We start from the raw sequence: 108,831 nt of genomic DNA, 5'->3' as shown, positions 1-108,831 counted from the left end.
CTTGCATGTATTAGGCACGCCGCCAGCGTTCGTCCTGAGCCAGGATCAAACTCTCCATGAAGTGTTTGACTTGCTCGTTGTTGTGACCGAAGTCACGATTGACGAAGCTTGCGCTTCATTCATGTTTGTATTCCGTAGAATACGATTTTTGCCTCATCGTTCAGTTTTCAAAGTTCGTCGTGTCGTTTTCAGCGACTTTAATAAGATATCACGGAATAACTTAAGCGTCAATCCTTTTTTGAAATCTTTTTTCTTTCCCGTCACCGTCCAGCGCGTGTTGCCCTGTCGACATGTATTAATATACTATCTCGGTATAATACCGTCAATAGTTTTTCTAAAAAAACTTTTGAAATCTTTTTTCTTCTATATATAGCAAAAACAATTCTAGGAAAAAGTAAAGCCGATCGTCATACGACCGGCTCATACGTCACGAGTTCGACTCCCGCCCCTTTAGTCGTTTGATATGAGATACGAATCAAACCTTTTCTCATGAAGAAATCGATTAAGCTGCTCAAATCTACTTTAACTTCTTGCAATCGTTCTTCTTCCATCAATTCATACATCGTCCAAGGATCCGTCCGTTCACGCATAATTTCGAATAAATAGCGTCCTCCCGATAAAACCTTGGACTGCAAAAGGTGCTCAAGCCCAATCAAAGCAAGATGAATACGTTGATCTAGTGTCTCTTCACTCATCAATAATTGCTCGTATAGTTTATAGACATCCGGGTCATCGAGTCGCGCCTGTTCCCAAACGACCGTTTCAGGATGTTTTCCTTTTTCGAGGACGGATAGCCGTGCCAGGTGATGCAACGCATGATGGACATGTGTATAGGCATCATAATGATGTCCGCGACTAAACAAGTTTCTTCCATCTTGGAAACGACGCAACAATTTAGCAAAGGAAATCGTCATCTGTAAATGTCGTTCCTCATCAGGAAAATCGAGTAGTTGTCTTTTTAAGTCAACTAAGTAATCGTTTCGTTCGAATACGATCGTCCCTTCAGCAATCCAGTGAATCGCGCGTCGATTGGCATTTAATAAAATCCATCGTGATAACACATCTTCATGTACGAGGTGTAACGACACCTTTAGTGTATTCAGTCGATAATGTTTGATCGTCCACTCGACTTCTGGGTCTCTCGTGATGACAACAAGAAGTGTATCAAATTGATCCGTCAGGGAATCCCGTGGTTGCCGTTTCTCAACAGCAATGATCCCTTGTGTTTCACGATAAGCCGCGTACTCCGAATAAATCGTTCGTGTTGCTTGTTCCATGTACTTCTCACCCTTCTATACGAACTCGTCGTTACCATTTTCGACAAAAAAACAAGCTTTCCTTCTTCAGGCAATCCCACTTCTTATGCTAGACTGACAACAGGGGGAATTCACTTGAAAAAACAACGTAAAAATAAAATAAACCGCGCGCGAAACTTAGCTATGTTTCTCGTCTTCGGTGGGATGCTCGTCATGTATGGCGGTCTATTACTCAAACAATTCGAGATCATCATGGTCTTACTCATGCTTCTCGGTTTCGTCATGGTTCTCGCCAGTACGGCACTCTATTTCTTGATTGGTCTGACATCAACGAAGGCAGCTGTCGTCACTTGTCCGAACTGTGGAAAAGAAACAAAAGTCCTTGGTCGCGTCGACTTATGTATGCATTGCGATGAACCACTGACGATGGATCCATCTCTTGAAGGTAAAGAATTTGATGAAAAATATAATAAACACAATAAACGAGCTCCCCGCTAAGGCAGCTCGTTTTTTTATTGGACATTCGATTGACAGTCCGGGCAAGTTCCGTACACTTCTAATCGGTGACGATCGACTTTAAAGCCTGTTAAGTGCGCCGCAACCGTTTCGACATCATCGAGCACAGGATAGTTGAAGTCAACGATCTTTCCGCAATTTTCACAGATCATGTGGTAATGGCGTGTCGTAACGAAGTCGAAGCGACTTGAAGCGTCTCCGTAATTCATTTCCTCAACGATTCCTTTTTCTCGAAACACGCGTAAGTTATTATATACAGTCGCCACACTCATGTTTGGAAAACGATGTTCGAGTGCACGATAAATCTCATCCGCTGTCGGATGCGTGTGTCCCGTCGTTAAATATTCCAAAATCGCGTGACGTTGTGGTGTCATTCGAACGCCTGATTCCCGAAGTGACTTCACGGCGTCATCCAGCATTTCGTTAGCCACGTCCATCCCCTCATTTCTATCTTTCATTGATTATCAGATTGTAATCTTTATAATTAGTCTACCTACAAATAGGCATTCCGTCAACGGCTCTGCACCGGATTTGACGTCCATGATACAATCATATCGTGATATTTTTCACGAATCATCGATTGGAGGAATCTTCATGTCTACCCACACTACTCGCCCTACTTCAGAGGCGTTATATGAAATCGCACAAGAGTGTATCGTTGGTGGCGTCAACAGTCCATCCCGTTCATTCAAAGCCGTCGGCGGCGGTGCACCTGTCTATATGGAAAGCGGAAAAGGTGCTTACTTTTATGATGTCGATGGCAATCGCTACATTGATTACTTAGCGGCCTACGGTCCGATCATCACAGGACACGGTCACCCCCACATTACGGAAGCGATCACACACGCTGCCCAGAACGGTCTTCTTTATGGCACGCCCCACCGTCTAGAAATCGACTTTGCACATAAACTACAAAAAGCAATTCCTTCGCTTGAAAAAGTACGTTTTACGAACTCCGGAACGGAAGCCGTCATGACGACGATTCGCGTCGCACGAGCATATACAGGTCGTGAGCTTGTCGTGAAGTTCAGTGGCTGTTACCACGGTCACTCGGATTTGATGCTGATCGCAGCAGGAAGTGGTCCAGCGACACTTGGTTCTCCCGATTCAGCAGGTGTCACGAAAGCGACGGCAAAAGAAGTCATCACGACACCGTTCAATGATATCGAATCATATCGTCAAATCATGGAACAATGGGGCGATCAAGTCGCTTGTGTACTCGTTGAACCAATCGTCGGAAACTTCGGTATCGTCGAACCGCAACCTGGATTCCTTGCTGCAGTCAACGAAATCACGCATGCTCACGGCGCACTTGTTATTTACGATGAAGTCATCACTGCATTCCGTTTCACATACGGCAGTGCACAAGAACTACTCAATATCCGCCCCGATATGACGGCGCTCGGCAAAATCATCGGTGGTGGTTTACCGATCGGTGCTTATGGTGGCCGTAAAGAAATCATGGAACACGTCGCGCCACTCGGTCCGGCTTATCAAGCAGGTACGATGGCAGGGAACCCAGCATCCATGGCTGCCGGTATCGCTTGTCTTGAATTACTTGAGCAGCCTGGTGTCTATGAAAAACTTGATCACCTCGGTGCCTTACTCGAACAAGGTGTACTGGAAGCAGCAAAACGTCATGACGTCACGATTACGATCAACCGTCTAAAAGGTGCCATGACGGTCTACTTCACGGATGAAACAGTCATCGATTACGATGGTGCAGAACGTGCAGATAGCGAGATGTTTGGACGTTTCTTCAAATTGATGCTGGAAGAAGGCGTCAACCTCGCTCCTTCGAAATACGAAGCGTGGTTCTTGACGACAGAACATACGGAAGCCGACATCACAGAGACGATCGCAGCAGTCGATCGTGCCTTTGCTCGACTTTAAGTCTCTTCACTAAAAAAGCAGCGCCCTCGCAAGGGGCGCTGTTTTTTGTTATTCGACGAGTTCCAGATTTTGAATGGCATACAGTTCAAAATAAGCGCCTCGTTTTTGCATGAGAACTTCGTGTGTGCCAATTTCCGTAATCTGACCATTTTCAATGACGACGATCTTATCGGCATCGGTAATCGTTGATAAACGGTGCGCGACAGTAAACGTTGTCCGCCCTTTTGCAAGACGTGCTAACGAATCTTGAATCATCGCTTCGCTCTCTAAATCGAGCGCACTCGTCGCCTCATCCAAGATTAGAATCGGCGGATTCTTCAAGAAGACCCGCGCAATCGCAAGACGTTGTTTTTGACCACCCGATAGCTTAACGCCTCGTTCTCCGACCGGCGTATGATAACCGTTTGGTAATCGTTCGATGAATTCGTGGGCATTCGCTGCTTTTGCTGCTGCGATGACTTCCTCGTCCGTCGCGTCCGGATTCCCCATCTTGATGTTCATTTGGACCGACTCACTAAATAGAATCGATTCCTGCATGACCATCCCGATCTGATCGCGAAGACCTCGCAACTTCAAGTCACGAATATCAACATCGTCAAGCGTGATCCGACCGGCAGACACATCATAAAAACGCGGAATCAAACTGACGAGCGTTGATTTCCCGCCACCTGACATCCCGACGAAAGCAATCCGTTCGCCTGCCTGAACGTCAAGCGTCAAGCGATCGATCGCCAGCTCACCGCCTTCTTCATAAGCGAAACTGATGTTTTCAAATTGAACGTTTCCGCGGACATCTTTCGGTTCACGCGCATTCGGTTTTTCCGTAATGTCATACGGCTCATCTAAAAACTCGAACATCCGGTCCATCGAGGCAATCGACTGTGTCAACGTCGTTGAAGAGTTGACGAGACGACCGAGCGGTGCATACAGACGGTCGATATAACCAATGAACGCGACCATCGTCCCAAGTGTCACTTGATTGTTCAAGACGAAGAACGCCGCCGTTCCGAAGATCAGGATTGGTGCGAAGTCCGTAATCGTCGAGACGACGACGTACGTCCGCGCATTCCAGTTCGTTTGACGAAGCGCTGCTTTTAAAAAGCCGTCATTTTGATGTTTGAACGCTTTGTTCTCGTGTGGTTCCAGTGCAAAACTACGAATGACTGCCATCCCGTTGACCCGTTCCGTCAAATGACCTTGTAGTTCCGCAAGGGCTGCCGAACGTTCCCGTGTCAATCCACGTAAGCGACCGTAAAAGAACTTAACGGCAAGGGCATAGAAGGGTAAAGGAATGATGGCGACGAGTGTCAACTTCGGATCAATCGTCCACATGATGGCAATGGCAATAAAAATCGTGATCATATCAAGCCATAGATTCATTAATCCTGTGACGACGAAGTCTTTCGTCTGCTCGACATCATTGATGATCCGTGAAATGACTTCTCCGGTTTTCGTATTCGAATAAAAACGAAGCGACAATTTCTGAACATGATCAAACAATCGGTTCCGTACGTCAAATAGAATCTTCGACGCTGACCATTGTGCGAGATATTGACGGACATATTCAAGCGGCGGCTTGACGATCAAGAAGATGAAGACACCTGCTCCGATCAAATACGCCAATTGCTTACTTTTTTCCGCCATTGGCATTGTGTTCCCGGTTAGGATATGGTCGATGATGTATTTATACAACAATGGAAGTCCGAGCGGGATCGAGAACTTGATGATCCCGACGAAGACCGTCAAGAGGATCTGTTTTTGATACGGCTTGACGAACGCCATATAGCGGCGAATCGAGCCTTGGTGCTTACGTTTTGCTTGTGTTGCCACGTGTTTCACTTCCTTCAATTAAAAAAAGACGATGGCGAACCATCATCTCCGATATCTTGTTTCATATTCACGATACCACATATCCACGAAAGCCGGGTTAAATGGACCCTTGCGACTACGAATCCACTGGATCAGGATTTGAACATTATCCTTTAAAATACGATCAATCGCCTTCGGATAGTTCATTTCACGGCGATGTTTCTCATATTCGTCCTCATCGAGGATCATGTAGGACATGTCAGGATACACTTTGATATCTAAATCATAATCAATGTACTTGACTGCTCGATCTTTCTCATCGAACGTAGAAGGTGATCCGAGGTTGCAGTAGTAGTAAATGCCATCCTCCCGAATCATACAAATGACATTGAACCAGAGTTCTGTTGAAAAATAACAGATTGCAGGCTCTCGCGTTCGCCACTGACGACCATCTGATTCACTGACCATGATACGATCATTGAACCCAATCAATTCTTCTTCCGTCGATTTCAGCACGAGCGTTTCTTCCCAAACTCTGTGTAAGCTCCCGTTATGTTTGAAACTTTGAATCTCAATCTTGCTACTTTCTTTTGGGAATCGACTCATGTGCTACTCCTTTCTAAAGCGTTTTTCTTCCATTCTGTTATACTCTCGTGCTTATTATACCCATTTTCAGAACACATGAAAAACGAAAGGGTATTTTTTCAGAAAAATGACGGAATTCAGCCTTGAAAGTGATTCAAAATCGCATTTTTTCGCTGTTTGAACATCGGTTTTAAGATGAATGCTTCAATGACGAAGGCGGGTAAGAAGGAGGCATACGTCACTTCATCCATGAAATAGACGCCAGATTCACGTTCTTCGACTCGGTGCACGTGGCACCAGGCACGAAACGGATACGGCACTTTTGTACCGACATCGACGAAGACATATTCTTCTACGAAAGGAATCCAAGACGTCCACGAGACAAATAGTGGTGAAACTCCGACACGTAGACGAATCGTGTTCCCGGCTCGCGTCCGTGTATCACCCGACGTCTTCACTTGCGGAAATACCGTCAATCGACTTAAGGCCTTGGCATCACTTAAAAAATCCCACGCTTGCTTCTTTGATGTATCGACACGCGTCTCAAATCGAAAAGTATGCATTAGATCTCCCCCTTCAATAGTCGATCAATCTTCATTTGGGCGACAGATACCGGATGCGTCGCATACGTTTCCTGATCAACTAGTATCGTCTGGTCCGGCTGTTCCGTCACGCGATAGACAGCAATCTCCCAAATCCGGTGCGAAAAGATGTGTCGAACATGCCCGATAAGCGTTCCGTCACGCGCTTCTTCTGCTTCTCGAAGTGGATATTGCCACATGCCAGCAAGCAAACCGGTCTCCGCCCGTTGTTCAATTGCGATTTTTCCGTCTGCTTCATAAACAAGAGCATCATACGGAATAATTTGCGTCTTCCCTTTCTTCGTCTTCACAGGTAGTTCTTCCTGTGCATTTCGATCATATGCAAAACAAACGTCTTGAACAGGACAAAGTCCACACATCGGAGACTTCGGTGTACAGACCATCGCGCCGAGTTCCATCAAGCCTTGATTGAAACTGGACGGATCAGCTGGATCAATCAATTGATGTACCGCCGCCTCAAACAATTTCCGTGTCTTCGGTGCAGCAATGTCTTCATAAATCCCAAGTACACGTGAGAGGACGCGCATCACGTTTCCGTCTACTGCTGGTTCTGCTTGCCCATAAGCAATCGATAGAACCGCTCCTGTCGTGTACGGACCGACACCCTTCAGTTGACTGAACAATTCCTTTTCGTCCGGAACGATCCCATCATATTTTTCAACAACTTCCTGAACCGCGATTTGAAGATTCTTGACACGGGAATAGTACCCTAAGCCCTCCCAATGTTTGAGCACTTCACTTTGATCCGCTTCTGCTAAATCATGCGGTGTCGGAAAACGTTTCGTGAAGCGCTCATAATACGGGATGACTGTATCAACGCGCGTTTGTTGAAGCATGATTTCACTAATCCAGATATGATATGGGTTTTTGGTTCTTCGCCACGGGAGATCCCGCTGTTCACGAAGGAACCAGGCAATCAGTTCTGTGGTAAATTGTGTTTTATTAAAGTTTGTGAAATATTCTTGAACGACAGTCAAAAGGTTACCTCTTTTCTCTTGGATACGATATATTTATTAAAAATTACTCGGCAGAACCTCGATGGATTCACCATCACGATTTTATAGAAGGAGCGAATTCGCATTGGATACTGGTACGCATATTGGCATGGGACTTTGTCTCGCCGCCATCTCGACGCTACACCCTGACGTCGCAGCGAGCACGACGATGTTTGCTGCCGTGACGACGACGGCGCTCGTCGGCTCACACGCACCGGACTTCGACACTGTCTTTAAGTTCAAAGGAAACAGCGCCTATTTGCGCCAACATCGCGGAAAATCACACGGATTGATCGCCTTACTCGCCTGGCCGTTATTACTTTCGATCGTCATCGGTACGTTATTCGGTATACCTCCGACTTCATTATGGCTAATGGCGCAGATCGCTGTCGCTCTTCATGTCTTCGTCGATCTGTTTAACGCTTACGGAACACAAGCCTTACACCCGTTCAAAAAATCCTGGATTGGTTGGGGTGTCATCAACACATTTGATCCGTATCTGTTCACGATGTATTATGCCGCGTTCGGGATTTGGTTATTGACGAAAGCGACGATCGTCATCTTCCCGATTTTAATTGCCATCGTCATTATTTACTACGCTGTTCAATTCAAGTTACGAAATGACGCGCTTGCGACCGCAGCGCGCTATTATCGCGGCGCACACAAGCTTTTCATCTCACCTGGCATGAAATGGGATGAGTGGCATGTCGCAGCACGTTTACGCGATGAGTATTCCGTCGTTAAGATCAACAGTGGAACCGTCGTCGAATGCGGAAACTTCCGGATCAAGGACGAACCGCATGGTGACGCCTTGTACGAAATTGTTAAACAAAACGCGGACTTGCAAGCATTTCTTGAGTTCTCGAAGATTCATACGTATACGGTCTCACGAAAAGATGGCATTGTCGAATACCGTTTCACCAACCTTCGTTATTTCACGAAGGAAGTCTATCCATTCGTTGCCGTCGTCAGAATCGACGCTGCTACACAAGAAATCGTCAGCTCCTATACCGGCTGGGTGTTCAGCGAACGGACTTTGCAGAAAAAACTGTTCATCCCTGCATTATAAAGACAAAGCTCCGCGCAACGGAAATCCCGATGTGCGGAGCTTTTTTCATTCGACGTTTCGACCTGTCATCAAATGCTTGAATTTTTCGTTCGTCGTATTAAATCGGTGTAACATCGCCCCATGCTGTTTAATCTGTTGCTCGACGAAATGAACTGCAACGGCTTCACCTTGATACTTCTCACCTGCGCGCGCGAGTGTTGCTTCGAAATCTTCCCAAAGCACTTCGACCCACGTCAGTGCTTCTTCCGGTGTCAGTACTTCATTCACTTGCAATAATTCTTCAGCCAATTGCTGAAGGGCTTGTTCTCGATTCGTCATGTCTGTTCTCCCTCTCCTGTGAATAATGCGAGCGGAATCGCGACTTCTTGAGCGGTACCTTCAAAATGTCCCCAACCCATGACGCCATTGACGAAGTGTAACTCAAATCGCGCCTCTTCTCCTTCAATTCGGTAAAAGGCTCCCCGTTCGAATCGTTTCGGATCGATCAAATAACTTTTCGCAATAGCGATTTTTCGCGTCACAACTTCCACTTCACTGACGTTCCCGTGTTGCTCCGCTTTTCGTTTTTGTTCACTTAATTTCGTGATCAACATCTCAAGTTCGTATTTCGATAATTGACTCATCCGTGTCTCCATTACAAAAACTCCCCCTCTTCGTTTTTCAGTATAAACGAAAAGGAGGAGAAACTGGATGGATTAGCTTGATTTCAATTCTAGATTCCGCTTACTTTGTAATGCATACATTTTCGCATAAATCCCGGACATCGCGAGGAGTACATCATGGGATCCTCGCTCGACGATCTGACCATGATCGAGAACAAGAATCTCGTCCGCATCCTTGATCGTCGACAAGCGATGGGCAATGATGAACGTCGTTCGTCCTTTCGTTAATGTCAGCAAGGCATCTTGAATGACCGCTTCCGTTTCCGAGTCAACACTCGCTGTCGCTTCGTCAAGAACTAGGATTGCAGGGTCAAACGCTAGCGCACGGGCAAAACTGATCAACTGTCGTTCCCCCGCTGATAACGTGGCACCTTTTTCGATGACTGGTTCATCGAGCCCGTTCGGTAAACGATCAATGAATCGATCCGCGCCGACGGCTTCGATCGCTTGTCGTACCCGTTCTTCGGAAATATCAGGATTGCCGAGTGTGATGTTCGAGCGAATCGTTCCTGTGAAGAGGAACGGATCCTGTAAGACGATCCCCATATGCTCACGAACCGCTTGTTTCGGTAAAGTCGTCACGTCCTGTCCGTCAATCAACAACTGTCCTTTTGACGGATCATAGAAACGCATCAGCAGGTTCATGATGGAGCTTTTCCCGCTACCCGTATGACCGACGAGGGCAATCGTCGCGCCAGGACGAGCATCGATTTGAATTTCACGTAATACGGGATTTCCCGCTTCGTAACTGAATTCGACGTCTTTGAAGGATACCGCTCCTTTAAACCGAGCAACGCGCCCTTGTTCGACCGGCTCGCCCTTTTCGTCGAGCAACTGGAACATTCGGTCCGCTGACACGAGCGCTTGTTGCAGCGGTGACAGCTGATTCATGATTTGAGTGACCGGTTCGAATAAACGGGACACGTAATCGATATACGCATATAAGATCCCGAGTGATAAAAACGATCCATTCGTCAGACTTTTTCCGCCGACGACCCAAATCAACAAGGCGAGCGTCAAGTTTTTCAAAAAGTAGGATAAGTTGTGTGACATCAAGGCATCAAGTCGTAACAACTTTGCCCGTGTCTGATAGTTCTCTTCATTCTTTTGTTCGAATTCAGCAAGAACTTCCTTCTCACGTGCATAAGCCTGAATGATCGGCATCGTCTGGATGTTCTCATTCAGTTGACCATTCATGTCGGCAACGAGGGAGCGGACCTTGAAGTTATTCTTCGTCGCGAGTTTCTGGAACAGCTGAATCCAGAAATAGACGATCGGAATGATGATCAGCGAGACGAGTCCTAAGCGATAATCGAGGAAGAACATCGCGACGAGAATCCCTGCCATCGTGATGATCCCCGAGAAGACCCGGGCGAGCACACCGAGATAAAGATCGCGAATCGTCTCCGTATCATTCGTGACTCGACTAACGATTTTCCCGATTGGCGTCTGATCGAAATAACGGACCGGTAACCGTTGCAGATGCGTAAAGACATCAAGACGCATCCGTTTAATGATTTTATGGGCAGAGCGTTGGAGCAAAATTTGTTGAATCCAGTTCAAACCAGCTGCTGCAAGCAGCAAAAGGACGTAGATCAACGATAACCAGCCAATCGCTTTTAAGTCCTTTGAATAAAAATCATAGACCTGCCCTTGTGTCAGCTTTTGAATACCGTCATACGTGTATACATCGTTTCCACGCGTGACCGTCAGCGTATTCCCACTAATTTTCCGTTCTCCTCCACTGACGACTTGTTTTGGTACGAACAAGTATCCCTTAGCCGTTTGGACGATCGAGACGGATTGAACGATTTCACTTTTAGATACGTCTTGTGCTTTGGCGAACTGACGACCATCATACGTGACCGCACCGTCCGCTTTAACTTCAACCCAGTCCTTTTCAATCGCAACAATATGTTCATCAATGATGACTTTGGCGATATACGGACCTGTCAATTCCGCTCCGACTGCTAATACGAGTAGAAACAATCCTAAGAAAATTGCTTTTTTCTCATGCATCGCATAGCGGATTAACGAACGGATCGTCGTCTTCCGACGTGCCGGATCGAGTTGATATAATTCCAATTCATTCATGCAAAGGCACCTCCTTACATCTCTTCACTTTGTCGCTCGAATTGTTGAGCGTACCAGCCATTTTGTGCCATCAGGCTGTCATGTGTTCCTCGTTCAGAAATCATTCCGTCTTGTAAGACGATGATTTCGTCCGCATGTGCCACTGCCGATAAGCGATGGGCAACAATTAATGTCGTGGATTGGTGGCGATTCGATCGAATCGAATCAATGATATGTGATTCCGTTTTCGCGTCTACCGCTGATAATGAATCATCCAGCAACAGCAACTCTGGTTTTTTTAACATCGCCCGCGCGATTGACAGACGTTGCTTTTGTCCTCCCGACAACGTGATGCCACGTTCACCGACCATCGTCTCAAGTCCTTGTTCCAGCGTTTCGATATCTTTTTCGAACGATGCGAGACGAATCGCTTCCTGCAATTCAGCTTCTGTCGCTTCACCTGCACCAAACAGAATATTGTCCCGGACGGATTTTGAGAACAGCAAATGTTCTTGAGAGACGTAACCCGTCCAACCGCGAACCGTCTCTAGCGCAACATCTTCATACGGTACGCCGTTGACTGTCAACATGTCCCGTCCGATTGGATACTCACGTAAGAATTGACGCAAGAACGTCGTTTTCCCGGATCCTGTTGGTCCGACAATACCGATCGTTGTTCCTTGTTCAATCGTCATATTCAAATCTCGTAAGACCGGATGCGCTGTTTCTGGATACGTAAACGTCAAATCGTTCATCTCGATCCGTTCAGGGCGATCGACGTGTTTCCGCGGTGTCGAAGCAATCAACGGTTTGACTCGCATCGTTGCTTCTAAACGATCAAGACTTGCTGTTCCGCGCTGGATGACATTGATCAATTCACCAAAGGCGTACATCGGCCAAATCAGCATCCCGAGATAGATGTTAAAGGCGACCAATTGTCCGAGCGTGATGTCGTTCGTAAAGACGAGATATGTCCCGAACGATAAGCCGATCAAGTAACTGAACCCGACGAGCAGCTTGATGATCGGTTCAAATAAGACATCGATTTTTGCGACGTGCATATTTTTCTCAAAAACATCCGTCGTGACATCATCGAACCGTTTAACATCGACTGGTTCTTGTACGAATGAGCGGATGACACGCAGTCCGGAAATCGATTCGACGACCTGGTCATTCATCGTTCCGAATGAATCCTGAGCCGTGATGAAACGTCCGTGAATTTGACTCCCGAGCTTATTCATCGCGTAAGCGAGAAGTGGCATCGGTAACAAGGCAGCAAGCGTCAGCTTCCAATCGATCGCTACCCCCATGACGACGAGCGTGATTGCCGTCATGTTCAACGAGTCGACGAGCGTCAAGACACCAAATCCGGCTGTCCGCTCGACCGCCTTTAAGTCGTTCGTCGCGAGTGCCATCAAGTCTCCCGTCCGATTCTTTTGATAGAACGTCGGCGTCAGTTTCAATAAGTGCGTAAAGAAGCGGCTCCGAAGTGTCCGTTCTAATAAAAAGGCCGTTCCGAATAATTTCGCTAACCATTGATACGTCAAGATGAAGGACACAATGGAGATGACCGTTAATCCGCCGACATACTGTAAGAGTGTCGTCCGGTCCATCGATCCTGATCGTAAACCGTCGATGACCTTACCGATCAGCCACGGTGGCGTTAAATCGATGAAGCCGGTGATGATTAACAAGATGACTGCTACGAGATACGATGATTTGTGTTCTTTAAGAAACCAACTCAATTGCTTAAATAAACGCATGAGGGTCCCCCCTTTACTGTAAAATGAAGTACTTTTTCCGAGCACGCAAAAAGGCATACGGATTTCCGGATGCAGTCCGAGAATCAGTATGCCTTGAAATGGGCATGATCCATTCTTGTTCGTCTGCGCGCTCGGGAGACGAATCCCCTTGCTCGCACATGAAATGAATTACTTAAACGCGCTCAAGAGTCTCCGTCGTATTCAGCTGTTGGATATGAGTGAAACCAATTGGCTTTTTCATAGGACGGTTCCTCCTTTTCTTAGTCTGTGCGTAGAATAGCACAATTGTCGGATAATTGTCAATTTTTCGTCTTGCTTTTATTATTCCGCCTCTTCTTCTTTGACTTGTTCAAGGACTTGAGCTGCTAAACCGTATGGAAATCCTTTTCGAACAAGTGCTTGCTTCACCTTTTGTTCACGCTCGAACGGTTCAAGTTGCCGATATTTCGGATAATACTTACGCGCTTGATAAAGGGCCGCCTGTTCTTCTTCGTCACCTTCTTCAGCTAAAAACACCTCTTCTATGCCCGCTTTAATCAAATCGGACGAGAAACCACGTTGCATAAGCGTTAATTGTAATTTTTGTGTCAGTTCCCGCACGGATCGTCGTTGAAGCTCTTTTTGTTTTTGCCGCAAAAACTTCAGGACTTTTTCGTATTCCTCTTCATCAGTAAACGTCACGATCGCTTCATCAATCGCCGTCTTTGGTATCTTCAATGCCTCAAGGTCGCGGCGAATCCGTCCCGGTCCTTGAGGTGTCGTCGCTTTTTTCGTTGCCGTATAAGCAAGTGCGAACTGTTGATCATCCAGATAGCGTTGCTCCGTCAATCGCTCGATTGCATGTTTGATCGCATGCTCCGGTGTCTCTTTCTCCGTTAAATAGGCGACGACTTCACTCGTCGCCCGCATGCGGTACGATAGATGATTCAACGAGAGACGATATGCTTTTTGCTGTTCTTCAGCCGTCAACACTTCCTTGACGAAGTCGTCATCGAGTTCCTTATCGCGTTGCAGATTGTATTTAATTAAGATATCGACGTCTACGGCAAAGGCATACTCTTCTTTGCCATCACGCTCGACATAGATATTGAATCGTTCGCTGTTCTTTTTCTGCGTCGAGATCCGTTTGATCTTCATGTCGTTCCCTCCCCTAACCTGATTCGGTAGTTCTACGATATCATGAACAGGCAGGTCTATGTTTGAGTGAAACCATGGAACGGGAACAAATGGAAAGAAGCTACTTTTACTTATTTCAAGGAGGATGGATTACATGAACATTGCGATTACCGGTGGAACCGGTATGATTGGTCAAGCCTTGACGAAGCGTTTGCTCGAGCAAGGACATCACATCTTTATCTTGACGCGTCATCCGAAAGCGAACGATGCGCATATCACATATATCAAGTGGATGACAAAAGACGCAAAGCCGGAACAGCACTTAGAGGGCGTCGATGCCTTCATTCATCTTGCTGGTGCTTCGATCAACGATGGACGTTGGACGGATGAACGCAAACGTGCCATTCTCGACAGTCGCGTCAGCACGACGAAGGAACTCGTCCGGATCGTTGAAGCACTCGACCAAAAACCAGACGTCGTCTTATCTGCTTCTGCGGTTGGCATTTACGGACAGGATCGGCATCAGACCTTCTCTGAAGATCATCCCCTTCCACCGACCGCTGACTTCTTAAGTCATGTCTGTGTCGCATGGGAAGACCTTGCTCGCCCGATTGCTGACGCCGGCATTCGACTCGTCCATCCACGAATCGGGGTCGTCTTGACGAAAGCCGGTGGCGCTTATCCGTTAATGCGTCTCCCTTATGTCTTGTTTGGTGGTGGGACGATGGGCGACGGAAAGCAGTGGGTCTCCTGGGTCCACATCGATGATCTAGTCGAGTTATTCCTATTCGCGCTCGAGACCCCGACAGTCGAAGGACCGCTGAACATCACTGCTCCTCATCCGGAGACGATGCGGCGTTTCGGACAGACGATCGGAAAAGTCTTACATCGCCCACACTGGCTCCCGGCGCCACGCTTCGTGTTAGAACTTTCACTCGGCGAAAAGAGTACGATTGTACTAGAAGGAGCTCGTGTCGTTCCGAAAAAAGCGCTCGAAAACGGATACAAGTTTCGGTATGCTGAACTAAAGGATGCGTTACGAGCAATCGAGCATTCAAACTAGTACAGGGGTGGACGATACTTGGATATCTTGATTCGAAATGCACATATTTATCCGATTACTTCGGACAGTTTTTACGGTGACATCCGCATTCGTGATGGGAAAATCATTGAAATCGGTGAATTACTGGATCATTTAGAAAGCGATCAAGTCATTGAAGCAGAAGGTCACTTTTTATTGCCCGGTTTTATCGATGCCCATACACACCTTGGATTATATGATGAAGGTACCGGAACAGTCGGAAATGATGCGAATGAGACGATTTTCGCGATGACACCTCATCTTCGTGCCATTGATGGCGTCTACCCGCTTGATGAAGGCTTTAAGGAAGCCGTCGAGCATGGGATCACGACCGTTCAAGTCATGCCCGGTAGCATGAACATCATCGGTGGCGTCACGAGTGTCATCAAGACGCACGGACGGTTCATCGATGATATGATCCTGCGAAAGTACGCGGGTCTGAAGGTGGCACTTGGTGAAAACCCGAAACGTGTCCATAGTGCTGGTCGTGCTGGTGAACTGACACGGATGGGCATCATGGGGATGTTGCGCGAAGCCTTTCTTGAAGTTCGGACGCAGCCGGTTTCTGAAACGTTCGCCCATCAAATGATCAAACGGGTCCTTGATCACAAGATGCCGCTTCGTGTACACGCACATCGAGCAGATGACATCCTTTCTGCTATCCGTTTTGCGGAAGAGTTTGATCTTGATTTACGCATCGAACATTGTACGGAAGGTCATCTCGTTGCAAAAGAGATGGAACAGCTACCGATCGAAAAAGTGACGGTCGGTCCAACCTTTACACGAAAATCTAAAATCGAACTGAAGAATAAAACATGGGAAACGTATCGAGTTCTTCACGAACATGGTCTTGAAATCTCGATTACGACCGATCATCCGTACACACCTGTCCAGTACTTGAACCTTTGCGCCGGTCTTGCCGCACGAGAAGGTCTACCGGTCGATGTCGCTTTACGCGCGATCACGATTCATCCAGCCCGTTCGCTCGGTGTGGACGATCGGGTCGGATCGATTGAGATCGGAAAAGACGCGGATCTCGTCTTGTGGAGTCACTTCCCACTCGACTATTTAGCGAAGCCGCTCATGACGATGATCGATGGAAAAATCATTTTTGAACACGCTCAACTGAACTTGACTTAATCCGCCCCCCGCTAGGTGTTTTTTACACCTAGCGGGGGTTTTAAACGCTTATGGAAAACATCTTGTTTTTGTATCTTTTTTCACAAAAATTATTTTCTTGCAATTTTAAAAAAAGAAGGTAATATTATCTTATCCGACAACTGAAGAAGGCATACCATGCGCGGTTCAAACGAGTCAGACAGGTAGCTTTCGACAATCATTCTTGCGGTCCTAAAAGGAGGAATGGAAGTATGCTCAAGCAACGGGAGCTGAGCGACTGCGCTGATTTGTTCGAACTGATGCAGCATCAAGACGTATATCCGTACGTCCGCCAAAAAACACGGTACTTTGATGAATTTCTGTTTACTACAAAGCAGGCAATCGAAGAGGAAGAACGTGGCGAAATCGTATCACGTACTATCCTAGATGAATTCGATCAACCGATTGGTACGATCAGTTTACTCGATATCGAAGGACAATATGGGTTTCTCGGTACATGGTTAGGTAAACCGTATCATGGTAAAGGATACAATCATTTAGCGAAAGAAGCCTTTTTCTCTGAGCTGTTCTTCGATCTTGGATATGAGAGTGTCTTCATGAAAATTCGCAAAAGCAACATTCGGTCACAAAAAGCAGCTGAAAAATTGCCGTATGCATTTTGTGCGGATGAGTTGCGCCCTGCGCTTCTTGAGCAATTGAATGCTGGCGAGACGCAGTTCACGCTATATGAAGTCTCAAAATCTAGTTTCCACATGTACATTCATGGTCGGGAACTCGAAACACTATACGATCATCAACAACTCGAAGCATGAGAGCCTTGTCTCTCATGCTTTTTTGCGTCCACGCATGCGTTTATAAAGTTTGAAATGGTATGATAAATAAGAAAAATTATCTTTATGGAAGAAACCTTTTCTTCTACAGGAAATGGAGCGAAGACTAATGCCAGAATCGTTTAATATTCTCGTAGTAGATGATGAAGCACAAATGCGTGACCTTCTCGTCTCGAATCTCGAAAAAGAACACTACACGACGATGACAGCTTCTAACGGACAAGAAGCGATCCATCTCATTCAACAAAATACATTCCATCTCGTTCTACTCGATGTCATGATGCCGGAAATGGACGGCTTGACAGCCTGTATGCGCATCCGTGAGTTCTCAAATGTTCCGATCATCATGCTGACGGCACGTTCGGACGAGCTCGATCGGATTCACGGTCTGAAAATCGGAGCTGATGACTATATTACAAAACCATTCAGTCCCCGAGAATTGCTTGCTCGTATCGAAGCGACTCTTCGTCGTTCTCACCGCTTTACAGTTGATCAATCTTCTACTTTAACGCTCGGTATGCTTGAACTCGACACTGAAAGTCGGAGTGTCCACGTCAATGGCAAGCCGGTCAGTCTGACGCGTAAGGAATTTGATTTGTTACATCTGTTTGCTCAAAACAATGATAAGGTCTTTTCTCGCGAACAGCTACTCGATCAAATTTGGGGTGCGGATTATATCGGTAACTTACGGACGGTCGATACGCATATTAAAACACTTCGCTTAAAGCTCGGGGAAGCCGGTGGCTCGATTCAAACAGTTTGGGGCATCGGTTATAAATTCGAGGAAGTATGATTAAGCGCTATACGATCCGGCGCCGGATTTGGATTACGATTTGGTTTACAAGCGTTTTTTCTGCCATTTTATTTGTCCTGCTGACGTTTTATCTCTACGACCGGTTCTATCTTCAGACGCAAGAAGATATCTTATTGAACCGTGGGGAAAAGCTAATCAACATTTACAAATCCGAAGGCTTATCTGGTGCTTTTTATGATGGGATGACTTATACGAATGAATTGACGGAATCGAAAGTCTTCTTCATCGATTTTCTAAAGAAAAATCCGGCAGGACTCCGTTTTTTGACGAATGCGGACATCGAACAGCTTCGTAATGGTGAGACTGTCGTCTCGAGCCGGACCCATCCGATTGAAGGAACGGATATTCTAATGACCGGATTTCCGATCATCGAAAACAATCGACTGGTCGGTACGCTAATCTTGTACCTGGAACTTGGACAAATCAGTGAACCGTTCCGTCCACTCCGCCTGATGATCTTCTTCATGATTGGGCTGATCGTCTTGAATCTCGTCATCTTTGGTCGTCAGATTATTGATACAATCATTCGTCCGTTAATCGATATGAAGCGCGCATCAACGGTTTACGCGCAAGGTGACTTTGATTACCGGATTCCGATTCAATCGGATGATGAGATTGGCGAACTCGCAGAAACTCTGAATAAGATGGCGGAATCGCTTGGGGAAGTCGACGAGCAGCGGAAGGAGTTCCTTGCGAACGTCAGTCATGAATTGCGGACACCTCTCTCCTACATTCGTGGCTATACAGAGATGATGCAGGATGATTCGCTGGAGGAAGAAAAGCGTGCGCAATATTACCAGATCATCGAACGGGAAACGGAACGTCTGCAACGTCTCGTCAATGATCTGCTCGATCTCGCTCAACTTGAGCGCGATTCCTACCCGATGTCGAAGCAACCGCTCGTCTTCAGTCAAGTACTTGAGGATGTCATCTACCGGATGGAACCAATTGCTCAGTCGAAAGGGGTCACGTTCGTGATGCATCTCGATCCGGATCAAATCGTCTTAGGCGATACAGACCGTCTCGAGCAAGTCTTCGGCAATTTACTCGATAACGCCTTACGGTACACGCCGCCTGGCAAACAGATTTTCTTGTCGACTGAAACGATCGGCGACCGGACGCATTGCCTTATCCGGGACGAAGGAGAAGGCATTCCGGAAGAGCATCTTGATCGATTGACAAAACGCTTTTATCGCGTCGATAAATCACGGACGCGGAAAGATGGCGGAACCGGTCTTGGTCTTGCGATCACGAAACACATCATCGATCGTCATGATGGAACGATCCGGTTCGACTCCGTTCTTGGAGAAGGAACGACTGTTCACATCGAGTTACCACTTCTTCCGGATGAAGAAGATGGATTTGAATGATGGAACAACATGTCATCCAAACCTTTGAACTCTTCGGACCGTTCGCTCCGTTCGTTAGTGTCTTGATCGGCGTCGTCGTCAGTGTACTTGGTGTCCTACCGAGTACGTTCGTCACCGCTGCGAATCTCGTCTATTTCGGATTATGGATCGGCACATTGCTTTCTTTCACCGGTGAAGTCTTAGGTGCGGTTTGTGCGTTCCTAATTTACCGACAAGGACTGCAGTATGCCCTTCGTCGCCCGCTTCCAGATCGAGTCAATCGTTTGCAACAAAAGCTCCAAACACAACAAGGACATGAAGCTTTTTGGACGATCATCTTGTTACGGCTGTTACCATTTGTCCCGTCAGGCATCGTCAACATTGTCAGTGCTGCTAGTGGTATTTCCGTCTTACTCTTCCTAACTGCGAGTACGATTGGAAAAATTCCAGCGATGTTAGTCGAAGTGCTCGCTGTCCATCAATTCTTGCAATTCTCGTCCATCGTCCAATGGTCGATAGCAGGCGTGGCACTCGTTGGTTATCTGATTTATCGTAATCGTCAAAAACGAGCATCATCGATATAAAACTACAGGTTGTCTGAAAGGAAGTATCGTTCATGGAGTTAAGACGTTTTGGAACATCCGATCTATTCGTATCCCCGCTTGGGTTCGGAGCTGGTCACATCGGCGCAGAACAGATGACGGATCGCGAAGCAGTTTATTTACTCGAACAAGCACGTGATCTTGGCATCAATCTGATCGATACAGCACGCGGCTATGGCTTATCGGAGCAACGCGTCGGACAATTTCTAAAGAATCGTCGGCACGACGTCATTCTGTCGACGAAAGTCGGCTATGATGTTCCCGGTACGCAGGACTGGACCTTTGAAGCGGTCCATGGTGGCATCGATCAAGCCTTACAGACGATGCAAACGAATCATCTCGACATCGTACACTTACATTCTTGTAGTCGAGAAATCCTCGCTCAAAGTGACGTCATCGAAGCGCTTGAACAAGCAAAACAAGCTGGGAAAGTCCGAGTCATCGCTTATTCTGGTGACCGAGAAGATTTGCAGTATGCCATCAAAACGAAACGCTTCGATAGTTTCCAGACATCCTTCAATCTGTTTGATCAACGCGTCGATCAAGTCTTACCTACACTTTTGAATCACGGGGTCATCGCCAAACGTCCAATCGGTAATGCACCGTGGCGCTTCACGGATCGTCCGGTCGGACAATATGTTGAACCATACTGGGAACGAGCACAACAATTGGCTTATCCACTCGAGGAATCTAGCTGGCTTGAGACCGCGTTACGTTTTACAATTTTCGAACCAGGAATCACGACGGCCATCATCGGAACGTCTCGACCAGAACACCTCGCTTTGAACCAGCAATTGATTGAACGTGGTCCACTCCCAGCTGACCGCGTCAGTCAATTGAAGGAACGTTTTTCCGAATGTGATGCCACGTTCGATTATGTTTCGCAAACGTAAGTGAGCAGTCACAGAAAAAAAGCCCGTATGTCCACTCGTTCAAGGAGTGCATACGGGCTTTTTTCGCGCTTAGAACTTTTTCTTTTTCTTCTTTTCGAGCACGACGATCGCTTCGACGTGCGCTGTTTGTGGGAACATATCATACGGTTGAATGTACGATACCTTATATCCCGCTTTCATCAAATGATCGCAATCACGTGCAAGCGTCTGCGGGTTACACGAGACATAGATGATTTTTTTCGCCTTAGACGAAATCATTGCGTTCAATAACTGCGTATCACAACCTGAACGGGGGGGATCGACGATAAAGACGTCTGGAATCCAGCCTTCCTTCACCCAACGTGGAATCCATGCTTCTGCCTTACCGACGACATAATGCGCATGGTCAAAGCCATATTGCTTCATATGCGCATTCGCATCTTCAACTGCTTCTTCGATGATTTCCATACCACGGACTTCTTTTGCACCCTTAGCAATCCAAAGTCCGATTGAACCGACACCTGCGTAAGCATCGACGACACGTTCTTCGCCTGTCAAAGCAGCAGCACGCGCGATCTCTTCATACATCCGCTCTGCTTGTTCCGGATTCAACTGGAAGAAGGCGCGTGGCGACAGTTGATACGTGAACTCGCCCATCTCTTCTTCAATCCGTTCGACACCACGCAAGACTTCCGTCTCTTCTCCAAAGACACGTGACGTTAACTTATCATTGATGTTCAGCGCGACCGAGACGACACCTGGAATGTCCATGATATCGCGCGACAAACCCTCTAGATCACGGAAGCCGTCTTTAAAGGCAACGAGCACGACTTGAATTTCACCCGTTTTGATTCCTGTCCGGACGACGATATGGCGCATGACACCGTCTTGTTTTGCTGCATGGTAAACAGGTACTTTATAATCGTTGAGTAATTTCGTGACAGCTTGGTTGACACGAAGCGTATCCTTATTTTGGACGACACAATCATCGATTGCGACCAGACGATTCGAATTCGCAGAATAGAGACCACTAACGATTTCATTGCCTTGTTTCCCGACGACGAATTGTGATTTATTGCGGTAACCCCACTCCTTCGAACCAATCGTCGGACGGATATCGGCCTTTTCGACATTCAATTTCGTTGATTTTAAGAACGCATTGCGAAGCATCTCTTCCTTATAACGCAATTGCCCATCGTAACTCATATGTTGTAATTGACAGCCACCACAGACACTATAGACTGGGCAAAGTGGTGTCACGCGGTCTGGTGAACGATCGTCACGCTTTAAGATTTTCGCATTCGCATAGTTCGCATGAATTTCCGTGATCTCGATTTGTGCCGTCTCACCTACAAGCAATCCTGGGATGAAGACGATTTGTCGCTCGAGCGTCGCGATCCCTTCACCGTTGATGCCCATCCGTAGACACGTGACTGAACGGACCTCACCTGTCTTTAATTTGATTTTTGTTGCCATCGATTTCATCCTTTCCGTTTGTGCAAATGAAAAAGCGGTCTCAATCTACCGCTTTTTTCGTTTCTTCTTGTTCTTTCATATCCTTCGCATACCGAACGACTTTTGCCTTGAGTTGATCTAGTGATACGATCAGTCGTTCCAAATCTTCGATATCTGATGATTCATCGAGTGAATCGATTGTATGACAGAGAAGCTGTATTCTTGATTTTAGCACATTCATTTGACCAAGTTTATCAGTTCTTGCTTTTCCCATTATTCAGACTTCCTTTCTTCCGCTGGATTCCGACGTTATTTTAGCATACGATACGAAGTGGAGAACTAAAAAGGAGGAGTATCTATGTCACATTCATCACACATCACGATCGCGAACGATCCGTGGGAAGCTTATCGCGACATTGAACAATACGGCACGGTCCGTTTGTCGAACATTGAAGTCACGACGACAAAACTGTGTAACATGCGCTGCGAACATTGTGCCGTCGGTTACATGTTATCCAGTAGCGAGTCACCTGAAATCCCTGTCGAACTGCTTATTCAACGTCTGGATGAAATCGAACACCTACGCGCCTTTTCCATTACAGGCGGCGAACCGATGCTTTCAATGAAGTCCGTCAAGGAGTACGTCGTCCCTTTACTTAAGTATGCCCACGAACGTGGCGCTAAAACCCAAATCAACTCAAATTTAACACTTCCATTATCTCGTTATGAATTAATTATCCCTTATCTCGATGTCTTGCATATCTCACATAACTGGGGAACAGCCGATGATTTCATCGATGGTGGCTTTGCGATGATGGAGCGAAAACCGTCACGTGAAGCACGAACGAAACTATTTGAAACGATGAAAGAGAATGCTCGTGTCTTGAATGCACGTGGTGTCATCGTGTCTGCCGAAACGATGATCAATAAACGGACGTTGCCACATCTTGAAGCGATCCATAAGGAAATCGTCGATATGGGCTGTGTCCGTCACGAAGTGCATCCAATGTACCCAGCTGACTTTGCGTCGATGATCGAAGCCGCTAGCTTATCCGAAATTCGCAATGGAATCCATCGTTTGCTCGACGTCCGCGATCCGAACGTCTGGATGTTGTTCGGAACACTTCCTTTCTACGCATGTTCGATGGAAGAGGCAGATTTAGAATTGCACCGTCGCTTGCGTCAAGAAAAAAGCGTATCGGTTCGCAATGACCCTGATGGTCGTTCTCGTCTTAACGTCAACATCTTTGATGGTGAAATCATCGTAACCGATTTCGGTGACGAACTCGCTTCGCTCGGTACGATTCACGAGACGTCCTTCAATGATGCGTATGCCCAGTGGCAAGAGACAGAACTGAATAAAAGCTTGTCATGTCACTGTCCTGCGGTGCAGTGTCTTGGACCGAACGCGCTTGTGAAAAACGCATATTACCCTGAGATTGATTTCACAAAACAATCGAGTCGGCTTTAAGAATCAAAAAAAAGGTTTTGAACGATGGCGTCCCGGGAAAAATGTCACAAAGTAGACACATTCTGTTTTATAAAAAGGGGTGACCGGGATGGAATGGCTCGTAGGTATTGTCGCAATCATCGGTACGTTCAGTATGGTCTTGTTCGTCATGATGGTTGGTATTCGTGCTTCACACAGTATCGAACATGATGAAGTGTTCGATCAGACAGATTGGGATGAACATCTCCTGCACATGCCTCGTCCGACACGGTTTGAACAAGAAAATAAATGAAACACGCCCCGGTCTCCCTTTTCGAAGTCCGGGGCGTGTTATGCTAAAAGAAAAAAGAAAGGTCGTCGTTACTTGTGTCACGTCGTTTTGCTCTCATCTTATCGATCGTCTTCATTTCCGGTTTCACACAAGGATTACTGATTCCATTACTGTCCATCTTGTTAGAACGTCAAGGGACATCTGCTTTCATTAACGGACTCAGTGCCGCCGTCCTCTATATCGGTGTCATCGTTGCCGCACCTCTTATGGAAGGTCCGTTACGACGGCGTGGTTATATTCCTGTCATCTCATTCGGTCTTGCCCTTGTCGCAGTGGCTGTCTTCTTATTCCCATTACTCCCAAGCATTATCGCTTGGGTAATTCTCCGCTTCCTCGTCGGTTTCGGTGATCAGACGTTACATTATGGGTCACAAGTCTGGGTAACGTCCATTACACCAAACGAGCGGTTAGGACGAACGATGTCGTTATACGGGATGGCATTCGGTCTCGGTTTTGCCTTAGGTCCTCTTGCTGCACCGCTCGTCGATGTGATCGATTGGTTACCGTTCGTGTTAACAGGAACTTTGACCGTCATCGTTCTGATTTTATTATTCCGTATGCCAAATGAAAAACCGTCGTCCGTTATGCCAGAGGAATTGCAAAGTGCTGCTTCACGGTATCGACTCGTCCTATCGACTGCTTGGTTTACATTACTTCCTGGTTTTACATACGGTTTTCTCGAAGCCACACTGAATGCCAGTTTTCCCGTTTTTGCGACGCGTAACGGATATGGTTTATCCGAGACAAGTACCTTAATCACGACATTCGTCGTCAGCTCATTGATCATGCAGCTACCACTGGGGCGACTTGCCGATCACTTCGGAAAACGTCGGACGTTAGTCACTGTACTGTCGATTGGTTCCGTCGCTTTTCTCACTGCTTGCTTCGCCTTCGAACGTTACGGTTGGTTGTTCGCGATTTTTGCCGTCAGTGGAATGGCACTCGGCTCGACGTATTCGCTCGGTGTTGCCTATATGACAGAACAGCTACCACGTCATCTTCTACCGACGGGTAACTTACTTGCCGGGATTGCCTTCAGTCTCGGTTCGATTCTTGGTCCAATTGCCGGTAGTCTGTTCGTCATACTCCCTTCCATGCTGTATTTCAGTTTATTCGTTCTTGTCTTGACGACGCTTGCGCTTCTATTGCGGTATGCCAAACGTCATGAGACACCCGGAATCTAAAAAACGGACCTTGCGCCATCGATGCGCAAGATCCGTTTTTTTCATTTCACGATTCCTTCTTGCCGAAAACTCCGCCAGAGCTTATCGTCGATCGCATACGGCTGTTCTTTTGCACGCTTCAGCTCTTCTGTCTCGAGCAGCACGACGACCTCTCGACCGTTGATTGACCACACTGAATCGTAACCTCTCTCCGCCTCGATGATTTCCACATCCACATCTCCATGGGTTTCCTTCAACTGCTGACTGACGCACGTTACGACGAACCGGGCAAACTCATCACGTGGACGACGAGTGGCAATGATCTTTCGAACGATCTCATTCCGTTCCATTCGTTTTCATCTCCTTCCGTTTTATAGTCGCACTAGCCTTTCAGACAAGGCCGAATCGGTCTTCACTTGACCGTACAGAAAAAAGCCGAACGGGTCGGCTTGAGCAACGAACGATTGGGAGTTACTTTGATTGAAACTATTTTTGCACGATTCTGAATCTTCGTCAACCTCGCTTTTGAAACCATAACGGAAGGTACGTCGAGACTAAAATACCACTGACAACGAAGAGTAACCCAAGCAACGCTTGCGGTGGAATCGTCTCGCCGAGAATCAAGGCCGATAAACTGACACCATAGATTGGTACGAAGAACATGAACAACGACACTTTACTGACTGGATTATATTTCATTAGTAAGTTCCAAAGCGTAAATCCAGTCGCTGATAAAAATGCAAGATACACGAGCATCCAAGCACTTGGCGTTGAAAAGGTGAATGGTGCGACGTGACCATCGAGAATGACTCCTGCGATAAAGAGACCGATTGATCCAATGACCATCGCCCATCCAGTCATCGGTGCCACCGGATAACGTGCCGAGTATTCTTTGGCAACCAAGTTACCGAACGCCCCGGAAACCATTGCTGCGATCAATAATCCTTCCCCTACTCCAAACGAAACACCTTGCCCACCTTGTGGCGAGTTGGCCAAGATGACACCTGTGAATCCAAGGAATAAGGCGAGTCCTTTAAATCGATTCAGTCGATCGTCTTCATATCGAAAATGTGCCAGTAACATCTGGAAGAACGAAGTCGATCCGGCAATGATTGATCCTTGTACGCCAGTTGACAAAGATAGACCGATATAAAAGAAGACGTACTGCAAGAACGTCAAAAAGAAGCCGAGACGACTATAGGCGTAAGTCCGCTCCTTCAATGTGATCGTCTGTTTGAAGACGAAGACACTGACGACAAGTAACAGCACACCTGCTAAAAAGAAACGATAGCTCGCAAACAGCAATTGCTCTCCGTATTCGGAAGATGTGATCTGTAATAAGTCATAACTTTTTTTAATGAAGGGAAACGCACTTCCCCACAAAAAAGTCGTCAATAATGCAAAGACGACGAGTCCAATCCGATGGGTTAAAATTTTTTGCATCTTTCTAGTTCCTTTCCTGTTCCTTTTCACTGAAACATGATATAGTAATTCTACAGATAATAATAATTATAATCTAGAGACAATGAAACTCATTATCAATCAGTTAAACTCATTGATATATCACATTCTCATTCTCTTTCTATAATGATTTCATTTCTCATTTACATTTTGAAAGGAGTTTTAATATGACGACTTCCACTACTACCGATGTTCAACAGCGTTCCGTATTCCGTCATGCTTGGGATGAGCATCACGAATTGATTCTAGCATTGTTTAGCGGAATATTGATTTTAGTTGCTTACGGACTCGAAAAATTCAATACGGCGTCTGCCGTTTATGTCACGTTGTACTTATCAGCATATGTGATTGGAGGATATGCGAAAGCGAAGGAAGGCTTGACGGAGACGTATCAAGAAAAAACGTTGAACGTCGAATTGTTGATGATTTTAGCTGCCATCGGTGCTGCTGCCATCGGCTATTGGATGGAAGGTGCGATCCTTATCTTCATCTTCGCGTTATCCGGTGCTCTTGAAACCTATACGATGAATAAAAATGAACGGGCTTTACAAAGTTTAATGTCTTTACAGCCAGAGGAAGCAACGCGTCTGAATGCAAACGGACAACTTGAAGTCGTTGGAATCGAGCAACTAGTAATCGGTAACCTCGTCTATGTTCGTCCCGGGGAACGCATTCCGGTCGATGGTGTCATCATTCGCGGTCAAGCAGCAATCGAAGAAGCATCGATTACAGGCGAATCGATTCCGGTTGAAAAACAAACGGGCGATACCGTCTATAACTCGACCGTCAACATGAATGGTGTCTTGACGATTGAAATGACGAAAGCCGCTGATGAATCATTGTTCCAAAAAATCATTCATATGGTCCAAAACGCACAAAGTGAGCAGTCTCCCTCTGCTCAGTTCATCGAACGATTTGAAAGTCGTTATGTCAAAATCGTCCTCCTCGTCGTTGCCCTGATGATGGTCTTTCCTCATTACGTCGTCGGCTGGACATTCGAGACAAGCATTTATCGGGCGATGATTTTACTCGTTGTTGCTTCGCCTTGTGCGCTTGTCGCGTCGATTACCCCTGCTGCCTTGTCCGCAATCGCCGCATCTGCGAAAAATGGCGTTCTCTTCAAAGGTGGAGCACACATCGAGACACTCGGACAAGTCGACACGATCGTCTTCGATAAAACAGGGACTCTGACAACAGGTAAACCCGTCGTTACTGAAAGTCGATACGCGGAAGGAATCGATATCCGAGCCGTCGAACAAGCCGTTGCTTCCATCGAAGCACAGTCGAACCACCCGCTCGCACAAGCGATCGTTGATCACTTAAAAACCGATGTTCGCGAACCGTCAACGTTCAAAGATGTGACAGGATACGGGATTGAAGCAACTGTCGATGGCGTCACGTATCGCATTGGCAAGCGAGCATTCCACGATGGTCTAGACGATCCATTCGTCGCGATCGAACAGTCACTGAAAGAACAAGGGCATACAATCGTTTATGTCAGCAATGGATCACAAATCGTAGCACTTTATGCATTACGTGATACGATTCGTCCGGAAGCTAAAACAGCAATCGCCGCTTTAAACAATCTCGGCATCGCGACGATCATGTTGACAGGTGATAATCCTGTCACGGCAGCAGCCATCTCGCGTGAAGCGGGTTTAACGGACTTCGTCGCTGAATGCTTACCGGAAGATAAAGTGCGCTATATTAAGCAATACCAAACAGAAGGTCGGACCGTTGCGATGGTCGGTGATGGTATCAATGATGCTCCGGCGCTCGCACTGGCACATGTCGGGATTGCAATGGGTGAAGGAACGGATGCTGCGCTTGAGACTGCTGACGTTGTCTTGATGAAAAACGATTTAGGTCGTCTTGCCTACGCCGTGCATAAAGCCCGGAAGATGAACCGGATCGTCAAACAAAACATCACGCTTGCGATCGGTGTCATCCTTCTATTGATCGCATCCAACTTGTCACAGTTCCTAATCATGCCGTTCGCTGTCGTCGGACACGAAGGATCGACGATTCTTGTCATCCTGAATGGCTTACGTCTTCTTCAACAGGATGCTTTACCAACTCTCCCACAGCGTGTATCCGAAAAACGATTAGCCGCTTAATCATTAAAAAAAACGTCTGACTGCCACACGGCAGTCAGACGTTTTTTTGTCTCTTCATCCGAACGTATTCGTCGGAATCGAATCGAGTTCTGCTTGTTCCTTCAAGCGCTTTTCTTCCATCTTCTTCGGATCCGCTTTTTTCATGAATCGTTCCCATGACGCGTTCAATTCAGAACCAAGTAAGATGATCAATCCTGTGAAATAAAGCCATAATAACAAGATAACGACACTACCGAGCGAACCGTACGTCTGATTGTAGTTTGAGAAGTTCGAGACGTAGAATCCAAATCCGACCGATAGTAATTGCCAGACGATGACACCAAAGACGGCTCCTGGGATCGCTTCCTTAAAGGTAATCGGGCGCTTTGGTGCGACGCGGTAAAAGATCGACAGTATACCAATCAATAGAATCGTTGAAACGACGTAACGCAAGACCGTTAATAAGATTTTTTGCCCCATATCGATCGGGAGAACGAAATTCGCAAGATACGTGATGATTGGACCACCAAGAACGTTCAAGACAATCAATAATAACATCCCGATTCCGAGAACAATCGTGAGTAGTAAAGCAATCCCGCGTGCTGCGACAAAACCACGTGGCGAGAAATCACCATAGGCATGGTTCGCTGTCGTGATCAAGCGATCGACACCTTTTGAAGCGGACCAGATGGCAAGAATCGCACCAATCGATAACAATCCCCCCTGCGGATCCTTGATGGCTTGAAAAATCGTATCCGTGAATGTATTGACGGCCCCACCCGGTGCTAAGTCCCGGATTTGCGACTCAAGTGTCTGACGATCAATATCAAAGAACGACAAGACGGAAATGACGAAAATGATACCTGGGAAAATGGATAAAAACCAGTAATAGGCGAGTGTCCCTGCATAATCCGTAATGTTGTGATCGGACATTCGCTGCTTTAAGTTCAAGGCAAGCCCTTTAGGATCGCGTGAATGCGCCATCGTCATCTCTCCTTCCTGAAAAAGAGGCAGTCAAAGACCACCTCATTGTTTTAATATACTTTTCCCATTTTATTTCAACTAAAACCTCATTCGTTTTCAGAAAGAATCAATTTATAGAACGGTTCTGTCATTTCTGCCAATTGTTTGGCAAGAGACGGTGGACGAATCGGCAATGATGGCAATTCGGATCGTTTAATCCAGACTGGTGTATAACCAGACCCTTCCTCTTCGAATTCTTCACCCATACCTGTTCCAAAGCGACCGCCAATTGCTTTCGCCCAAAAATAAGGGTTATCGAATCCGTTAAAACGGACGATGGCAGCAATGCCATTCAACTCCACGTCGACACCGAGTTCTTCATGTGCTTCACGAATCGCTGTCTCTTCTAGTGATTCTCCATCATCTTTTCCACCGCCTGGAAAGACATAATACGTTTCGTTCGGTTTATCCCGTCGAATCAACGCAATTTCATCCTGTTCATTTCGTAAAATGATCGCACTTCGTTGAATCGGCATGACGCCACCCCTTTTCAAAATTAATTCATTGAATGGCATCCAGCATTTCTGGAACGAGTCCATTTTCTGTCGAAGCGATGACTTCTGCCGCGATTTTCATGCCAAGCTTTAATGCCTCTTCTGCTTGTTTTTCTTTTGTCAATTCAGATAAGACAGCAGAGAAGAAGGAATCGCCTGCTCCCGTTGAGTCGACGACTTTTACTTTTTTCGTTCCAACATGACCTGACGTCGCCGTACGACGATCGACGTAGACCGCCCCTAGTTCACTCATCGTCACGACCGTGAATGGAGCACCTTTTTTCGCTAGCTCATTTGCTACATGAATCGCATCTTCTACCGTCACGATTGACAGATCAGACAAAATTTCTGCTTCTTCGCGACTGCAAATGAATCCAGTGAATCCTTGTAACAGATGACGATTCCGTTCAATGACGCTCAAGTGACCACAAACACCAAACAATGGCAACTCCATTTTGCGACATAGATGAATCAAACGTTCCAAGACTGTAACAGACAAATCAAGATCGATGGCAACGGCATCGACTCCATCGAGCGCATAGATTGATTGACGTAAAATCGCCTCTTCGAGCAACTTCGCATCCGGTTGTTTCGAGATTGAGGTTTGCAAGTCACCTTCGTTATCCATGACCGCTAGCCACATACCCATACCATGATCTTCTAACATTTCGACATGATCCACATTCGCACCGTAAGATTTCAGCTCATCGAGCACTCCCACGCCAATCTGATCATTCGTAACCGTCGAGATAAAGCGAACTTCATTCCCGAGGACGGCTAAGTTTTGTGCTACGTTGCGTCCTGTTCCTCCATTCGAAAACGTGATGTCTCCTACGTTTTTCGCATCCTTGTGCAAAGGAGCGAACGAAGTTCCTTTTATGTCGACGAATACTTTTCCGATTACCGCGATTTTATTCATTCCAGTTCCACCTCTAACCATATTTCCTGATTCCCGATCCTTGAATTGATCTTTCAGGCACATTGCTTCAATTATAGTAAAATTTTAAATCAGTGACAACCGAAGCACTTTTTTTCTAACTGTTCGCTATCTTCTCATAAAAAAAACAGCAAGCGAATCGCCTGCTGCTTTGTTTGAATTTAGATGTTCGCAATCACGAGACTGATTGCGAGTAATAATCCGAAAATCGTATTTACTTTACCAGTCTGCGCCATACCAGGCATCAGTTGTTCTGGTGGCAAGTCCTCCCAGAAGAGACGGACCGTTTTAATCATGAGCGGAATACTCAACAACGCGAGTAAGGCAAACCAAGAGACTTCGAATGCCAGTACAGCAATGATGAGTGACAGGACAGCTGCCGCAAAAAATCCGATCAAAACGTACACGGCACGGCGATGCCCTACAAGACAGGCAATCGTTTTTCGTCCGTTGACCTTGTCATTATCCAAGTCCCGAATATTATTTGCAAGCAGGATTGAACCGATCAAGATGGCAACAGGTATCGAAATCGCAACGGCTTCCGTTGGTACATAACCAATTTGCAAGTAGGCAGAGATCGCAATGATGATATATCCCATGAAAAAGCCAGCAACCACTTCCCCAAAAGGTGTATACGCGATCGGTAGTGGTCCTCCGGTGTAAATATATCCGACGAACATCGAGATGAGTCCTACGACAAGTAACCACCACGAAGTCTCGATGCATAGATACACACCGAGTAGTGCGGAAATGCCATACAACGTAAGTGCAAATGCAAGAATCGTACCTGGCTTGAATCCATCACGTACGATTGATCCACCGATTCCGACCGATTCCTCTGTATCTAAACCACGTTTGTAATCGTAGTATTCATTGAACAGATTCGTTGCGATTTGAATCAACATCGATGCGATTAACATCGCTACGAACAAATCCAAGCGTATCGATTCCACACGTGGTGCGACAACTGCCGTACCGACGACGACCGGAACAAAACTTGCTGTCAGTGTATGCGGTCGTGTCATTCGCCAATAGACAGCGATTGATTTATTCATATAATAACCCCTTTCCTGTCTAAGTGTAGCGGGTTTCGTTTTTTGATGTCAATGTTCAATCCAAGATAGCTTATTCCTTCTTTTTTGTCCGCAAAAAGTTTACACTTAGAATAAGTGAAACATATCACAGTATCTACAGACTAGGGGGCAATGAGCGGTATGGCTTACGCTCAACAAGAGCTAAAACAGTGTATCGAACAGGCCGTCAGTCAGGCGAATGCCTCACAACGACCTATACTTGCTTCGTATTCATGGGAAATCGAAGCAACTGACATGCGTTCTCTCGAACAGGGTATCGAGGAACGATTTTATTTCGCGACACCTGATCGCTCGATGCGGGCCATTGGGTTTGGCATCGTACAACAACTTCAGGCTTCAGGAACGGATCGTTTTTTACGAATTCAATCGCAATGGACAAATGTGAATCGCGACCATGTCGGTCATGATTTATTTGCGTTCAGCGGATTCTCTTTCACTGAACTTAACCAACCGGATTATCGCTGGTCTTCCTTTGGAGACGCTTCGATGACGATTCCGAAGTTTTTATTCTTAGAGCAAGATGGTAAGACACGCGTGACGATCTTTGCCCGTGTTGAACCGATGGATCAAGTCGATTCAATCTTAAATCAGCTCGCACTTGATTTCGCCAAAGTTAATCAACCGCAAACACCGACTTCGACAGGCGTCACGCGTTTACGTCTATCTCGGGATGGAAATGAAGCCTTTGAAGCCTCGTTTCAACAAGCGATGCATTACTTGGAGACAACACTTGAAAAAATCGTTTTGGCGCGGGAAGTCGTCTACGAACTGGACCGCCCACTTGATGTAGCCGCTGTCGTTGCTGAACTCGAAGATACACAGCCCGGTAGCTATGTCTTCTGCTTCCAGCCGAATCCGGAAGAGGCCTTTATCGGAGCCACACCGGAACGACTCGTCCAAAAACGTGGACGTCGCCTTGAGACAGCAGCCGTCGCCGGTTCTGCACCGCGCCACGCGACGGATGAGATGGATGAGGCACTCGGTCAATCGTTATTACAAGATCAAAAGAACCGAATGGAGCACGGGATTGTCGCTGATTCGATCGAACGGACGTTATCTGCTTTTTCAGAGCAACTGGATTGTCCGGATACCCCGATTCTCTTAAAAAATCGTCATATCCAACATCTCTATACACCGATCACGGCGCGTTTAAAAGCAGATGTCACGTTATTCCAACTGATTGAGAAACTTCATCCGACACCTGCACTTGGTGGCGAGCCAAAGCAATTAGCGGTCGATGCGATCCAAGAGATTGAAACGTTCGAACGGGGTTGGTACGGTTCACCCGTCGGTTGGATGAATGGACAGGATGATGGGGAATTCATCGTTGCCATTCGCTCTGGATTATTTACGGAACGGGCTGTCATTCTTTATGCCGGTTGCGGTCTTGTTGAAGGTTCTCATTTCGACAGCGAGCTAGCAGAGACGGAAACTAAACTATCACCGATGTTACAAGCTCTTTCACACATTGGTTCGATTGAAAAGGATGATATTTATGTTGACTAAGTGGATGCACACGTTAATTGATACGCTCGTCGCGTCTGGTGTCCGGGACTTCGTCATCAGTCCCGGTTCCCGCTCAACACCACTTGCTATTGCAGCTTTTCTGCATCCGTCTAGCCGTACCCACGTCCTGGTTGACGAACGGTCGGCTAGTTTTTTTGCTTTAGGTTTAACACGGACGGAAGAGCGTGTTCGTCCCGTTGCGCTAATTTGTACAAGCGGTACCGCTGCGACGAACTATTATTCAGCAGTAACCGAAGCTAATATTTTTGAACTTCCATTGATCGTTTTGACTGCCGATCGACCTCATGAATTACGTAATGTCGGGGCACCTCAAGCCATCGATCAGGTCGGACTATACGGCAAGCAGGTTCATCATGCATTTGATCTTCCCTTAGCGGAAGAAGCGAGTCTTCCTTACGTCGCTCATGTCGCACAACGTGCAACCCTGCTCTCCCTGACGGAACCGGCGGGACCAGTTCAAATCAACGTTCCATTACGTGAACCACTCGTGCCTGAACTCGATCTTTTACGAACAGGTCGTTCTGTCGGCGTTTTACCTGAACCGACATCGGGAGTAAATAACGCCTTAGCGATCGTGCTTCAGAAAGAGCGCCTTCTTTTTGTACTTGGACCACAACTTGCTGCCGCGGACAGTCAGATTGTCATCTCGTATGCAAAACAAGCAGGGATTCCGGTCTTAGCAGATCCACTCAGTCAAGGACGGCAATCGCATGATGATCACGTCTTTGCCTACTACGATACATGGCTAAAACATCCGGCCACCGCTCAGCACGTCCGACCGGATCGAATCATTCGTTTCGGCGCCATGCCGACGTCAAAACCTTATCTGCTTTGGTCTCGGGATATTCCGACGACAGTCGTTGGTCATCCAGGGAATTGGCGCGATCCCCAACTCCATTCGGATTTCGTGATTGGTCACGCGCGACAACTCGAACATCATGAGCCCGTTCCGCATGACCCTACGTACCTCAATCTGTTACAACAGGCAGAGCGACGCGTCACCGATGCCTTTACGACGATCGATCAAGAGGAGATGACGGAGTATAACGTCGTCCGCGCGTTAACGACGTTACAAGAAGGAAGCCTATTCGTTTCGAACAGTATGCCGATCCGAGATATTGATACGTTCTTGCCTACAGGAACACCCCTTCGTCTACTCGCGAACCGTGGAGCAAATGGGATTGACGGCATCCTCTCGAGTGCGCTCGGGGCAACGTTTGATGCCAAACACCGCTATTTACTCGTTGGTGACCTGGCATTCATTCATGATATCAACGGGCTGATGACAGCGCGCACGCTTCCGTTAACGATCATTCTCGTCAACAATGCGGGTGGCGGCATCTTTAGCTTCTTACCGCAACAGCAACTGGAGCAAGCGGTGTTCGAGCCACTATTCGGTACACCGCAGCATCTCGACTTCGCCTCCCTCGCCTCCGGCTACGGTGTGACCTATCAGGCGATTGATTCGATTGCTGCGTTACGTCAAGCACTTGCGGAAGAGACGAATGTCACTCGGATACTTGAAGTCAAGACAACACGAATCGAAAACGTACAGATGCATCGTTCGATTTGGGACGTGACGAATCAAGCGTTAGCCGAGGTATTCCGATGATTTTACGCGGTCATCCCTATCATGTGAAAATCGAGGGAGCTGGTCCACCGCTCTTATTACTCCACGGTTTTACAGGCTCCCTCTCGACGTGGGACATGCTAAGTGAGCATTTATCGACTCACTTCACCGTCTACCGCCTCGATTTGATGGGACATGGAGAAACGATACCAGCGTCTAATCAACGAATGCGTTTGACACAACAAGTCAAGGATCTTGAGGCGCTGCTCGCTACACGATACGAGCCATGGATTGTCCTCGGTTATTCGATGGGCGGACGAATCGCCTTAATGTTGAGTGTCGTCTCTGAGCAAATCGCTCGAACAATCGCTGTTAGTACAACACCAGGTATCAAGACGGCAGTGGAGCGAAAAGTACGTCGTGCATCCGATCGTATGTTAGCGGAGCGACTCGAAAAGGATGGACTCGAAGCCTTCATTGATCATTGGGAGACACTTGGATTATTTAAACCTCAAGCGCTTCTCAAAGAACAACAACGCACGCGACTGCGGCAGGAGCGTATGTCTCAAACGGTTGAAGGTCTGAGCGCTTCGCTTCGAGCACAAGGTACAGGAAGCATGCCCTCTCTTTGGTCATGCCTTCCGAAAGAGATTGATTGGATTGTCGGGGAAGAGGACGAAAAATTCCGCGCCATCGCCTTACGAGCGGCATCACCTGAAAAAATTCACGTGATTTTGGATGCTTCGCATGCCCCACATATCGACCAACCGCAAAAGTTTGTTACAATGGTAAAGAATCTACTTATTCATCACTAACATATTGGGGGAATTCAAATGAAATACGCTCCGGAATGGGTATCAGCCCGTAGCTATGAAGACATCAAATATGAACAATGGAACGGGATCGCAAAAATCACGATCAACCGTCCAGAAGTTCGCAATGCGTTCCGACCACACACGGTCCATGAACTCATCGACGCATTTTCACGTGCACGTGACGATCAAAACGTCGGCGTCATTATCTTAACAGGTGAAGGCGATCTCGCATTCTGCTCTGGTGGAGACCAAAAGGTACGCGGACATGGTGGATATGTCGGCGACGATGAAATCCCACGTTTAAACGTCCTTGATCTTCAACGTTTGATTCGTGTCATCCCGAAACCAGTCATCGCTATGGTCGCAGGTTATGCGATTGGTGGCGGGCACGTCCTTCACCTCGTGTGTGACTTGACGATCGCTGCAGACAACGCCCGCTTCGGACAAACAGGTCCAAAAGTCGGTTCATTCGATGCTGGATATGGCTCTGGTTACCTCGCGCGCGTCGTTGGACACAAGAAAGCGCGTGAAATCTGGTACCTCTGCCGTCAATATGATGCACAGCAAGCACTTGATATGGGACTCGTCAACACGGTCGTTCCACTCGCGGATCTCGAGCAAGAAACGATTCAATGGTGTGCCGAAATTCTTCAACATTCACCAACGGCTCTTCGTTTCCTCAAAGCGGCATTCAACGCCGATTCAGATGGTCTCGCAGGGATTCAGCAACTCGCAGGAGATGCAACATTGCTGTACTACACGACAGACGAAGCAAAAGAAGGACGCGATGCGTTCAAAGAAAAACGCAATCCTGACTTCGGACAGTTTCCGCGTTTCCCATAATGAAAAAAAGGTTCAATCGTCTTACGACATTGAACCTTTTTCGTATATTCATCAAAAAGGAAGTGACTATTTTGTATCCTTGGATCTATACACGGGCAAAAGAGCAACCGGATGACATCGCGCTCATTACGGAAACGGAGCGTTGGACGTGGTCTGAACTATATGCACGCGCGCATCGTTTGGCGAGTACGTGGGCGACGATTGTGACACGCGGAGACCGGATTGCTCTTTACGGTCCATCCAGTGCACAGTATATCGTCGCTCTTCACGCTGCTCAATTGCTTGAATTAACCGTCGTCCCGATCAACACTCGACTAACGCAAACGGAAGTGCTGCGCCAATTCAAACAGGCAGATGTGCGGCTCGTCGTAACAGACCGGATACTCGATACAGCGATTCCGTGTCGAGCTTTTTCTTATGAAAAAGAAGCGCCCGATCTGTTAATACGCCATATGCCTAAACAATACGTCCAATCAATGCTCTTTACGAGTGGTACGACCGGACATCCGAAAGCTGTGGAACAAACGATGTTGAATCATTTCTCGAGTGCGACGAATGCCGCTCGTCATATCGGATCACTGCCAGAGGATCGTTTTTTGATTGTCACACCACTGTTTCATATGAGTGGGTTAGCCGTCGTCTATCGAGCGGTCATCTATGGAGTGCCGATCATTCTCGAGCCACATTTTTCACCAGAACGCGCCTTACACTGGATTACGACGGAAAAAATTACACATGTCTCACTCGTCTCAGTCATGCTTGATCGGTTGCTCGAAGCCGGACTACGTCGTCACGCGCTTCGCGTCGTACTGACAGGGGGTGGTCCTGTTCCATTACCGATTCTGACGCGTGCACTCGACCGCAATATTCCCGTCATGCAGACATATGGGATGACGGAAACAGCTTCTCAAATCGCGACTCTTCTGCCTGAGGATGCCTTACGAAAAATCGGATCAGCTGGACAAGCCATTTATCCGACGCAAATCCGGATCACGCGCCACCAAGAAATCGAAGTCAAAGGACCGACAATCATGAAAGGCTATTTTCATGATGAAGAGAAAACGGCAGACGCCTTTACAGCAGACGGTTTTTTCAAGACTGGTGACTTAGGACGTTTGGACGCCGATGGATACCTGTATGTCCTCGATCGTCGAAGTGATCTCATCATCTCAGGTGGGGAAAATATTTACCCAGCTGAGGTCGAATCAGCACTTCTCTCGATTGATGGGATTCAAGAAGCAGGTGTCGTCGGACGATTCGATGCTAAATGGGGACAAGTTCCGGTTGCCTTCATCGTAAGTTCACTCGATGAAGCCATCATCCGAACGGAAATCAGTCAATTGCTCGCCAAATATAAATGTCCGGTTGATTACATCTATCATAGCGTTTTGCCACGCAATGCGAACGGTAAACTATTGCGGAAACAACTGAAGGAGTCATTATGAGCATCACCCTCCGGTCTGCCGAATTGTTCGATGTACCGCTCGTCTTTCGTCGTCCGATGCAAACAGCACTCTCGACGTTAACGATACGCAGGACGACGATTTTGCGCCTGACCGATTCGGAAGGACGAATGGGTTATGGGGAAGGAGTCGCGTTTGATACACCGTGGTATACGTCCGAAACACAACATTCTCTGCAAGGAATCGCTTCACTGCTGTACCAGTTACTTGACCAACCGCTCCATCATCCAGCAGATGTCACGCACCGCTTCCGCATCGTGCAAGGCAATCCGATGGCAAAAGCGATGTTTGAAGGAGCAATTTATGAATTATTCGCAGCAGCTGCCGGACAATCGCTCGCTACGTATCTCGGAGGTGATGAATCATCCCTCGTACCTTGCGGGAAAGCACTCGGACGGGCTTCTGCAGCGCAGACCGTCGAAGCCGTCGGACAAGCGATCGCCTCCGGATATGGACGGATCAAACTGAAGCTCGCTCCGACGGATACTGTCGTTCTTGAGCAAGTACGTGCGGCTTTCCCTGATGCGCCCTTGATGTTTGACGCTAACGGCAGCTTCATAGAAGCAGACTTTCCTTTATTACAGCATTGGGATTCATTCGGTCTCGTTATGATGGAACAACCGCTCGTAGCGTCGGATTGGTCCGGACATCAACGTCTCGCTAAACTCTTGCAGACACCGATTTGTCTAGATGAATCCATCGTCGCTCCAGCGGATGCCGATTTGATGAAGACGCTTCACGCTGGTCAGATTCTGAATATCAAGCCGGCACGTGTCGGTGGGCTGACGAACGCTTTGTCCCTTCGAACAAAAGCGCCCTACTGGCTCGGAGGGATGTTCGAGAGCGGCATCGGACGTCGTCAGACCCTTGCTTTCGCGACACTTCCAGGGCTCGCTTATCCGATCGATATGGCAAGTACGGAGGATTATTTTGAAGAAGATTTGCTCGAGACCCCGTATCATGTCGAACACGGACACATTCGTTATTCCGCTCCAGCCGTATCCGAATCACAGTTAAACAAATTGGCAACGTCCCGGATATCCTTATAATAGGAGCACTACGACGAAAAAGGAGGCTGACTCAAAAAAGAATGACGCGTCTTTTCACGCCCTTTCCTCAGGCGAGACACAAGCCAGCTTTCCTGCCTTATTCAAGCAGGAAAGCGGGTCTTGTTTGTCTCTGACAGCGCAAAGATGCGCTTTTTCCTGTAGGAGTTGCGTGAAACGCGTCATTCTTTTTGTTATGAGATAAGGGTGGCAGATTATCATTCTGCCACCCTTACTTTTGTGGAAACTGACTTTTGAGTCAGCCCCCTTCTCGTGTTTTACTATATGAGCTTTTCTTAGAACGATTCTTTGCCTTCGACTTTCGTCAAAATCTCATACCCGTCCTTTAAGACGACGACAGTGTGCTCAAACTGTGAGACAAGGCTCCGATTTGGTGTGTATAACGTCCAGCCATCCCGCTCATCTTCGATACAGAACTCGTCTCCTGTTGAAATGAACGTCTCGACAGCAATGACTTGCCCTTCCTTCAGCAGATCGTTTTCTTCACGATTGAAGTAGTTCGAGATGGATTCCGGCTCACCATGAAGTGTCTTCCCGAGACCATGCCCCGCTAAGTTACGGATGACGGTGAAACCACTCTTACGCGTTTCAGCATAGATCGCTTTTCCGATCTGATTGACCTTCGTTCCGGCTTTGACCTTCTCGAGTCCTTTTTCAAGCGCCGTCAATGATACTTCAACGAGTCGGACATCTTCCGGACGTTTTGCTTCTCCTGCGATGACTGTTTTCCCCGTATCCGAATAGTAGCCATTCTTCACAGCTGAGACATCGACATTAACAATATCCCCTTCTTGAATGACATATTTACCGGGAATACCGTGTGCTGCGATATCGTTGACACTGATACATGTCGCTCCCGGAAAATCATACATGACGATCGGGGCAGATTCTGCTCCCTGCTCCTTCAGAATACGTGCTCCGATGTCATCAAGTTCCTTTGTCGTGATTCCTGGTTTGACGGCATCCGCCATCTCGTCGCGCGCCATCGCGACGATGCGTCCAATTTCTCGTAATGCTTCATAATCATAATCTAACACTTTCATTTCCTCCTCATTCACTCAATCGTTCTTGATATAGATAATCTGCGGAGATATCCGCAAATAAGAACATGCCATTGCTGAGCGGCATACTAAACGTCCGCGTTTGTTCACTCGAGCTGAAGTCGACGTACCGTTCCGACAGATATCCGCTATGCCGTCTCTCCATTGCTACCGTCGTCCGGATAAAGTAAGGACGAAAACTCCAGTTGTATCCCTTGTAGAAGGAATACAGTTTCCACTCGCCACTCTTTTTACTGACATTCGAAGACTGTTGGAAGCCATTCGCGTCCGTGATGTAAAACCGGATGAATTCCGGCTCCATCTTCCGGGCGAGCATTAGCAACCATTGATCGAGATCTTGCTCCGACTTCAAGGACTGACAATACTCATTAAATCGGACTGTCCAGTCTTGCTCCAGTTGGAACAGGCGATTCATCTGTTCCCGATCATATTTATAGAACATTGGGACTTCATGGATCAAGACCTCCATTCCAGGACAAGTCATGACCCATTCCGGCGCAGCCTCTCCTAAAAGATTCCCCATGTAATAGCGTCCACCATGCTGCCACGCATATCGAAGTTGACCAAGATGACTGATGTTTTTATACAAAAGTGGCGCTCCAAGCTGATCACAAAGGTGCTCCATCGTCTGTAAGAGATGCGGATATGATGCTGAGACGGTCTTTTTCTCAATCATTGAAGATAGATCGACGATCAACATATCCGGCGACATCGAAAAGACGCGTTCGAGACTCGTTGCTTCCGCGCGATCCAGCGCTACCTTCAGTCCAGAATTCTGATAGTACGCGACGATCCGGCCCAGACGATCAAAATCATCGACTTGAACATCCGTCAAAGTAACATACATCCGTTCTTTTGGAAACGACGAGTCGACCGTACGTAAAACATGCAAGAAATCTTCCCCACCGTTCTCAAACAACCAAGCCGGACGACAACGGATCAGGATGAACGCTTGTGTATCGGAGGGTACTTTTTGGAATGCTTGACGGACGACATGTCCCATGACTTCGAGCTGATACTCGATCGGAACATCATCTTCCTGAAAAAATGGTTTTAACGGTTCTCCACGAAAATGGGACTGGATTTCATACCCTTCCACCTTAAAAGGGGCAGCGCCTACGATCGGTTGAAACCACGCCTCTATCTCTTCGGGATGAACGATGACATCTAATGCGTCCATTCTATTCCCCCCTTGTACTCTTGTTCTATCTTAACAAAAAAGGAGCCTCTCTGTAACGAGAGAGCCCCTGTTTTACGATAACGTCGTATCTTTCCGCATTGCGATATACAAATACACACCGAATGTCGCCGTCAAGTAGATGATACTCAGAACACCGTATTGAATCCCAACAGCTCCGCCCTTACCAATGGCCAGCACAAGAAAGATGATGCCACCAAATAATAAGGTCGCTAACGGAATATAACGAAAATGTCCTTTTGTCGTCCGCTCACAAATCTTTTTCGTCGCGACGATCAGTGCAACGAGACAGACGGATGCTGCTACATAAATGGTATACACGAATGATTCAGCCCTCTCCCTATCGTTCATGGCTCATTTTATCATGACCGCTTAGATAAATCATAAAAAAGAACCGACTTGTCTGTGACAAATCGGTTCGAATCGTTTACTTTTCAAAACGTGGTTTGCGTCCACCACGGTTACGATCGCTTTCGCTACGGTTGCTACGTCCAGCATAACCGCCTTCACGACGATCTGATGAAGAAGATGAACGACCACCTTCACGACGATCGCCACCACGCGGGTTGTTTCCGCGGTATCCGCCACTGCGGTTGCCGCTTCCACTTCCACCTTTGTTTCCGTAAGGACGACGGTTTCCACCACCGTTGCTACCGAAACGTTTCACGCGGATTGGTTCGATTGAAGAGATTTGGACTGGTGTTGCATCCGGCTCTTTCGTCAATCCTTTAAGTGCTGCTGAAAGAAGTTCCACTGCTTCGTACTCTTCTAAGAGTTCTTGTGCAAGTGTCGTATATTCTTTTGAGTCTTTTGCTTCAACACGTTTAATGAGTTCTTGTGCAGCAAGCTTCAAGTTGCCTTCTAAGATTTCATCAAGTGTTGGTGCATGACGACGTGACATTTTTTTGTTCGTGACACGTTCGATTGTTTTAATTTGACCGAATTCACGTGGTGTAACAAATGTGACAGCCGATCCTGTTTTACCAGCACGACCTGTACGACCGATCCGGTGAACGTAGCTTTCTGGATCTTGTGGGACGTCGAAGTTATAGACGTGTGTGACACCAGAGATGTCAAGACCACGTGCTGCAACGTCTGTCGCGACGAGGATATCGATCGTTCCTTTTTTGAAACGACGGATGACTTGGTCACGTTTTGCTTGTGTTAAGTCACCGTGTAAACCGTCAGCTGTATATCCACGTTGGATCAAACCTTCAGTCATTTCGTCAACACGTTTTTTCGTACGACCGAAGATGATTGAAAGTTCCGGAGAATCCGTATCGATCAAACGGCAAAGGACGTCGAATTTTTGGCTTTCTTTCAATTCGATGAATGACTGCTCGATGTTCTCAACTGTCATTTCTTTCGCCTTGACTTTGATGTGTGTCGGAGTCGTCATGAAACGATCTGCGATTTTACGAATTTGTGGTGGCATCGTTGCTGAGAACAAGAGTGTTTGACGAGTTTCAGGAAGTGCACCGAGGATTTTCTCGATGTCTTCGACGAATCCCATGTTCAACATCTCATCTGCCTCGTCAAGGATGACCGTTTGAACGTGATCGAGGTTCAACGTCTTACGGTTCATGTGGTCCATCAAACGTCCTGGTGTTGCAACGACGATTTGTGGATTTTTGCGAAGTGCACGGATTTGACGATCGATTTGCTGACCGCCGTAAACAGGAAGTGCATGAACGCGTTTTACTTCACCGATCCGGTTCAATTCTTCAGCTACTTGGATTGCAAGCTCACGTGTCGGAGCAAGGATCAACGCTTGGATGTTGCGTGATTTTGCGTCAAGACGCTCGATTGTTGGAATACCGAATGCTGCAGTTTTACCAGTACCTGTTTGTGCTTGACCAATTAAGTCAACGCCGCTGAGTCCGACTGGAATTGTTTCTGCTTGGATTGGTGTTGCTTCTTCAAAGCCCATTTTTAGGACACCTTTGATAAGTGCCTCACTAAGATTTAATTCACGAAATGTTGTCAATGCTAAATACTCTCCTTTGTCATATGAAAAGCGTCTGCCACTAAACAGACGCTACCGTAACGAATACAATCGACTACCTATTATAACAGAATCTATCCCATAAAGATAGAGTGGTTTCTCTCATAATAATGTTTAGGGAAGTCACCATCATAATCGTTGCCATAAGGGCGAGGGAAAGGCGAAGTGCCCGGACCGTGCGATGAACGTCATCGCGTGCCCCCACTAGTGATGGGGTATATTCAGTAAATGGTCGCCGGTAATCAAACCAGCCGCAACCACCAAAATGATGAATTCCTTACTATCTATTCGAAACGCAGGCTTACTCGGTTTGATTATTGCGTCAACCGAATACCCGTTTCATTTTTTTCTATTTTTTTATCTTTCAACAGGCGACCGAGCGCTCGTTTGAATGCTGCCTTACTGAGACCGAATACTTCATCGATCGTCTCGGGAGCTGTCTTATCACCATACGGCATCTGACCATCATGTTCAAGTAGATGGTTCAGAATCAACTCCGCGTCTGTATCAATGGCTTCAAAGGCACGTGGTCGTGCTGAAAGTAATACTGTACCATCTGGTTTTACATTTGTCACTCGTAATTTCAAGACTTCTCCAAGACGCGGCCAACGTTCCATCTCGCGTTCATGCAAGAATCCGATTGACTGATCGTTGACCCAGACGTTGACGCCTGGTTCGCGTTGTGAGAAGACGAGACCTTCGACGTCCATGTTGTTCCATTCTTCTGGAGCTGGCTTCGCTCGTAAGTTGAAGTAAGCATATGGTGCAGGGTCTCCGAGTAAACGAAGCTTTTGATCATGTTTTAGACGAATGAAAAGTTGATCGCCTTCTTCCGGCCAGAACATCCGACGTTGCGGCAAATCGTCAAGTGAGACAAGAACATCTTTTTGAATCCCGATATTCGCGAACACTCCTGTGTTATAGCGTGTCCCATTGATCGTCGTCTTGACATAGTCCTCAAATGAAGCTTCTGGAATCGTCATCGATGATGCCAAACGTCCTTCATTATCTTGATACAAGAAGACTTCTACTTCATCATCAAGAGCTACTTTTTGTGTCTGTTCATTGTTATGCAACAACACATCTTCATTTCCATCTGTCAAAAACACTCCGAACTCTGCTTCACGTTCTACTTTTAATGTGACAACCTGTCCTGCGCGTAATCCCATTTCGGGTCATCTCCTCTCTCTATTTGAATTGGTTTAAGTTCATTCGAACCATCCTTCTGTTCTTTCCCTACCATACTATACTCTTTTTCTGTTCACCTCTGAAATCGACCCCACGATGACAGTTGTGACATATTTGTGAACGAAACACATTTGCGTGATTTTTTTGAAAAAAAGATATATGATTAAATAACAGGAAAAAGAAGGTTTAGTTTAGGTAAATATGGGGGATAAAAATGTTTCATAATATTCAATCGCGTTCGTTCGCTCGACGCTTCACGAAAACATTGGTTTTTGCATTTTTTGCTTTCCTTGCTACGATTGGAATCGTTTTTGCAGAAGGATCCAACAGTACAAATATGACTCCGAAGACACCAGCGCTTCAGCAAATCGATCGCCCTTAAAATCTACACCTTCCGTGTGGATTTTTTTATTTTTTCCGGACATTTACAGGACGATAAAGGAAAATCAAGTTCAACCTCGAATTAGATGAACACACCTATATTTTAATTTTGAGGAGGAAACGGACGTGCTCTTCTACTTATTCACGACGATTGCGGGTCTCATCACTACATACTTAAGTTTTGTTACCGGTTATTATACAAGTTCGATTGGTGTTTTCGTCTTTACGTTAGCGATTTGCCTATCGTTATCATCGATTCGACAGTTACTCCGTACGTCCTATCTGACTTACATTGAATACATTCAATACCGTCGCGTCAAAAAACAGTACGAACGCATGAAAAAACGAGAACAGTCTTTTCAAATTGCCTATCCTAATCGAGATTCGAGTACACCACTTGCATTCTCCGGAACAGACCAGCATGATAAATAAAGAACACGATTTCATCACCTAGGAGGAACAGATTCATTATGAACGAAATCCCTTTATCAAACGGTTGGACACTCCGCTACTCACCTGTCATCGACTTATGGTTGAAGGAAGATGGCGTACTGCTCGTAGATCACGAAGATAAGGTCCGCTTGACTCTCATCTTGGATGAAGAGACGATGGAAATCAAACAGATTGACAACACGAACGCTACGTTCTCCGTTGATCCGACGACACGTCGCCTCACTTTCGAACTTGGAGAAAGCGAAGAGGAATCTGAGCCTCGTTACTGGGAATAATCATGGAGACCGGGTGCGACACCTGGTCTTTTTTTGTACAATAACATCAGCAATGAAAAAAGGAGTTGTCACTTTACCATGATCCGCACTGTCATTTGGTTCATTTATTTTGGACTTGTCTTACCCTGTACCTTACCGTTTTTACCAACCGCAAAACGTCGAACACATCTCGTGCGCTACGCATTCGTTCAGCGTGTAGCGAGCGCCTGGGCGAACTCTCTCCTCCGACTCGCTGGCGTTCGTGTCCATGTGACGGGGCATGAACATATCCCGGCAAATGAACCTGTCGTGTTCATCTCGAATCACCAAGGAAACTTCGATGTTCCGATTCTACTTGGAAAAATCGATAAACCAAAAGCATTCATCTCAAAAATCGAAGTGAATAAAATTCCAATCGTTAATGTCTGGATGAATCTGATGGGGTGTGTCATGATTGACCGAAAAGACCGACGCCAATCACTAAAAGCGATCCGCTCTGGTGTCGACACGATCAAGGACGGACAATCAATGATCATCTTCCCAGAAGGAACACGTTCAAAAGGCGGACCGATGGCGGAATTCAAAGCAGGAAGTTTTACCCTTGCGACATCAAGTGGCGCACGCGTCGTACCAGTCGCGATTTCAGGTAGTTATCGTGTCATGGAGGAAACGGGTAAGATCCGTCCGGCTACAGTCGAAGTCACGATTTTGCCGTCGATTGACCCGAGCACGATGACACAGAAAGAACTCGTCCAGACGGTCGAACATCAAATCAAACAGATTGTAGAAGGTGTCTAATATGTTAATGAAAGTAGAAAATCTCAAAAAAGAATTTGCCGATAAAATTGTCTTCGAAGATGTCACGTTTTCCGTCTCTCCTGGTGACCGGATCGGTATCATTGGCGTCAACGGTACCGGTAAATCGACCCTCCTGCACATTCTAGCAGGCAAAGAAACAGCAGATGCTGGTACGATCCATCATCCAAATGATTATCGGATCCGTTTGCTATCGCAAACGACCGATTATCCGGAAGATCGGACTGTCATGGAAGTACTCCTGTCGGGTGACACACCAACGATCAACGCGTTGCGCCACTACGAAACGGCACGACTAGCGCTCGAACACGATCCGACAAGTGAGACGTTACTCAACCGCTTCATCACGGCGCAAACCGAGGTTGATGCCGCGCAAGCGTGGGACACGGAATCGCGTTTAAAAATGATCTTAAACAAACTCGGCATCCTCGACTTGAACGCGTTGATCGGCTCTCTTTCCGGAGGACAACGAAAGCGTGTCGGACTCGCTGAAGCCTTACTCGATGAAGCCGATCTCCTCCTGCTTGATGAGCCGACGAACGAACTTGATGCCGAGACGATCAGCTGGCTTGAGACTCAAATCAAGGAATACCGTGGTGCGATTCTACTAATCACTCATGATCGCTATTTCTTGAATCGTGTCACGAATCATATGATGGAGATCGCAAATGGAACAGCTTATTTCTATGTCGGAAACTATGAATCGTTTCTTGAAAAACGTGCCGAACGTCGTGAACGGACGGCTTCTATGGAGGAAAAACGTCAAAACATCCTCCGTCGCGAACTCGCTTGGTTGCGTCGCGGAGCAAAAGCACGGACGACGAAACAAAAAGCCCGGATCCAGCGCGTGGATGCTTTACAAGACCTTTCGTACGAGGAAGAAGAAGCGACACTTGAAGTACAGGTCGGTTCGACCCGCCTCGGCAAGAAAGTCATTGAAGCATATGACGTCTCGCACCGATTTGGTGAACGGACACTTTTTGAATCGTTTGACGCTCTGATCGGACGCAAAGAGCGGTATGGCATCGTTGGTCGAAACGGTAGTGGAAAATCGACACTTCTTTCAATTCTCGCGAAACGCTTAGAGCCAACAACGGGTGAGATCATTCACGGCGAAACGGTGAAGATTGGTTTTTACGGTCAATTCGCCGAATTCACGCATCCCGAACGCCGCGTCATCGATGAGGTCGAACGGATCGCAAAAGTCATTACGACACTCGCCGGTGAGGAGATCACAGCAAGTCAGATGCTCGAACAATTTCTCTTTAAACCGGAAGCACAATATAAACAAATCGGCAAGCTTTCTGGTGGCGAAAAGCGACGTCTGAAATTGTTAACGATTTTGATGGAAGAACCGAACGTCCTCTTCCTTGATGAGCCGACGAACGACTTGGATACCGAGACCTTATCCGTACTAGAAGATTATTTAGAATCATTCCCAGGTACTGTCATCACAGTCAGTCATGATCGCTACTTCCTCGATCGGGTCGTCGATCGCCTGATTGCATTTGAAGATGGAAAAATCATTTTTTATTACGGACAATATACAGACTATCTTGAGCAAATGGCAGCATCCGTTCCCTCAATCGTCGTTGAAAAAACGGCAGAGGTTGCTACAGCACCAAAAACAGAGACGCCAAAGAAACTAAGTTATCAGGAACAACAAGATTGGGCTATCATTGAGCAACAAATTGAAGAGAGTGAAGTTGAACTAGAGCAATTAGAGGCTGATCTCGCTTCAGCAGGAAGTGATCTCGGAAAGGTCAATGAATTGTATCAAGCCATCGAAAAGACCAAAGCGACGCTTGACGAGCGAATGGAATATTGGACATATCTTTCTGAAAAAATCGAGGCATTTGAAAATCATCGCCAATCTCATCAATAAATCCGATAAGCGGAGTTCTTCACTTAGAAGAGCTCCGCTTTTTTTATGAAATAGAAAACATCTCTTACTTTTATTTTTAATTATGAAAATAAATGTGAATTCATATTAGATATCGGGTAATGTTATAGCATATTTCGTTTTGGAGGAAGGCTTGCGAAAGGAGGAGTTTCGGTGAAACGGATGGTTCAAAACATCTACCCTATCGTCGCATTCTACTTAGTCATTACTTACATACTGCTCTGGCTATTGCCACAAGACCTTTCGTTACAACTCTCGGCAGTCATTAGTTTAAGCGGTTCTTTCATGATTTTCTTATTTAGTCGATCGACGGCTTTCAAACAACCTTCCCTTCCGTACAAGTGGTTATCCATCGCTTTCTTCTCTTATTTTTTAGGCGATTTCCTGAATATGATGGGACGTTTCTTTCAATGGAACGATGTCAATTTGAACGTCTTGCTGGATTTACCTTATACGATTCATTTGACAATGATGGTCCTTTTCTTTTTCCGACAATTAGATTTGACATTATTCAAAAAACAAAAGTTATTGATTCTTGATTCCTTGACTTTATTCGCTGTTTCAATGATTGCTGGATATATCGCTATTTTCCGCTTTGTTCCCTCTTATACACGAACGACACTCGAGCAAATCAGTTGGACATTTTATGCCTTCTTGACAATTTTGTTGACGCTTTTCTTTTTTTTACTCTATGCGTCTGGGTTAAGACGGAACGTATCACGATCAGGATTTATCTTTCTTGTCCTCGGAACATTCATTCTCGGCATGACGAACTTCGTGTTTTATACCTTGTTATTAAACGGTGAACCGCAAATATCGGGTCTATTGCTTCCGCTATATCCACTTAGCGGTCTGTTCCTCATCGCCTTTCTGAACACACGTACACTTCCCATTAGTCGTGAGGAGCAAGCAAATCTCATTCGAGTCGAGACACTTACGCGTTCACTGTTGGTTTACATCTTATTATCTGCGCTGATTCTTTATATTACGTTTTTTCCTGTCTCTCGAACCTTCTTCTTATTGTCTATTGGTATTACGTTTTTATTATTTTTAACACGACAGCTTTTTTCATACCGGGAAAATCTTCGGTTGTTACAGGAAACAACGGCATTACAAACGAATCTAGAAGACATCGTTCATCAAAAAACAGAGTTGCTACAGTTGCGTGAAAAAGAACTGACGTCACTTTTTTTGTCTTATCCAGAAATCGTTTTTGAAATCGATGACATGTATCAGATTCGATCCGTCAATCCAGCCGCTGCAGAAGCAGGATGGAATGATTTACCGCTCGGACCGAGTCAACGTCGTCAACTTGATCGGCTCATCCCGTTGCTTCAACAAAAGCAGTCGACCTATCCTGCTCACCTCCTACATGTACCTGCTACGGAGGAACATCCAGAAACCTTTTTGAATACGACAATCATCGATATTCCACATCAGCAACGCTATTTCGTCGTCTTAGCGGATGTCACAGAAGACTATCAACAGGAAGTATGGCTAGAACGTATGGGATACCATGACTCACTCACACGTTTACCAAACCGGCGTTACTTCGAGGAGCAACTCTATCTAACTTTGCCAACGCTAGATTATGGCTCCTTATTATTCATAGATTTGGACGGATTCAAACAAATCAATGACACCTATGGACATGATGTCGGTGATTTACTGCTACAAGAAACAGCAACGCGTCTTCAATCGATGACGACGCCAACTGATCTCGTCGCACGCCTTGGTGGAGATGAATTCTTGATCTTCATTCAGGCATCTGCCTCGGAAACTCGACAGTTTGCCGAACACGTCCTCGAAATCCTAAATTATCCATTCTATATCAACACGTATACGCTTCGTATCACACCATCTATCGGAATTTCCTTATACCCTGAAGACGGTAAGAGCTCAGAACAGTTATTGATTCGGGCAGACGAAGCCATGTACCAGATCAAGAAGAACGAGAAAAATAACTATATGTTCGCTGTCCACATCAAACGTTAGGAGGGATCCCGTGCTTAAATCAAACTACTTCATCCGTTGGTTCCCTGCCATGCTCGTAATCTCTTTTATTCTAATGATCCTTACTACATGGACTCCTTCCATCTCTAATGGGATTGTCGAACAGGTACTTCAGTATGTATCACTTGGGTTGATTGCTTACTTCATTCTTACGGCTTATCGTAAGGAACAAATATTAGTCGTACCCAGACGAAATTTCTGGCTGATTGCTTTAGGATCACTGGTTTTATCCTATATCGGTTCCATTTTTGAGACGTTACGTTTTGTCTATTCAGACTTTCCAATTCCATCTATTTATAGCCTTATTTTATTTTCAATATCCCATTACGTATTCTTATACGCGATTTTTTACCGAATCATCACAAAACGAACACTCGGACAACATGTACTTGCTTTCGTTGATGCCGCGATTATCGTCATTTTCATTGGACTTGTCGCATTCCATGTCCTCAATGAACTGACGAACCCTGGGCTTCAGACTGTTCCTTATGCCATCATCGTCATTACGAACACATCACTCGGTTTGTTCGTTTTTTTCTATTTTACGTTCATCCAAGAAACACATTGGGTATCACGGATGGCCTTATTTCTATTATTCTTATCCATTTTCATTCGTGGTATCTATGAAGTCTCTAGTGTCTACTTCCCTGATTTTTCAGCGAATTATCTGGTGTTCTTCCCGATATTGGTTCGTTTGGCGCAAAGCGCAGCTATTCTATGGCATGTTGATCATATTGAAGAAGGAACTGCTCGAACGACGGTCATTCCCCGTTCGTGGCTTCCTTTACTGGCCATCCCTTTGTTCATCCACTACATGGTGGAACAAGAAGGTGGAAAACTCGACATCTTTATCATCTTATTCCTACTAATCGTTCGACAAATCTTGATTGCCCGTCAACATGGGTTGATTGTCGCACAATTACACGAACGAAATGAACAACTCGCTTCACGCATCGAACATCGAAAACAACAAATCCAAGATAGTGAACAACAGGTCATTCCACTCTTCCTCGGTCATCCTGATCCGATGATTCGACTCGATCAGTCCGGCACTGCGCTGTACGCGAATTTAGCTGCCCAATGTCTGTTTCATTTGCCAGATATGACGATTGAACATGTTCCTCGTACGATGCGTCATTTGTTAGAAATGCTCGAAACGAACGTTGATGAGTATGAGGATGAACAAAGTCGACGCTATGAAATCATTGATATTCCGATTCAAATTGCCGCTACCTCGATGGGACGATTCACGATTTTACATGATGTCACGGAAAGCAAAATTCGTCAAAAGCGAATCGAATACCATGCCTATCATGATGCTTTGACTAATATCGGAAACCGTCGTTCCTTAGAACGAGATTTCTCAAATCGACTCTCCGATAAGAATTATCTTGCCTTAGTCGATTTAGATGGATTTAAGCAAGTCAATGATACGTATGGTCACGAGGCAGGAGATTATGTATTAATTGAAGTTGCGAAGCGATTGAACGAACATACAAGTTCTTCGGAATCCGTGTATCGCCTCGGTGGAGATGAATTCGCGATCCTTTTACAAGCCGATGATGAACTCTCCTTACGCCGAAAATGTAAATCCTTTTTACAATTTTTAAGACGTCCCTATGTCTACAAAGGACAATCTTTATTCGTTTCCGCAAGCATCGGAGTGACAGCGTGTCATGAGGCCGATCTTGAAACATGTTTAAAGCAAGCCGATCTTGCCATGTATCGCGTGAAACATCGGGATAAGAATGATGTCGCTTTATATCGAGCGGACCCATGAAAAAAACCTAGGACATATGACTTTTTGTAGTCAACGTGTCCTAGGTTTTTTGAGTTATTCTTCTGGTCTTGGTGCAATGTTACCTTCTTCGATATCGAGGAGCAAGTCGATTAATTCCGCACAAAACTCTGGATATTGACGAAGTAACGCGTCTTCTCCCACTTCATCCACGAAGTCCGTCAACAAAGCGAGGACTTCTGGTACTAATGCGCGCGCTACCTTCATGTAGGCAATCGCAAAGCGCCACTTACCAGAAATATAGAGCAGTTTCCCAATCAACAGATCCCCCGGTTCGACTTCAATCTCAGCCAAATCCGTTTGATACGTCTGTTTCGACATTAAATCAACAACACCATCTGCATCGACTTGAAACAGCGACGGCATCGGGTCAGCTAATCCACGCAAGGCGCGATAGAGACTAGGTGATAGCTCGTCTTTTATCTGCTCGAGAAAACGACCGTGCGGTGTTTTTCCTTGATCATCCGTTTCATAGAAGATCGCCCAGTCAACGAATAAGTCCCGGAACAATTCAGCATCTTTTAAATACCAACGTCCTTCTGTCGCAATCTCTTCAATGAAAGCGACCCAGTCCGTACTGCGTGCTGTTGCTGCTTCCTGATACATTTTCTTCAAGGCTGCATTCATTTCCGCTTCAGAAACCGTCGTCGGAAATGGAATTACTTTTCGATCGTTCTTCATTTCGATCGCCCTTTCCGGTGAGGAGTAGCCGGTCGCTTAATCGTCTGAGGAGCTGTGAATTCACGTTTCGGAATGACTTCTCCGCGGTAAATTTCCATTGGCTCCATCTCGACGCCCATTTGCTTTGCAAGTGTTTTTAAGTGTTTTAAATCTTGATCCGTGACAAGTGCAAGTACCATCCCATTTGCGTTTCCGCGTCCCGTCCGACCTGAACGGTGTACGAAATCGTCAAGCGACTCCGGTAAATCGTAATGGACGACGTGTGTGACCGCTTCGATATCAAGCCCACGCGCCGCAAGACCTGTCGTGACGAGTAAAGGAAACTCTCCCTTTTTATAAGAACGCAAGGTCTCCATCCGCTCTCGTTTTCCTTTTTCAGCGTCTAAAATCCGGTATTTCAGTGAGAATTTACTCAACTCGCCATTCAATGGTCCAAGGAATGAGCGATTGTTGATGAATGTCAGCACTTTTGATCCTTGCATGTTCGCCAGACGACGTAACAATTCCGGTTTCTGACGACGTGAAGTCTCCAAATAACCGAATGTCACTTGTGTGCTGACGACACGCTCAACACGAATCGTCTCAGGATCATTCGCAAGCGTCCGTCCCCATTCTGCTGTCCGTTCCGGCAATGTCGCTGAGACGAATGCCAGTTGTCGATCGCGTAGCGCACTATTTGCGATTCGCGTCGCCGAGTCACTCATGCCACTTTCATAAATTTGATCCGCTTCATCTAAAACGATCAATTTCACCTTATGCATCTTCAGCTTCTTCGAATCAATCAACTCGACGAGACGTCCCGGTGTTCCGACGATGATTTGCGGCTTTTTCTTCAATCGTTCATATTGTCGCTTTAATTCAACACCACCAATGAATGCACCGGATTTGATACCACTTCCTTGAGCAAATAATTGAATGACTTGATGAATTTGCATGACGAGTTCCCGTGTTGGTGCCGTGATGACGACTTGCACGTGTGGCTCTTCCACTTCAATCTTTTCTAAAGCTGGAATGACATAAGCAAGCGTCTTCCCTGTACCTGTCGGCGCTTCAGCTAGGACATCTTTTCCTTCGCGCAACAACGGAATCGCTTGTTCTTGAACAGGCATCAACTCTGTAAAGCGCGCCCGTTCCCATGCTTCCTGTAAAAATGGTTTTGTAAATTTCATAACGATTTCTCCTACTCTCTTAATTCCATCATGCCGTTACGTATTCGACATGATCTCCTGATGCATCACGGTATCCCCGTAATGTCTGTGTATATTCATTTCCTGCGTCGAGCAATCGGATGTGGAACCGGACTTCTTCTTCACCGGCTTCTTCCTTTAAAATCTCGAAGCCTTGGATGACACGATCCTGTAATTCTGCAGCGAGTGCCGGATACACGGCAAGACTCGCATACATCGCTTTTACGTCCACGGGACGGCGAACAAGCGCAATCCAGTACGATTCATCATAGCCGATAAAGTCTTCATAATCAAAATCATCTTCAAACCGAATCCAGAATCCATCACCTTCAAATTCTGTGATCATCCCAGTTCGCGTCGAACCTTCCGATCCGATTTTCAGCGAGACCCAGTCTCCCGACTGATAATCTCCTTGTTGCGTTAATGACACATACTCCATTTGGCACACCTCCACGTTCTATATTCCCTTTTTCATTGTCAACGATACGTCCTAAAAACACAAGATACCGTAACGTGACATTCCTCACAGTTTCAACTGTGCTAGTGGATCTTTTTCAAATCAGCTCATACAGTTTCGTGAAAATCTTGATTTACCAGACTTCAACTGTTTTTTAATCTTCACTCTTTCATAAGTACAGAAATAAAGAAAACCCCTCATATCAACGTTTGTTCACTTGTTAAATTATTCACATGAACGTAAAGGGAATCTCTATCTCCTTTTGTTACACTATTCACATAAGGAACTGATCATTAGCTCAATTTTAAAGGAGTGGTATCCATGTTATTAGAAAAAACGAGTGCCTGGACAAACTTTACGTCTGGCGAATGGATCAAGACAATCGATGTTGCAGACTTCATCCGGCTCAATCGCACGGAATATACAGGTGATGATCACTTTTTAGTCGGTCCGACGCAAGCGACGCAACGGCTTTGGCAACAAATTCTACAGTTGACGAATGAAGAACGACAACGTGGTGGTGTGTATGCCGTCGATGCCAAGACACCATCAACGATTCTCTCGCATGATGCAGGGTATCTTGATCCCTCTCTTGAAAAAATCGTCGGCTTACAGACAGATGAACCGTTCAAACGTTCAATTCATCCGAACGGCGGGATTCGGATGGTGAATGATGCCTTAGCTGCGTATGGCTTTGAAGCAGACGAGACCGTCACGAAAATTTTCAGCGAGTACCGGAAGACACATAACCAAGGGGTTTTCGATGCCTATACCCCTGAGATGCGCGCTGCACGTAAAGCCGGTATCATCACAGGATTACCAGACGCCTATGGACGTGGGCGGATCATTGGCGACTATCGTCGTGTCGCTTTGTACGGAACAGCACGCTTGATTGAAGAACGTAAGCGAGACTTGAAGGCACGTGGCGGCTTCCTCTCTGAATCGATGATCCGCGACCGCGAAGAGATGAATGAACAATTGCGCGCATTAACGGAATTGACCGAGCTTGGAACTCGCTATGGTTTTGATCTCTCCCGCCCTGCAGAAACAGCACAAGAAGCATTCCAGTGGGTCTATCTTGCTTATCTTGCTGCGATCAAAGAACAAAATGGTGCAGCTATGTCACTCGGTCGAGTCTCGACGTTCCTCGATATTTATGTCGAACGTGATCTTGCGACCGGCCGCTTGACGGAAGAAACAGCACAAGAGCTCGTCGATCATTTTGTCATGAAACTTCGGATCGTCAAATTCTTACGAACACCGGACTATAACGATCTCTTCTCTGGCGACCCGACGTGGGTAACGGAATCGATTGGCGGGATGAGTGAAGATGGTCGATCAAATGTCACGAAAAGTTCATTCCGGTTCCTGCATACGCTCTCGACACTCGGTCCGGCACCTGAACCAAATCTAACTGTTCTCTGGTCCACTCAGCTTCCACGCGGATTCAAGGAATTCTGCGCGAAGATGTCGATCATATCAAGCTCGATTCAGTATGAGAACGATGATTTGATGTTGCCGGTTTATGGGGATGATTACGGCATCGCTTGTTGTGTCTCCGCGATGCGGATCGGGAAACAGATGCAGTTCTTCGGTGCTCGAGCAAACCTTGCAAAAGCATTACTTTATACAATCAATGGCGGAATGGACGAGAAGCTCAAAATTCAAGTCGCCCCAGTCACACCATTGATGCTCGATGAAGTACTCGATTACGAGACAGTCATGGCGGCTTACGATCGTCAACTCGATTGGCTCGCAGAACTGTACGTCAACACACTGAATGTCATCCACTACATGCATGATAAGTACAGTTACGAACGGATTGAAATGGCTTTACACGATCCGGAAATCTTACGGACGATGGCATGCGGCATCGCTGGTTTATCGGTCGTCGCCGACAGTCTATCCGCTATTCGTTATGCAACAGTCCGCCCGATCCGAGATGCGGATGGGATTGCAGTTGATTTCAAGATCGAAGGTGAGTTTCCAAAGTTCGGGAATAACGATGAACGGGTCGATCAGATGGCTGTTGATCTCGTGACATTGTTCATGGAGAAAATCCGTAAACATCCAACGTATCGAAATGCGCTCCCGACACAGTCTGTCCTGACGATTACTTCAAACGTTGTCTATGGTAAGAAGACAGGAAATACACCCGATGGACGCCGTGCGGGTGAACCATTTGCACCGGGTGCTAACCCGATGCATGGACGTGATACCCGTGGTGCTGTCGCTGCTCTGACATCTGTCGGGAAACTACCATATGAACATGCGCTCGATGGTATCTCCTACACGTTCTCGATCGTTCCAAAAGCACTTGGTAAGGATGAAGCAACACGTATTCGCAATACGGTCGGATTACTTGACGGATATATGGGTGGTACGACTTCAAAAGGTCATCACTTGAATGTCAACGTCTTCGACCGTGAGACGTTACTCGATGCCATGGAGCATCCAGAACAATATCCACAGTTAACGATTCGGGTTTCCGGTTATGCCGTCAACTTCATTAAACTGACGCGTGAACAACAGATTGATGTCATCAATCGTACGTTCCACGGTTCTCTCTAAAATGATGTGTAGTATGTGAAAGGAAGTGAGCAGAATGACCTATGGTATGGTCCATTCCGTTGAATCATGTGGAACAGTCGATGGTCCTGGCATTCGATTCATCGTCTTTACGCAAGGATGTCCACTACGGTGTCAATACTGTCATAACGTGGATACATGGGAGTTCGGTTGCGGACAGCGTGTCTCAGCAGACGAAGTCGTAAAAGAAGCGATCAGCTATCGCTCCTTTTTCGAGGCGACGGGTGGCGGAATCACCTTCTCTGGAGGTGAACCGCTCGCTCAGCCAGAGTTCCTAGAGGCTGCTTTAACAGAAGCGAAGCGGCATGGACTGCATACGGTCATCGATACCGCTGGATCTGTCGTCCCAAAAAACATCGACGCCATTCTCGATGCGACGGATTTGGTTCTGCTCGATATCAAGCATATCGACGATGCTGCTTGTCGCGTCTTGACTGGACGGAGTAACGCCAATACACTCGCCTTCGCAAAACGCCTAGCCGAGCGAAACATTCCCGTCTGGATTCGCCACGTCCTCGTTCCAGGTATCACGATGTCGGAACATTTCCTCCGTCAGACCGGCGAGTTCATCCGGACGCTCGGAAACGTCGAGCGCGTCGAGGTACTGCCGTATCATCAACTCGGTGTCTATAAGTGGGAAAACCTCGGTCTTGCTTATCCGTTAACTGATGTGCTTCCCCCTTCATCAGAAGAAACAAACGCTGCGCAAACCCTACTTGAATCGTACTTGTGTTAACGTTTCCGATTTGTTACGATGACATCATAGATTATGAACAGGAGGTACAACACCGAAATGAAGCAATCACTCGTACAGGTCGCTTGATGAATGAAATCATCTCTTTCGCAATGCAGTTGCGGATGTCTGACGCTACGAGTCTGCTCTTTTTCGGTGTGACCATCCTCTGGTCATCGCCTTCTTTGAGTTACTCCTGCACACCATCCGCTCGCTTCGGATGGTGTGTTTTCATTTCATCTTACTGGAAATGAAGCCTAAAGGAGCTGCTTTTATGTCTACTGAAACACTTACGATTCAACACCTATCAATGGATTACGACGAACGACGTCTTTTCTCGGACGTCTCCTTTCATATTCATACTGGCGAACACGTCGCTTTGATTGGTCCGAACGGCATCGGAAAAACGACATTGTTACACTTGATCGCTGATCAACTTCAGCCGACTGACGGTTCGATCAAGCGTCATTTCAAAAAACTCGGTCTACTATCACAACACTTTGTGGCGGGCGATCACACCGTTCTTGATGTCGTCGAACGAGCGGATGCGGTTCGTTATCAACTTCGCGCTAATGCCATGAATGGTGACTTGACGATTTATCAACAAGCAATCGATCAGGACGCCTTCTCGCTGGAAGCAGATGCAGCACGCGTCTTAAAAGAAGTCAAATTAAAGGAAGCACTCTGGACACACAAAGCATCCAGTTTAAGCGGTGGTGAACAGACGCGCCTCCAACTTGCCTGTCTGCTTCTATCACGACCTGATTTCATCATTCTCGATGAACCGACGAATCATCTGGATCAAGAGACACTCGAGTGGCTCACGGAATGGGTCAACATGTCACGGACCTCGATTCTCTATGTCTCACACGAACGATTCTTCATCGACGCAACGGCTGATGCCGTCATTGAATTATCCGAATCAGGGGCAACGCGATACAGCGGAAACTATCAGTCCTATAAAGAACAAAAGGAACATCAAGCTCTGTCGCAACAACGAGCGTACGAAAAACAAGAACGCACCCGTAAAGAGCTGACACGCATGATTCAAGGATACCGGCAATGGCATCAAAAAGCTTCGGATCAAGCTAGTGAACGCGATCCATATGCGAAAAAGAAAGCCGCTAAACACGCAACAAAGGTCAAAGCAAAAGAACAACAGCTTGAGCGCTTACTGGAGAATCGTGTTAAAAAGCCAGAGGTTGCACCGACTATTCACGTCGCATTTGAACATGAAGCGATTCATGCGAAGCGACTCGTTTCGTTCGAACACGTCACGTTTAGATATGAGACGAAAACCATTCTAAACGATGTCTCATTTTCAATCGATCGCGGTGACCGGATTGCTGTCATTGGACCGAATGGAAGTGGGAAAACGACCTTACTGCGTCTCATTGAGGGCGAATATGTTCCTAATCAAGGGACAGTCATCCGCCATCCTCGATTAAAAACCGGCTATTTTTCACAAGCTCTTTCCCATTTACCGACATCCGGTACGTTGTTAGAGGCATTACTTGAGTACGGCACGATGAGTGAAACGGACGCCCGGACGTTGCTCGCCTGTTTTTTATTCCGTCGCGATGATGTTTACCGGTCGATTGCCGACGCTAGTATGGGTGAGAAATGTCGAATCGCCTTTTTACGTCTGTATTTTTCTGGTGCTCACTTGCTTATTCTCGATGAACCGACGAACTATTTGGACCTTGCGACTCGTGAACAAATCGAAGCCGCCCTCGATGTCTTCCCTGGTGAGCTCCTCTTCGTCTCTCACGATCGTTATTTTACCGATCGGCTATCGAACCGGACGTTTGACTTAACGACTGGATTCAACGATCATCCAGACGGAACTGCCGTGGTAAGAAATGCACGCCGAAGTGACCCTGAAGCGACTCAATCCGATCTACATCGTCTTGATGCTTTGACAGGTGATGTGCCGTTCGATACAGAAACAAATGAATCACTTTCAAAAGAATAACAAAAAAAGCATCTGCATAGAAAAAGAGACTCCTGTTTCCATTGCAGATGCTTTTCATATTTCAGTCGTATTACCGCTTTTGATACTTCAGTTTCGTATGCGCTTGTGCCTGCTTGTGGATTTTTTTCCACTTTTCTTTCTCCGCCGCCTGCAACGCCACGTTTTGCTTACGTTCCGTATAGGCGATTTCTCGTTTTAGCTTAACGAAGCTGTTCCAGCGCTCAGCAGATAGCGTTCCATCTTCTAAAGCTGTCCGAACGGCACATCCTGGTTCCTTCTCATGTTTACAGTCTCGAAAACGACAGTTTTCAGCAAGCTCTTCAATATCGGAAAACGTCGACGATAAACCGTCACTTCCATCCCATAAGGCCAATTCTCGCATACCCGGTGTATCGACGAGTAATAAACCGTTCGCCAGTCGTTTCAGTTCGCGATGTGTCGTCGTGTGACGTCCGCGTTCATCGTCTTCCCGTACGCCACCCGTCTCCATTAACTGTTCTCCAGCTAAAGCGTTGACGAGCGTCGACTTCCCAACGCCGGACGATCCGACTAACACGATCGTTTGCTTGACTTGTAACTGGGCACGTAGTTCCTCTAATCCGTCACCCGTCAAAGAATCAACGGCAAGGATCGGTGTTCCGAACGCGACTGCTTCAACAGCCTGCAGTTCTATTTCGATCGACGGCATCAAACTTTTTTTCGTCAGGACGATGATTGGTATCACCCCTGCATCCCAAGCAACCGTTAAATAACGTTCCAGTCGACGGACGTTGAAGTCATGTCCAAAAGCCATGACGAGCAAGGCAACGTCGACATTCGCGCAGATAATTTGTTCCTCGGTCTCCGTCCCTGCCGCTTTTCGGGAAAATTGAGACGACCGTGGCAAGACCCGTTCGATTCGTCCTTTGCCTGGCTCTCGCTCTGTTTGAATGATCCAGTCTCCAACCGCTGGCAATTCAGCTTTCGTTCCTGATTGAAAACGCAGCTTACCAGACAGTTCGCTAAGTGATTCTCCTGTGTCCGTCATGACACGATAATGCGTTTGGTAGACGGCCGTGATTCGTCCCAGTTGTTCTGTTCCTGTCGTTTCGTAGACAGGTGGTGTACCCCATTCGTTCAAATGGTTTCCTCCTCTGATTTAAAGGAGGGAAACCCCTCCCTGGTTTTCGACACATGTTACTTTTTTAGCGTTGATTGTTGCACTCATCAACATCACTCCTCTCGATTCGATTCCTTTATAGAATATCATATCAATCAATGTTTCTGGTAGCGCTTCCCTCAAAGTCAGACCTTCTCTCCGCCTTAAGCCCGAGAGCAAATACGGTCCAAAGAGCGTCGTACGAACAGAAGGACTTCCGTATTATAAAGGTATCAACACAAGGGAGGCTTCCTCATGAAGCAATCGAAAGGAAAACAATTGGTGATGATTCTTGCCGGACTCGCATTACTCGCCGTTGTCATCGGAACATTACCACATATGATCGGACTTGGTTTAGGGGCATTACTTGCGTTCTATTCGATCAGTAAGTTCATGCAATCGAACAAATGGCCAGCGAAACTCGGTTTCGGATTTCTAGCAGCCATCGGAATCGGACTTGCCCTCTCAAACATCTGGGCAGTCATCGGAATCGCAGCAGCCATCGCATTGTACGTCGGTTACATGCGTATGAAACTACAGCGTGTCAATGTTCAAGATCTCTTTAACCGCCGCCGTACATCAACAACACATTTTGAAGCTGACTGGAAAGACTTAGACGAAAAACGATTCTAAATTTAAAGATAATACCCATACTGTTTACCACTTTCAAGGAGGAATTTTTCATGAAAAACGTGTTTGATCAACTCAACGATTTTGCGACACAAATGATGACAGAAGTCAAAAAAGCCGCTGAACAGGGCGAAGTACCTGCTAAAAAGCTCGTTCGTCATATTCGATCTACAGAAGCTGATTTAAAAGAGATCGATCGACTACTTGAGCGTCAACGGACACTATTGCTGGAACTGACTCAAAAGCAGGAAGAAGCGAAGGATTTAGCCGATAAACGCTTCAAACAAGTTGAAATCGCAAACGAAGCCGGTGAACAGCAACTCGCCGAACGTGCTGCCATCGAATCGAAACATTACGGAGAGCAATACCGGTTCTTCGAAGAACTCGTCGCTGAAACGAAACGTGAGTTAAATGAGCTTGAACGTGAAGCCCTCGAATTGAAGTTGAAGCTCGAAGACCTACAGAACAAACGGTACGAATGGATGATGCGCGAAAACGTTTCGAACTTAAAAAACAAGATGAACCAGGTGCTAGATCGCGAACCAAATGCTACTATAAAAGAAGAAGCACATCCGTTCACGGCGGAAGAACCTGAAGCAAAACAACCAGCCGTTGATGAAGATGATATCGATGCGCGTATCGCTGAACTCGAACGCCGCATTCACCAATAAGCAGTTCATGACGAAGGAGGCGTATGCCTCCCTTTGTCATGTTAGAAAGGAGATTGATCGTGCGACGATTAAGTACGAAACAACTGGTCGGTTACGTATCGATCCTGTTCGCCCTTGGTCTATTCTATGACCTATTATCCGGTGCAGGAAATGTATTGTTCGGTGTCTTATTCCCTTTCCTGCTGTATTACGTCGGGATTCATTTCCGGCGGCGCAATCATGAAAAACTAGCGATCCTCTTTTATATCGTCGGTACGATCATTCTTGCTGGCGTCGTCCTCAGTTCGGCTGCCATCGGTTTTGTCATTGCCGGAATTTTGCTCTATCTTGGGATCATTCTTGTGACACGGCATTCTGTCCGTGAATTTTTGTTTTCACGGATTGCCCCCCATCAATATGAAGAGGAAGGCATCAAGATTCAACCAGCTTACTCCTTCTCAACCCAGGCCGATGCACCGTATGTCTTACAGGACTTAAGTGAACAGTTCATCGTCAAGGATTTAGAAATCGATTTGACGCATGCCTATGTCCCGGAAGGTGAAACATTGATCGTCGTCAGTGGCGTCGTCGGGGACGTCCGGATTCTTTTACCGTCCGGTTATGATTATACGCTCGACACGTCGATCGGCTTCGGAAGCGTCAAGACGGACATCCGCCGTATTCCGACCTTCTTCAATCGACGCATTCAATTCCGAGCACCAGAATATGGTGACGCGACGCGGAAGGTTCGTATTCATGTCATGCTCGGTATTGGCAACGTGGAGGTGTCTTCGATATGAAACGTGATCAATTTCCGCTTGGTGTCATCGCTCTGCAAGTCATGACGGGCTTTTTGACAGCCGTCATGACGACGTTGTTATTCTTAAGTACACGCCAAGTCGATTGGCATGTTCTGTTCGTCCGTCAGCAAGACTTTCCTGTCCTTTTACTCGTCATCGGACTCTCATTACTACTGCCGCTTGCTATCGGTAGCATGCATTATTTTTTCTTGCGTCGTGACTTCAAGCGTGTCACGACTGCCATCATCGAACTGGAGCAAGGAAAAGATGTCACAATTGTTCCCGGTCCCTATTTTCATACGTTGACACGCCTGTCACGAATTGGAAAACGTATTGACGAGCAAGTCGAGACCGTTCAAAAGATCAGCACGCGTCCGCAGCACGTCGAACAGGTACGAATTCAAGCTGTCACCGAAGAACGCAAGCGACTCGCACGTGATTTACACGACTCCGTTTCACAACAACTTTATGCCATCTCGATGATGACGACAGCAGCCAAACAGACGATTTTGTCTCAACCTGAAGCTGCTGCCAAACAAATCGAAATGGTCGAGACGATGGCACAAACGGCACAGTCTGAAATGCGTTCGCTCTTACTTCAACTTCGCCCCGTCGAACTCGAAGGGATGACGTTACAACAAGGACTTTCTCAACTGCTCGAAGAATTATCTAGAAAGCAGTCCACACAATTGAGTTGGAAGTTAGAAGAGATGTCACTCCCACGACAAATCGAAAACGAGTTGTTCCGGATCGTTCAAGAAGGATTAACGAATGCCTTACGTCACGCGAAAGCGTCCCATATGGATATCGAGCTCCGAGAATTCAACGAAACAATTATCCTGAGCATGAATGATGATGGTGTTGGATTTGTTGTTGATGAAAAAAAACTTGCCTCTTATGGCATCAATTCGATGCGAGAACGAACGGCTGAGATGGGTGGAACGATTCGTCTCGTCAGTGTTCCTGGGCAAGGAACCCAAATCGAAGTAAAACTTAGAAAAGATCGGATGGTGCAAGTATGATACGCGTATTATTAGTAGATGACCACGAGATGGTCCGGGCCGGTGTGTCTGCTTTCCTTTCCACACAACCAGACATCGAGGTCGTCGCTGAAGCTTCGGAAGGTCAAGCGGGAGCCTTGCTGGCGCTCGAACACCGACCGGATGTCATCTTGATGGATTTAGTGATGGAGCCAGTTGATGGCGTCGAAGGAACCCGGTTGATCCGCAAAGACTGGCCGGAAGCAAAAATTCTCGTCGTGACGAGTTTTCTTGATGACGAGAAAGTCTATCCTGTCATTGAAGCGGGTGCGATGAGTTACGTTTTAAAGACAGCTAGCGCCTTTGACATCGCAGAAGCGATTCGCAAGACAGCAAACGGTCAATCTGTCATGGCAGCACAAGTGACCGGTAAAATGATGGAACGTCTTCGTCGTCCTACGACACACTTACATGATGATTTAACGGAACGTGAGCAGGAAGTTCTTCAATTGATGGCTCGTGGTATGGCGAACCAAGAGATTGCGGACGAATTATTCATTTCCTTAAAAACCGTCAAAACACATGTCTCGAACATCTTATCAAAACTAGATGTCGTAGACCGTACACAAGCTGTCGTCTATGCCTTCAAGCATAATCTCGTCAAATAAGATTTAGCCCTTCATTACTTATTCTTTAAGCGCATGCCAAAAACCCCGAATCGTCTCTTAGTCAGAGACCGTTCGGGGTTTTGATGTTGTACGAAACGATTACCAAAGCTTCCATCCCGGAGCGCCTGGAGGGGCGTTTTCAATCATATGCCAAATCGGTACTGTGTACGCAAACGCAATCAAAGCGAACGTTACAAAAATCCATAGCTTCCAATTTTCAAAGAAGAGTGGCGTTGCCATCGCCTCTTCTTCCGTTTCAGCAATCGGAAATTCTTCCGTTCCTTTTGGTGTACGAAATGCAAGTTGGAACATCGCATACAAGAACAATAGAATCGAGATGAATAAAATCGTCCCACCAATTGCCATGGCGACATGATATGGAATCCAGTCAGCGACGATCGAATCTTTGAAGTAGGCGGCAGGACCCGTCCGTCGTGGATTACCGAGTAGACCTGAGATATGCATTGCTGTCGACATGAAGAGCATTCCGATCGTCCAGGCAGCCGTTTGAATAAGCCCAAGACGATTCATTGCCGCTGTTAACGTTCGACCACGTAAGAGCGGGACAAGCCAATAGGCTGTTCCGAAGAACGTCAGTGCCACAGCGGCACCGACCGTGATATGAAAGTGTCCCGTAACCCACAATGTGTTGTGAACGATGATGTTTAGTTGATGGGATGCGTTGATGACACCACCTGCACCTGCAGGAATGAAGAACAACATCCCGATGAACGGTGCAAGGAACCGGACATCGCGATACGGCATTTTTTTCACCCAACCAAATACCCCGGTCGCCCCTTTCCGACGACCCGCCAACTCAAAAGTCGCAAACATCGAGAAGGCTGTCATCAATGATGGAATGATGACGAGGAACGTCAAAACGACTTGGACATACTTCCAAAAAGCAGAAATCCCCGGCTCTAACAATTGATGGTGAAAACCAACCGGGAACGAAAAGAGGAGGAACAATAAAAATGACATACGTGCTAACGCGTCAGAAAAAACCTTTCCACCAACGATTTTCGGGATGACTGTATACCAGACGATGTAGGCAGGTAACAACCAGAAATAGACGAGTGGATGACCAAAGTACCAAAATAGCGTCCGGGATAGCTCGATTCCGACCTTATCCGTCCAACCAAGGGATAAGGGAAGGAGCTGAAAGAGAATCGTCGCTGCTACTCCGAGTGTCGCAACCACCCATAATAAGGCAGTCATAATACTCATGTATGCTTGAAGTGGTGGATGAACGCCAGGGTGTTCCCGTTTATAATCAGCATACATACGGAACATGGCACCAGAAGCAATCCACGTTCCGACGACGAAGATGACGAGTCCAATATAAAATACTGGATGTGCCTTGAGTGGTGCATAGAATGTATAGAGGACGGAAGCTTCTCCTGCAAGTACCATCCATGTGACGAGGATGACACCAAGGATCATGAACCAGAATCCAACCCACCCGAGACGTCGAGGAAAGTCTTCGAACCGTCCAAAGGATTGACCTAAAAATGAAAACAGTAATCCAAATATGAATAATGTCGTAAAGACGATCGCAAGCATTAACCCGTGGGCAGTGAGAAGCTCATAGTAGCCGACTCCAGCAATTTCTGGAATGACACCTGTCCGCACCATCGTTTGCAACAATCCACATAAACCACCAATCAATAAGGCAACGAGTGAAAAACTAACATGTGCGAAAGCGAGCTTCGCTTCCTTAATTCCGATGACGGTAGCAGGCAGACCACGCTCCATCTCGAACTGTCTTAATTTTTTTGAAATGGCATTCATCTTATTCCACCACCTTGATTTTGGTTGCCATCATATGATGACCCGATCCACAGTATTCATTACAGACGACCAAATACTCGCCAGCTTCCTTGAATGTATATTCAATGGAATTGATATGACCAGGAACGACCATCATATTGACATTCGTCTTGACAATTTCAAAGCCATGGACGACATCTTTTGATGTCACCAAAAAATCAACCGTTGCCCCTTTGGGAATGACCATATCTTTTGGTGTGAATTGGAACGCTTGTGCGACGATGATCGCTTCGTATCGGTCGTCATCGATTTTTTTTAGTCCTGGCTTGTCGAATGGTTTCGTTTGATCAACTTTCGTCGGATCAATCAATGTTGCATCGGATGGCGGTTGATTTCCGGATGCAAAAGCGGATACGCCGATGATGGTTAAAAAGACGCCAAGCATCACTGCTCCAAAAATCAGCCAGATTTTTTCTAGACGATGAATATGCATTGTGACTCCCCCTTACCGTGATAAGAATAATAGAAAGATTGAGCTCCACATCCCAATGATGATACCTGCTACGATCAGGACGGCAATAAATGTTCCTTTGAGGTTTGATTCTGATTTTTGGTCCATGGTGATTACTCCTCTCCTGCTTTGAACTTGTCTTTATTGTAAGAATTCAGCAAGTTTGAAAACTGTGATATATATCACTTCAAATGTGAAGAATCCGCACTTTTCTTTCTAAAAACACACAGAAAGTTCACATCTGAACAAGAGAAGGAGGCACGACTCATCTACAAAAAAAACAATCCATACACGAGACAGAAAATTCTGCTTCACGTTTGAATTGTTTGTACACTATCTATTAAATTCGACAAACACCTGCTGGGCATCCTTCACAATGACACAGATCACGCAGATATTGTGCATCATGAATGATGATTTCTTTTGGCGTCATCGAAATGACACCTTCTTTTTTCCACTGGGAGAACATCCGGTTGACCGTTTCACGCGGTGCGCCAATCAATTGACCAAACTCCCCATCGGATGGACGTTTTGCAAGACGGTAGGTTTCTCCTACTTGTTCCCCTTCCATCGCGATGAGACGAAGTAACGTCGAAGCTAACGCGCCCGGTTTTCCGAACAATAGCAAGTCGCGCAATTTAGTCTCCGTCTGTTTCCGCATCAATGCTTGCCACCGCATGATCTCAAGCGCAAAAGTACCATCCTTTCTCATGAGTTCCTCTAATTTTTCTTTTGTGAGGAAACCGATGATACTATCCTCCATCGTCTCGATACTGTATGAACTCGGAAAAGCTTCTCCTACATCAAATTCACCAAATAGATCCCCTTTGAAATATAAGAACATGAGTAATGGACTGCCTTTTTTCGTCAACTTCGATAGTTTGACGCCTCCTTGTTTCACATAAAACAACTTGTCGTTCATTTCCCCTTCCCAACAGACGATGGAATCCTTTTTGAACGTCGTTTCCGTCATGAAGCTTTCTAGTAACGTTCTTGTCTCAGGTGATAAGATGAACGTATTCGCTTCAGTCGTTCCACAAGTCAGCATATCCATTTCTCCTCTCCTTTTCTTCTGCTTTTAGTATAGAACATCACAGTTCAAAAGAATGGATTTTCAAAAGATTGTCAAACTTTGTTCAATGTTTCACATTAATTTTAAAAAAGTATCTGACGACCGCTTTCTAAAACTAAAGCAATCGTCAGATATAGTATCACATACCTGTTCCGTAATAATGATGAACGATTCGTTCAACTGCTTGACCTGGTGGGTGATCATACCAACTTGTTTGGAATTCCTGCATGTGCTGACGGCACTCTTCAAGTATCGCGTCAGACACGATCCACTCCATCAATTGCGCCATCTGCTCCGTCTGTCGCACCGGTAATGGTTTCGGATACTGATCGACAAGTCCTGGTAGTTGTCGATATGTGTCGATGTCCGGTGTGTATAAGAACGTTGGAATCTCAAGAAGACAGCTTTCAAATGGAATCGACGAATAGTCGGTCACCAGAACATCCGTGATGAGCAAATAATCATTAATCTGATACGTGTCATCCACAAGATGTATGTGGGCGGAACGATAGGTCGAAAGCGCTCGGATCGTCGGATGTAACTTAACAAGAATCGTCCATCCCGCTTGAGCAAGTCGTTCGAACTGTTGAATCGTGTGATCTTCCGTTCCTTTATATTCGCGGTAAGTCGGGGCATACAATAGAATCCGGCGGTCGGGTTTTACATAACGTTCTTTTAAATCAAGTGCCCGATGTTCCCGCTGAACCTCATCATACCAATAATCTGTCCGCGGCATGCCGAACGGTTTAAAATGAGATCGTTTTAAATCATGCGGTGCCATGAATTGTGTCGCACAACGCATCCCCGGCACGATGAAATCACCATATTCCTGATAGACACGTCGAAAACGATTTCGTACCCGTTCTGATACGAACAGACTTTTGGAGGAGGTCAGTCCAAACTGCTTTAATGTTCCTGCCGCATGCCATAGCTGGATACGTCGTGTTCCTCGTCGCGTTGTTGCGACACTAAATTCTGCGACATAATTATCGACGAAGACCGTCCGGGAGGTCGCAAGCAAATATGCCAACCGAACGAATCGTAAACGACGAAAGCGAAGAGTCCGATCTGACTTCCACAGATCCGGCTGCTTCATGAAATGATGATCGTATACCAGATACCGTTTCTCATTTGGCAATTCCTGCGCCAAGCGATCATTAACAGGTTTTGCGTTATCCCCATATGTCATCCAAAATAAAGTGACGGGTCGAAGCGGTAACCACCGAAAGACACCATAACAAATACGAAACAACAATAAATAGACCCATACGATTCCTTCTCTAACCACTTTCATCCTGCCCTTCTACGAAGAAAGACCGCACGTCGTCGTGTGGTCTCCTCTTCAATCACTTCGAAGCTAATTCCGTTTTAATCTGACTCGTAGAAATACCCTCAGTTCGGCTAAGGTAAACGACCTCACAATGCTCTTTTAAGAAATCAAACTCGCCTTTCCAATCATCACCCATGACGAAGAGGTCGACGTTATGCTTCTTCACATCTTCTACTTTTTGATCCCAGCTGTTTTCCGGAATGACTTCATCCACATAACGGATAGCTTCAAGAATCATCTTCCGATTCTCGAAATTATGGTAGGACTGCTTATGTTTCAAACGATTGAATTCGTCCGTTGAAATCGCAACGATAAGATAATCTCCCATTGCTTTTGCGCGTTTTAAGATGTTGATATGACCCCAGTGTAATAAATCAAATGTTCCGTACGTAATAACCTTCTTCATGATTCTGCTCTCCCTTTTATCCGTGAATTCTCTTTATGATCGTCTTCATCGCCCGTTCTGAAGCCTGTCCATCATCCCATTGACAATACGTCTCTTGGAACGCTCGAAATGCTGACGCATACCGTTTGTGCCAATCATCTAACTGGTTCAGCTCTTCAAACAGTGCTGTTTCAGTCGACAACAATGGTCCCGGTGCCTCCTGCTCAAAATCGAAGTAAAACCCACGCAACTGATCTCGATAATGTTCTAAATCATACGTATAGAATAAAATCGGACGAGATAAGTGCGCAAAATCAAACATGACAGAAGAATAATCCGTGATCAAGGCGTCCGATGCCAGATAGAGCTCCGCGATATCCGGGTAGTCCGATGTATTTCGAACGGATGGATAAGCAGTGACGTCGAGACGACTTCCGACTAAATAGTGCATTCGGACAAGCAGAACGTATTCATCCCCAAATCGCTTTTCAAATTCATTTAGCGAAAAAGGCAACTCAAATGAATATTTCCCTTGACCTTCGAATGCATTATCTCGCCAAGTTGGTGCATACAACAAGACTTTTTTTGAATGATCAATATCATAGTGGCGATATACTGCTTCTTTGATTTTAGCATGTCGCGCCTCTTGATAAAATATATCATTTCGAGGATACCCAATTTCTAGCATCTCACCTTCAAATGCAAATGCCCGTCTAAATATTGAACTGGAATAGGCATTGGGTGAAACTAAGCTAGACCATTTTGCTGCTTCCTGCTTAAATCCTTGTTTATATCGTTCGGTTGTCGTGTTCGCCATTTGGACATCATCCATATCAAGCGCTAGTTTCTTGAGCGGTGTGCCATGCCAAGTTTGGAGATAAAACGTTTTTTCCGGTTTGATCAACCAACCCGGTAACCGACTGTTTGATACCCAGACCCGTGACGTCGCAAGTAAATAAATCCAGCGAAACGTCAATCGATCTACTGTCTTAACATTTGGTGGAAATGCAACACCTCGTTGCTTGCTGAAAATCAACTCACACTCCGGATGCATCGCGCGCATCAATTCGTAAATGGCACGCGGACTGTCACTGTATTGTTTTCCGAGAAAACTCTCGAAAAGAATTCGCTTACGTTTTTGTGGCAACCATGTAAAGACTCTCATGACGGTACGAAGACCGCGTTCAATCAAGCCTGTTCGTTTCATCCACTGTTTTACTTGATCTTTCAAGTGAAGAGCTCCTTCTTAAGTCAATTAATCACAGCTCATCATAACAAAAAGCGCATCCATTTGGAATTGCTATTTGTTCGCATGTAGCGGAACGGTAAATCAAATGCCGTCGTATTTTTGACGATTCCTTTCCGATGACTGAACGTCTCGAAACTATATTTGCCATGATATCCACCCATTCCACTCGCTCCGACTCCTCCAAATGGTAAGTGGTGCTGTGCGACATGCATCAATGTGTCATTGACGCATCCACCACCGAACGAAATTCGCTCAAGGACGCGATGCTCGATGGCTTTATTCTCTGTGAATAGATAAAGCGCAAGCGGCTTATCACGATCGTTGACGAATGTAATAACTTCTTCGATTTCACGGTATGTTAACACCGGTAGGATCGGTCCGAAGATTTCGTCTTGCATCAATGGAGCATCCGTTGCTACACCAGTCATGACGGTCGGCGCCATCTTGCGTGTTTCCGGATCCACTTGTCCACCGAATTCGATCGTTCCTTGGGTTAAATAATTGCTTAAACGATTCAAATGATCGTCTGATACGATTTTAACGTATGAAGAGACGCCTACGCCGTTTCCGTACTGTTTGAAGGCTTCTTCTTCTATCAGTTGTAAGAAGCGTTCTTTGACGTCTTCATGAATCAATACATAATCCGGAGCGATACATGTCTGTCCCGCATTCAACCATTTTCCCCATGCGATCCGCTTCGCTGCTAGACGAAGGTCTGCATCCTTGTGCACGATCGTCGGAGATTTTCCACCTAGTTCAAGCGTGACTGGCGTCAGGTGCTTCGCCGCAGCCTGATGTACGATTTTTCCGACGCGTGTGGAACCTGTAAAGAAGATATAGTCAAAACGCTCGTTTAATAAGGCACTGCTGACTTCAGCATCCCCTTCTATGACGATTCCGAATCGTTCATGGAATGCCGTTTCAAAGATTTCTCGTAATACGCGAGAGACATTCGGTGTCAACTCGGATGGTTTAAGGACGACCGTATTCCCGGCTGCAATCGCACCAATGACAGGAGCAAGTGCGAGCTGGAAGGGATAGTTCCACGGTGCAATCACAAGCACATTGCCATAAGGTTCGTATTGGATTTCACTTTTCGATCCGATATGCAGAAGCGGTGTTGCGACACGTTTTGGTCTTGCCAGTCGACGGAGTTGTCTCTCCATCCGTTGAATCTCTCCGTAAACGAATCCGATTTCCGTCGTGAACGCATCATGCTGTCCTTTATTGAGATCTTGTTTTAATGCCTCATAAATCGCCGCTTCATGTGTTTCGATTGCTTGGCGTAAGAACGTTAACATACTTAAGCGGAAGGCTAGACTGCGTGTTGCCCCTGTCCGGAAAAAGTGCCGTTGTATTTGCAAGCGTTCTGAAAGAACTGTCTCTGTCATCGTTGTTTCCATCCGAGAATCTCTCCTTTGACTGGTCTATAACACTGCCTTCATCTTACCATATCTCTTTTTCGATATGAAAAAAGACGGAGAGGATTCTCCGTCTTGCTCTTTATAATTGAATCGCTGTCTCGAGCGCGACTTTCATCATGTCGTTGAATGTCGTTTGACGCTCTTCCGATGTCGTTTCTTCACCTGTCAACAGATGATCCGAAATCGTCAAAATCGTCAATGCATTTACCTTATGTTTCGCAGCGAGCGTATACAGTCCTGCTGCTTCCATCTCGATTGCGAGGCATCCGAAATCTGCCCATTTTTTGAAATGATGAAAATCATCTTGATAGAACTGATCCGTCGTGAAGATTTGACCGACTTTTGCATCGATGCCTTGTTCTTTTGCGGCTGTATAGGCTTTATGCAATAGATCAAAAGACGCTGTCGGTGCGTAGTCTAATCCGTTAAAACGAGCGCGGTTTTGTGCCATGTCATGTGAAGCACTCATTGCGATAACGACATCGCGGACTTTAACGTCTGGAGTAATGCCACCAGCAGTACCGACACGAATCAAGTTTTTCGCACCATACGACTGAACGAGTTCGTTCGCATAGATTGACATCGATGGTACACCCATACCTGTTCCTTGAACAGAAACTTTTTTACCCTTATAAGTACCTGTAAAACCATACATTCCTCGAACTTCATTGTAGAGAACAACATCCTCTAAAAACGTTTCGGCGATGTATTTAGCCCGTAACGGATCTCCTGGAAGTAAGACCGTTTCGGCGATTTGTCCTTCAGCTGCGTTAATGTGTACACTCATGTACGATTCCTCCTCGATAGTCGTTTAAATCGACAACAATTCACGAAACTCGTTCGGTGTGACACCGAATTGTTTTTTGAACACTTTCCGAAAATACTTATCGTCCTGATATCCGACTTCAAGCGCAATTTCATAAATACGCGCTTCCGTCTCGCTCAACAATTCCTTCGCCCGATTCAAACGAATTGTTTGAATGTAATCAGATAAGTTAACAGAAAAACGCTGTTTGAAGCGCCGTGATATATACTCTCGGCTCAAGTAAAACCGTTCGCTCATGAATTGTAGTGTCAATTCTTCCGCATAATGCGTTTCGATGTATTTTGCGATTTGATCAATCGCTTCCCCTGATTCCACTACCGGATGGATACATTCCATCGCGCGGGACAAGGCATCATTGAGTACATCTGGATCAACTGGCTTCAATAAATAATCAAAGGATTGATGCAAAATGGCACGCCGCATATACGTATAATCATCATACCCTGTCAGCACGATCGTGACGACCTTTGGATGATGATTTTTTGTCCATTCCAGTAACGTTAATCCGTCCAGTCCAGGCATTTCGACGTCGGTCAGCATTAAATCGATCGTTCCGGTATCCAGTAAACGTTTTGCCTCTTCCCCATGTTCCGCCTCGTATAGGTTTGAAACACGCCATCTGTCCCATTCTCCGAGCAGTTTGACCGCTTCTCGTACATGTCGTTCATCATCTACGATCAATACGTTCATGCCAAATCCCCCTTTTCATATGGAATCCGAATCACGATTTTAAATCCTCCCTCCGTCACTGGAGAAGAGAGGGTCATACTTGCTTCCCCCCCGTAAAATATCAAGAGACGTTCGTAGATATTGTGGAGACCGATCCCGCTCGTCTCGAGATCCTCTGGACTACGATGCATACGCATTTTTCGATCAATTTCTTCAAGTCGTCCTGTTTCAAGGACGGCACCGCTATTCTCGATTTGAATGATGAGACGTCCACCATCCGTCCGTACTTTGTAGGCAAGATAGTTTTCTGTCGCCGCTAATTGTTGACGGAAGCCGTGTTTGAAATAGTTTTCAGCAAACGGTTGTAAGATCATCTTTGGTACTTCAATGTCATTGAGGTGCCAAGGAACGTCGACGATATAACGGAATCGCTCAGGAAAACGTTGCTGTTGCAGACGGATGTATGCTTGAAGATGATCGACTTCTTGTTTTAACGTTACGATCGTTTGTTCATTGTTCATCGAGTAACGCATCATTTGCGATAATCCGGTGATGGAGCGGTACGCGATCTTCCGGTCCCCTTGTAACGTCGTCGTTCCGATCGATTGCAAGGCGTTGAATAAAAAGTGAGGATTGAGTTGAGATTGTAAGGCTCGAAGCTCATTCGTCCGATTTTCGAGCGCCAATCGATATTCCCGTTTAATCAAACGATCGATCCGTTGAATCATGCGTTGGAACTGACGATTGAGTAATCCAATCTCGTCATTCGTCGTGGCAACGAACGGTGCCGATAAATCACCCTGTTCGACTCGCCAGACGTTTGCCGTCAACTGTTTAATCGGTTTCGTGATTTGCATGGCAACCAGACTCGCGGCAATAATCATGACGATAAGAGAAGCGAGACCAATCAGTACGAGAATCAATGCCGTCTCGTTTGCCCCTTGGATGACGGATGCATAAGGAATCCGTTTGATCAGTGTCAACGGGATTCCGTTCGTCATCGTTTTCGAGTAGACGATGAACGATTTTCCGACACGTAGACTTCCACTCTGTCCAGTGAATTGGTCGGTAGGTAGGTCCATCTTTGCTCCAGTCTGTGCCAGAACACGTTGATCGGTCATCAGCCACAGCGACTCATCCGGATCATTCTCGAACAATTTTAATTGCTGTTCAAATACCCGAACCGGAATATCGACTGAGAGGAACCCAAGCGGCTCATCCGTCTCGACACGATCAATCCGATAACGAAAACTGACGACTTGTTTCTCATCGAGAATCATCGTATGCACATTGTACGGTTCGATCGGGTGAGCTCCGTCAATCAACCAACTGTTTTTTTGTTTCATTAATCGAAAATAATCCGTTTCTTGCATCCAATCAAATGTTCCCCGACTCGTCGTTTTCATATTGTAAACCGAATACTCCGAATAGCCATTCAAGATGACGAAATGTAACTGCTCAATATCCTGTCGGGATAAAAATAGACCTAACATCGCCCGCGAGACGACTCCATCGGATTCGTCTAGTTCCTGATCCGCTCCGACACGCATGATGTTCATCAACGAGCGATTCGCATATAAACTCGTTGATAGACGTCGAATATCCTCTATATAATGAGTCACCTGTGTATTTCCCCGAGTCAACACGTTCAGGCTAGAATGTTCTGCCTGTTCGATGTTCTGGTGTCGTACATAAAGATAGGAAATCGAAGTCGCGAGGGCTGTCGGAATTAAGATCGCTAAGACAACGAGACGAATCAAACGTGTCCGGATACTTTTCATAAAAGGCGCCCCCATCCTTTTTCTTGTAATCAATCGTATCATAACCTTGAATTCGCTTACATCATTTCCTGATATTCTCTTTCAGGATTGCAATAATAAATTATTTTTTCTTTCGACTTGATTACGAATGAATTTTACTATAATATCATCAATGTTCGTCTTTTAATCAATTTGTTATGAAGGTGGTTCTTTTATCCATGTTTAAACTTGCCGCACACCAAACAACCGTAAAACGTGAAATCCAAGCCGGATTTGTAACGTTTATTACGATGGCATACATTTTGCTCGTCAATCCGACGATTTTAGCAGATGCCGGTATCCCTCAAGCCCAAGCTTTTTCTGCGACGATCATCGCTACATTGATCGGTACACTTTTAATGGGGTTCTATGCGAATCTACCGATCGCAGTCGCACCCGGAATGGGACTCAACGCGTACTTCACATATACACTTGTCGTCGGTGAAAAAATTCCATATCAAACAGCACTTTCAGTCGTGTTCGTCGCTGGTGTCATCTTCTTATTGTTGTCACTCTCGCCGATCCGTACGAAACTGATCGAAATCATTCCGATGACCTTAAAGCTTGCCATCACGGGTGGAATCGGTCTCTTCATCGCTTCACTTGGTCTCAAGATGTCAGGAATTCTCATTGGTAGTGAAGATACACTGGTCACGATTGGTGCCTTGACGTCACCAGAAGCGCTGATCACACTCATCGGATTATTAGTTGCTGCGATCTTGACGATCAAACGGGTACCAGGAGCTATCCTTTACGCCATGATCCTTTCTGGTGTGATCGCATTTTTGACAGGTGAATTAAAGTTCTCAGATTCCTTCGTCGCGTTACCAACGTTACCGGAAGGATTGATCATCACTAATCCGTTCAACGCCATTCAGGACGTATTTCAGTACGGGCTATTCAGCGGCGTCCTCTCCTTCGTGCTCGTAACGATGTTTGACACGACAGGTACGATGGTCGCTGTCGGTGAACAAGCTGGATTGATTGAAGAAGATGGATCATTGAAAAATAGTGAACGCGCACTATTATCTGATTCGACTGCGATGGTTGCCGGTTCCTTGTTCGGAACAAGTCCAACAACTGCTTATGTAGAATCTGCAGCAGGTGTTGCTGCGGGTGGTCGGACTGGACTTACGTCCGTGACGGTCGGGATACTCTTCGCATTATCTGCCATCTTTGGACCGTTCGTTCAATCGATTTCAAGTGTTCCCGCGATTACCGCACCCGCGTTGATTCTAGTCGGTGCCTTTATGATTCAAAACATCAAACAGATTCCATGGGATGATTTCAGTGAAGCTTTCACAGCTTTCCTTGTCATCTTGATCATGCCGTTATCCGGTAGCATCGCAACCGGTATCGCATTCGGCTTCATCGTTTATCCGATCATGAAAGCCATCCAAAAAGAGCGCGTCCATCCACTCATCTATGTATTTGCGCTTCTCTTCTTCATCCAATTATTTTTCCTATAATAAAAAACATGCCTGTTCCGTCAGTTGATCGGAACAAGCATGTTTTTTTGAATCACTTCTTATTTCTTCATTTTGTCCCATGTTTTCGTGAAATCTTGTAGCATCTCGTCAGCTGTTTTTTGCTTACCGACGTATGCCTGCATGATCGCACCAAACTCGTTTACTGCACCATCCGGATACTTGAACCAGTTCCATGAGATCGTTTTATCAGCTTTCGAGTACGCTTGGATATCATCCGCAAGCGGTCCTAAATCTTTTGCTTCGATTGATTTGAAGGCCGGAATAAACTTGAATTTGTTGACCATGTAGTCTTTTCCTGTATCAGATGTCGCCATCCACTCGAGGAATTTTTTCGCTTCTGCTTTATTCTTCGAGTTTTTATTGACGACCCAGTTATTTGGTACGCCAACAGGGAGACGATCCATTTTTTCTTTATCGTCATTGATTGGCATCGGGATGAAGCCCATATTGATATCCGGATTCACATCTGTGATCAATTGCTGTGCCCAGTTCCCTTGTTGAATCATCGCTGTCTTACCTTCAGCGAACTGAGAAACTTGTGTGTTGTAATCCGTCGTTAACGGATTTTTATTCCCGTACTTAATCGTCAAATCAAACAGATTCATGAATTCCTTGAACTGTTTGTTATCTTCGAATTTAGCTTTTCCAGCATTCAAGTCTGCGATGAACTGATCTGGATCATCCTGCTGTGCGACCGGAATGTTCATTAGGTGGTTTCCAAGAATCCACCACTCTCCATATCCGATCGAAAACGGCGTCACACCATCTGCTTTCAACTTTTTAGATGCATCCGTTAATTCCGTTAATGTTTTTGGAAGCTCTGTGATGCCTGCTTTTTTGAAGATATCTTTGTTGTAGATGAAGCCGTATCCTTCAAGGTTCATCGGCATGCCGTATAACTTTCCATCAATCGTCATCGGCTCTTTTGATAGGTCCGTTAGATCACCGACCCATTTTTCGTCTGACAAATCTTCTAATTTATCCTGCCATGTTTTTGCTTCCGTAAAGCCACCGTTGTTAAAGACATCCGGTTCATTCCCAGAGGCAAACTGCGACTTCAAGGCAGCACCATAATCCGATCCACCACCAACTGTTTGTACGACGACTTTCGTCCCCGTCTCCTTCTCATACGCTTTTGCCATTTTTTCCATGTCTTTTGCGATTTCAGCCTTGAATTGGAATACGTTGAGCGTCTTACCATCTTTTGAACCACTATCTTTCGAGTCATCGCTATTCAATGTACCGCCACCACATGCTGCCAAAGCGACGACCATCGCCGTTGTGACGACGGGTAATGCTGCCCATCTTCTTTTACGCATTCGGATTCCCTCCCTGATTTCGTTTCATTTACGTGCTACACCTTCACAATAAATGAAAACGCTTGCAATGAAGAGAGAGAAAGTTGTCCGGTGTGGTGGAAAATATTGAACAATCGTTATCCGAATCTTTTCATCGGGATTGTTGTATCATGAAACTAGAAGATTCTTTATTGAATAGGAGCTTGATGCCATGTCCTTACAATTCACGATTTTATTGATTGGTATACTATTGTTCGCCGCTGTGTGGACGACGAAGTTATCAAGTCGTCTGAATATTCCTGCTCTATTGATTTTTATCGCTCTTGGTATGATTGCCGGAAGTGATATTACGGGTTTCATTCGTTTTGACGATGCGGAACTTGCCCAGCTTCTTGGAACTGTCGCTCTGATCATCATTCTGTTTGAAGGTGGTCTGCAAACAGCGTGGAAAGAAGTGCGACACGAGCTCGCACCTTCGCTTTCTCTTGCAACGTTCGGAGTCTTCATTGCTACTTCCATCGTTGCAGTTGCCTCCCATTACATTCTTGGCTTCAGTTGGGCGAATGCCTTTTTACTTGGCGCAATCGTAGGATCGACGGATGCTGCTGCCATCTTTTCTGTCTTAAGTGGACAACCGATCCGACGTAAGGTAGGGTCAACACTCGAAGTTGAATCTGGAACGAATGACCCCATGGCTGTCTTTTTGACCGTCTTATTCCTTGAATTCGTGACGAATCCTGAAGAAGCATCACTCTTGATGGGACTCGGTTCACTCGTTTGGGAAATGTCGATGGGGCTTTTAATCGGTCTATTCATTGGATGGACAGCTTCAACCTTGATCAATCGGATTGACTTATCTTCCTCGAGCTTTTATCCGATTTTACTCATGTCGTTTGCTTTCTTGTCTTTCGGGTTAGCTGATACATTTCATGCTAGTGGATTTCTCGCCGTTTATGTGACAGCAATCTATATCAGTAATCATGAACTCGTCTACCGTCAGACGCTCGTCCGCTTTACGATGAGTATGGCACACCTAGCTCAAATCGGAATGTTCATTGTTCTCGGGTTGCTCGTCTTCCCGAAACAATTGCTCGATATCCGGGTTATCCTGTCTTCCGTTGCCCTTGCGTTGATTTTGATTTTCATTGCTCGACCGCTGTCCGTTTGGATTAGCTTATTGCCGTTTCGTTATTCGTGGCAAGAGAAGGTCTTTATTTCTTTTGCTGGTCTAAAAGGAGCGGTACCGATCATTCTTGCGACATACCCACTCGTTGCCGACATCGAGAATGCATCGATGATTTTCAATATCGTGTTCTTTACAGTTCTACTATCGACACTGATTCAAGGGAGCATGTTGACATTCCTTTCCGAACGGTTACGTCTCAACGAGACACAGACTTCTGCTATCCATACGGTCATTGAGTTCATGTCGATCGGTAAACCGAACGCAGAAATCATTGAATTGACGTTACCGATGTCCCATCCGTTCATCGGAACGACGATATCAGAAATCGATCTACCGCAAGAGTTTTTGATTACCGCCATCATTCGCGATGATCATATCATTACTCCCCGTGGCGACACTGCTCTTGAAGGCAATGATCAACTGTTACTGCTGACGCCTAAACATCGTATTAAGTCGCTGAAGCGATTCTTGTTTCCTCCTGCTTGAATCCCGGGCTTACTCAAAAAAAGAAGGACTCGTCTTTTCACGCCCTTTCCTGTAGGTGTCGCGTGTGACGAGTCTTTTTTTACGAGATAAGGGTGGCAGATCATCATTCTGCCACCCTTATCTTTGTAGAGACTGACTTTTTGTCGACCCCTTCATTTATTCTGTTGCTTCGTTTTTACGTCTTGCATCTGTCCGTGTTGTTTCGCTTTAGAGCGACGATACAGGATGTACCCGCCGAGGATTACGACGATTCCGCCTAAAATCCACCATAACTCCTGCTCTAGCCCTTTAAGCATTGACTCCGCTCGCTTTACTCCGAATCGCTCCCCGACCCAGATGTAAAAGAAAGAGACCGGAAATAATCCAATACTTGAAGCGAGTAGATAGCGCTTGAATGAAAGACCAAACAGACCACAGGGAATCGAGACGACTGAACGAACGACAGGGAAGAATCGTCCAAATAACGCGGACCATGTTCCATACTTTCCGACGATTCGCTCACCCTGCTCAATTTCTTTTTCTTTGATCAGTAACCATTTTCCGTATCGTACAAGGATTGGACGACCTGCGTAACGCCCTAAGAGATAAAAGACTGTCGCCCCCATCAAACTCCCTAGAAAGCCGACGAGAACAGCAATTGTCCAACTGACCGTTCCGTTCGATACATATAAACCGAGTAGCGGTAATCCGACTTCTGCTGGAATCAATTCTGTTCCAAGACCAATGATCATGATTCCTAAAAACAGCCAGAGATTGGATTCTCCGGCCAAAAATAACCATTCCAACATACGAGTAACCCTCCGTTCATCCTCTCGCTGGACGGAGGAGATAATAAATGATGACGACTAGAGTTGTCCAGACACCTGTGAAAATTCCAATGACCCCGACAATGAAAAAGCCGAGTGCAACGATTGAGCCTGTCCGTTTATAATCCCGCCACATTGTCCGTAAACCTTTAATGTTGAACCAAAGAAACGCAATGAACAAAATGGGGATGAGTATTCCGACGATTAATAGAGAAGACATGCTTTCACCTCTTTCTTATTTATTGTTATCCCCATTCTATCAAGAATTGACACGCTTTTCCTCCGCCTGAGGTCTTATGACCTTTAAAAAAAGGGGCTGACTCAAAAGTCAGTCTCTACAAAGATAAGGGTGGCAGAATGATGATCTGCCACCCTTATCTTTTAACAAAAAGAATGACGCGTCACACGCCACTCCTACAGGAAAAAGCGCATTATGCGCTGTCAGAGACAAACAAGCCCCGATTTCCTGCTTGAATGAAGCAGGAAATCGGGGCTTGTGTCTCGCCTGAGGAAAGGGCTTGAAAAGACGCGTCATTCTTTTTTTGAGTCAGCCCCTTCGTTACTTAAAATATCATTCCTTTGACGCTTTCTTACTATATATATGTTAGAGCAAGTGAATACCTTCAGCTTGAAGACTTTTACGAGTCTCTTCCGACCAGACAGAAGCTTGGACTTCGCCGATATGACGTTTCTTCAATAAGAACATCGCCATACGTGATTGACCAATCCCTCCACCCATCGTTAACGGCAGACGCTCTTCGAGCACACCTTGATGGAACGGGAAAGCCAATTTATCCTCTTCTTGAGCGATGGACGTCTGTTTTAATAGCGCTTCACGGTCAACACGAATTCCCATTGAAGACAATTCAAATGCTCCGATTTCTGGGTGATGTACTAAGATGTCACCGTTGAGTGTCCAATCGTCGTAATCTGCCGCTCGACCATCATGCTTCTCTCCCGAAGCAAGCGCGCCACCAATCTGCATCAAGAAAACAGCACCGTATGCCTTCGTGACCTCTGTTTCACGTTCTTTTGTTGAAAGCGTTGGATAGGCATCCTCTAGTTCTTGTGTTGTCATGAAATGAATCGTTTCCGGTAAGATCGCTGAAATGCCATACTCTGCTTCCACTTCTTGCTCGACTTGGCGAATCGTTGCATAAATCGCTTGTACCGTTTCTTTTAGATAGGCACTCGTCCGTTGTTCTTTCGTAATGACCCGTTCCCAATCCCACTGGTCGACGTGGATGGAATGTGTCGCATCAAGTATCTCATCACGACGAATCGCATGCATCAATGTGTATAATCCTTCTCCAGCTTCGAATCCGTATGTGTGAAGCGCTTGACGTTTCCATTTCGCAAGGGATTGGACGATTTCAAGATCTGTCGTGTGATCTAGTGCATCAAAGCGGATGATGCGCTCTACGCCGTTAAGATGGTCGTTGACGCCGAGTGTGCTCTCTACGAACAATGGTGCTTCAACACGTGTTAATCCGAGTGTCGTCGAAAAGCGTTCCTCAAAGCGTTTCTTTACGAGTGTGATTGCTTCCTGTGTGTGTTTCATCGATACGAGTGTTGTCATGGTGGTGTTCCTCCTCAATTGTGTTTTGAAAAAGAAGCCATAAAAAAGAGCCCTTCTTTCCCAAGAATATGGGACGAAAGACTCGGTTCCGCGGTACCACCCATGTTAGCAACGATGTTGCTCACTCAAAAGACGAATCACTTCATCTTCGGCCATATGATAACGGACAGGCAACTCCGGCTACGCCTACTGACATTCGGGTTCGGGTAGCGACTCCGGGAGGTTCTTCGCATCTTGCTTCCGACTGGGCTCTCACCATCCCCAGCTCGCTATACGGTCGTACAAGGTGTTACTCTTCCCTTCAACGTCGTTGTTACAATTGAATTGAGAACATCGTACAACAGGTCGCAAGTATTTGAAAAGCCTTTTTTTCAAAAAAATAAAAGTTATCAGATTAATCTGATGCATGAAACATAAAAAAAGCGTTCTCCTAGAATCGAGAACGCGCTTACAAAAATTATTTGATTGATCCACTTGTAATCCCTTGAATGATCTGTTTTTGCAGGGCGAAGAAGAATAGCAACAACGGAATGATCCCAAGCACGAGCCCGGCAAGAGCCAAGTCCCATTGTTTTGTATACTGTCCGAAGAAGTAAAACGTCGCGAGAGGAATCGTCCGTAAATCGACATCTCGTAACATGAGCGATGGTAATAAGAAATCGTTCCAAATCCACAGCGTGTTCAAGATGATGATCGTCACTGTAATCGGCTTGAGCAATGGGAAGACGATGCGCCAGAACACACCCCATTGTGAACAACCATCAATGATTGCTGCCTCCTCGATTTCTTCAGGAATCGACTTCATGAAACCATGATACAGGAAGATCGATAGTCCAGAACCAAAACCAAGGTACATCAAAATCAGTCCCCAATAACTATTCTGTAATCCAAGATCCCCAGACAGTTTCGATAAAGGAATCATGATTGATTGGAATGGAATGATCATCGCAGCAACGAACAAGAAGAAGATGATCGTCGACAAACGTGTTTTCGTACGGACAAGCTTCCAGGCTGCCATCGAACAAAAGATGATGATGACCGCATTAGCACCGACTGTAATGATGACGGAGTTTAAAAAGACTTTTCCGAAGTTCATGGCTTCCCATGCTTCTGAATAGTTGGAAGTCATCCATTCCTTTGGTAGACCCGATGTGTTCGTAAAGATATCTCCCTGCGTCTTGAATGAATTCGAGACGACGTAATAAAACGGAATCATATACAGAAGCCCCATCAATAAGGCTGCTAGTTCGACTGTTCCAAGACGGAGTGAATAACGACCTCTCGCCTTTTTAGAGCGCTTTGGTTTCTCCTCTTGCGGAGTAGGTAACGGTTGTGCCGTACTCATGCTTCCACCTCCCGTTTTTTCGTCAGATAGACTTGAGTGACTGTAATCGCCGCAACAACAACGAAGAAGATGATTGCTTTCGCTGAACCGAGTCCAAGATTATTATTCGTAAACGATTCCTTGTAAATGTTTAAAGCAAGCATTTCGGTCGATTTGAAGGGTCCACCATTCGTTAGTGACAAGTTCGTATCGAATAACTTGAAGGACCACGAAATCGTTAAGAACAGACAAATCGTGACGGACGGCATAATCAGTGGCAACGTAATGTTCCGTAACGTCGATAGACGATTGGCACCATCGATTTTTGCTGCTTCAATCAGCTCTTGAGGAACGTTTTGTAGAGCCGCGATATAGATGACCATGATGTAACCGCCACCTTGCCAAATTGAAACGATGACGATACCCCAGAACCCTGTTCGGGCATCTCCTAACCATGGAAGTTCAAATATGCTCCACCCTGTCAATTCACCGATTGATGCAAAGCCTTTGACATAGATGAACTGCCAGACGAATCCGAGAATCAATCCACCGATTAAGTTCGGCATAAAGAATATTGTCCGTAAGAAATTACGTGTGCGAATATTTTGTGTCAATAAGAACGCCAAGATGAAACCGACGACATTCGTTAAGACGACGGCGACGACCGTATATTTCGTCGTCAACCAAAATGACTGCTGAAACTGCTCGTCACTCGTAAAGAGACGGACATAGTTATCAAAGCCGATCCAATTTAATTTTCCTGTTACACCATTCCAGTCCGTGAACGAATACATGACGCCATTGAAAAACGGTACAAGCACGATCACTGCGAATACAAGAAAGACCGGTCCGACGAAGAGCCAAAAATCAAGACCGCGTTTCCACTTCTTTTGTCCAGATGTCATTGTTTCATCCCTCCTCCACTCTACAGTACGTCTTTCACTTACACTTGAACACGTCACCATTTGACCCATTGGGTGGAAAATATTGAACGTTTTCTTTTGGCGCGTTCGCACTAGATAGGCTACTATTAAAAAAAGAGAGATCCAATCAAAGAGGGAGTCGATACCATGGAAAAGACCATTTGTTCTGACTTAGAAATCGCACAACAAACTGTCTTACGCCCGATTCGAGAAATCGCGGATCGGATTGGTTTGCAAGAAGAAGATTTTGATACGTACGGAAAGTATAAAGCGAAGTTGACAGACGGACTGCTGAACCGGTTGGCAACGAAATCTGACGGCAAACTGATTCTTGTCACTGCTATCAATCCAACGGCTGCCGGTGAAGGAAAATCAACCGTCACTGTCGGACTCGGACAAGCACTACACCGAGCAAACCATAAGACGATGATTTGTTTACGGGAACCCTCACTTGGTCCGACGATGGGATTAAAAGGTGGTGCGTGTGGTGGTGGCTATAGCCAAGTCCTGCCGATGGAGGAGATCAATCTCCATTTCACAGGTGATATGCATGCGATCACATCTGCTCATAATACAATCAGTGCCTTGCTCGACAATCACCTGCATCAAGGCAACATTCTTGGCATTGATCCACGCCGTATCGTCTGGAAACGTGTGCTTGATTTAAACGACCGTGCCTTGCGCCAAGTTACGATTGGTCTCGGCGGTCCTGCACATGGCGTTCCGCGTCAAGATGGCTTCGATATCACGGTCGCTTCCGAAATCATGGCTGTCCTCTGTCTATCAGACTCTATCACGGATCTCGAACGACGCCTGAGCCGCATTGTCGTTGCGTATACGTACGATCAACAGCCGGTTACGGTCAAGGATATTCAAGCATCAGGAGCTGCAACGTTGCTTCTAAAAGATGCGTTCCGCCCAAACCTCGTTCAGACCGTCGAAGGAACACCGGCATTGATTCATGGCGGACCGTTCGCGAACATCGCACACGGCTGCAACTCTTTGATTGCTACACAAACCGCGTTGAAGTTAAGTGACTACGTTGTCACAGAAGCAGGATTCGGCGCTGACTTAGGAGCTGAGAAATTCTTCAATATCAAATCTCGGATTGGCGAACTCCATCCGGATGCCGTCGTCATCGTCGCTACGGTTCGTGCCTTGAAGATGCACGGTGGTGTAGACAGAACACAACTCAGCGAAGAAAACCTCGCTGCCTTAACGGATGGTCTTGCTTTACTTGAAAAACACGTTGAGACGATGAACTTGTTCGGTGTCCCTGCCGTCGTTGCCTTGAACCGTTTCTTCACCGATACGGAAGCCGAGCGGAACATGATTTTGACATGGTGCCAGGAACGAAATATTCGTGTGGCGGAAAGCGAAGTCTTCAGTAAAGGCGGTGCCGGCGGTGAAGCACTCGTCGCGGAAGTCATGCAAGCACTTGAGGAACCAAGCCAGTTCCGTCCACTGTACCCTGACGAGTTGCCGCTTCGTCAAAAGATCGAACGTATCGCAAAACGTGTCTATGGCGCAGCCGACGTTCAATTTGAAGACAAAGCCCTCCGCGAACTCGAACGGTGTACGGAGATGGGATTGAATCATTTACCGATTTGTATGGCAAAAACGCCATTTTCTTTAACCGATGACCCCGCTCGGTATGGTCGTGTCGAAGACTTCACGATTACAGTTCGTGAAATCCGACCATCGATTGGTGCAGGATTCATCGTTGCATTGACTGGGAATGTATTAACGATGCCGGGATTACCCGCGGTTCCTGCTGCCTTCCATATGGGCGTTTCGGAAGACGGACAGGTATTCGGACTTTCTTAATGAGAGGATGAGTTACATGACGATTGATCATTCACACTGGATAGCCTCTGACGGCTATACTACGACATTGCATAGCCTCGAAGCACATGATTCGAAAGGAGTCGTGATCGTCTTTCACGGGATGATGGAGCATGGCGCACGGTATGAGGAATTCGCAGAATTCCTCTATGCTCATCATTACCACACGATCATCGCAGATTTGCGCTGTTTCGGAACTCAAGCTGCACAGCGCGGGACACTCGGTCATCTTGAACCTAATCAAGGTTTTAATCAATTGATGCAGGACGCAGAAGAACTCGTCTCTGACATCAAAGAACGTTACCCGACGTTACCAGTATTCATTTTCGGTCACAGTTTTGGTTCGTTGATCGCTCGCCGGATTGGTCAAACACTCGGTCACACGGTAGCAGGAATCATCGCGAGCGGCCCTCCGACGAGCACAGGTTTACTCGGTAACATCAGCGAAAAGCTCGTCGAACGCCAAATCAATCAGCTTTCTTCTACACATCTTGCTGAACGTTTCGGACAACTGGTCTTCGGACGCTATAATCTACGTTTCTTCCCGGCACTATCGAAAAATGCCTGGCTCTCTTCGGATCCACAATCCGTCATGCGCTATGATGAAGATCCGTTATCTGGTCAAACGGTCACACTCGGGTTCTTCCATGAACTCTTGCACGCAACGAAACTCATCAACGCACTTGCCTCCATCTATCAGCACCCGCGACATTTACCGCTCTTGTTGATCGCGGGTGGCGATGATCCGGTCGCATTTGACGGCAAAGGTATCCATCATCTGTTCGATATGTATAACCGTGTCCGTGTCGATGCCGTACAGCTGACGATTTATAAAGGGTTACGCCACGAGCTCTTCCATGAGTTCGAACGTATCCGCGTTTTCGCAGATATCGCGAGCTGGTTGAATAAACAAGTCAACCCTGCAGCTACACGCTCATCTTCTCGTTCTTCTTAAGTCATATCGATCGATACAAAAAGGCAGCAGATCCTTGGATCTGCTGCCTTTTGAACAATCTATTGTGTACTTCATTGAATCCAAGTTAGTGAAGAAATCATCGCTTCGATTTCCTCGATTTCAAGCGTCTCGCGTTCTGCGGAGTATGTCAATAGGACTAGCCGTTCCCCGTCTGAATACGCATAGATGCGTAAGAAGATATCTTCTTCTTTCCCGTCTACTGCTAGCAATGCTTCTTTTGTTGAATTACGGCGGACTTCAAGTGCTCCCGTCAGTTCGATGCCGAACTCTTCTACCAACAAATTGATTTCTTGTTCTGCCGCTTCATACGGTGTCAGTTCTTCTGAATCGGACTCATAAATGGATAATTGTAGCGTGCCCATTGCATTTTCGTCTGTTGAATAAAAACTGACGTATGTTTCTTCTTCTTGATATTCAAATACCTTTGGATATTCTAGCGTGATCCAATGATCGACTGTGTACTGTTTCATTTGAATTCCTCCATTCTTTGTATCTCTTCAAAGCGAATACCCGTCACAGCCATACGCTCGAATTGTCGAGCGAGTTGAGCAGAGACGAACATGCGATGTGTTCGCTCATCTCGCATAAGATGATGCGGACATATCGAATCGCTGATTCGTCGCTCTGTCAAAAAATAGACGCGCCGTCTCGGAATCGGACGGAATACATCCGTCGTATGTAAATGTTCGATCCGACTGACAGATAAGAGATTGAGAAGATAGTACGGAACCACTCCGTCCTTCGTCTCAAGATGTACCTTGAGACATTGTACAGAAAAGGGCGCATATGCTGTAATGACTCGCTGCACACGTTCCGAGACGAGCGGCAGATCGAATGTGTTTGGAAGGACATCCGGTAACAAATCCGCATCTTGATTGATGGAAAAAGCAAGTACACCTACGTTATGGAACCACTCTCCTATCAATAAGCGATGACGATCGAATTGGTGATGACAAATTGCTTCCCATCCTTTTCCCATCGGCTGTTCGCTCCAAACTCTTACTTCATTCACCAGACACTCTCTCCTCTACCCAACTTTACCCATATTACAAATCAAGATTACCAGTGCAAACGATTAACTAGTATTATTGTACACTGAATCTCAAAAGAAATTGCCTTTTTTCATAAAAGTTATGGAAATGCTCTCTTTGCTATGCTACTATATTTCATGTAGCCAATACGCGGGTGTAGTTTAATGGTAAAACCTCAGCCTTCCAAGCTGATGACGAGAGTTCGATTCTCTTCACCCGCTCCAATTATGACATAACATAGGTCTAGGACCATTTCCCTCTAGAGGGCAGGCGACTCGCGGCGTGCGAGTCGTCTTTTTTATTGGTTCTGCTGATGATTCCAACGAATTTATGGGTATACAACGATATAGATAGAGATTTGTAAAGGAGGATTCGTATGATTCAGATGAAAATGCCTGGCGTGACGATTTATCAAAGTACACTTATGAAAACGACCTCAACATTGATCGAGACGCCTGATTGTCTGATTGTCGTCGATCCTGGCTGGCTTCCTGATGAGATTGCAACGATTCGTCGAGACGTTGAAATCGTGCGTCGTGAACGACCATTATATGTCGTCTATACGCATGCTCATTTTGATCATATTTTAGGTGCTTACGCCTTTACGGATGCCATCGTTATCGCTTCTAAACCGTTCATCGATGTCGATCGACAAGAAGCGCTCAAAGCCGTTCAAGACTTTAACGATGAATTTTACATCGACTCCCCCGTGCTATTTCCAGATGTGACGCATGTGATCCATGAGTCTGAAACGATTTTGACGATTGGACAGACGAAGCTGATCTTCTTTATGACGCCCGGTCATGAAGCGACTCACCTTTCCTTCATCGTCATGCCACTTCACTTGTTAGTCTGCGGTGATTATGCTTCCGATGTTGAAATCCCTTTGATTGAACACGATTCCTCTGAATATTTGACGACACTCGAACTACTCGAGTCGTTCATTTATGAATATGAAGTCAAACTCTTGATTCCCGGACACGGTCACATTTGCGATGTCCGAACAGAGATGATTGAACGACTTCATCAGAGCTATGATTATATCCTCGCGCTCCGTGCCGGAAAAGAATCTGACTGGGCACCATCCTGGCAAACGACTCCGTTCATGAAACGTCTGCACGAAAAAAATAAGCGTCAAGTCAAAAAGGAACAAGAAGCACGTTTAGCACGGCGACATTACGATTGATTTCTACACTGCAAAAAGATGCGGTTCCCTATCGACAGGGGACCGCATCTTTTTTGATTATCCAAGTAGTGTCACGAGTAATGCTTTTTGCGCGTGCAGACGATTCTCGGCCTGATCGAAGATGACAGATTGCTTGCCATCGATGACGTCTGCCGTGACTTCCTCCCCACGGTGTGCCGGCAGGCAGTGCAAGAAAATGGCTTCATCATCCGCTTGATTCATGATATCGGCATTGACTTGATATCCTTCAAATGCTTGCAGACGCATCGTCGCTTTTTCCTCTTGCCCCATGCTTGCGAAGACATCCGTATACACGACATCCGCACCACTCGCTGCTTCCTTAGGGTCCGTCATGACGATGATGTTTCCACCGGTTTCTTTCGCGATGACTTGTGCCTCATGAACGACTTGTGGATCAGGAGCATAGGCTGCTGGCGCACAAATCCGGACTTCCATTCCACTGAGCGCTCCACCAATCATCAGCGAATGCGCCATGTTATTTCCGTCCCCGATATATGTCAAAATCTTCCCAGACCGGGTTCCAAATGTCTCTTCGATCGTCAACAAGTCAGCAAGGACTTGGCACGGGTGGTGTAGATCCGTCAATCCATTGATGATTGGAATCGTGCCGTGTGCCGCCAGCGTGTCGACGATCTCATGACCGAACGTCCGAATCATCAGGGCGTCGACGTAACGGCTCATGACTTGAATCGTATCAGAAAGCGGCTCCCCCCGACCGATTTGCATATCTGCTCCACTCAGTACGACTGGATGTCCGCCGAGTTCGACGACACCCACTTCAAATGATAGACGAGTTCGCGTCGATGCCTTTTCAAACAATAAGGCAACTTTTCTATGGCTTAATACGTTTTGGTAAACGCTTGGTTGATGCTTGATGTCTTTCGCGAGTGCCAATAGCTCCGTCAATGCTTCCGGCGTCAGTTCCGCCATCGTCAAGAAATGTTGCAGTTGTTGCATCGTCTTCATTGTACTTCCTCCTTGATCGGCTCTGTCCATTTATGAAGTGGCTTCACAGCATAAGGGGACTTTTCTACCGCTTGTAGATGATACTGTGCTAGTTCAGGTTCTGTCAGAACTTGTACTCCGGCAGCAAGCGCTGCTTCGCGACTCGTTTTTTCTTCTGTCACGTGTGAATAGAAAATCGCACATTGTGCCCAGTCGATCGTTTCATCTAACGCTACACCTGTTCCGAATGCCTCGGTATCTGCTCCAGCAACGATGATGTCTCTTGCGGTCAAATGTCGTTTCGTCGTTTCGTCGAAAATGAAACGCTCCAGTGCCAGTCCGTCTGTCGTCCATTGCAATGTTTCACCTGTCGAACGCATGACAGGGCCTGTTTTCGGATCGACTCCTTGTAGTTTCAGCGTTGAAAAAACAGGGGTCTTGACGGCATGGAAATTAAGTTTCGTCTGTTCTGTTGGTAGTGCGACCGCTTGACCGACAGCAGCTTGGACTGCCCACTGCAAGATTGGTTGACCCGTTACTTTGGCGACGATCGGTAACGTGCGGGAGGCACGCGGATTGATTTCTAGCACGTAGACCTGATCGTCATGCAAGACGAATTGGATATTGTACGCTCCTTTATAATCCATCCGTTGCCCGATCATCTGTGCAATTCGTTCTACTTCGCTCTGAACGGTAGCGCTGAGCGATACAGGTGGTAGAATCATCGTCGAATCTCCAGAGTGAACTCCTGCCCGTTCCAATTGCTCCATCAAAATCGGAACGTACGTCGTTGTTCCGTCCGTAATGCAATCGACTTCGATTTCCTTTCCTTGGAGGTAGGCATCCACGAGGACAGGGAATGCTAATTCGGAAACGATCGTCTCTAATTGCTCTTGATCGTGGATAATATGCATCCCCTTACCTCCGATGACATAGGAAGGACGAATCATGACCGGGTAACCAATCGTTGTTGCGACTTCTATCATTTGTTCGTGTGTCGCCACTTCTTGTCCTGGAATACGATCGACACCGATGTCGTCTAAAAATTGATAGAACCGCTCACGGTCTTCCATTTGATCGATGACAGCTGCCGTCGTTCCAAGAAGATGATAACCGGCGTTCTCCAAACCAGACGCAAGCGAAATCCCCGTTTGTCCTCCGAACTGGACTAATACATCTTGGCAATCCTCTGCTTCTAGGACATGCATGACGTCTTCGAGTGTCAGCGGCTCGACATATAGGCGATCTGCGACTTCGAAGTCGGTCGAGACGGTCTCCGGATTATTGTTGATCATGATCGTTTCATAACCGGATGCTTGTAGTGCACGTACCGCGTGAACGGAACAATAATCAAATTCGATTCCTTGACCGATCCGAATGGGTCCCGCACCGATGACAGCGACTTTCTTTTTCGTCGATGCAGTGACTTCCGTTTGACCACTCCAGTTTCCGTAGAAGTAAGGAGTTGCACTCTTGAACTCTCCTGCACATGTATCAATCATATGATAGACAGGAAGGATGCCTTTCTCTTTACGTAAATGCTCGACGTCTACAGCACCGACACCCGTCAGAAAGGCAATTTGTTCGTCCGTGAAGCCCATCATTTTTGTCTGTTTTAAAGAACTTTCATTCGATAAATCAATTTTTTGTTGCTGATCGACGAGGCGCTGGAGTACTTTGACGAATAAAGCTTGTACTTTCGTCTGTTCGACGAGTTCTTCGACGGTCGTTTCCTGACGATCTAGTAGTGCTAACATCGCGAGCAGACGACGGTCCGTCGGCACTTTTATTTCTTTCCACAATACGCCAGCCTCCGCTGTTTTCATCCATGTCGGATAAAGAGGCGATTGCTCGACTCCTGCACCACGCCACGCCTTTTGTAACGCTTCTTCCAGCGTCTTCCCCATCGCCATACTTTCACCGGTCGCCTTCATTTGTGTACCAAGTGTCCGGTTACTGTCAGTAAATAGATCGAACGGGAAACAAGGCACTTTTGCCGTGATATAATCCATCGTCGGTTCGAAGCTCGCCATCGTCTCCTTCGTGACAGGATTGATACAGTCGTCGAGTCGCTCACCGAGTGCAAGACGCGTCGCTAATTTCGCAATCGGGTACCCCGTCGCTTTGGAAGCAAGTGCTGAAGAGCGACTGACACGCGGATTGACTTCAATGACGAAGTAGCGTTCTTCCGTCGGGTGGATCGCAAACTGGATATTGCATCCACCGATGACACCGAGGTGCGACACGATTTTACGCGCTTCCGTCCGCAATTGCTGATTCATTCGATCCGAAATCGATTGAATCGGTGCAAAGACGACAGAGTCTCCGGTATGGACACCGACGGGATCAATGTTTTCCATGTTACAGACGATGATCGTCGTATCTGCACTGTCACGCATGACTTCATATTCGACTTCTTTATAACCAGCAATACTCACTTCAACCAAACACTGTGAAATCGGACTTGCTTGTAAGCCGTTTTGCGCTAGCAGACGTGCTTCGTCCTTTGTCAGCGCAATTCCACCGCCCGTTCCCCCGAGCGTAAAGGCTGGTCGGATGACGAGTGGGACACCATGTACTGCCATGAATTCTTCAAGCTCTGCTAACGATTCGATCGTTTGACTTTCCGGGAGCGGTTGCGCGAGCTCGATCATCTTTTGCTTGAATCGTTCGCGATCTTCTCCGTCTCGGATCGTCTCAAGCGATGTCCCTAGGAGTTCGACACCGTATTGCTCAAGTACTCCTGCTTCTTCGAGTGACATTGCAAGATTGAGTGCCGTTTGTCCGCCGACCGTCGCTAGGAGATGGGACGGTCGATCTTGTTTGATGATAGCTGTTGCTTTTTCAAGAGTCATCGCCTCAATGTAGACATGATCTGCCGTGCTCGGATCCGTCATGATAGTAGCCGGATTCGAATTCATTAAGATGACCTCGCATCCCGCTTCTCGAAGCGCCTGACAGGCTTGTGTGCCGGAATAATCAAATTCTGCTGCTTGTCCGATGACGATCGGACCCGAACCGATGACGAGTACTTTCTGTTTATCCCACATATGCTACCTCCTGATGTAATACGGTATTTACGAATTGATCGAAGACGACCATCGCCTCTGTCGGTCCTGGACTCGCTTCTGGGTGAAACTGGACTGTCATGATCGGTAGAGCCGGATGAATCAATCCTTCAACGGATCCATCATTGATGTGTTCATACGCAAGTTCCATCTCAGACACTTCGATGCTTTTAACATCAACGGCATAACCATGATTCTGAGACGTCATGAATACTTGTCCGGATGCTAGATGACGTACAGGATGATTCGCTCCTCGGTGTCCATGATGTTGTTTTAATAAGGTACAACCGAACGCATGAGCGAGAACTTGGTGTCCCATACAAATACCAAGTGTCGGATAGCTCGTCGCCAGTTCACGGATTTCTGAAAGGAATGGATCTAGTTGCGTCGGATCACCAGGTCCATTGGAAAACAGCAGACCGTCTGGTGCCAGTGCTTGAATCCGTTCCGGTGTCGTATCGTATGGCACGACCGTCACACGCATATGGCGTTCAAGCAAAGCATCGATCATCGATTGTTTCACACCGTAATCGATACAGACGACATGACCCTCTTCGACTTCCGGAACGTATTCAACGTTTGAAGTCGTCGACACAGAAGCGATGTATGCTGTATCGATTGACGCAGTGACTGCCATATCCTCTTGCATCATGTCTCCGAATTGGTCGCCCTCCGTTCGTAATAGATGTACAAGGGAACGCGTATCGACTCCCGACAAAACCGGAACATTCGCTTCGCCTAGCCAGCTTGCGAGTGATGTTCCTTGCCCATCCTCAGCCAAAGTTTGAACGATGACACCAGCGACTTGAATCTGGTTGCTTTCTGACGCCTCCGCTTGAATACCGTATTGACCGATCAACGGATATGTGAAGACAAGAATTTGCCCCTGATAAGATGGATCCGTTAAGACTTCCTGATATCCTGTCATCCCAGTAAAAAAGACGACTTCTCCTTTGACTGGAACTGTTCCTTGCCACGAACCGGTAAACGTCGTTCCGTTCGCAAGCGTTAGTTTTCCGGATTGTTTCATACGATGACCTCCTGTCGACAAACGAGTTGTATTTTTTCGATGGCTTGCGTGAGTTCTTGTTCCGTCACGAATAACGATGGCAACAAGCGAATGACATGAGGACCAGCCGAAACGACAAGAAGACCATTCTCACGTAAGCCGTCAATCAGCGGTGCGACAGGCATCGTACATTCAATACCAATCATCAAGCCACGACCACGAATAGAACTCACGATCGACTTGGGTAATTTTTTTTCTAATTGTTGACGTAAATATTCACCTTTTTCTTGAATGTCTGCCATGACAGTGTCACTTAACAAGAGGTCAAGTGTTGCTTCTGCAGCTGTCATCGCGAGTGGATTTCCACCAAATGTCGAACCATGCGATCCGGGCGTGAATACTTCTGCTGCCTCTTCCGTTGCGAGTAGTGCACCAACCGCGAGTCCACTTCCAAGTCCTTTCGCAAGGGTGATGATATCCGGTACGAGTGGTGTCTGCTCAAATGCAAAACGTGAACCCGTCCGACCAATTCCGGTTTGCACTTCATCGACGATGATTTTGACATCGTATTGCTGCGCCTTCTTCACCAACGCTTCTAGCCACGCATCGTCAGCGACGACGACCCCACCCTCTCCTTGAATGATTTCAAGCCATACAGCAGCAGTTTGATCCGTAATTGCTGATAGGCTTTCCATCTCGTTAAACGGTAGATGTTTGAATCCATTCACCATCTCCCCGTATCCCGCTTTGATTTTTTCCTGTCCTGTTGCGCCCATCATCGCAAATGTCCGACCATGGAAAGATTGTTTAAACGTGACAACTTCTGTTTTCCCTGTCCATTTTCGAACGAGTTTGTACGCCGCCTCGTTTGCTTCAGCACCACTGTTACAAAAGAAAGCATGACTGAGATGACTGTCTTCCGTCAGTCGCTCGGCGACCCGCTCTTGTGCCGCGATTTGAAACAGATTCGACGTATGCCAAATTCGGTTCAACTGTTCCTCTAGCCGTTGCTGAACATAAGGATGACGGTGCCCTGTGTTGCATACAGCGATTCCCATGATGAAATCAAGATACGTCTTTCCTGTCGCATCTTCTACGATCGATCCTTGTCCTTTGACCAATTCCACATCAGTACGTTGATAAGTGGGTAGTAGTGCACTCATGTAATTCCTCCTTGATTCGTGTCCCTGCAGCTAACGCATTTTTTCCCGATCGAATGACGACCTCTGAAATACCATGCTGAGTGGCCTGCATCATCGCTTCGACCTTCGGAATCATTCCCCCGTAAATTTCTCCCGACGCGATCGCAGCTTCGATAGCTGCAGACGTGATTTCTGATTGATAGTCACCGTTTACTTTTACACCTTCGACATCCGTCAACAATTCAAATCGGTCGACGGACCAAGCCTTCGCGACAGCAATGGCACACGCATCCCCGTTACTGTTCAACACACCTTGTTCCCCTGTGACAAGGGATGTGACGACCGGCACATAACCATTCGTACTCAACACTGTGAACAATCGTGGATGAATGTGCGTAATTTGACCAACTGCCCCGAGTCCTTTGACTTTTTTACCATGGACGCTCGCACCGTCTAACCCGCTCATCCCGACCGCTGGAATTCCTGCCTGATTCAATTGCTGGACGATCCCGGATTGGACTTCCCCTGCTAAGATCCGTCGCGCCCCGAGTAACACACCATCCGTCGTCACACGGACACCGTCTCGAAACACGGGTTTGATTCCCTCTTGTTCACAGTAACTCGATAGAAGTGGACCACCCCCATGCACGATCAATAGTTCGTTACCGGTTTCGACCCACGCTTTCCATTCCTCGAAATACCGCGCATCCAATTGCTCCCATACACTACCACCCAGTTTGATAACTTTTCGTTTCGTCATGTCCGGTAACTCGCATTGATTTTGACGTAATCGTACGTCAGGTCACAACCATAGGCGTGTCCTTGTCCTACTCCATCATTCAAATTGATATGAATTCGGACGTCTTGTTGCGCAAGGTCCTGCGATGCGATAGTTTCATCAAATAAAATAGGCATGCTCTGTTGTAACACCCACTGCGAACCAATTTTAATATCAACGTTTGATACATCAAGCGGCTCCTTGATACTTCCGACAGCAGCGATGATTCGTCCCCAGTTCGCATCTTCCCCAAAGATTGCTGTTTTGACGAGAGACGATCCGACGACTTGTTTAGCGACCATTCGCGCTACTTCATCGGTTTGTGTCCCCTTTACCGTCACTTCGATTAACTTCGTCGCACCTTCCCCGTCCCGCGCAATTTGTTTCGCTAAATCTTGACAAACCGTTTCGATGGCCTGTTCGAATGCGAATGCTTCGTCCGTACCTTCAACGATCGGCGCTCCCCCTGCAGCTCCACTCGCTAAAATCATGACCATGTCATTTGTCGAACTGTCTCCATCTACGGTAATGCAGTTAAACGTCCGATGAATCGTCCGGCGCAATAGTGTCTGTAAGACATCCGGTTCAATCGTTGCATCGGTCGTCAAGAACCCAAGCATCGTCGCCATGTTCGGATGAATCATCCCTGACCCTTTCGCTACACCACATACTGAAATTTGGACATCCCCTTGCATGTATTGTTGACCAGCTGATTTCGTACCGGTATCGGTCGTCAGGATCGCATGGGCGAAATCACTCGCGGCATCCTTGTCATTTGTAGGGATCAGCTGTGGAATACCTGCCAGTAACGTATCAATCGCTAACGGTTGACCGATGATCCCAGTCGAAGCGATGACAACTTGTTCAGGAGCGATCCCGAAGTGTGTCGCTAATGCTTGTTGTGATGTATACGCATGTGATAGACCAAGTTCTCCCGTACAGGCATTCGCGTTCCCGCTGTTGACGAGGACGGCATGAATGCGTCCTTGTGACGCCTGAATCGCTTGCTTCGTCACAGTAATCGGTGCCGCTTGCACCTGATTCGTCGTATAGACAGCTGCGGCACTTGCTCCTTCCTCACACCAAATCAAACCAAGATCCTTTCGCTTTCGCTTTAGCCCCACGTGTACCCCTGATGCTTGAAATCCCTTCGGTGTCGTGATCGTCAATGGGGTCTCTACTTGTACTTGCCACACAGGCGTTCCTCCTCTTTCGTCTCCAAGTGTTTAAATAAAGATCGGTTGTTGGGTCAAACCAGACATTTCATCAAATCCTGCTAGAATGTTGGCATTTTGAACGGCCTGTCCGGCAGCACCTTTTTGCATATTATCGATGACCGAAACGATGGTAACGCGCCCTGTCCGTTCATCCTTATAGATGGTCAAATCACAGTGGTTGCTACCCACGACGGACTTAATCTCCGCATCGCTGTGTTGTACACGTATAAACGGTTCCGTTGCATACTGTTCCGTCAACCAGGATCGCCATTCTGCTTCTGATTGATCAAGGAACGGCTGGACCGTCATGATCGCCATGATGCCTCGATTGATCGGTAATAATTGCGTCGAGAACGTGATCGGATACGATGAACCGCTCCATTCCAAAAGTGCCTGTTCAATTTCTGGAATATGTTGGTGTTGATTTACTTTATATAAACGAACGTTTTCACTGGAATGGACATGATGAGTCTGTGTCGTCAACGTCTTTCCTGCTCCCGTTAGACCAGAAGATGCTTGGATGATGATTTGAGAGGGATCGATTTTTTTCTCTTTTACGAATGGTGCTAGTCCAAGAAGGACCGCTGTCGCATAACAACCGGGATTCGCAATCCATCTGCTCGTTTTGATTGCTTGACGATTCCATTCCGGTAAACCATACGTCGCTTTTTGTTGTAACTGGGCATCAATTGGTTCCTTATCATACCAAGCTTCATACGATTCAGACGGTAGTCGTAAATCACCACTTAAATCGATAACGTAACCGGACCAATTTTGAAGTTGTTCTAAGTATTGTTTCGAGACTCCACTCGGTGTCGCTAAGAACACTATGTCTGTCTCTGTTTCCGTTAAATGTTCTACGGAAAAGGAAGATAATAATGAATACGTTTTTTTATTCATGAATGGGAATAACTCATTCATCGATTGTCCTGCCATCGAATCACTCATCAAACAAACGATCTCAAATGAAGGATGTGCTTCTAATAGCCTTAATAGCTCAATTCCGGTGTATCCTGTTACTCCGATGATGGTACATTTCATAACTGTACGCTCCCCTTCAAAGAATGTTATACCGATTTAAACATATGTATATTTATACTGTCAATTGAATTTTTATTAGTTTTTATGCAAAAAAGAAGCGTTGAAGTGATTGTCTTCTATAAGACAGCCCCCTTCAACACTTCTTTTATATCCACTCATTTAACGCTTTTCAGCACGTTGTGCTACGAGATGATCGATCCCAAATACGCCTGCACCCATGATCGCAACGACTACCACAAAAATCATTGTAAACATATGTATCCTCCTCATCGTTCACAAAAATGTCATCTGATACTTCCTATTGTGCAAGATTTAAAGAAAAAAAGAAAGCGTTTACGACAAAAAATCGTCACATTTATACTCTTTTCTAATTCATTGGCGAATCTCTTATAGTTGACGCCAACGTTATTATTCGTTAAGATTGCGTTTGTTCATTGCTTTCATGCATAAAAGCGTGTTAGCAACAGAGGACTATCATCTATCCATATTCTTTTAAGGAGGTGGAAGCATGCGCATGTCATTCCGTGAATCCGCAGCTATCCTAGGAATCATCATCATCATCTTATTGTCCGCGTTATTCGGTGCTAAAGCCGAACCGCATCTTGCCATCTTATCCAGTCTTATTTTCGTCTCAGGATATGCTGTTTATCGTGGATTTAAGTTCGAAGACGTTGAACATCATATGATTCAAGGTATTCGGGAAGCGATTAAACCAATCTTAATCATGTTACTCGTCGGCATAACGATCGCAGTCTGGATGATGAGTGGCGCAGTGCCGACCCTTCTTCATTTTGGTTTATCCACTCTTTCGGCGACTTGGTTCGCACCGAGCGCCCTTCTCATTGCGATGGTCGTTTCGACCTTTACAGGCAGTTCATTTACGACGATCGGTACGGTTGGTGTTGCCTTAATGGGAATCGCAATCGCATTAGGTGTCAATCCCGCACTTGCAGCAGGTGCTATCATCAGTGGCGCGTGTTTTGGAGATAAGATGTCACCTTTGTCAGATACGACGAACTTTGCACCGGGAATCGTCAACGTTACCGTATTTGATCATATTCGTTTCATGATGGGAACGACGATTCCTGCCATCACGATCACATTTATTTTGTTCTTCATCTTTGGACGTAGCAGTGGCACGGTCGATTCGACTGTTGTGAAAACGACACAAGAGGAATTAGCCCGCTTGTTCCATCTATCACCATGGACGCTACTTTCTCCTTTACTTGTCATGGTTCTAGCATTGCGTAAGATGCCGGTCATCCCGACACTTGTAGCTGGTGTCTTAAGTGGTCTATTGTTAACAGGTCTCGTTCAAGGAAATTGGGACGTTTCAAATTGGATGGCCGTCATTCAAAACGGTTTAAAACTAGAATCTTCTAGTAAAACCGTCGCAGCAATCATCAGTAAGGGTGGCTTGCAATCAATGATGTGGTCCGTTTCCCTCGTCATGCTCGCACTCGCTTTCGGTGGTGTTTTACGCGGCATCGGTGTCATCGATGTCATCATTGAACGGACCGTTTCACGACTCAAACGCGATGGAAGTATCATCTCTGCTGTTGCCTTATCTTCCATCGGTGTCAACGTGATGGCTGGAGAACAGTACTTGTCGATTTTATTGCCAGGACAAGCATTTAAACGGGTTTTTGAAGAACGTCAGATTGATCCACGTTTCCTTTCTCGTTCACTAGAGGATGGAGGAACACTCGTCAATCCACTCATTCCGTGGGGAGTTTCCGGAGCATTCTTCGCTTCAACACTAGGTGTTCCGGTAACGGAATACATCCCGTTCGCATTCTTTTTACTTCTTTCACCATTGTTTACGTTCTTACTTGCTTTTCTTCGTCCGACTAAAGTCGAAACGAAACAGTCCCTCGCTTCTTAAGTCTATTTCATATTAGAGGTCCGATATGACATATCGGATCTTTTTTTCTGCCACTATCGCTTTTATTTCCAGTTAATTACGTCCGAATTACGATGAAAACGGCTTGGAATCACGTTTTTTTAAAGAATTATGTGTAAAGATGAAACGAACTGGGAATATACCAAACATAAGAATATAAATTACAGAGAATGATAGAGAGAGAGTACGTTCCTGTTCGACCGAGGAACGACTTCGATGTAATTGTGGGAGGAGTTAATATGATCAAACGTGGTACGCTGGAGCGACTTGATGGTAAATATGCCGTTCTACTGTGGGAAAATGGTTCAAGCTTCATTCCACGACGTTATTTACCACCTGAAGCAAGATTAGGCGATACAATTATTTTTGACGGTACGACTTATACGTTAGATGTCAGCAATTCATCACCCTCTTCCTTTCAAACGTTTTCGTTTCGGCAAATGGGCTGATGATCGATAAAAAGCCATTCGGTATCATGCATTGACTATAGAGAGAGAAAAATTTCTCTCATCAGTCCTTCATGAAACGAATGGCTTTTTCGCTTTAACGACGAACATATAGGGAATGGTGACTACACGACGGACAAGGGTACTGATGGACATCAGATATTTCGATTCGTTCTAATATGGTTTGATCGTTTGGACACACATACTGTGGCTGTACGACATCCAATTGCAAAAATAAAGCACACCAAAATCGATTTGAAAACTGGTGACATGTCGGACAATGATATAAGTCTAATTGGTACGGTACCCAATCATCCGCTACTTCTGCTTGATGTAGCTGATAGTATTGGATTAAACGAAAACGATTCCAGTCGTCCACATACGTCCGCTGTAAGACCGGTTCATGCATCGACGGTACGAACCAAAGCGGCAGACCTGTCATGAACGCTTCAACGCCTTGTGTCAAGACAGCAGGAAACGTCGGCCACCCATCTAGTTGACCGAGTTGAAATGTTTGTTGAAAGGAGCAGTTGTCGCATAGGAGTTCCATTGTCATCCTCCTGTTCGTTTCACCATCTCTTTTAACATCTGTTCCGTCACAGGACCGACATGTTTTGCAAGAATCGTTCCTTTACGATCTAATACGTAGGTTGCGGGCATTGCTACGAGACGATAGGCGTCTTCTGAATTTCCTGTTCGATCATACAACACGGGATATTCAACAGGTGTCTGCTTCAGAAAATCGGCAACATCTGAAACACGCCGCTCCGATGTCGTGACGTTGATGCCATAAACAGGTATATTCGTATGTCGTGCAAAGGCATTGAGTTCTGGAATTTCTTGTTTGCAAGGTGGACACCACGTCGCCCAAAAATTAATAACAAAGACATCGTGATTAATTTCGTCTAGATCGATTGTTTTTCCTTCTTGACGCAAGGATAGATTCGGGGCTTTCATCCCTACCTCTAGACCACCTTGCGATGCTTGTTTTTGTTGTTGCTCCACTTTCTTTTGCTTCGCATCGTATGTTTGATAACCTTGATAGGCAATGCCGATGATAGCGATCGCTAGGATCAGATAGATCAACATTTTTTTCACATCTAATCCCCTCCTTCTTCGTTAAGTGTAGCAGACTTCCTCTTTTCGACCGTCTTCTTTTATCAACAAAAAAACGAACTCTTCTGTTTTGGAAACAGAAAAGAGTTCGCCTCATTTTATTTAGATATGTTCTTTAAATGATTAGTTAAAACGTGGTAATTGTTTTTTGACTTGACGGTTATCTTTGACGCTACCGACTGCCTCGGTTCCGCCTAAGGCCTCATTCAAGGATGTCTTCCCTTCCTTGACTTCTAGACGTCGATTGAATACTGACCGATTATCAACGGAAGCAACGAGAATCGATGCGACATCTGTTTCCGAAATCGTTGCATCCTTTGTATCTTTCAAATCTTCATCTGCCTCAATTAAACCTCGCCCTTCACCAGTCGTGATGGCAACGGGACAAATGATCGTATACGTCAAACCGCTATGTTCAATCTGCTCTTCAGCCGCATTCTTAGCAGCATAGAACGGATAGACATCCTTTTTAAATTGCTCAGGTCGATCTGCACCGTACGCACTTAATAGTACGAAATGACGTACACGCGCTTTTTTAGCTGCATCGATCGTTTTTAAGGCAACTGTCCGATCCAGCAGTTCAATTTCCGTTGCTTCGCCGTCTACTCCTGCGGTCGCCGCACAAATGACTGCATCCTGTCCTGCGACTCCATGTTCAATGACTTTTTCGAGTTCTGTTTCAATATCGACGTAATGTGCCTTGACACCGAGTTTTTCGAATCGTTCCACCAGATGTTCGTGACGAACGATGACCGTGACCTGATGACCCTTGGCAAGCGATTTGACGACGCGCGCTCCAATCGTACCGGATGCACCTACAACTAGTACTTTCATATGGGGGGTCCCTCCTCGATAAGTTAGTCACCTTCGTGGAATGTCATGATGTCATGTCCAAAAATCGTTACTTTCGGAGATGACCTAACACAATCCACCAAAGGAGCAACGTACATCAATTTATACCCGCAATGACCAGAAGGAAACCCCTCCCCTTTAGTTCTTCAAGGTACCATAAAACGTCGTATCGAGACGATCACGTAGTTCTTGCAGTGCCTTCTCATTCGGTAAGTCATAGAAAATACCATTCAGTCGCTGACTGACGGCTTCAATTTCATAGTGTTTCCGTTCTGACATCAAGGCGATCGATAAACCTGCTGTTGCCATCTCACGAACACTTAAATCGAGGTTCATCTCTTCTTTCATATACGTGTGCGCTGCCGGAATTTTCGACCATCCAGTTGGCTTCAACAAGTGCGTCGCGACGGCTTGGATGACTTCCGACTGACGATTTGCGCGTGCCCCGTCATTGTCCGTTTTACGGTGTCTCGAATAGGCAAGTGCCATTGCACCATCCATATGGTATTCCTTTCCTTTCTGGAATGAATACTGATTTGCTTTCCCACTTGCATCCTGCTCGGCGAACGTTCCTGTCGATACAAGATCGATTCCGCCGATTTGATCAACTAATCCGATGAAACTATCGAAGGAGATGACGATCTTTCCATCGATGTCTTCATCGAGTAGACCAGAAACGGCATCTTGTGTACATTCTTCTCCACCGAAGGCAAAAGCATGTGTGATTTTATCTTTCTTTCCATTCTCACAGGAAATCGGTGTATACGTGTCCCGAGGAATCGATGTCAACTGAATCGTTCGAGAAAGTGGAATGAATTGCATAACCGACAGGGAGTCTGAACGTGACCCGCGTAACGATTCTCCAGGTCGTGCGTCACTACCGATCAACAAAAACGTGAAGGGTTGTGAGGCAAAAAGAACGAATGCGATGAGCAACAGCAAAAACAATCCAAGAAGCTTTCGTTTAAAACGACGTTTTTTCTTGATTTTTTTAGGATAGGCTTCTTTTGAAGATACGTCAGGTTTTTTTTGCACGGATTGCTCTGATCGCCCAGTCTTTCTCGAACGTCTCGAGCGTTCTTGATTAGAAAACAATCGCGAGCCTGCGCTCCCGATCATCTGTACGACCTGTTTCAGTACGCTGTTTTTAGAACGACGCGATGTACTTTTTGGATCCCGTCGTTGCTCTTCAACATATCGATGGTACGTTTCTGTTCCCTGCTGTCCCTTAAGTGGTTCATGAGCAATCGACTCTTCCGACGAAAATGCCTCTTCTTTTGCTTGCTCTTCTAGTTCTAAGCGTCGTCGCTCCAAGCGGGAGCGCTGTGGTTGATGTTCTGCCATTCAGATACCTCCGTATCAATCTTTTGCGATTTGTTTCTCTTTCAAGAATTCGCGGAGATACGTCCGTTTCGGTTCGTGCATCGAGGCAGCCATCTGTTTGACCCACCCTTCTGTCCGTTGACCACCGGTCCGTTCTCCGTAATACGATGACGTCGACTCTTCGTATTGTGCCAGTAAGTCACGCATCGTATCGTCATCAGTATACGTATTCCGGTGGAAGACCGCATCCATCGGAAGGCGGGGTTTTTTACCAGGTTGCTGATCCGGAAGACCAACTGCGACTCCGAATAATGGTACGACGTGATCAGGAAGTTGTAAGAGTTCGCTGACACGACGGGCATCATTACGCAGTGAACCGATATAGACTGTTCCATATCCGAGCGACTCGGCAGCTACGACTAAATTTTGAGCAGCGAGTCCCGCATCAACAGCCCCTACAACAAGTGCTTCTGTCGTCTCGATCGTCCGACTTACATCCCCCCCTGCTAGTTCTGCTGCTAACATGTGTTTGTGGTAATCCATACAAAATACAAAGAAATAACTATTTTCTGCCACGTATTGTTGACCACTTGCAACGTCGACTAGTTGTCGTTTCAATTCTTCATCTTCGACACCGATGATCGCATAGGCTTGCTGATAAGAAGATGTCGATGCAGCCTGCGCTGCTTTAACAAGTGTCTCGATTGTCTTTTCGTCTAATTGATGTTGTTTGAATTTCCGGATTGACCGGTGGTTGAGTAAATGTTGAATGGTTTCATTCATGAGTAATTGTCCCCTTCTGTAATGAGTCTTCTTATTTAAGATAGTCGTCTCTGACTAAAAAGCGCAAATGAAGAGGTTCGGTTTATGAAAAAAGCGGGAAATGAATAGTGTTGTACTGTGCTTTTTTGGCGAAGGAGGTCGATCATGAGAATACGGAAACTACGTCTTTTATTGGAACAGTATGGCGATACGACCCTTCGCGATATCATCGTCGAAATCTATCGTCAACTTCCGAAACAAGTCATCGAAGAGAAAGAGTTTGACGCCATGTTGACACAGTTCGTGAAGTATAAGGATTTGCAAAAAGAACAGGAACAACCGACCGTCGAACAAACCATCGCACAGACAGATCGGTTCATCCAATTGGCATACGACTTACAGTACCTTGAGCCAAACCCAATCGTATCGCTTCGCGAACAAAAGAATTGGTATATTACCGCAAAACGTTTGCTGAAGCATTTACGTCATTATGCACATCGCAAAAATGGAACCCAGATTGCCTTTGAGGAGTTTTTCTTTCTTCTTTCGTCAGCTGCCGGAGAAGAACCTTTATTTTTAAGTAACGATCCTTTTCGACTATTAAAAGTCTCACAAGTCGATTTTTTTCAAGAATTAGTCGGTTATTATAAAAATGATAGTCATGGCATCGAGTGGATGGAACGCGCGCTCTATACTGCCTTGAAAGTTCCAATGGACGTTGATACCGAACGCAGTGATCTTTTACTTGCCGTACTTGCCCACTGTGAGACAGCAGAACACCAAGAAGCCTATATCAATTGCTTGAACGTGCATGCAAAAAAACTACAGTCACATGTCCGAATCGATGCAGATGCTTTATCCACTTATCAAGAAATTCGCTTTGCAGAGTTGCATGCCCTGATTTCACTACGAGCCTTAGAACGAGCGGAGACAATGCTGTTCACAGAATATATTCCTTACTTTTCGCATCGTTCGACTCCTTTTCGTTATTATCTCGACCTCCTCGAGCGCGCTGGACTAGAACAAGAGCATGATCGTATGGAGCGCGTCGGACGTAAAAAACGTATTCATTTTTAAGGTCCTTCTCTTCCTAACCACTCATACTATACAAAAAAGCAAGTGACGGACAGCGTCACTTGCTTTTTTGTATTCTCGTGGCTCAGAGCAGATTCATCTCAATCAGAAGCATTAACGATTCCAAGTCCAACCGTTGCCAGTAAAGCAATACAGGCAAATAAAAATGCCATATCGTTTGGTGAATCGAATCCTTCATAAATTGGTTCTTTTCGATCAACGATGATATGGTCTTCCGTTCCATAATTACCATACGTCGTCGAACTACTCACGCCCGGTTCATCGTAATCACGTGCTTCTACTGTCAATGTATCCGCACTGATTAGAAATCCTGATAACCCAATGATGATCCAAAAATACTTCATGATATTTTTGCCTCGATTCTTTCTTATCTTCAGGAATCCATCTACTTTTTATTTGAAACAAAAGATATAAATACCTTTTATTTCCTGTAAAATAAAAGTGAGATGCAACCATCTTCACTTTCTTAAAGGAGGAATTTAATTTGCCTATCGTGTATTACGGTCAATTGTCTCATGTTCAAAGACGACACGTCCATCAACTTCTACATTCTCATCAACAGCCGTATGATGTTTCATTTTTTCAGCCTCTTGAAGAGTGTCAATGGATTTACCTCGAGTCTGGTCAGATCCAGGCGACACTTGGCTATCATGTCGTACATGATGTCGTTCGTTTAACGAACGGAGCTTTTCATGATATTCAAGCCTTCCGTCGTCTCGCCATTTCATTACACACACATGCCCTTCGGCAAGGGTGTCGACAAATTCACGTACAAGTTTCTCCACCACATGACCTTTCTGTAACCTCGATTTGGAAAGAGCTTGGCTACAGTTTATATGCCGAACAATTTCGTTTGATCGGATTATCAGACGGACAACCTGCCACATTGCGTTTGAAAGCTGTTCATGAACGCAATCAAGATACGTATCTGGCTCTTCGTAACGACGCCCTCAAAGAATCCACCCACTTCTTCCCTCACAGTGTTGCTGATTTAGAAAAGTTAATCAGGCGAAAAGCTGTTCCTTATTTAGTCTATGATAAGCAATTGATCGTTGGTACACTCTTATTTCAAAAACTCGGTCCGAACATTCGTCTTCTTGAAATCACCTGTCTACCTGGGCTGAGACGTCAAGGCTACGGAAGTCGCATACTCCATACGTTTCAGGAAAAGCTACGACGTTCGAACATTCAAACGTTTGAAGTCTTTTTTCTTTCAACACAGCAAGACGTATTACGACTATATCGTCCCACGATGTTTTGCGATATCCAGTTAACCTCTTATTGGCATACATTTAGTACAGATCCTCCCCCGTTAATCGTTTAACCGATCGACGACCTCTCTGTATTCAGGTAACACATACTCCGCATCCATTTTTCTAAAATCAACGTGCCCCACGTCACGAAGCACCAGACCCATCCGGAATAACTGTTCGATATAGACGTCTCCCATTGTCATAGCAAGTCCAGGGTGATGGTTATGGAAAGCAAGCAAGGTATCCTTACAGATTTCAGATGCAACAGGCTCTTGTATCACACGTTTTAATAAAGATGGAAAGAGCGTCGTTTGCCGTCCAATCAACGCATAGAATGGAAAG

The 108,831-nt window shown here is 46.1% G+C and carries 104 protein-coding genes, 1 tRNA gene, 1 rRNA gene, 1 pseudogene and 1 other annotated feature (1 of these 108 only partly in view); of the genes and pseudogenes, 45 read left to right on the top strand and 62 right to left on the bottom strand.

Translation table 11 applies throughout. From position 1 onward, the window contains the following. Together HZS85_RS13650 and HZS85_RS13645 are read right to left on the bottom strand one after the other, a co-directional pair. A 16S ribosomal RNA gene (locus tag HZS85_RS13650) occupies positions 1-61 on the bottom strand; the annotation flags it as partial. 346 nt (positions 62-407) lie between these two features. Next, on the bottom strand, positions 408-1,277 hold the full coding sequence (locus HZS85_RS13645) for a nucleotidyltransferase-like protein (RefSeq protein ID WP_035412741.1): 870 nt from the start codon (positions 1,275-1,277) through the stop codon (positions 408-410). Between the two features lie 114 nt (positions 1,278-1,391). On the opposite strand from HZS85_RS13645, the gene HZS85_RS13640 reads away from it, so the two are divergent. After that, a complete protein-coding gene (locus HZS85_RS13640) occupies positions 1,392-1,754 on the top strand; it encodes a DUF2614 family zinc ribbon-containing protein (protein ID WP_029340912.1) in 363 nt (120 codons plus the stop codon). A 14-nt stretch (positions 1,755-1,768) separates the two neighbouring features. Here HZS85_RS13640 and perR read toward each other — a convergent pair whose 3' ends face one another. Then, entirely contained in the window at positions 1,769-2,191 is a 423-nt protein-coding gene (gene perR / locus HZS85_RS13635; protein WP_369792039.1) for a peroxide-responsive transcriptional repressor PerR, read from the bottom strand. 175 nt (positions 2,192-2,366) lie between these two features. Between perR and HZS85_RS13630 the strand changes: the two genes are divergently transcribed. Then, positions 2,367-3,665 carry a glutamate-1-semialdehyde 2,1-aminomutase gene (locus tag HZS85_RS13630; protein ID WP_214856518.1) on the top strand — a complete coding sequence of 433 codons (1,299 nt, stop codon included), beginning with the start codon at positions 2,367-2,369 and terminating at the stop codon, positions 3,663-3,665. A gap of 48 nt (positions 3,666-3,713) precedes the next feature. Here HZS85_RS13630 and HZS85_RS13625 read toward each other — a convergent pair whose 3' ends face one another. From HZS85_RS13625 to mutY, 4 genes are all read right to left on the bottom strand, one after another. After that, a complete protein-coding gene (locus HZS85_RS13625) occupies positions 3,714-5,447 on the bottom strand; it encodes an ABC transporter ATP-binding protein (protein ID WP_214856525.1) in 1,734 nt (577 codons plus the stop codon). 90 nt (positions 5,448-5,537) lie between these two features. Beyond that, complete coding sequence (ntdP, locus tag HZS85_RS13620; protein WP_023467311.1) at positions 5,538-6,080, bottom strand: nucleoside tri-diphosphate phosphatase; 543 nt, start codon at positions 6,078-6,080, stop codon at positions 5,538-5,540. Between the two features lie 116 nt (positions 6,081-6,196). Beyond that, positions 6,197-6,622, bottom strand: coding sequence for an SRPBCC family protein (locus tag HZS85_RS13615; RefSeq protein ID WP_035412732.1), 426 nt, complete (start codon positions 6,620-6,622; stop codon positions 6,197-6,199). Then, on the bottom strand, positions 6,622-7,638 hold the full coding sequence (mutY, locus tag HZS85_RS13610) for an A/G-specific adenine glycosylase (RefSeq protein ID WP_214856517.1): 1,017 nt from the start codon (positions 7,636-7,638) through the stop codon (positions 6,622-6,624). Before mutY ends, HZS85_RS13615 begins: the two co-directional genes overlap by 1 nt. Before the next feature lie 103 nt (positions 7,639-7,741). Here mutY and HZS85_RS13605 point away from each other — a divergent pair, with 103 nt between their 5' ends. After that, a complete protein-coding gene (locus HZS85_RS13605; RefSeq protein WP_214856516.1) occupies positions 7,742-8,725 on the top strand; it encodes a metal-dependent hydrolase in 984 nt (327 codons plus the stop codon). 45 nt (positions 8,726-8,770) lie between these two features. Here the strand turns inward: HZS85_RS13605 and HZS85_RS13600 are convergent, their stop codons facing one another. The 5 genes from HZS85_RS13600 to HZS85_RS13580 all read right to left on the bottom strand — a co-directional run bounded on the left by HZS85_RS13600 (position 8,771) and on the right by HZS85_RS13580 (position 14,360). After that, positions 8,771-9,043, bottom strand: coding sequence for a YfhJ family protein (locus tag HZS85_RS13600; protein WP_023467307.1), 273 nt, complete (start codon positions 9,041-9,043; stop codon positions 8,771-8,773). Further along, positions 9,040-9,360, bottom strand: coding sequence for a DUF1811 family protein (locus tag HZS85_RS13595; RefSeq protein WP_214856515.1), 321 nt, complete (start codon positions 9,358-9,360; stop codon positions 9,040-9,042). Before HZS85_RS13595 ends, HZS85_RS13600 begins: the two co-directional genes overlap by 4 nt. Before the next feature lie 60 nt (positions 9,361-9,420). Next, positions 9,421-11,481: an ABC transporter ATP-binding protein gene (locus HZS85_RS13590; protein WP_214856513.1), complete on the bottom strand. Its 2,061-nt coding sequence runs from the start codon at positions 11,479-11,481 to the stop codon at positions 9,421-9,423. Between the two features lie 14 nt (positions 11,482-11,495). After that, positions 11,496-13,223, bottom strand: coding sequence for an ABC transporter ATP-binding protein (locus HZS85_RS13585; protein WP_214856512.1), 1,728 nt, complete (start codon positions 13,221-13,223; stop codon positions 11,496-11,498). A gap of 321 nt (positions 13,224-13,544) precedes the next feature. Then, positions 13,545-14,360: a RecX family transcriptional regulator gene (locus tag HZS85_RS13580; RefSeq protein WP_214856511.1), complete on the bottom strand. Its 816-nt coding sequence runs from the start codon at positions 14,358-14,360 to the stop codon at positions 13,545-13,547. Positions 14,361-14,493: 133 nt separating this feature from the next. Here HZS85_RS13580 and HZS85_RS13575 point away from each other — a divergent pair, with 133 nt between their 5' ends. From HZS85_RS13575 to HZS85_RS13545, 7 genes are all read left to right on the top strand, one after another. After that, positions 14,494-15,402, top strand: a complete 909-nt coding sequence (locus HZS85_RS13575) for a TIGR01777 family oxidoreductase (RefSeq protein WP_214856510.1) — start codon at positions 14,494-14,496, stop codon at positions 15,400-15,402. An 18-nt stretch (positions 15,403-15,420) separates the two neighbouring features. Next, entirely contained in the window at positions 15,421-16,560 is a 1,140-nt protein-coding gene (locus tag HZS85_RS13570) for an amidohydrolase (protein WP_214856509.1), read from the top strand. A gap of 230 nt (positions 16,561-16,790) precedes the next feature. Next, positions 16,791-17,351, top strand: coding sequence for a GNAT family N-acetyltransferase (locus HZS85_RS13565; RefSeq protein WP_214856508.1), 561 nt, complete (start codon positions 16,791-16,793; stop codon positions 17,349-17,351). Positions 17,352-17,478: 127 nt separating this feature from the next. Then, entirely contained in the window at positions 17,479-18,162 is a 684-nt protein-coding gene (locus HZS85_RS13560) for a response regulator transcription factor (RefSeq protein WP_214856506.1), read from the top strand. After that, positions 18,159-19,553 carry a sensor histidine kinase gene (locus HZS85_RS13555; RefSeq protein WP_214856505.1) on the top strand — a complete coding sequence of 465 codons (1,395 nt, stop codon included), beginning with the start codon at positions 18,159-18,161 and terminating at the stop codon, positions 19,551-19,553. Before HZS85_RS13560 ends, HZS85_RS13555 begins: the two co-directional genes overlap by 4 nt. After that, positions 19,550-20,116, top strand: a complete 567-nt coding sequence (locus tag HZS85_RS13550; protein WP_214856504.1) for a TVP38/TMEM64 family protein — start codon at positions 19,550-19,552, stop codon at positions 20,114-20,116. Before HZS85_RS13555 ends, HZS85_RS13550 begins: the two co-directional genes overlap by 4 nt. 32 nt (positions 20,117-20,148) lie before the next feature. Next, positions 20,149-21,027 carry an aldo/keto reductase gene (locus tag HZS85_RS13545; RefSeq protein WP_214856503.1) on the top strand — a complete coding sequence of 293 codons (879 nt, stop codon included), beginning with the start codon at positions 20,149-20,151 and terminating at the stop codon, positions 21,025-21,027. Positions 21,028-21,096: 69 nt separating this feature from the next. Here the strand turns inward: HZS85_RS13545 and rlmD are convergent, their stop codons facing one another. Continuing rightward, positions 21,097-22,482: a 23S rRNA (uracil(1939)-C(5))-methyltransferase RlmD gene (gene rlmD / locus HZS85_RS13540; protein WP_214856502.1), complete on the bottom strand. Its 1,386-nt coding sequence runs from the start codon at positions 22,480-22,482 to the stop codon at positions 21,097-21,099. A 40-nt stretch (positions 22,483-22,522) separates the two neighbouring features. Next, positions 22,523-22,735, bottom strand: a complete 213-nt coding sequence (locus tag HZS85_RS13535; RefSeq protein ID WP_214856501.1) for an SE1561 family protein — start codon at positions 22,733-22,735, stop codon at positions 22,523-22,525. An 84-nt stretch (positions 22,736-22,819) separates the two neighbouring features. Here HZS85_RS13535 and yfkAB point away from each other — a divergent pair, with 84 nt between their 5' ends. From yfkAB to HZS85_RS16900, 3 genes and pseudogenes are all read left to right on the top strand, one after another. After that, the gene (gene yfkAB / locus HZS85_RS13530) at positions 22,820-23,932 is read left to right on the top strand and encodes a radical SAM/CxCxxxxC motif protein YfkAB (protein ID WP_214856499.1); all 1,113 of its coding nucleotides are present in this window, start codon (positions 22,820-22,822) and stop codon (positions 23,930-23,932) included. 88 nt (positions 23,933-24,020) lie between these two features. Then, positions 24,021-24,203, top strand: coding sequence for a hypothetical protein (locus tag HZS85_RS13525; protein WP_023467292.1), 183 nt, complete (start codon positions 24,021-24,023; stop codon positions 24,201-24,203). A 68-nt stretch (positions 24,204-24,271) separates the two neighbouring features. Then, a pseudogene (locus HZS85_RS16900) lies at positions 24,272-25,426 on the top strand (MFS transporter); the annotation flags it as partial. Between the two features lie 41 nt (positions 25,427-25,467). Here the strand turns inward: HZS85_RS16900 and HZS85_RS13515 are convergent. Then, positions 25,468-25,755 carry a hypothetical protein gene (locus HZS85_RS13515; protein WP_023467290.1) on the bottom strand — a complete coding sequence of 96 codons (288 nt, stop codon included), beginning with the start codon at positions 25,753-25,755 and terminating at the stop codon, positions 25,468-25,470. Between the two features lie 163 nt (positions 25,756-25,918). After that, on the bottom strand, positions 25,919-26,848 hold the full coding sequence (locus HZS85_RS13510; RefSeq protein WP_214856497.1) for a DMT family transporter: 930 nt from the start codon (positions 26,846-26,848) through the stop codon (positions 25,919-25,921). A 185-nt stretch (positions 26,849-27,033) separates the two neighbouring features. Between HZS85_RS13510 and HZS85_RS13505 the strand changes: the two genes are divergently transcribed. After that, the gene (locus tag HZS85_RS13505) at positions 27,034-28,983 is read left to right on the top strand and encodes a heavy metal translocating P-type ATPase (RefSeq protein WP_214856496.1); all 1,950 of its coding nucleotides are present in this window, start codon (positions 27,034-27,036) and stop codon (positions 28,981-28,983) included. Positions 28,984-29,037: 54 nt separating this feature from the next. On the opposite strand, the gene HZS85_RS13500 is transcribed toward HZS85_RS13505, so the two are convergent. The 4 genes from HZS85_RS13500 to HZS85_RS13485 form a co-directional block, all read right to left on the bottom strand. Beyond that, positions 29,038-29,946 carry a YihY/virulence factor BrkB family protein gene (locus tag HZS85_RS13500; RefSeq protein ID WP_035412690.1) on the bottom strand — a complete coding sequence of 303 codons (909 nt, stop codon included), beginning with the start codon at positions 29,944-29,946 and terminating at the stop codon, positions 29,038-29,040. Positions 29,947-30,032: 86 nt separating this feature from the next. Next, on the bottom strand, positions 30,033-30,461 hold the full coding sequence (locus HZS85_RS13495) for an NUDIX hydrolase (protein WP_035412687.1): 429 nt from the start codon (positions 30,459-30,461) through the stop codon (positions 30,033-30,035). A gap of 25 nt (positions 30,462-30,486) precedes the next feature. Beyond that, on the bottom strand, positions 30,487-31,398 hold the full coding sequence (locus tag HZS85_RS13490; RefSeq protein ID WP_214856495.1) for a guanosine-inosine kinase: 912 nt from the start codon (positions 31,396-31,398) through the stop codon (positions 30,487-30,489). Between the two features lie 179 nt (positions 31,399-31,577). Continuing rightward, positions 31,578-32,471: a 1,4-dihydroxy-2-naphthoate polyprenyltransferase gene (locus HZS85_RS13485; protein WP_214856494.1), complete on the bottom strand. Its 894-nt coding sequence runs from the start codon at positions 32,469-32,471 to the stop codon at positions 31,578-31,580. Positions 32,472-32,630: 159 nt separating this feature from the next. Here HZS85_RS13485 and HZS85_RS13480 point away from each other — a divergent pair, with 159 nt between their 5' ends. The 6 genes from HZS85_RS13480 (at position 32,631) to menC (ending at position 39,777) form a co-directional block, all read left to right on the top strand. Further along, a complete protein-coding gene (locus tag HZS85_RS13480) occupies positions 32,631-34,016 on the top strand; it encodes an isochorismate synthase (protein ID WP_035412678.1) in 1,386 nt (461 codons plus the stop codon). Then, positions 34,006-35,649, top strand: a complete 1,644-nt coding sequence (menD, locus tag HZS85_RS13475) for a 2-succinyl-5-enolpyruvyl-6-hydroxy-3-cyclohexene-1-carboxylic-acid synthase (protein ID WP_214856493.1) — start codon at positions 34,006-34,008, stop codon at positions 35,647-35,649. Before HZS85_RS13480 ends, menD begins: the two co-directional genes overlap by 11 nt. Further along, on the top strand, positions 35,646-36,422 hold the full coding sequence (gene menH / locus HZS85_RS13470; RefSeq protein WP_214856491.1) for a 2-succinyl-6-hydroxy-2,4-cyclohexadiene-1-carboxylate synthase: 777 nt from the start codon (positions 35,646-35,648) through the stop codon (positions 36,420-36,422). The genes menD and menH overlap by 4 nt, the downstream gene beginning before the upstream one ends. A gap of 18 nt (positions 36,423-36,440) precedes the next feature. After that, entirely contained in the window at positions 36,441-37,265 is an 825-nt protein-coding gene (gene menB, locus HZS85_RS13465; protein ID WP_023469886.1) for a 1,4-dihydroxy-2-naphthoyl-CoA synthase, read from the top strand. Between the two features lie 71 nt (positions 37,266-37,336). After that, complete coding sequence (gene menE / locus HZS85_RS13460) at positions 37,337-38,710, top strand: o-succinylbenzoate--CoA ligase (RefSeq protein WP_214856489.1); 1,374 nt, start codon at positions 37,337-37,339, stop codon at positions 38,708-38,710. Further along, positions 38,707-39,777 carry an o-succinylbenzoate synthase gene (gene menC / locus HZS85_RS13455; RefSeq protein WP_214856488.1) on the top strand — a complete coding sequence of 357 codons (1,071 nt, stop codon included), beginning with the start codon at positions 38,707-38,709 and terminating at the stop codon, positions 39,775-39,777. Before menE ends, menC begins: the two co-directional genes overlap by 4 nt. A 293-nt stretch (positions 39,778-40,070) precedes the next feature. Here menC and map read toward each other — a convergent pair whose 3' ends face one another. The 5 genes from map to HZS85_RS13430 form a co-directional block, all read right to left on the bottom strand. Then, positions 40,071-40,832, bottom strand: coding sequence for a type I methionyl aminopeptidase (gene map / locus HZS85_RS13450; RefSeq protein WP_023467279.1), 762 nt, complete (start codon positions 40,830-40,832; stop codon positions 40,071-40,073). 13 nt (positions 40,833-40,845) lie between these two features. Next, entirely contained in the window at positions 40,846-42,036 is a 1,191-nt protein-coding gene (locus tag HZS85_RS13445) for an EAL-associated domain-containing protein (protein ID WP_056063615.1), read from the bottom strand. Between the two features lie 72 nt (positions 42,037-42,108). Then, complete coding sequence (locus HZS85_RS13440; RefSeq protein ID WP_035412663.1) at positions 42,109-42,375, bottom strand: hypothetical protein; 267 nt, start codon at positions 42,373-42,375, stop codon at positions 42,109-42,111. A gap of 106 nt (positions 42,376-42,481) precedes the next feature. Continuing rightward, the gene (gene cshA, locus HZS85_RS13435) at positions 42,482-44,041 is read right to left on the bottom strand and encodes a degradosome RNA helicase CshA (RefSeq protein ID WP_214856487.1); all 1,560 of its coding nucleotides are present in this window, start codon (positions 44,039-44,041) and stop codon (positions 42,482-42,484) included. A 332-nt stretch (positions 44,042-44,373) separates the two neighbouring features. Continuing rightward, positions 44,374-45,228: a CvfB family protein gene (locus HZS85_RS13430; protein WP_214856486.1), complete on the bottom strand. Its 855-nt coding sequence runs from the start codon at positions 45,226-45,228 to the stop codon at positions 44,374-44,376. Positions 45,229-45,461: 233 nt separating this feature from the next. On the opposite strand from HZS85_RS13430, the gene HZS85_RS13425 reads away from it, so the two are divergent. The 7 genes from HZS85_RS13425 to HZS85_RS13395 all read left to right on the top strand — a co-directional run bounded on the left by HZS85_RS13425 (position 45,462) and on the right by HZS85_RS13395 (position 52,847). After that, positions 45,462-45,629, top strand: a complete 168-nt coding sequence (locus tag HZS85_RS13425) for a hypothetical protein (RefSeq protein ID WP_214856485.1) — start codon at positions 45,462-45,464, stop codon at positions 45,627-45,629. Positions 45,630-45,754: 125 nt separating this feature from the next. Further along, the gene (locus HZS85_RS13420; protein ID WP_214856484.1) at positions 45,755-46,060 is read left to right on the top strand and encodes a hypothetical protein; all 306 of its coding nucleotides are present in this window, start codon (positions 45,755-45,757) and stop codon (positions 46,058-46,060) included. 38 nt (positions 46,061-46,098) lie between these two features. Further along, positions 46,099-46,356: a hypothetical protein gene (locus HZS85_RS13415; RefSeq protein ID WP_023467272.1), complete on the top strand. Its 258-nt coding sequence runs from the start codon at positions 46,099-46,101 to the stop codon at positions 46,354-46,356. 78 nt (positions 46,357-46,434) lie between these two features. Continuing rightward, complete coding sequence (locus HZS85_RS13410; RefSeq protein WP_214856482.1) at positions 46,435-47,133, top strand: lysophospholipid acyltransferase family protein; 699 nt, start codon at positions 46,435-46,437, stop codon at positions 47,131-47,133. A 1-nt stretch (position 47,134) separates the two neighbouring features. Next, positions 47,135-49,036, top strand: a complete 1,902-nt coding sequence (locus HZS85_RS13405) for an ABC-F family ATP-binding cassette domain-containing protein (protein WP_214856481.1) — start codon at positions 47,135-47,137, stop codon at positions 49,034-49,036. Between the two features lie 180 nt (positions 49,037-49,216). Further along, entirely contained in the window at positions 49,217-51,049 is a 1,833-nt protein-coding gene (locus HZS85_RS13400; RefSeq protein WP_251137994.1) for a GGDEF domain-containing protein, read from the top strand. A 10-nt stretch (positions 51,050-51,059) separates the two neighbouring features. After that, complete coding sequence (locus HZS85_RS13395; RefSeq protein ID WP_214856479.1) at positions 51,060-52,847, top strand: diguanylate cyclase domain-containing protein; 1,788 nt, start codon at positions 51,060-51,062, stop codon at positions 52,845-52,847. Positions 52,848-52,901: 54 nt separating this feature from the next. Here the strand turns inward: HZS85_RS13395 and HZS85_RS13390 are convergent, their stop codons facing one another. From HZS85_RS13390 to HZS85_RS13380, 3 genes are read right to left on the bottom strand one after another with little or no spacing between them, the layout of a single operon-like run. Continuing rightward, entirely contained in the window at positions 52,902-53,546 is a 645-nt protein-coding gene (locus tag HZS85_RS13390; RefSeq protein ID WP_035412639.1) for a hypothetical protein, read from the bottom strand. Further along, positions 53,543-54,715 (bottom strand): DEAD/DEAH box helicase, encoded by a 1,173-nt coding sequence (locus HZS85_RS13385; protein ID WP_214856478.1) that lies wholly within the window; start codon positions 54,713-54,715, stop codon positions 53,543-53,545. The genes HZS85_RS13390 and HZS85_RS13385 overlap by 4 nt, the downstream gene beginning before the upstream one ends. Positions 54,716-54,743: 28 nt before the next feature. Continuing rightward, the gene (locus HZS85_RS13380; protein WP_214856477.1) at positions 54,744-55,172 is read right to left on the bottom strand and encodes a hypothetical protein; all 429 of its coding nucleotides are present in this window, start codon (positions 55,170-55,172) and stop codon (positions 54,744-54,746) included. Positions 55,173-55,511: 339 nt separating this feature from the next. On the opposite strand from HZS85_RS13380, the gene pflB reads away from it, so the two are divergent. The 3 genes from pflB to abc-f all read left to right on the top strand — a co-directional run bounded on the left by pflB (position 55,512) and on the right by abc-f (position 60,487). Continuing rightward, a complete protein-coding gene (gene pflB, locus HZS85_RS13375) occupies positions 55,512-57,761 on the top strand; it encodes a formate C-acetyltransferase (protein ID WP_214856475.1) in 2,250 nt (749 codons plus the stop codon). 34 nt (positions 57,762-57,795) lie between these two features. Then, positions 57,796-58,515: a pyruvate formate-lyase-activating protein gene (gene pflA / locus HZS85_RS13370; RefSeq protein ID WP_214856472.1), complete on the top strand. Its 720-nt coding sequence runs from the start codon at positions 57,796-57,798 to the stop codon at positions 58,513-58,515. A 271-nt stretch (positions 58,516-58,786) separates the two neighbouring features. After that, positions 58,787-60,487: a ribosomal protection-like ABC-F family protein gene (abc-f, locus tag HZS85_RS13365; protein WP_214856471.1), complete on the top strand. Its 1,701-nt coding sequence runs from the start codon at positions 58,787-58,789 to the stop codon at positions 60,485-60,487. 70 nt (positions 60,488-60,557) lie between these two features. Here abc-f and rsgA read toward each other — a convergent pair whose 3' ends face one another. Continuing rightward, positions 60,558-61,607, bottom strand: coding sequence for a ribosome small subunit-dependent GTPase A (gene rsgA / locus HZS85_RS13360; RefSeq protein WP_214856470.1), 1,050 nt, complete (start codon positions 61,605-61,607; stop codon positions 60,558-60,560). Positions 61,608-61,880: 273 nt separating this feature from the next. Between rsgA and HZS85_RS13355 the strand changes: the two genes are divergently transcribed. The 5 genes from HZS85_RS13355 to HZS85_RS13335 are packed head-to-tail and all read left to right on the top strand — an operon-like array spanning position 61,881 to position 65,353. Continuing rightward, the gene (locus HZS85_RS13355; protein ID WP_023467260.1) at positions 61,881-62,258 is read left to right on the top strand and encodes a lmo0954 family membrane protein; all 378 of its coding nucleotides are present in this window, start codon (positions 61,881-61,883) and stop codon (positions 62,256-62,258) included. Between the two features lie 50 nt (positions 62,259-62,308). Further along, positions 62,309-62,926, top strand: coding sequence for a PspA/IM30 family protein (locus HZS85_RS13350; RefSeq protein ID WP_023467259.1), 618 nt, complete (start codon positions 62,309-62,311; stop codon positions 62,924-62,926). A 59-nt stretch (positions 62,927-62,985) separates the two neighbouring features. Then, the gene (liaF, locus tag HZS85_RS13345; protein WP_214856469.1) at positions 62,986-63,705 is read left to right on the top strand and encodes a cell wall-active antibiotics response protein LiaF; all 720 of its coding nucleotides are present in this window, start codon (positions 62,986-62,988) and stop codon (positions 63,703-63,705) included. Then, a complete protein-coding gene (locus HZS85_RS13340) occupies positions 63,702-64,727 on the top strand; it encodes a sensor histidine kinase (protein ID WP_056063588.1) in 1,026 nt (341 codons plus the stop codon). Before liaF ends, HZS85_RS13340 begins: the two co-directional genes overlap by 4 nt. Further along, a complete protein-coding gene (locus tag HZS85_RS13335; protein WP_214856468.1) occupies positions 64,724-65,353 on the top strand; it encodes a LuxR C-terminal-related transcriptional regulator in 630 nt (209 codons plus the stop codon). Before HZS85_RS13340 ends, HZS85_RS13335 begins: the two co-directional genes overlap by 4 nt. 99 nt (positions 65,354-65,452) lie before the next feature. Here the strand turns inward: HZS85_RS13335 and HZS85_RS13330 are convergent, their stop codons facing one another. The 11 genes from HZS85_RS13330 to HZS85_RS13280 all read right to left on the bottom strand — a co-directional run bounded on the left by HZS85_RS13330 (position 65,453) and on the right by HZS85_RS13280 (position 76,370). Continuing rightward, positions 65,453-67,144, bottom strand: a complete 1,692-nt coding sequence (locus HZS85_RS13330; protein ID WP_251137987.1) for a b(o/a)3-type cytochrome-c oxidase subunit 1 — start codon at positions 67,142-67,144, stop codon at positions 65,453-65,455. A 1-nt stretch (position 67,145) separates the two neighbouring features. Then, the gene (locus HZS85_RS13325) at positions 67,146-67,616 is read right to left on the bottom strand and encodes a cytochrome c oxidase subunit II (RefSeq protein ID WP_035412613.1); all 471 of its coding nucleotides are present in this window, start codon (positions 67,614-67,616) and stop codon (positions 67,146-67,148) included. A gap of 12 nt (positions 67,617-67,628) precedes the next feature. Beyond that, positions 67,629-67,742, bottom strand: a complete 114-nt coding sequence (locus HZS85_RS13320) for a cytochrome C oxidase subunit II (protein WP_155960209.1) — start codon at positions 67,740-67,742, stop codon at positions 67,629-67,631. A gap of 232 nt (positions 67,743-67,974) precedes the next feature. Continuing rightward, entirely contained in the window at positions 67,975-68,682 is a 708-nt protein-coding gene (locus tag HZS85_RS13315; protein WP_214856467.1) for a Crp/Fnr family transcriptional regulator, read from the bottom strand. A 163-nt stretch (positions 68,683-68,845) separates the two neighbouring features. After that, positions 68,846-70,000 (bottom strand): CDP-glycerol glycerophosphotransferase family protein, encoded by a 1,155-nt coding sequence (locus tag HZS85_RS13310; protein WP_214856466.1) that lies wholly within the window; start codon positions 69,998-70,000, stop codon positions 68,846-68,848. Positions 70,001-70,052: 52 nt separating this feature from the next. Further along, complete coding sequence (tagD, locus tag HZS85_RS13305; RefSeq protein WP_035412608.1) at positions 70,053-70,442, bottom strand: glycerol-3-phosphate cytidylyltransferase; 390 nt, start codon at positions 70,440-70,442, stop codon at positions 70,053-70,055. Between the two features lie 16 nt (positions 70,443-70,458). Next, positions 70,459-71,628: a CDP-glycerol glycerophosphotransferase family protein gene (locus tag HZS85_RS13300; RefSeq protein WP_214856523.1), complete on the bottom strand. Its 1,170-nt coding sequence runs from the start codon at positions 71,626-71,628 to the stop codon at positions 70,459-70,461. Between the two features lie 62 nt (positions 71,629-71,690). Continuing rightward, positions 71,691-73,073 (bottom strand): aldehyde dehydrogenase, encoded by a 1,383-nt coding sequence (locus tag HZS85_RS13295; RefSeq protein ID WP_214856465.1) that lies wholly within the window; start codon positions 73,071-73,073, stop codon positions 71,691-71,693. Positions 73,074-73,173: 100 nt separating this feature from the next. Then, positions 73,174-73,881 (bottom strand): purine-nucleoside phosphorylase, encoded by a 708-nt coding sequence (gene deoD, locus HZS85_RS13290; RefSeq protein ID WP_035412602.1) that lies wholly within the window; start codon positions 73,879-73,881, stop codon positions 73,174-73,176. Positions 73,882-73,905: 24 nt separating this feature from the next. After that, the gene (locus HZS85_RS13285; RefSeq protein ID WP_035412600.1) at positions 73,906-74,610 is read right to left on the bottom strand and encodes a response regulator transcription factor; all 705 of its coding nucleotides are present in this window, start codon (positions 74,608-74,610) and stop codon (positions 73,906-73,908) included. Further along, entirely contained in the window at positions 74,607-76,370 is a 1,764-nt protein-coding gene (locus tag HZS85_RS13280; protein ID WP_214856464.1) for a sensor histidine kinase, read from the bottom strand. The genes HZS85_RS13285 and HZS85_RS13280 overlap by 4 nt, the downstream gene beginning before the upstream one ends. 197 nt (positions 76,371-76,567) lie before the next feature. Between HZS85_RS13280 and HZS85_RS13275 the strand changes: the two genes are divergently transcribed. Next, positions 76,568-77,857: an NCS2 family permease gene (locus tag HZS85_RS13275; RefSeq protein WP_035412593.1), complete on the top strand. Its 1,290-nt coding sequence runs from the start codon at positions 76,568-76,570 to the stop codon at positions 77,855-77,857. 59 nt (positions 77,858-77,916) lie between these two features. Here HZS85_RS13275 and HZS85_RS13270 read toward each other — a convergent pair whose 3' ends face one another. Next, positions 77,917-79,197 (bottom strand): ABC transporter substrate-binding protein, encoded by a 1,281-nt coding sequence (locus HZS85_RS13270; protein ID WP_056063563.1) that lies wholly within the window; start codon positions 79,195-79,197, stop codon positions 77,917-77,919. A 190-nt stretch (positions 79,198-79,387) separates the two neighbouring features. Between HZS85_RS13270 and HZS85_RS13265 the strand changes: the two genes are divergently transcribed. After that, on the top strand, positions 79,388-80,848 hold the full coding sequence (locus HZS85_RS13265; RefSeq protein ID WP_035412588.1) for a potassium/proton antiporter: 1,461 nt from the start codon (positions 79,388-79,390) through the stop codon (positions 80,846-80,848). A gap of 152 nt (positions 80,849-81,000) precedes the next feature. Here HZS85_RS13265 and HZS85_RS13260 read toward each other — a convergent pair whose 3' ends face one another. The 5 genes from HZS85_RS13260 to HZS85_RS13240 form a co-directional block, all read right to left on the bottom strand. Then, the gene (locus HZS85_RS13260) at positions 81,001-81,636 is read right to left on the bottom strand and encodes a DedA family protein (protein ID WP_214856463.1); all 636 of its coding nucleotides are present in this window, start codon (positions 81,634-81,636) and stop codon (positions 81,001-81,003) included. Positions 81,637-81,652: 16 nt separating this feature from the next. Continuing rightward, positions 81,653-81,874, bottom strand: coding sequence for a hypothetical protein (locus HZS85_RS13255; protein ID WP_035412585.1), 222 nt, complete (start codon positions 81,872-81,874; stop codon positions 81,653-81,655). 384 nt (positions 81,875-82,258) lie between these two features. Then, positions 82,259-83,233 carry an aspartate--ammonia ligase gene (asnA, locus tag HZS85_RS13250; RefSeq protein WP_035412582.1) on the bottom strand — a complete coding sequence of 325 codons (975 nt, stop codon included), beginning with the start codon at positions 83,231-83,233 and terminating at the stop codon, positions 82,259-82,261. A gap of 66 nt (positions 83,234-83,299) precedes the next feature. Continuing rightward, positions 83,300-83,547 (bottom strand) — a binding site (T-box leader). A 143-nt stretch (positions 83,548-83,690) separates the two neighbouring features. Beyond that, the gene (locus HZS85_RS13245; RefSeq protein ID WP_035412579.1) at positions 83,691-84,578 is read right to left on the bottom strand and encodes a carbohydrate ABC transporter permease; all 888 of its coding nucleotides are present in this window, start codon (positions 84,576-84,578) and stop codon (positions 83,691-83,693) included. Beyond that, complete coding sequence (locus tag HZS85_RS13240) at positions 84,575-85,462, bottom strand: carbohydrate ABC transporter permease (RefSeq protein ID WP_214856462.1); 888 nt, start codon at positions 85,460-85,462, stop codon at positions 84,575-84,577. Before HZS85_RS13240 ends, HZS85_RS13245 begins: the two co-directional genes overlap by 4 nt. A gap of 165 nt (positions 85,463-85,627) precedes the next feature. Here HZS85_RS13240 and HZS85_RS13235 point away from each other — a divergent pair, with 165 nt between their 5' ends. Beyond that, positions 85,628-87,307 (top strand): formate--tetrahydrofolate ligase, encoded by a 1,680-nt coding sequence (locus HZS85_RS13235; protein WP_214856460.1) that lies wholly within the window; start codon positions 85,628-85,630, stop codon positions 87,305-87,307. A gap of 16 nt (positions 87,308-87,323) precedes the next feature. Further along, positions 87,324-88,280 carry an alpha/beta fold hydrolase gene (locus tag HZS85_RS13230; protein WP_251137986.1) on the top strand — a complete coding sequence of 319 codons (957 nt, stop codon included), beginning with the start codon at positions 87,324-87,326 and terminating at the stop codon, positions 88,278-88,280. 71 nt (positions 88,281-88,351) lie between these two features. Here the strand turns inward: HZS85_RS13230 and HZS85_RS13225 are convergent, their stop codons facing one another. Both HZS85_RS13225 and HZS85_RS13220 read right to left on the bottom strand, forming a co-directional pair. After that, positions 88,352-88,771 carry a hypothetical protein gene (locus tag HZS85_RS13225; RefSeq protein ID WP_023467229.1) on the bottom strand — a complete coding sequence of 140 codons (420 nt, stop codon included), beginning with the start codon at positions 88,769-88,771 and terminating at the stop codon, positions 88,352-88,354. After that, positions 88,768-89,313 (bottom strand): imm11 family protein, encoded by a 546-nt coding sequence (locus HZS85_RS13220; protein ID WP_290758091.1) that lies wholly within the window; start codon positions 89,311-89,313, stop codon positions 88,768-88,770. Before HZS85_RS13220 ends, HZS85_RS13225 begins: the two co-directional genes overlap by 4 nt. A gap of 169 nt (positions 89,314-89,482) precedes the next feature. Between HZS85_RS13220 and HZS85_RS13215 the strand changes: the two genes are divergently transcribed. Both HZS85_RS13215 and HZS85_RS13210 read left to right on the top strand, forming a co-directional pair. Beyond that, a tRNA-Gly gene (locus HZS85_RS13215) sits at positions 89,483-89,556 on the top strand. Between the two features lie 152 nt (positions 89,557-89,708). After that, positions 89,709-90,518, top strand: coding sequence for an MBL fold metallo-hydrolase (locus tag HZS85_RS13210; protein ID WP_214856458.1), 810 nt, complete (start codon positions 89,709-89,711; stop codon positions 90,516-90,518). Between the two features lie 57 nt (positions 90,519-90,575). Here HZS85_RS13210 and argF read toward each other — a convergent pair whose 3' ends face one another. The 7 genes from argF to argC are packed head-to-tail and all read right to left on the bottom strand — an operon-like array spanning position 90,576 to position 99,739. Then, positions 90,576-91,505 carry an ornithine carbamoyltransferase gene (gene argF, locus HZS85_RS13205; RefSeq protein WP_214856457.1) on the bottom strand — a complete coding sequence of 310 codons (930 nt, stop codon included), beginning with the start codon at positions 91,503-91,505 and terminating at the stop codon, positions 90,576-90,578. After that, positions 91,502-94,534: a carbamoyl-phosphate synthase (glutamine-hydrolyzing) large subunit gene (carB, locus tag HZS85_RS13200; protein ID WP_214856456.1), complete on the bottom strand. Its 3,033-nt coding sequence runs from the start codon at positions 94,532-94,534 to the stop codon at positions 91,502-91,504. The genes argF and carB overlap by 4 nt, the downstream gene beginning before the upstream one ends. Then, positions 94,524-95,582 carry a carbamoyl phosphate synthase small subunit gene (locus tag HZS85_RS13195; RefSeq protein WP_214856455.1) on the bottom strand — a complete coding sequence of 353 codons (1,059 nt, stop codon included), beginning with the start codon at positions 95,580-95,582 and terminating at the stop codon, positions 94,524-94,526. Before HZS85_RS13195 ends, carB begins: the two co-directional genes overlap by 11 nt. Beyond that, a complete protein-coding gene (locus tag HZS85_RS13190; protein ID WP_214856454.1) occupies positions 95,579-96,724 on the bottom strand; it encodes an acetylornithine transaminase in 1,146 nt (381 codons plus the stop codon). Before HZS85_RS13190 ends, HZS85_RS13195 begins: the two co-directional genes overlap by 4 nt. Next, positions 96,690-97,463 carry an acetylglutamate kinase gene (argB, locus tag HZS85_RS13185; protein WP_214856452.1) on the bottom strand — a complete coding sequence of 258 codons (774 nt, stop codon included), beginning with the start codon at positions 97,461-97,463 and terminating at the stop codon, positions 96,690-96,692. Before argB ends, HZS85_RS13190 begins: the two co-directional genes overlap by 35 nt. Next, positions 97,460-98,677, bottom strand: coding sequence for a bifunctional glutamate N-acetyltransferase/amino-acid acetyltransferase ArgJ (gene argJ / locus HZS85_RS13180; RefSeq protein ID WP_035412548.1), 1,218 nt, complete (start codon positions 98,675-98,677; stop codon positions 97,460-97,462). The genes argB and argJ overlap by 4 nt, the downstream gene beginning before the upstream one ends. Positions 98,678-98,707: 30 nt before the next feature. Next, positions 98,708-99,739 (bottom strand): N-acetyl-gamma-glutamyl-phosphate reductase, encoded by a 1,032-nt coding sequence (argC, locus tag HZS85_RS13175; RefSeq protein WP_214856450.1) that lies wholly within the window; start codon positions 99,737-99,739, stop codon positions 98,708-98,710. 508 nt (positions 99,740-100,247) lie between these two features. Between argC and nhaC the strand changes: the two genes are divergently transcribed. Next, the gene (gene nhaC / locus HZS85_RS13170; RefSeq protein ID WP_214856448.1) at positions 100,248-101,624 is read left to right on the top strand and encodes a Na+/H+ antiporter NhaC; all 1,377 of its coding nucleotides are present in this window, start codon (positions 100,248-100,250) and stop codon (positions 101,622-101,624) included. Positions 101,625-101,881: 257 nt separating this feature from the next. After that, entirely contained in the window at positions 101,882-102,091 is a 210-nt protein-coding gene (locus tag HZS85_RS13165; protein ID WP_023467214.1) for a DUF3006 domain-containing protein, read from the top strand. Between the two features lie 94 nt (positions 102,092-102,185). Here the strand turns inward: HZS85_RS13165 and HZS85_RS13160 are convergent, their stop codons facing one another. From HZS85_RS13160 to nfsA, 5 genes are all read right to left on the bottom strand, one after another. Next, complete coding sequence (locus HZS85_RS13160) at positions 102,186-102,638, bottom strand: hypothetical protein (RefSeq protein WP_035412539.1); 453 nt, start codon at positions 102,636-102,638, stop codon at positions 102,186-102,188. A 2-nt stretch (positions 102,639-102,640) separates the two neighbouring features. Further along, positions 102,641-103,177, bottom strand: coding sequence for a TlpA family protein disulfide reductase (locus HZS85_RS13155; protein ID WP_251137990.1), 537 nt, complete (start codon positions 103,175-103,177; stop codon positions 102,641-102,643). 150 nt (positions 103,178-103,327) lie between these two features. Then, positions 103,328-104,038 (bottom strand): NAD(P)H-binding protein, encoded by a 711-nt coding sequence (locus HZS85_RS13150; protein WP_035412533.1) that lies wholly within the window; start codon positions 104,036-104,038, stop codon positions 103,328-103,330. Between the two features lie 156 nt (positions 104,039-104,194). Continuing rightward, positions 104,195-105,400 carry an LCP family protein gene (locus HZS85_RS13145; protein ID WP_251137985.1) on the bottom strand — a complete coding sequence of 402 codons (1,206 nt, stop codon included), beginning with the start codon at positions 105,398-105,400 and terminating at the stop codon, positions 104,195-104,197. Between the two features lie 15 nt (positions 105,401-105,415). Continuing rightward, a complete protein-coding gene (nfsA, locus tag HZS85_RS13140; protein WP_214856445.1) occupies positions 105,416-106,162 on the bottom strand; it encodes an oxygen-insensitive NADPH nitroreductase in 747 nt (248 codons plus the stop codon). Between the two features lie 144 nt (positions 106,163-106,306). Between nfsA and HZS85_RS13135 the strand changes: the two genes are divergently transcribed. Next, a complete protein-coding gene (locus tag HZS85_RS13135; RefSeq protein ID WP_214856444.1) occupies positions 106,307-107,218 on the top strand; it encodes a hypothetical protein in 912 nt (303 codons plus the stop codon). 98 nt (positions 107,219-107,316) lie between these two features. On the opposite strand, the gene HZS85_RS13130 is transcribed toward HZS85_RS13135, so the two are convergent. Beyond that, complete coding sequence (locus HZS85_RS13130) at positions 107,317-107,580, bottom strand: hypothetical protein (protein WP_035412522.1); 264 nt, start codon at positions 107,578-107,580, stop codon at positions 107,317-107,319. Positions 107,581-107,729: 149 nt separating this feature from the next. On the opposite strand from HZS85_RS13130, the gene HZS85_RS13125 reads away from it, so the two are divergent. Then, positions 107,730-108,560: a GNAT family N-acetyltransferase gene (locus HZS85_RS13125; RefSeq protein ID WP_353048873.1), complete on the top strand. Its 831-nt coding sequence runs from the start codon at positions 107,730-107,732 to the stop codon at positions 108,558-108,560. On the opposite strand, the gene HZS85_RS13120 is transcribed toward HZS85_RS13125, so the two are convergent. Next, positions 108,549-108,831, bottom strand: the final stretch of a protein-coding gene (locus tag HZS85_RS13120) for a hypothetical protein (protein WP_214856442.1). The gene runs 653 nt beyond the window's last position; only the last 283 of its 936 coding nucleotides appear in the window; its start codon lies off the right edge, out of view; the stop codon is at positions 108,549-108,551. The genes HZS85_RS13125 and HZS85_RS13120 overlap by 12 nt on opposite strands.

This window comes from Exiguobacterium sp. s130 (assembly GCF_018619055.1).
Lineage (GTDB): Bacteria > Bacillota > Bacilli > Exiguobacteriales > Exiguobacteriaceae > Exiguobacterium_A.
Note: the sequence above shows the minus strand (reverse complement) of the source record. Positions and strands in the feature narration are given on the sequence as shown.

Coding starts and splice junctions, on each gene's coding strand:
- perR (WP_369792039.1), bottom strand. CDS start 2,191: ATGCTGGATGACGCCGTGAAGTCACTTCGGGAATCAGGCGTTCGAATG.
- tagD (WP_035412608.1), bottom strand. CDS start 70,442: ATGAAGAAGGTTATTACGTACGGAACATTTGATTTATTACACTGGGGT.
- HZS85_RS13355 (WP_023467260.1), top strand. CDS start 61,881: ATGAAGCAATCGAAAGGAAAACAATTGGTGATGATTCTTGCCGGACTC.
- HZS85_RS13240 (WP_214856462.1), bottom strand. CDS start 85,462: ATGACATCTGGACAAAAGAAGTGGAAACGCGGTCTTGATTTTTGGCTC.
- HZS85_RS13245 (WP_035412579.1), bottom strand. CDS start 84,578: ATGAGTACGGCACAACCGTTACCTACTCCGCAAGAGGAGAAACCAAAG.
- HZS85_RS13550 (WP_214856504.1), top strand. CDS start 19,550: ATGATGGAACAACATGTCATCCAAACCTTTGAACTCTTCGGACCGTTC.
- HZS85_RS13505 (WP_214856496.1), top strand. CDS start 27,034: ATGACGACTTCCACTACTACCGATGTTCAACAGCGTTCCGTATTCCGT.
- HZS85_RS13165 (WP_023467214.1), top strand. CDS start 101,882: ATGATCAAACGTGGTACGCTGGAGCGACTTGATGGTAAATATGCCGTT.
- carB (WP_214856456.1), bottom strand. CDS start 94,534: ATGTGGGATAAACAGAAAGTACTCGTCATCGGTTCGGGTCCGATCGTC.
- HZS85_RS13315 (WP_214856467.1), bottom strand. CDS start 68,682: ATGCTGACTTGTGGAACGACTGAAGCGAATACGTTCATCTTATCACCT.
- HZS85_RS13625 (WP_214856525.1), bottom strand. CDS start 5,447: ATGGCGTTCGTCAAGCCGTATCAAAAACAGATCCTCTTGACGGTCTTC.
- HZS85_RS13235 (WP_214856460.1), top strand. CDS start 85,628: ATGGAAAAGACCATTTGTTCTGACTTAGAAATCGCACAACAAACTGTC.
- menB (WP_023469886.1), top strand. CDS start 36,441: ATGAAATACGCTCCGGAATGGGTATCAGCCCGTAGCTATGAAGACATC.
- HZS85_RS13330 (WP_251137987.1), bottom strand. CDS start 67,144: ATGAATGCCATTTCAAAAAAATTAAGACAGTTCGAGATGGAGCGTGGT.
- HZS85_RS13225 (WP_023467229.1), bottom strand. CDS start 88,771: ATGAAACAGTACACAGTCGATCATTGGATCACGCTAGAATATCCAAAG.
- HZS85_RS13340 (WP_056063588.1), top strand. CDS start 63,702: ATGAAACGTGATCAATTTCCGCTTGGTGTCATCGCTCTGCAAGTCATG.
- ntdP (WP_023467311.1), bottom strand. CDS start 6,080: ATGAGTCGATTCCCAAAAGAAAGTAGCAAGATTGAGATTCAAAGTTTC.
- HZS85_RS13295 (WP_214856465.1), bottom strand. CDS start 73,073: ATGGAAACAACGATGACAGAGACAGTTCTTTCAGAACGCTTGCAAATA.
- HZS85_RS13545 (WP_214856503.1), top strand. CDS start 20,149: ATGGAGTTAAGACGTTTTGGAACATCCGATCTATTCGTATCCCCGCTT.
- HZS85_RS13555 (WP_214856505.1), top strand. CDS start 18,159: ATGATTAAGCGCTATACGATCCGGCGCCGGATTTGGATTACGATTTGG.
- HZS85_RS13560 (WP_214856506.1), top strand. CDS start 17,479: ATGCCAGAATCGTTTAATATTCTCGTAGTAGATGATGAAGCACAAATG.
- HZS85_RS13325 (WP_035412613.1), bottom strand. CDS start 67,616: ATGCATATTCATCGTCTAGAAAAAATCTGGCTGATTTTTGGAGCAGTG.
- argF (WP_214856457.1), bottom strand. CDS start 91,505: ATGAAGACGATGCAACAACTGCAACATTTCTTGACGATGGCGGAACTG.
- HZS85_RS13515 (WP_023467290.1), bottom strand. CDS start 25,755: ATGGAACGGAATGAGATCGTTCGAAAGATCATTGCCACTCGTCGTCCA.
- HZS85_RS13135 (WP_214856444.1), top strand. CDS start 106,307: ATGAGAATACGGAAACTACGTCTTTTATTGGAACAGTATGGCGATACG.
- rlmD (WP_214856502.1), bottom strand. CDS start 22,482: ATGGCAACAAAAATCAAATTAAAGACAGGTGAGGTCCGTTCAGTCACG.
- HZS85_RS13600 (WP_023467307.1), bottom strand. CDS start 9,043: ATGACGAATCGAGAACAAGCCCTTCAGCAATTGGCTGAAGAATTATTG.
- HZS85_RS13300 (WP_214856523.1), bottom strand. CDS start 71,628: ATGAAACGAACAGGCTTGATTGAACGCGGTCTTCGTACCGTCATGAGA.
- argC (WP_214856450.1), bottom strand. CDS start 99,739: ATGAAATGTACCATCATCGGAGTAACAGGATACACCGGAATTGAGCTA.
- HZS85_RS13595 (WP_214856515.1), bottom strand. CDS start 9,360: ATGGAGACACGGATGAGTCAATTATCGAAATACGAACTTGAGATGTTG.
- pflA (WP_214856472.1), top strand. CDS start 57,796: ATGACCTATGGTATGGTCCATTCCGTTGAATCATGTGGAACAGTCGAT.
- HZS85_RS13615 (WP_035412732.1), bottom strand. CDS start 6,622: ATGCATACTTTTCGATTTGAGACGCGTGTCGATACATCAAAGAAGCAA.
- HZS85_RS13275 (WP_035412593.1), top strand. CDS start 76,568: ATGTTTAAACTTGCCGCACACCAAACAACCGTAAAACGTGAAATCCAA.
- HZS85_RS13350 (WP_023467259.1), top strand. CDS start 62,309: ATGAAAAACGTGTTTGATCAACTCAACGATTTTGCGACACAAATGATG.
- HZS85_RS13525 (WP_023467292.1), top strand. CDS start 24,021: ATGGAATGGCTCGTAGGTATTGTCGCAATCATCGGTACGTTCAGTATG.
- HZS85_RS13495 (WP_035412687.1), bottom strand. CDS start 30,461: ATGCCGATTCAACGAAGTGCGATCATTTTACGAAATGAACAGGATGAA.
- HZS85_RS13385 (WP_214856478.1), bottom strand. CDS start 54,715: ATGAAATTTACAAAACCATTTTTACAGGAAGCATGGGAACGGGCGCGC.
- HZS85_RS13150 (WP_035412533.1), bottom strand. CDS start 104,038: ATGAAAGTACTAGTTGTAGGTGCATCCGGTACGATTGGAGCGCGCGTC.
- HZS85_RS13260 (WP_214856463.1), bottom strand. CDS start 81,636: ATGTTGGAATGGTTATTTTTGGCCGGAGAATCCAATCTCTGGCTGTTT.
- menH (WP_214856491.1), top strand. CDS start 35,646: ATGATTTTACGCGGTCATCCCTATCATGTGAAAATCGAGGGAGCTGGT.
- yfkAB (WP_214856499.1), top strand. CDS start 22,820: ATGTCACATTCATCACACATCACGATCGCGAACGATCCGTGGGAAGCT.
- HZS85_RS13320 (WP_155960209.1), bottom strand. CDS start 67,742: ATGGACCAAAAATCAGAATCAAACCTCAAAGGAACATTTATTGCCGTC.
- HZS85_RS13145 (WP_251137985.1), bottom strand. CDS start 105,400: ATGGCAGAACATCAACCACAGCGCTCCCGCTTGGAGCGACGACGCTTA.
- HZS85_RS13335 (WP_214856468.1), top strand. CDS start 64,724: ATGATACGCGTATTATTAGTAGATGACCACGAGATGGTCCGGGCCGGT.
- HZS85_RS13480 (WP_035412678.1), top strand. CDS start 32,631: ATGGCTTACGCTCAACAAGAGCTAAAACAGTGTATCGAACAGGCCGTC.
- pflB (WP_214856475.1), top strand. CDS start 55,512: ATGTTATTAGAAAAAACGAGTGCCTGGACAAACTTTACGTCTGGCGAA.
- HZS85_RS13255 (WP_035412585.1), bottom strand. CDS start 81,874: ATGTCTTCTCTATTAATCGTCGGAATACTCATCCCCATTTTGTTCATT.
- HZS85_RS13210 (WP_214856458.1), top strand. CDS start 89,709: ATGATTCAGATGAAAATGCCTGGCGTGACGATTTATCAAAGTACACTT.
- HZS85_RS13195 (WP_214856455.1), bottom strand. CDS start 95,582: ATGAAACAATCCGGAAAACTAACGCTTGCGAACGGAACGACGTTTACC.
- HZS85_RS13270 (WP_056063563.1), bottom strand. CDS start 79,197: ATGCGTAAAAGAAGATGGGCAGCATTACCCGTCGTCACAACGGCGATG.
- HZS85_RS13415 (WP_023467272.1), top strand. CDS start 46,099: ATGAACGAAATCCCTTTATCAAACGGTTGGACACTCCGCTACTCACCT.
- HZS85_RS13390 (WP_035412639.1), bottom strand. CDS start 53,546: ATGAAGAACGATCGAAAAGTAATTCCATTTCCGACGACGGTTTCTGAA.
- HZS85_RS13410 (WP_214856482.1), top strand. CDS start 46,435: ATGATCCGCACTGTCATTTGGTTCATTTATTTTGGACTTGTCTTACCC.
- HZS85_RS13280 (WP_214856464.1), bottom strand. CDS start 76,370: ATGAAAAGTATCCGGACACGTTTGATTCGTCTCGTTGTCTTAGCGATC.
- abc-f (WP_214856471.1), top strand. CDS start 58,787: ATGTCTACTGAAACACTTACGATTCAACACCTATCAATGGATTACGAC.
- HZS85_RS13535 (WP_214856501.1), bottom strand. CDS start 22,735: ATGGGAAAAGCAAGAACTGATAAACTTGGTCAAATGAATGTGCTAAAA.
- HZS85_RS13425 (WP_214856485.1), top strand. CDS start 45,462: ATGTTTCATAATATTCAATCGCGTTCGTTCGCTCGACGCTTCACGAAA.
- HZS85_RS13575 (WP_214856510.1), top strand. CDS start 14,494: ATGAACATTGCGATTACCGGTGGAACCGGTATGATTGGTCAAGCCTTG.
- HZS85_RS13445 (WP_056063615.1), bottom strand. CDS start 42,036: ATGGACGCATTAGATGTCATCGTTCATCCCGAAGAGATAGAGGCGTGG.
- nfsA (WP_214856445.1), bottom strand. CDS start 106,162: ATGAATGAAACCATTCAACATTTACTCAACCACCGGTCAATCCGGAAA.
- HZS85_RS13500 (WP_035412690.1), bottom strand. CDS start 29,946: ATGGCGCATTCACGCGATCCTAAAGGGCTTGCCTTGAACTTAAAGCAG.
- asnA (WP_035412582.1), bottom strand. CDS start 83,233: ATGACAACACTCGTATCGATGAAACACACACAGGAAGCAATCACACTC.
- HZS85_RS13155 (WP_251137990.1), bottom strand. CDS start 103,177: ATGTTGATCTATCTGATCCTAGCGATCGCTATCATCGGCATTGCCTAT.
- HZS85_RS13405 (WP_214856481.1), top strand. CDS start 47,135: ATGTTAATGAAAGTAGAAAATCTCAAAAAAGAATTTGCCGATAAAATT.
- HZS85_RS13230 (WP_251137986.1), top strand. CDS start 87,324: ATGACGATTGATCATTCACACTGGATAGCCTCTGACGGCTATACTACG.
- HZS85_RS13485 (WP_214856494.1), bottom strand. CDS start 32,471: ATGAATAAATCAATCGCTGTCTATTGGCGAATGACACGACCGCATACA.
- HZS85_RS13510 (WP_214856497.1), bottom strand. CDS start 26,848: ATGCAAAAAATTTTAACCCATCGGATTGGACTCGTCGTCTTTGCATTA.
- HZS85_RS13590 (WP_214856513.1), bottom strand. CDS start 11,481: ATGAATGAATTGGAATTATATCAACTCGATCCGGCACGTCGGAAGACG.
- HZS85_RS13160 (WP_035412539.1), bottom strand. CDS start 102,638: ATGGAACTCCTATGCGACAACTGCTCCTTTCAACAAACATTTCAACTC.
- nhaC (WP_214856448.1), top strand. CDS start 100,248: ATGCGCATGTCATTCCGTGAATCCGCAGCTATCCTAGGAATCATCATC.
- HZS85_RS13565 (WP_214856508.1), top strand. CDS start 16,791: ATGCTCAAGCAACGGGAGCTGAGCGACTGCGCTGATTTGTTCGAACTG.
- HZS85_RS13490 (WP_214856495.1), bottom strand. CDS start 31,398: ATGAATAAAATCGCGGTAATCGGAAAAGTATTCGTCGACATAAAAGGA.
- HZS85_RS13430 (WP_214856486.1), bottom strand. CDS start 45,228: ATGGGATTACGCGCAGGACAGGTTGTCACATTAAAAGTAGAACGTGAA.
- HZS85_RS13645 (WP_035412741.1), bottom strand. CDS start 1,277: ATGGAACAAGCAACACGAACGATTTATTCGGAGTACGCGGCTTATCGT.
- HZS85_RS13265 (WP_035412588.1), top strand. CDS start 79,388: ATGTCCTTACAATTCACGATTTTATTGATTGGTATACTATTGTTCGCC.
- HZS85_RS13285 (WP_035412600.1), bottom strand. CDS start 74,610: ATGAACGTATTGATCGTAGATGATGAACGACATGTACGAGAAGCGGTC.
- HZS85_RS13400 (WP_251137994.1), top strand. CDS start 49,217: ATGGTTCAAAACATCTACCCTATCGTCGCATTCTACTTAGTCATTACT.
- argB (WP_214856452.1), bottom strand. CDS start 97,463: ATGACGAAACGAAAAGTTATCAAACTGGGTGGTAGTGTATGGGAGCAA.
- HZS85_RS13630 (WP_214856518.1), top strand. CDS start 2,367: ATGTCTACCCACACTACTCGCCCTACTTCAGAGGCGTTATATGAAATC.
- HZS85_RS13585 (WP_214856512.1), bottom strand. CDS start 13,223: ATGCGTTTATTTAAGCAATTGAGTTGGTTTCTTAAAGAACACAAATCA.
- menC (WP_214856488.1), top strand. CDS start 38,707: ATGAGCATCACCCTCCGGTCTGCCGAATTGTTCGATGTACCGCTCGTC.
- deoD (WP_035412602.1), bottom strand. CDS start 73,881: ATGAGTGTACACATTAACGCAGCTGAAGGACAAATCGCCGAAACGGTC.
- HZS85_RS13380 (WP_214856477.1), bottom strand. CDS start 55,172: ATGGAGTATGTGTCATTAACGCAACAAGGAGATTATCAGTCGGGAGAC.
- HZS85_RS13310 (WP_214856466.1), bottom strand. CDS start 70,000: ATGAAAGTGGTTAGAGAAGGAATCGTATGGGTCTATTTATTGTTGTTT.
- menD (WP_214856493.1), top strand. CDS start 34,006: ATGTTGACTAAGTGGATGCACACGTTAATTGATACGCTCGTCGCGTCT.
- HZS85_RS13130 (WP_035412522.1), bottom strand. CDS start 107,580: ATGAAGTATTTTTGGATCATCATTGGGTTATCAGGATTTCTAATCAGT.
- HZS85_RS13190 (WP_214856454.1), bottom strand. CDS start 96,724: ATGAGTGCACTACTACCCACTTATCAACGTACTGATGTGGAATTGGTC.
- HZS85_RS13580 (WP_214856511.1), bottom strand. CDS start 14,360: ATGAAGATCAAACGGATCTCGACGCAGAAAAAGAACAGCGAACGATTC.